Annotated in this window: 87 protein-coding genes and 5 pseudogenes (2 of these 92 cut by a window edge); 43 read left to right on the top strand and 49 right to left on the bottom strand. The window is 65.0% G+C overall.

Annotated features, from left to right (window positions below; translation table 11 throughout):
* Positions 1-564: pseudogene (locus tag M8R19_RS05070) on the bottom strand (methyl-accepting chemotaxis protein) (its annotated part extends 420 nt beyond the left edge of the window); the annotation flags it as partial.
* A gap of 471 nt (positions 565-1,035) precedes the next feature.
* Between M8R19_RS05070 and M8R19_RS05065 the strand changes: the two are divergent.
* Positions 1,036-5,883 (top strand): hypothetical protein, encoded by a 4,848-nt coding sequence (locus M8R19_RS05065; protein WP_249917214.1) that lies wholly within the window; start codon positions 1,036-1,038, stop codon positions 5,881-5,883.
* On the top strand, positions 5,880-7,283 hold the full coding sequence (locus M8R19_RS05060; protein WP_249917213.1) for a hypothetical protein: 1,404 nt from the start codon (positions 5,880-5,882) through the stop codon (positions 7,281-7,283). The genes M8R19_RS05065 and M8R19_RS05060 overlap by 4 nt, the downstream gene beginning before the upstream one ends.
* Before the next feature lie 97 nt (positions 7,284-7,380).
* Here the strand turns inward: M8R19_RS05060 and M8R19_RS05055 are convergent, their stop codons facing one another.
* Both M8R19_RS05055 and M8R19_RS05050 read right to left on the bottom strand, forming a co-directional pair.
* Entirely contained in the window at positions 7,381-8,295 is a 915-nt protein-coding gene (locus M8R19_RS05055; RefSeq protein ID WP_249917212.1) for a hypothetical protein, read from the bottom strand.
* Positions 8,296-8,764: 469 nt separating this feature from the next.
* The gene (locus M8R19_RS05050; protein WP_249917211.1) at positions 8,765-9,478 is read right to left on the bottom strand and encodes a Crp/Fnr family transcriptional regulator; all 714 of its coding nucleotides are present in this window, start codon (positions 9,476-9,478) and stop codon (positions 8,765-8,767) included.
* Positions 9,479-9,512: 34 nt separating this feature from the next.
* Between M8R19_RS05050 and M8R19_RS05045 the strand changes: the two genes are divergently transcribed.
* From M8R19_RS05045 to M8R19_RS05025, 5 genes are read left to right on the top strand one after another with little or no spacing between them, the layout of a single operon-like run.
* Positions 9,513-10,526, top strand: a complete 1,014-nt coding sequence (locus M8R19_RS05045; protein WP_249917210.1) for an ABC transporter substrate-binding protein — start codon at positions 9,513-9,515, stop codon at positions 10,524-10,526.
* A 10-nt stretch (positions 10,527-10,536) separates the two neighbouring features.
* A complete protein-coding gene (locus tag M8R19_RS05040; RefSeq protein WP_043315096.1) occupies positions 10,537-11,289 on the top strand; it encodes an ABC transporter permease in 753 nt (250 codons plus the stop codon).
* The gene (locus M8R19_RS05035; protein ID WP_249917209.1) at positions 11,282-11,971 is read left to right on the top strand and encodes an ABC transporter ATP-binding protein; all 690 of its coding nucleotides are present in this window, start codon (positions 11,282-11,284) and stop codon (positions 11,969-11,971) included. The genes M8R19_RS05040 and M8R19_RS05035 overlap by 8 nt, the downstream gene beginning before the upstream one ends.
* Positions 11,968-12,411, top strand: coding sequence for a CopD family copper resistance protein (locus M8R19_RS05030; RefSeq protein ID WP_249917208.1), 444 nt, complete (start codon positions 11,968-11,970; stop codon positions 12,409-12,411). The genes M8R19_RS05035 and M8R19_RS05030 overlap by 4 nt, the downstream gene beginning before the upstream one ends.
* A 28-nt stretch (positions 12,412-12,439) precedes the next feature.
* Entirely contained in the window at positions 12,440-14,554 is a 2,115-nt protein-coding gene (locus M8R19_RS05025) for a TonB-dependent receptor family protein (RefSeq protein ID WP_249917207.1), read from the top strand.
* Here M8R19_RS05025 and M8R19_RS05020 read toward each other — a convergent pair.
* Positions 14,551-15,555 carry a D-2-hydroxyacid dehydrogenase family protein gene (locus M8R19_RS05020; RefSeq protein ID WP_249917206.1) on the bottom strand — a complete coding sequence of 335 codons (1,005 nt, stop codon included), beginning with the start codon at positions 15,553-15,555 and terminating at the stop codon, positions 14,551-14,553. The genes M8R19_RS05025 and M8R19_RS05020 overlap by 4 nt on opposite strands.
* 157 nt (positions 15,556-15,712) lie before the next feature.
* Here M8R19_RS05020 and M8R19_RS05015 point away from each other — a divergent pair, with 157 nt between their 5' ends.
* The 6 genes and pseudogenes from M8R19_RS05015 to M8R19_RS04990 all read left to right on the top strand — a co-directional run.
* Complete coding sequence (locus M8R19_RS05015) at positions 15,713-16,333, top strand: LysE family translocator (RefSeq protein WP_249917205.1); 621 nt, start codon at positions 15,713-15,715, stop codon at positions 16,331-16,333.
* A gap of 529 nt (positions 16,334-16,862) precedes the next feature.
* The gene (locus M8R19_RS05010; protein WP_249917204.1) at positions 16,863-17,480 is read left to right on the top strand and encodes a LysE family transporter; all 618 of its coding nucleotides are present in this window, start codon (positions 16,863-16,865) and stop codon (positions 17,478-17,480) included.
* A 114-nt stretch (positions 17,481-17,594) separates the two neighbouring features.
* Positions 17,595-18,104, top strand: a complete 510-nt coding sequence (locus M8R19_RS05005; protein ID WP_043267035.1) for a sigma-70 family RNA polymerase sigma factor — start codon at positions 17,595-17,597, stop codon at positions 18,102-18,104.
* A gap of 5 nt (positions 18,105-18,109) precedes the next feature.
* Positions 18,110-19,096, top strand: coding sequence for a FecR domain-containing protein (locus M8R19_RS05000; protein WP_249917203.1), 987 nt, complete (start codon positions 18,110-18,112; stop codon positions 19,094-19,096).
* Between the two features lie 133 nt (positions 19,097-19,229).
* Positions 19,230-21,731: a TonB-dependent siderophore receptor gene (locus M8R19_RS04995; RefSeq protein ID WP_249917202.1), complete on the top strand. Its 2,502-nt coding sequence runs from the start codon at positions 19,230-19,232 to the stop codon at positions 21,729-21,731.
* A gap of 153 nt (positions 21,732-21,884) precedes the next feature.
* Positions 21,885-22,058, top strand: a pseudogene (locus tag M8R19_RS04990) (transposase); the annotation flags it as partial.
* A gap of 133 nt (positions 22,059-22,191) precedes the next feature.
* On the opposite strand, the gene M8R19_RS04985 reads toward M8R19_RS04990, so the two are convergent.
* The 5 genes from M8R19_RS04985 to M8R19_RS04965 all read right to left on the bottom strand — a co-directional run bounded on the left by M8R19_RS04985 (position 22,192) and on the right by M8R19_RS04965 (position 28,091).
* The gene (locus M8R19_RS04985) at positions 22,192-24,711 is read right to left on the bottom strand and encodes a TonB-dependent siderophore receptor (protein ID WP_249917201.1); all 2,520 of its coding nucleotides are present in this window, start codon (positions 24,709-24,711) and stop codon (positions 22,192-22,194) included.
* Positions 24,712-24,784: 73 nt separating this feature from the next.
* Positions 24,785-25,738, bottom strand: coding sequence for a FecR domain-containing protein (locus M8R19_RS04980; protein WP_249917200.1), 954 nt, complete (start codon positions 25,736-25,738; stop codon positions 24,785-24,787).
* Positions 25,735-26,229 (bottom strand): sigma-70 family RNA polymerase sigma factor, encoded by a 495-nt coding sequence (locus M8R19_RS04975; RefSeq protein WP_074981119.1) that lies wholly within the window; start codon positions 26,227-26,229, stop codon positions 25,735-25,737. Before M8R19_RS04975 ends, M8R19_RS04980 begins: the two co-directional genes overlap by 4 nt.
* Before the next feature lie 126 nt (positions 26,230-26,355).
* Complete coding sequence (locus tag M8R19_RS04970) at positions 26,356-26,835, bottom strand: hypothetical protein (protein WP_249917199.1); 480 nt, start codon at positions 26,833-26,835, stop codon at positions 26,356-26,358.
* Positions 26,836-27,119: 284 nt separating this feature from the next.
* Positions 27,120-28,091 (bottom strand): alpha/beta hydrolase, encoded by a 972-nt coding sequence (locus tag M8R19_RS04965; protein ID WP_249917198.1) that lies wholly within the window; start codon positions 28,089-28,091, stop codon positions 27,120-27,122.
* 76 nt (positions 28,092-28,167) lie between these two features.
* On the opposite strand from M8R19_RS04965, the gene M8R19_RS04960 reads away from it, so the two are divergent.
* Together M8R19_RS04960 and M8R19_RS33390 are read left to right on the top strand one after the other, a co-directional pair.
* A complete protein-coding gene (locus M8R19_RS04960; protein WP_249917197.1) occupies positions 28,168-28,812 on the top strand; it encodes a TetR/AcrR family transcriptional regulator in 645 nt (214 codons plus the stop codon).
* Positions 28,813-28,859: 47 nt separating this feature from the next.
* A pseudogene (locus M8R19_RS33390) lies at positions 28,860-29,150 on the top strand (hypothetical protein); the annotation flags it as partial.
* Here M8R19_RS33390 and ykgO read toward each other — a convergent pair.
* Together ykgO and M8R19_RS04945 are read right to left on the bottom strand one after the other, a co-directional pair.
* On the bottom strand, positions 29,107-29,256 hold the full coding sequence (gene ykgO / locus M8R19_RS04950) for a type B 50S ribosomal protein L36 (RefSeq protein ID WP_009619020.1): 150 nt from the start codon (positions 29,254-29,256) through the stop codon (positions 29,107-29,109). The pseudogene M8R19_RS33390 and the gene ykgO overlap by 44 nt on opposite strands.
* On the bottom strand, positions 29,256-29,519 hold the full coding sequence (locus tag M8R19_RS04945) for a type B 50S ribosomal protein L31 (protein ID WP_009619021.1): 264 nt from the start codon (positions 29,517-29,519) through the stop codon (positions 29,256-29,258). The genes ykgO and M8R19_RS04945 overlap by 1 nt, the downstream gene beginning before the upstream one ends.
* A gap of 497 nt (positions 29,520-30,016) precedes the next feature.
* Here M8R19_RS04945 and M8R19_RS04940 point away from each other — a divergent pair, with 497 nt between their 5' ends.
* A complete protein-coding gene (locus M8R19_RS04940; RefSeq protein WP_249917196.1) occupies positions 30,017-31,783 on the top strand; it encodes an FAD-dependent monooxygenase in 1,767 nt (588 codons plus the stop codon).
* A gap of 321 nt (positions 31,784-32,104) precedes the next feature.
* On the opposite strand, the gene M8R19_RS04935 is transcribed toward M8R19_RS04940, so the two are convergent.
* Entirely contained in the window at positions 32,105-32,464 is a 360-nt protein-coding gene (locus M8R19_RS04935) for a hypothetical protein (protein WP_249917195.1), read from the bottom strand.
* Between the two features lie 714 nt (positions 32,465-33,178).
* Between M8R19_RS04935 and M8R19_RS04930 the strand changes: the two genes are divergently transcribed.
* Genes M8R19_RS04930 through M8R19_RS04915 form a run of 4 tightly spaced genes read left to right on the top strand, consistent with a single transcriptional unit; the run spans position 33,179 to position 39,356 of the window.
* A complete protein-coding gene (locus M8R19_RS04930) occupies positions 33,179-34,462 on the top strand; it encodes an SIR2 family protein (protein WP_249917194.1) in 1,284 nt (427 codons plus the stop codon).
* On the top strand, positions 34,463-34,996 hold the full coding sequence (locus tag M8R19_RS04925) for a hypothetical protein (RefSeq protein WP_249917193.1): 534 nt from the start codon (positions 34,463-34,465) through the stop codon (positions 34,994-34,996).
* A complete protein-coding gene (locus M8R19_RS04920) occupies positions 34,993-37,041 on the top strand; it encodes an AAA family ATPase (RefSeq protein ID WP_249917192.1) in 2,049 nt (682 codons plus the stop codon). Before M8R19_RS04925 ends, M8R19_RS04920 begins: the two co-directional genes overlap by 4 nt.
* Positions 37,038-39,356 (top strand): nSTAND3 domain-containing NTPase, encoded by a 2,319-nt coding sequence (locus tag M8R19_RS04915; RefSeq protein WP_249917191.1) that lies wholly within the window; start codon positions 37,038-37,040, stop codon positions 39,354-39,356. Before M8R19_RS04920 ends, M8R19_RS04915 begins: the two co-directional genes overlap by 4 nt.
* 200 nt (positions 39,357-39,556) lie before the next feature.
* Here the strand turns inward: M8R19_RS04915 and M8R19_RS04910 are convergent, their stop codons facing one another.
* The 3 genes and pseudogenes from M8R19_RS04910 to M8R19_RS04900 form a co-directional block, all read right to left on the bottom strand.
* A complete protein-coding gene (locus tag M8R19_RS04910; RefSeq protein WP_249917190.1) occupies positions 39,557-41,068 on the bottom strand; it encodes an ApeA N-terminal domain 1-containing protein in 1,512 nt (503 codons plus the stop codon).
* Between the two features lie 90 nt (positions 41,069-41,158).
* A pseudogene (locus M8R19_RS04905) lies at positions 41,159-42,548 on the bottom strand (IS4 family transposase).
* A gap of 185 nt (positions 42,549-42,733) precedes the next feature.
* Positions 42,734-43,395, bottom strand: a pseudogene (locus tag M8R19_RS04900) (tyrosine-type recombinase/integrase).
* A gap of 283 nt (positions 43,396-43,678) precedes the next feature.
* Here M8R19_RS04900 and M8R19_RS04895 point away from each other — a divergent pair.
* Together M8R19_RS04895 and M8R19_RS04890 are read left to right on the top strand one after the other, a co-directional pair.
* Positions 43,679-44,233: a hypothetical protein gene (locus M8R19_RS04895; RefSeq protein WP_249917189.1), complete on the top strand. Its 555-nt coding sequence runs from the start codon at positions 43,679-43,681 to the stop codon at positions 44,231-44,233.
* A 251-nt stretch (positions 44,234-44,484) separates the two neighbouring features.
* Complete coding sequence (locus tag M8R19_RS04890) at positions 44,485-44,985, top strand: hypothetical protein (protein WP_249917188.1); 501 nt, start codon at positions 44,485-44,487, stop codon at positions 44,983-44,985.
* A gap of 185 nt (positions 44,986-45,170) precedes the next feature.
* Here the strand turns inward: M8R19_RS04890 and M8R19_RS04885 are convergent, their stop codons facing one another.
* The 3 genes from M8R19_RS04885 to M8R19_RS04875 form a co-directional block, all read right to left on the bottom strand.
* A complete protein-coding gene (locus M8R19_RS04885; protein WP_249917187.1) occupies positions 45,171-46,601 on the bottom strand; it encodes an IS1182 family transposase in 1,431 nt (476 codons plus the stop codon).
* 202 nt (positions 46,602-46,803) lie between these two features.
* Complete coding sequence (locus tag M8R19_RS04880; protein ID WP_249917186.1) at positions 46,804-49,500, bottom strand: ATP-dependent DNA helicase; 2,697 nt, start codon at positions 49,498-49,500, stop codon at positions 46,804-46,806.
* Between the two features lie 764 nt (positions 49,501-50,264).
* Complete coding sequence (locus M8R19_RS04875) at positions 50,265-50,507, bottom strand: HP1242/YdcH family protein (RefSeq protein ID WP_009619027.1); 243 nt, start codon at positions 50,505-50,507, stop codon at positions 50,265-50,267.
* Positions 50,508-50,677: 170 nt separating this feature from the next.
* On the opposite strand from M8R19_RS04875, the gene M8R19_RS04870 reads away from it, so the two are divergent.
* Both M8R19_RS04870 and M8R19_RS04865 read left to right on the top strand, forming a co-directional pair.
* Positions 50,678-50,953 carry a TonB-dependent receptor domain-containing protein gene (locus M8R19_RS04870; RefSeq protein WP_349654708.1) on the top strand — a complete coding sequence of 92 codons (276 nt, stop codon included), beginning with the start codon at positions 50,678-50,680 and terminating at the stop codon, positions 50,951-50,953.
* 188 nt (positions 50,954-51,141) lie between these two features.
* Entirely contained in the window at positions 51,142-51,648 is a 507-nt protein-coding gene (locus M8R19_RS04865) for a GNAT family N-acetyltransferase (RefSeq protein ID WP_116423735.1), read from the top strand.
* A 665-nt stretch (positions 51,649-52,313) separates the two neighbouring features.
* Here the strand turns inward: M8R19_RS04865 and M8R19_RS04860 are convergent.
* The 10 genes from M8R19_RS04860 to M8R19_RS04815 form a co-directional block, all read right to left on the bottom strand.
* On the bottom strand, positions 52,314-52,553 hold the full coding sequence (locus M8R19_RS04860; RefSeq protein ID WP_058489046.1) for a hypothetical protein: 240 nt from the start codon (positions 52,551-52,553) through the stop codon (positions 52,314-52,316).
* Positions 52,554-52,925: 372 nt separating this feature from the next.
* Positions 52,926-54,536, bottom strand: coding sequence for an FMN-binding glutamate synthase family protein (locus M8R19_RS04855; protein WP_249917185.1), 1,611 nt, complete (start codon positions 54,534-54,536; stop codon positions 52,926-52,928).
* A 364-nt stretch (positions 54,537-54,900) separates the two neighbouring features.
* Entirely contained in the window at positions 54,901-56,082 is a 1,182-nt protein-coding gene (locus M8R19_RS04850) for an ABC transporter substrate-binding protein (protein WP_249917184.1), read from the bottom strand.
* Positions 56,079-57,068, bottom strand: a complete 990-nt coding sequence (locus tag M8R19_RS04845) for a CobW family GTP-binding protein (protein ID WP_116423740.1) — start codon at positions 57,066-57,068, stop codon at positions 56,079-56,081. Before M8R19_RS04845 ends, M8R19_RS04850 begins: the two co-directional genes overlap by 4 nt.
* Complete coding sequence (locus tag M8R19_RS04840; RefSeq protein WP_249917183.1) at positions 57,065-57,364, bottom strand: hypothetical protein; 300 nt, start codon at positions 57,362-57,364, stop codon at positions 57,065-57,067. The genes M8R19_RS04845 and M8R19_RS04840 overlap by 4 nt, the downstream gene beginning before the upstream one ends.
* A gap of 9 nt (positions 57,365-57,373) precedes the next feature.
* Positions 57,374-58,123, bottom strand: a complete 750-nt coding sequence (locus M8R19_RS04835) for an SDR family NAD(P)-dependent oxidoreductase (RefSeq protein WP_249917182.1) — start codon at positions 58,121-58,123, stop codon at positions 57,374-57,376.
* A 49-nt stretch (positions 58,124-58,172) separates the two neighbouring features.
* Positions 58,173-58,934 carry an SDR family NAD(P)-dependent oxidoreductase gene (locus tag M8R19_RS04830; RefSeq protein ID WP_058070154.1) on the bottom strand — a complete coding sequence of 254 codons (762 nt, stop codon included), beginning with the start codon at positions 58,932-58,934 and terminating at the stop codon, positions 58,173-58,175.
* A gap of 15 nt (positions 58,935-58,949) precedes the next feature.
* Entirely contained in the window at positions 58,950-60,308 is a 1,359-nt protein-coding gene (locus M8R19_RS04825) for an MFS transporter (RefSeq protein ID WP_249917181.1), read from the bottom strand.
* 25 nt (positions 60,309-60,333) lie between these two features.
* Positions 60,334-61,215, bottom strand: coding sequence for a polysaccharide deacetylase family protein (locus tag M8R19_RS04820; RefSeq protein ID WP_116423745.1), 882 nt, complete (start codon positions 61,213-61,215; stop codon positions 60,334-60,336).
* Positions 61,216-61,294: 79 nt separating this feature from the next.
* On the bottom strand, positions 61,295-62,647 hold the full coding sequence (locus M8R19_RS04815; protein WP_249917180.1) for an amidase: 1,353 nt from the start codon (positions 62,645-62,647) through the stop codon (positions 61,295-61,297).
* A 302-nt stretch (positions 62,648-62,949) separates the two neighbouring features.
* On the opposite strand from M8R19_RS04815, the gene M8R19_RS04810 reads away from it, so the two are divergent.
* A complete protein-coding gene (locus tag M8R19_RS04810) occupies positions 62,950-63,954 on the top strand; it encodes a GntR family transcriptional regulator (RefSeq protein ID WP_116423747.1) in 1,005 nt (334 codons plus the stop codon).
* Between the two features lie 66 nt (positions 63,955-64,020).
* Here M8R19_RS04810 and M8R19_RS04805 read toward each other — a convergent pair whose 3' ends face one another.
* The 4 genes from M8R19_RS04805 to M8R19_RS04790 form a co-directional block, all read right to left on the bottom strand.
* Positions 64,021-65,292, bottom strand: a complete 1,272-nt coding sequence (locus tag M8R19_RS04805; RefSeq protein WP_249917179.1) for a carbohydrate porin — start codon at positions 65,290-65,292, stop codon at positions 64,021-64,023.
* An 83-nt stretch (positions 65,293-65,375) separates the two neighbouring features.
* Positions 65,376-67,793 (bottom strand): glucose/quinate/shikimate family membrane-bound PQQ-dependent dehydrogenase, encoded by a 2,418-nt coding sequence (locus M8R19_RS04800; RefSeq protein WP_249917178.1) that lies wholly within the window; start codon positions 67,791-67,793, stop codon positions 65,376-65,378.
* A 102-nt stretch (positions 67,794-67,895) separates the two neighbouring features.
* Positions 67,896-69,275, bottom strand: a complete 1,380-nt coding sequence (locus M8R19_RS04795; RefSeq protein ID WP_249917177.1) for an L-serine ammonia-lyase — start codon at positions 69,273-69,275, stop codon at positions 67,896-67,898.
* A 740-nt stretch (positions 69,276-70,015) separates the two neighbouring features.
* Positions 70,016-70,801 carry a helix-turn-helix transcriptional regulator gene (locus M8R19_RS04790; protein WP_009619040.1) on the bottom strand — a complete coding sequence of 262 codons (786 nt, stop codon included), beginning with the start codon at positions 70,799-70,801 and terminating at the stop codon, positions 70,016-70,018.
* Positions 70,802-70,994: 193 nt separating this feature from the next.
* Here M8R19_RS04790 and M8R19_RS04785 point away from each other — a divergent pair, with 193 nt between their 5' ends.
* Complete coding sequence (locus M8R19_RS04785; protein WP_249917176.1) at positions 70,995-71,816, top strand: carbon-nitrogen hydrolase family protein; 822 nt, start codon at positions 70,995-70,997, stop codon at positions 71,814-71,816.
* 152 nt (positions 71,817-71,968) lie between these two features.
* Entirely contained in the window at positions 71,969-73,291 is a 1,323-nt protein-coding gene (locus M8R19_RS04780) for an APC family permease (protein WP_249917175.1), read from the top strand.
* A 1-nt stretch (position 73,292) separates the two neighbouring features.
* Here M8R19_RS04780 and M8R19_RS04775 read toward each other — a convergent pair whose 3' ends face one another.
* Together M8R19_RS04775 and M8R19_RS04770 are read right to left on the bottom strand one after the other, a co-directional pair.
* Complete coding sequence (locus tag M8R19_RS04775; protein WP_349654697.1) at positions 73,293-74,702, bottom strand: MFS transporter; 1,410 nt, start codon at positions 74,700-74,702, stop codon at positions 73,293-73,295.
* A 160-nt stretch (positions 74,703-74,862) separates the two neighbouring features.
* On the bottom strand, positions 74,863-75,777 hold the full coding sequence (locus M8R19_RS04770) for a LysR family transcriptional regulator (protein ID WP_249917174.1): 915 nt from the start codon (positions 75,775-75,777) through the stop codon (positions 74,863-74,865).
* A 119-nt stretch (positions 75,778-75,896) separates the two neighbouring features.
* Between M8R19_RS04770 and M8R19_RS04765 the strand changes: the two genes are divergently transcribed.
* The 3 genes from M8R19_RS04765 to M8R19_RS04755 all read left to right on the top strand — a co-directional run bounded on the left by M8R19_RS04765 (position 75,897) and on the right by M8R19_RS04755 (position 79,598).
* Positions 75,897-77,615 (top strand): acyl-CoA dehydrogenase family protein, encoded by a 1,719-nt coding sequence (locus tag M8R19_RS04765; protein ID WP_249917173.1) that lies wholly within the window; start codon positions 75,897-75,899, stop codon positions 77,613-77,615.
* A 39-nt stretch (positions 77,616-77,654) separates the two neighbouring features.
* Positions 77,655-78,842 carry a CaiB/BaiF CoA transferase family protein gene (locus tag M8R19_RS04760; RefSeq protein ID WP_249917172.1) on the top strand — a complete coding sequence of 396 codons (1,188 nt, stop codon included), beginning with the start codon at positions 77,655-77,657 and terminating at the stop codon, positions 78,840-78,842.
* A gap of 111 nt (positions 78,843-78,953) precedes the next feature.
* Positions 78,954-79,598, top strand: coding sequence for a glutathione S-transferase family protein (locus M8R19_RS04755; protein WP_116423756.1), 645 nt, complete (start codon positions 78,954-78,956; stop codon positions 79,596-79,598).
* Between the two features lie 834 nt (positions 79,599-80,432).
* Here M8R19_RS04755 and metR read toward each other — a convergent pair.
* Both metR and M8R19_RS04745 read right to left on the bottom strand, forming a co-directional pair.
* Entirely contained in the window at positions 80,433-81,353 is a 921-nt protein-coding gene (gene metR, locus M8R19_RS04750; protein WP_074981068.1) for a transcriptional regulator MetR, read from the bottom strand.
* 100 nt (positions 81,354-81,453) lie between these two features.
* Positions 81,454-81,897 (bottom strand): CopD family copper resistance protein, encoded by a 444-nt coding sequence (locus M8R19_RS04745; protein WP_074981066.1) that lies wholly within the window; start codon positions 81,895-81,897, stop codon positions 81,454-81,456.
* Between the two features lie 190 nt (positions 81,898-82,087).
* Between M8R19_RS04745 and M8R19_RS04740 the strand changes: the two genes are divergently transcribed.
* Positions 82,088-83,083: an alpha/beta fold hydrolase gene (locus M8R19_RS04740; protein WP_249917171.1), complete on the top strand. Its 996-nt coding sequence runs from the start codon at positions 82,088-82,090 to the stop codon at positions 83,081-83,083.
* Between the two features lie 288 nt (positions 83,084-83,371).
* Here the strand turns inward: M8R19_RS04740 and M8R19_RS04735 are convergent, their stop codons facing one another.
* Together M8R19_RS04735 and M8R19_RS04730 are read right to left on the bottom strand one after the other, a co-directional pair.
* The gene (locus tag M8R19_RS04735; RefSeq protein WP_502942792.1) at positions 83,372-85,741 is read right to left on the bottom strand and encodes a DEAD/DEAH box helicase; all 2,370 of its coding nucleotides are present in this window, start codon (positions 85,739-85,741) and stop codon (positions 83,372-83,374) included.
* A gap of 84 nt (positions 85,742-85,825) precedes the next feature.
* The gene (locus M8R19_RS04730; protein ID WP_249917170.1) at positions 85,826-86,689 is read right to left on the bottom strand and encodes a DMT family transporter; all 864 of its coding nucleotides are present in this window, start codon (positions 86,687-86,689) and stop codon (positions 85,826-85,828) included.
* A 124-nt stretch (positions 86,690-86,813) separates the two neighbouring features.
* Here M8R19_RS04730 and M8R19_RS04725 point away from each other — a divergent pair, with 124 nt between their 5' ends.
* The 5 genes from M8R19_RS04725 to M8R19_RS04705 all read left to right on the top strand — a co-directional run bounded on the left by M8R19_RS04725 (position 86,814) and on the right by M8R19_RS04705 (position 93,471).
* The gene (locus M8R19_RS04725) at positions 86,814-88,205 is read left to right on the top strand and encodes an aminotransferase-like domain-containing protein (RefSeq protein ID WP_249917169.1); all 1,392 of its coding nucleotides are present in this window, start codon (positions 86,814-86,816) and stop codon (positions 88,203-88,205) included.
* 86 nt (positions 88,206-88,291) lie between these two features.
* Complete coding sequence (locus tag M8R19_RS04720) at positions 88,292-90,727, top strand: TonB-dependent siderophore receptor (protein ID WP_249917168.1); 2,436 nt, start codon at positions 88,292-88,294, stop codon at positions 90,725-90,727.
* A gap of 601 nt (positions 90,728-91,328) precedes the next feature.
* Positions 91,329-91,622, top strand: coding sequence for a DUF3649 domain-containing protein (locus tag M8R19_RS04715; protein ID WP_009619068.1), 294 nt, complete (start codon positions 91,329-91,331; stop codon positions 91,620-91,622).
* Positions 91,619-93,148, top strand: coding sequence for a PepSY-associated TM helix domain-containing protein (locus tag M8R19_RS04710; protein WP_249917167.1), 1,530 nt, complete (start codon positions 91,619-91,621; stop codon positions 93,146-93,148). Before M8R19_RS04715 ends, M8R19_RS04710 begins: the two co-directional genes overlap by 4 nt.
* Positions 93,148-93,471: a DUF3325 domain-containing protein gene (locus M8R19_RS04705; protein WP_074981049.1), complete on the top strand. Its 324-nt coding sequence runs from the start codon at positions 93,148-93,150 to the stop codon at positions 93,469-93,471. The genes M8R19_RS04710 and M8R19_RS04705 overlap by 1 nt, the downstream gene beginning before the upstream one ends.
* Before the next feature lie 341 nt (positions 93,472-93,812).
* Here the strand turns inward: M8R19_RS04705 and M8R19_RS04700 are convergent, their stop codons facing one another.
* The gene (locus M8R19_RS04700; RefSeq protein ID WP_249917166.1) at positions 93,813-94,688 is read right to left on the bottom strand and encodes a helix-turn-helix domain-containing protein; all 876 of its coding nucleotides are present in this window, start codon (positions 94,686-94,688) and stop codon (positions 93,813-93,815) included.
* 137 nt (positions 94,689-94,825) lie between these two features.
* Here M8R19_RS04700 and M8R19_RS04695 point away from each other — a divergent pair, with 137 nt between their 5' ends.
* Positions 94,826-95,725 carry a DMT family transporter gene (locus M8R19_RS04695; protein WP_249917165.1) on the top strand — a complete coding sequence of 300 codons (900 nt, stop codon included), beginning with the start codon at positions 94,826-94,828 and terminating at the stop codon, positions 95,723-95,725.
* Between the two features lie 169 nt (positions 95,726-95,894).
* On the opposite strand, the gene M8R19_RS04690 is transcribed toward M8R19_RS04695, so the two are convergent.
* Entirely contained in the window at positions 95,895-96,869 is a 975-nt protein-coding gene (locus M8R19_RS04690) for a 2-hydroxyacid dehydrogenase (protein WP_116423762.1), read from the bottom strand.
* 138 nt (positions 96,870-97,007) lie between these two features.
* Positions 97,008-97,946: a LysR family transcriptional regulator gene (locus M8R19_RS04685; protein WP_074981041.1), complete on the bottom strand. Its 939-nt coding sequence runs from the start codon at positions 97,944-97,946 to the stop codon at positions 97,008-97,010.
* Between the two features lie 198 nt (positions 97,947-98,144).
* Here M8R19_RS04685 and M8R19_RS04680 point away from each other — a divergent pair, with 198 nt between their 5' ends.
* Genes M8R19_RS04680 through M8R19_RS04665 form a run of 4 tightly spaced genes read left to right on the top strand, consistent with a single transcriptional unit; the run spans position 98,145 to position 102,936 of the window.
* Positions 98,145-99,653, top strand: coding sequence for an efflux transporter outer membrane subunit (locus M8R19_RS04680; protein ID WP_407072376.1), 1,509 nt, complete (start codon positions 98,145-98,147; stop codon positions 99,651-99,653).
* Position 99,654: 1 nt separating this feature from the next.
* On the top strand, positions 99,655-101,835 hold the full coding sequence (locus M8R19_RS04675) for an FUSC family protein (RefSeq protein WP_249917164.1): 2,181 nt from the start codon (positions 99,655-99,657) through the stop codon (positions 101,833-101,835).
* 4 nt (positions 101,836-101,839) lie between these two features.
* Positions 101,840-102,040, top strand: a complete 201-nt coding sequence (locus M8R19_RS04670; RefSeq protein WP_116423862.1) for a DUF1656 domain-containing protein — start codon at positions 101,840-101,842, stop codon at positions 102,038-102,040.
* A 14-nt stretch (positions 102,041-102,054) separates the two neighbouring features.
* Entirely contained in the window at positions 102,055-102,936 is an 882-nt protein-coding gene (locus M8R19_RS04665) for an efflux RND transporter periplasmic adaptor subunit (protein ID WP_116423766.1), read from the top strand.
* A gap of 744 nt (positions 102,937-103,680) precedes the next feature.
* Here M8R19_RS04665 and M8R19_RS04660 read toward each other — a convergent pair.
* The 5 genes from M8R19_RS04660 to acnB all read right to left on the bottom strand — a co-directional run bounded on the left by M8R19_RS04660 (position 103,681) and on the right by acnB (position 109,973).
* Positions 103,681-104,421 carry a murein L,D-transpeptidase catalytic domain family protein gene (locus M8R19_RS04660; protein ID WP_074981035.1) on the bottom strand — a complete coding sequence of 247 codons (741 nt, stop codon included), beginning with the start codon at positions 104,419-104,421 and terminating at the stop codon, positions 103,681-103,683.
* A gap of 80 nt (positions 104,422-104,501) precedes the next feature.
* Positions 104,502-105,539, bottom strand: coding sequence for a L,D-transpeptidase (locus tag M8R19_RS04655; protein ID WP_116423767.1), 1,038 nt, complete (start codon positions 105,537-105,539; stop codon positions 104,502-104,504).
* An 83-nt stretch (positions 105,540-105,622) separates the two neighbouring features.
* The gene (locus tag M8R19_RS04650; RefSeq protein ID WP_249917163.1) at positions 105,623-106,318 is read right to left on the bottom strand and encodes a pseudouridine synthase; all 696 of its coding nucleotides are present in this window, start codon (positions 106,316-106,318) and stop codon (positions 105,623-105,625) included.
* Positions 106,318-106,533, bottom strand: a complete 216-nt coding sequence (locus M8R19_RS04645) for a cysteine-rich CWC family protein (RefSeq protein WP_116423769.1) — start codon at positions 106,531-106,533, stop codon at positions 106,318-106,320. The genes M8R19_RS04650 and M8R19_RS04645 overlap by 1 nt, the downstream gene beginning before the upstream one ends.
* An 830-nt stretch (positions 106,534-107,363) precedes the next feature.
* A complete protein-coding gene (gene acnB, locus M8R19_RS04640; protein WP_116423770.1) occupies positions 107,364-109,973 on the bottom strand; it encodes a bifunctional aconitate hydratase 2/2-methylisocitrate dehydratase in 2,610 nt (869 codons plus the stop codon).
* Positions 109,974-110,364: 391 nt separating this feature from the next.
* Here acnB and M8R19_RS04635 point away from each other — a divergent pair, with 391 nt between their 5' ends.
* Positions 110,365-110,841, top strand: coding sequence for a DUF1289 domain-containing protein (locus M8R19_RS04635; protein ID WP_116423771.1), 477 nt, complete (start codon positions 110,365-110,367; stop codon positions 110,839-110,841).
* A gap of 34 nt (positions 110,842-110,875) precedes the next feature.
* On the opposite strand, the gene M8R19_RS04630 is transcribed toward M8R19_RS04635, so the two are convergent.
* On the bottom strand, positions 110,876-112,222 hold the full coding sequence (locus tag M8R19_RS04630) for a class II 3-deoxy-7-phosphoheptulonate synthase (RefSeq protein ID WP_249917162.1): 1,347 nt from the start codon (positions 112,220-112,222) through the stop codon (positions 110,876-110,878).
* Between the two features lie 219 nt (positions 112,223-112,441).
* On the opposite strand from M8R19_RS04630, the gene M8R19_RS04625 reads away from it, so the two are divergent.
* Entirely contained in the window at positions 112,442-113,188 is a 747-nt protein-coding gene (locus M8R19_RS04625) for a spermidine synthase (RefSeq protein ID WP_074981023.1), read from the top strand.
* Positions 113,189-113,203: 15 nt separating this feature from the next.
* Here M8R19_RS04625 and M8R19_RS04620 read toward each other — a convergent pair whose 3' ends face one another.
* Together M8R19_RS04620 and M8R19_RS04615 are read right to left on the bottom strand one after the other, a co-directional pair.
* The gene (locus M8R19_RS04620; RefSeq protein ID WP_249917161.1) at positions 113,204-114,862 is read right to left on the bottom strand and encodes a ShlB/FhaC/HecB family hemolysin secretion/activation protein; all 1,659 of its coding nucleotides are present in this window, start codon (positions 114,860-114,862) and stop codon (positions 113,204-113,206) included.
* Positions 114,863-114,941: 79 nt separating this feature from the next.
* Positions 114,942-115,343 carry the end of a collagen-like triple helix repeat-containing protein gene (locus tag M8R19_RS04615; protein WP_249917160.1) on the bottom strand. Its footprint extends 999 nt past the window's final position, so only the last 402 of its 1,401 coding nucleotides appear in the window; the start codon falls outside the window, past its right edge; the stop codon is at positions 114,942-114,944.

Here is a 115,343-nt window from a genome sequence, read left to right as displayed (position 1 = left end):
GCCGAAGGCGCGCATGACGCGCTGCTGGTCCTCGGGCTGGGTGATGGCGAAATAGCTGTCCCAGCCATCGGGAAACTCCTGGCGGTTGTAGCCGATCAACGAACGGAACTGATCCGACCAGCGAATCACGTTGTCAGGATGATCGGGGTTGCCATCGACCACGCTGAGGTCCCAGCAGCCCTCGGTCAGCGTCTGCTTGGTCAACTCCCACACCTGCTGCTCCTCCAGCAGCCGCGCCCGCTCCGCCTCGACTGCAGCGGTCCATTCCTCTGCACGCTTCAGCGCCTGTTCGGCCTCGGCCTGCTGTTGCTCGCGCAAGCTGAGTGCGGCCTGTAGTTCCCGCAACTGGGTTTCATCGACAGAGGTATGGTGTTCCACCTGGCGCTCCAGGGTGGCGATGTTGTCCTGCCAGTGGTTCTGAACATCCTGCAGGGCCAGCGCAAGCTCGCGGTGCCGGCTCAGCGCGGCATACTCGGCCGGGCCACGCCAATTCCCCGCCAGCCACTGCCGGCACAGCTCGCTCACCTCACCCGCCAGTTCCCTCGCCCCCTTTGCGAACCACATGCCTCGCCACTCCTCGCCGCTTGCGGTGATGTCAAATTAGTATGAAATCATATCTTATATGTAAAAAGAGGTGGTGAGGGAAGGGGAGGGATGTTTTTGGCGTGGGTGGGGGACTTCGTCTGATATCACCTGGCCTTGCTGAGCGAGGTGCTGGTTCTGAAGTTGGCAAGCTTCCCGGCCGGCTTGCGCGCTGAACCGGCCATCGACAGGGTCCAAGATGTGGGGGGAACATGGCTTAGTGGCTATCTGCCGTTCGCCATTGGCTGCAACCGGCCAGAAGCGGGCACTGAGACCAACTGGAATAAAGCGTCGTCGTGCTTCTGGCGAGGTGTAAGGGAAACGTGCAACAGCGTTAGACCTAGCGCAGACTCCAAGTCCCGCCACGACTGGCAGCCAGTGCTGCACAGATTGCCAACGCTAGCGAACCCGGCTATCACTACGCAACTATCAGACTTAGACCGGTAACGTGCATTGACCCATACGCCGCGAAATTCCCCTTCCAGTGACCGGATCGGTGGTGGCGGTGCTGCGACCAGCGCTGGCATTCGTTTCGAACAACAGCTTGGGGCGCTGTTCTCCTCTTGGATTTTGGCAGGCGACCGGTTAGATGACAGCTTTCGTCTTGGCGCGGCCTCACCGGAATGGATCCGCTTCGAGACTGAGGCGCCAGTCGACGACCTGTTGATCAAAACCAACGATGACGGCTACGTCGCCGTGCAAGCAAAGACAACCGCAAGCCTTAGTGATGACCTAGGCTCGCCGCTGGGTAAGACGATCACGCAATTCGTTCGCCATTGGTTTGTCGCTCAGCGGGGCGACGGCTCAATGGGGTGGAACCGGCCGCTCGATCCCGCTCGCGACCGGTTGGTGCTGGCTGTGACGCCTCAGGCCTCGGTACAGGTTAGGGTCGACCTACCGGCTGCGCTCCTCCTCGTCTCGCAACCAGGGGGAGGCGCGCTTAACCAAGCGCAGAAACGAGCTCATCAGGTGTTCTCCAGCCTGGTTGAACGGGCCTGGGCAAGTATCACCAAGGGACCGCTGGACGATGAGCTGCCGTCGGAGTTGGCGAAGCTGGTAGCTGTCTTCACCTTTGAAGGCGATCAAGGTGGTTCATTGGCGAGCGGTTCTCTTGTCAAAGCTTTCGGCCCGGAGGTGGATGCCGCAGCCGCTTTCGGCGCTCTGTCCGATCTTAGCGGCCAACTAATGAAGGAACGCGGCGGCGGTGACCTCTCCACTTGGCGACAATTACTCGCCAGCCGAGGCGTCGCACTCGGCGCGCCTCCTGAGTATCGCGCCGACATCGAAGCCCTTAAGCGGCATTCCAAACGCGTCGCCGAGGCGCTCGGCAACTATGAGAAGATTGAGCTAGCCAGCGGCACGACGCTATCTGTGCGCCGCGAATGCCAAGCCGCGGTTGAAGCCGCAGTGCGCAACGGCCCGCTGCTTATTATCGGCGAGCCGGGGGCCGGCAAGAGCGGGGTTCTGAATGCGGTTGCCCGCAAACTGAGCGACGACGGCGTCGATATCCTCCAACTTGCCGTTGATCGTTACTCGATCGAGAGCCTCGAAGGTCTGTCCCGTGAACTCGGACTACAGCATCCGCTGCTGGATGTGCTTGAAGCCTGGGACGGGCCGGAGCCGGCCTATCTCGTTGTTGACGCTTTAGACGCGACGCGCGGCGGTCGCGGTGAAGGCGTCTTCCGGACACTCATCGAGCGAGTTCTAGAGAGCAAGGGGCGCTGGAACGTCGTCGCATCGATCCGTAGCTTCGACTTGCGCATGGGTCAACAATTCCGTGCGCTGTTCAAAGGTGCACCTCCGGCGCCATCGCTGGCGGACCCGTCCTTCGCTGGGGTCCAACACATTCAAGTGCCGTCCTGGTCGGAAGCCGAATTTGACCAACTCCTCCAGCAATCGCCCGAACTTGCAGCATGTCTTGACCAGGCACCGCAGCGACTGCGTGACTTGGCGATGGTGCCGTTCAACACCCGACTGCTCAGCGAGTTGATCTCAGGTGATGCGGTCAAAAACCTAGACGAAGTCGCGTCTCAAACGGATCTGTTGCGCCTGTACTGGGATCACCGCGTAGAAGGCCACGGGTTGCCAGCGAGGCGCAGCCTTAGCCGAGTGGTCGAGCTCATGGTTCAAGCGCGGGCGCTTCGCGCACCAAGACTCCTAGCGGCGGGTGAGAGTGCGAGCATGATCGACACTCTTTGTAAGGAGGGCGTACTCGTCGTTGATGGCGAGCGGTGGGTTCAGTTCCGACATCACCTGCTCTTCGACTACGCGGCGGCAAGGCTCGCGCTTGATCCGAGCACTATCGTCAGCGGTGCTTATCGGTTCAGCAAGGCGGACGCACTAGGTCTGATGCTATCGCCAGCGCTCGGATTCCTCCTGCGGGAAATTTGGGAATCAGAGACTAATCGCAAGCCTTTTTGGACCGCCCTTCGAACCCTCATCAACGACGAGGATGGGGACCCGATCATCCGCAGTACAGCCGGTCGATTAGGGGCAGAGTTTCCGACTTCGGCCCAAGACTGTATTTGGTTGGGCAATTTAGCCATCGTGGGTGACAAGAAGGCGTCGAAGACACTGTCGCATGTTGCCGGCGCTTTGGTCGTGCGACTTGAGGACGAGAAGCAGCTTGAGCTTGCGCCTTGGGTTTACCTAGCCGCTTGCTTGGCTAAGGATCCAGCAACGGTAGCAGGCACACTTCGCTTTCTACTCCACAATCTCCTCGAACGGATCAAGGATGATGAGTTCACGCCGGTGCTCGGTGAGGCTGCTCGCGCGCTACTGGCGTACGGACTGGCCCAGCCTGACCCAGGCTTCATTGTGAGATCCGCGATTGAGTTCGTTATCGCCACCTATGGCACCGACGTCGGGGCCTCACGGGCCTTACTGGTTCAGGTTTTCGACCGCGATCGGCTGGAGAGATTCGGGCATCAGGAAGTGCCAGCAGTCTGCTACAAAATTGCGGCGGTCGGCGACGTTGATCCAGAGTTCGTCACCACCTATGTGTACCGTACAGTATTCAACTACGAGGTCACGGAGGATCGACAGACCCGGATCGGGCAGAGCCAAATCCTCAACCTGACCTCCAACGCCAAGCAGGATTACGAGTCGGCGCGGTGGGCGCTTGGCGAATACCTACCCAAATTCCTACAGGTCGACCCGCGAGCTGCAGTCAGGGCCGTCGTCAATGCGGTAGAAGGATACGTCGCACGCAAACATGCCGTCTCCGAAGAAGCCCTCGACAAAGAGCTGCAGGTCAATGAGCGATTAATCCGTCTTCGGGAAGACCGCAGCTTCATCTGGGCGCATGACCCAGACAGCCAATACAATCGGGATGCGGAAAGCCTGGTCTCAAAGTTGCGCGCGCACCTTAAAGCCGCCCCGGAGGCCGAAGCTCTGAATTTGATCGACATCCTGATCAATGAAGCTTCGTTCGCGATCTTTTGGTCCCGGATGTTCCTCTGTGCTATCGAGCGCAGAGATGGCTTGGTAGAGCAGCTCTGGTCTATTGCGGCGACCGAACCTTTCCTTGTCCTCCACGACACTCGCAAGGACGCAATTGATCTCGTTGCGATAGGCATTGGCCGACGCTCGGCGCAGGAGCGGCAGAGTTTCGAACGGGCAGTGTTTGAGTTCGACTTCTCACGCTTTAAGCATCGCACCGAAGCGCACCAAGACTTCCTGGAGCGCCTTTTTGCTGCGATCGGCCGCGACAATCTCATCACGGACGAAGCCCGCCAAATCTTAGATGCGAGGCCACAGGATCAGACCTCCTCGAACGAGCGACTCTTCGTCATCAAAACTGGGACTCGCTCAATAGAGGATTTGCATTGGATCGAAGGCCTAGATAGGGAGGCGCCAGAGAACTCGCTAGTCATTGACGCCATCAACACCGCGAAGAAACTCCTCCGGCTCGAGTCGAATTCTGAAGATGTGGCAGTTGCCTCGCTCGCGGACTCGCTCTCCGCTCTACAGGCTATACGAAACGCACTAGCACGTAATACGCCGCACGCTGGCCTACGACGGTATGCAGAGGCAATCATTGGCCAAGGCTGCGAAGTCATCGTTTCGCAAGAGCTACTGGTATCGAAGGAGGCCCCGCCGACATCGGAGCAAGACGCAACGTTTACAGCACTGCTTGAAATCGCTGGTAGGTCCGAAAGTCCAGAGCTGGACGTCGACACGGAGTCGCAGTTCGAGAAGTCTGCTGCTTGGGGTGTACCCGCGGCGCGAGTTGAAGTCGCGCAAGCCTATTGGGATCTGTTCACGCAACGCTCAGATCTCTACCCTGACCTGATTCCGCGGGCGAAGGAGTTGCTGTCTGATCCCCATCCGGCCGTCCGGCTGAACGCCTCGGTGCGTCTCGTGCGAATCTGGGATCTCGACCGTGATCGATTCTGGAAGCTTCTGACAGATCGCCTCACGCACGAGCCCAACCTGACCATCATCGAACATCTGGTCGGCGATGTCGTCTCAAGGTTGATCCACACAGATCAACAGCGGAGTCTCGAGCTGCTGCTCTTGCTGTCGCAGCGAGAGACTCCGGGGTCTGATCGAGAACGGCGGCTGCTCAACGTTATCGCAAGTAGGCTCACCGTCCTTTGGGTCACCTACCAGTCTTCAGAAGCAAAGGTCGTGCTCGATCATTGGTTACGGGTGCCTTGGAAGCACGCAGAAGCAGCGAGAACGATCCTGACGACTCTGCGCGACGCCATCGTTGCCGGGGTGGGCGATATCCCCGACAAAAACGCCGGCCTCCGCCAGCGCTCTCAAGCGCTTGTCTCTGACATCGTCAATTCTGCGAATGCCCGACTCGCCCTGCACATGGCGGGCACTGATGTCGACGCCGCTGCGACCTCCGAAGCGCGAGAGTGCGTTAGCCTGATTGACACCGCAGGCATGCAAATGTTCTTCGCAATCGAAGAGAGGGCCAATCAACCGGGTCTCGACGTGTTCCTCCGGGAGAATGGCGAGCTCCTAAAGCGAATTGGTGAGTACGCGCAACCGCACACTACCTATTACCTGCTCCAACTCGTCGAACAGCTAGTCGATGTGAACGCGCATGCGGCCTTCGATTTGGCGGCGAGCACGCTGCTGGCGAGCGGCCAATCGGGCTACCAGAACGAGACTCTGGGCGTGGACCTTTTGGTTCAGCTGATCGGCGTATTCCTCGCTGACCACAAGGAAATCTTCGAGGATCCAGTCCGACGCGCGGCGCTTGTTGATTGCCTGGAGATCTTCCTGGAAGCGGGATGGCCGGCGGCGCGACGCCTGCTCTATCGCCTGCCGGAACTGATCCAGTGAACCGGCTAGCGCTTCAAAACCTCTTCAAGCGGGGGCTCGGCGACCTGCTGGAGGCGATCGAGCGAGAACTAGCTAGACAACAGCGGGACCCGTTCGCCGAGCCCGACCCGAACCGCCGCCCCCACGAGCACGACACGCGGCTGCTCTTTGTCGATGCCTTGCTCAATCTTCTTGGATGGCGGCTCGGTGCCGGGGGCAATGTGCTTGAGGAAGCCCGTCTCCAAGCAAACACTACGAAGTTCATGGACTACGTGGGGGTTGTCGATATCAATGGCGCACCACTCTTGCTGGTCGAAGCCAAAGCTTGGGAGAAGCCGGCGATCTCGGCTCGGGGGGATGGCCAGTACGCGAACGAGGCAACCCTGCTCGTTGCGGCGATTAAGCATATCCGCGACGGAAAGGCTGAGGATACGTCGCCTATTATCGCTGAGTGGGACGGCTATCTGCGCCAGGTCCGCGGCTATGTACAGACGCTCAAGGAGATGTATGGCCATAACTTGTCCAGGGCTGCCATCATCAGCGGCGAGTGGATGGTGGTGTTCAAGGCCCCGGTTGCAACATTTCTTGGCGCTGCACGGCCGGATGACATCGCGATTTTCACTCGCGAACAGTTCGGGGAGCGGGCCGCAGAAATTTTCGAGCTTCTCCATCGCTCGGCTCTCACCAAAGATGCGCCGATTCCATTACGTGCCGCACAGCTTCGCCAGTACCTCGAGCTGGGCGATGTCGCCGGAGCGTTTCAGGGCGTGCATGTCCACTATGAGCGGACCGGCAGCACCCTGTTCGCTCGTCGACCGCGCATCCTGATCTATCCAGCTCTATTTTTAGCCCGCAAGGACGACGCTATCTTCACCGTGATTGACAACGACATCCCTGTCGAACTCGACTATCACAGGGATGAGGATGGCGACGAAACGCTGGCCCCGCACTTGGATGCAATTCAGGCGCGTGGTTTCGCGCTAATTAGGGTATGCGGGATTGAACTCGGCGGCGAGCTCTCCTCCGCCGAGCTTTCGGCGTTTCCGGGTTTTCGCAGCGGCGGGTTAGCGAAGGCGTTGGTCGGTGAATTGAAGGCGGCGGACGAGTGGCTCGTCGCCACTGGCAGCGCGACGCATTTTCTCCTCGCATCCCCTCGTGTTCAGGAATGCCGGTTCCATAGCTGGGCCGAATGCGGGGCTGACGCTGCAATGCAATCCGCCATCAGTGCGCGCACGGTCGAACCTCCGGCGTTCTTCGTTGACACTCAGCGCCATCACTGCGCCCACCAAGTTGTTCAGGACCGTCGCGCAGGTCGGTGCTTCATTCAGGCCATCGACAGCCGGACCTGCTGCCAAGCCTGTGTATTTCTGGAGCACTGTTGGACCGAAGCGGAGCGAGCGGCGTTGCCTTGTGGTCATTAACGGTGTGATAGGGGTATAGAGTGTCCGCTTTGGGTCGTTTGCTGCCTTCGGAGAGAGGCCGCTACCGACCCATAGGAGACGTTTAGAATCTGCCCCTTCAGCCATTGAACTTACCTGCGGGTAGGTACGCCTCACCGGTCTGCGAAGCATGGCGACGTACACGCGACACAATGTCGGCGAACGAGAGCGCTCCGGAGAGATACAGGTAAAGATGCATAGCATCTAGAAGTAGCAAGGCAGTCTTTCGTCCGGACGCCTGCGTGACTGCGACGCTGGAGTACCCAGAGATTGAAATCATGATGCCCATTGTGTTGTCGGCCTTATCATCGACCTTTGAGCGCAGAGAGTCGACGTCGGTCGCATCCGCTTGGGAAGCGGTGAATTTCAGCTCTATCAGATAGGTGGTGCCATCGAGAGTCAACGAACCGTCAATCTGCCGTCCTGAGCTAACGTAGGGTCTGCGATTCTGAACTTCGCAGAAGTCCAACAGGTCGTAGAACCAATCCTGAAAATCGTAGCCGCCCTGCTGCGTACCTACAGCTCGATGCAAATTATCAAGTCGCTGCTGCAGCTTCGACTTGTCAGTAAAACTCCGCTGGATCTTGGAGCGCTCTTCTCGTGCCCGTGTCTTCGCTTCGCTACGTTCACGCTCTGTTCGAATCTCCTCATCTTGTGCACGGAGGTAAGCCTTCAGTTCGGCAACCGCCTTGGTCGCGTCCACAATCTTCTGCGCAGAATCCTCCCAGTTACGGAGGTCCGGAAAGGACGAAAGCTCAGACAGCGCTCGCACCATCTCAAAGATCACAGCTTTGCCCTTGTCACTCTTCTGCAAACTAGTGAAGGTCCGGTCAAGGAACTCCCTCTTACTCTCGTCAGGCGCCCAAGTCGCCAAGTGGGACTCAGCGATGTGCGAAGACTGTAAGAACTTTCGAAGCGCTGCTTTTCGCCAATAAGACTTGAGCGTCGCCTCATACGTCAGTTCAATGAAGCGGGGAGTGATCTTTGCTGCCATAGCGATCGCTGGCCTGACTAGAAGTAGGCGGTAAAAGTGGCGTGATGATTTCCGCGGTTTGCCGCATAACGCTCCATGTCGATGTGAGGCTTCTTGAGAGGGTTAGACGTCGCGCCCAAAAACCACATGAAGAGGGGAGGAGGGCGGCATGGCGCTAGCCACATTGCGAAGTTTAGCAGCGTCACCATAGTCTGCTTCTGGCCGATAGCCCCCATTGGCTGAAGGCTCCCCTGCGGCAGCCTGAACAATCAACCCCTTTGAACCGATTTCGAATTCGTCAGGCGCAGTCCGGCGCCGACGTGGGCGAGCCCCATTGAACGGCTTTGCACCGCCCTGGAACGGTCCTGGCCGCGCAGCTGGAAAGCGCTCAGCCAGGCATGATTCTTTCAGCCAGTTGCCTTGCCGGCACAGCTCGCTCGACTAGCGACATGGCGATGATCGTGGTGACTACGAGCACAAGCCGTCCCCCTCAGAAGGAGCGTACCGCCGGGCTGGCCAGTTCCTGCAGGTAGGTGAGGTCGCACAGCCGCCATTGCCGGAGCCGGCCCTGGATGCGTCCCGCCTGCTGCCAGTCGGAGAGCAGACGGCTGAGGGATTCCGGGCGAATGCCCAGGTGGGTGGCGAGTTGGCGCTGGCTGATCGGCAGCATCAGGCTTTCGCCCTGGCGACGGTGCAGGCCCAGCAGGTAGGCGGCCAGGCGCTGGGAGGCGGAACTGGCGGTCAGCCAGTCGACCTCGTTGACCTGGCGGTAGAGACGCAGGCTGAGGCTTTCCAGCATGCGCATGGCCAATGGCGGATGGCCCTCGCAGGCCTTGTGCAGCGCGTTGCGGCTCAGTCGGAAGAATTCGCCGCTACCCTGGCAGCGGGCGTTCATCGGGTAGCGGCCGTGGGGCATGAACATGGCCGCCTCGGCGATCAGTTGACCTTCGCGGAACAACTGGAAGACATGCTCTTCGCCGTCGCAGGTGAAGCGCAGCATTTCCACGCAGCCACGCCGCACCAGCAGGAAGTGCTCGGCCGGGTCGCCTTCGCGGAACAGCAGTTTGCCGCCCTCGGCGCGCAGCAGACTGGCCGAGTCGCACAGGCTGGCCATGAGGCCCTGCGGCAGGTCGGCGAAGAGGGGGATGGCGCCCAGCAATCGCAGGCATTCGCCGCGGTCTGGCGCGAACTTAACATTTGTCATTCGTGGCGTGCGGGCGGGCTGCAATGATCTGCGAATGAAGATAAGTCTTATTCGCAAGCCGATCAATCGAAGGCTCCCCCGCCTGCTCCTTTCTTTCGTTCTGGCGGCCGGCGCGTGCCTGCAGGCGCCTGCCGGTACGGCCAGGGAAGCGGTGCTGCGGCTGGGCGGCCCCGGCGCGGTGGTGAGCTTCCCGTTGCTGCACATGGTGGAGAGCGGCGCTCTGCAGCAGTACGCCGAGCGCGTCGAATTCCGCCTCTGGCAGAACCCCGACCAGTTGCGCGTGCTGCTGGCCAAGAACGAGCTCGACTACAGCGCCGCCCCGGTGAACCTGCCGGCGCTGATGGCCGGGCGCGGGCAGCCCGTGCGGCTGCTCAACGTCTCGGTGTGGGGAATCATCTGGTTGGTGAGCCGCGACCCCCAGGTGAAGAGTTTCGCCGACCTGGCCGGCAAGGAGGTGGTGCTGCCGTTCCAGCGCGACCTGCCGGCGATCCTGGTCGATGAATTGCTGCTCAGCCACGGCCTGAAGCCGGGCAGGGACCTGACGCTGCGCCCGGTCCGCGATGGCCAGGACGCCCAGGCGCTGCTGCTGGCAGGCCGCGCCGATCACGCCTTGCTGGTGGAGCCGGCGGTGTCCCTGCTGCTTTGGCGCAACCACAGCCAGGGCGGCGCGCCGCTGTACCGCGTGCAAAGCCTGGAGAGCGCCTGGCGGCAGGCCTTCCCGCAGCAGGCCGAACTGCCTCAGGCAGGGCTGATGAGCAGCCCGCAGCGCGCCGAGGACGGCGAACTGGCGCGGGCGGTGGATGCCGCCTACGCCGAGTCCGCCCGTTGGTGCAGCGCGCACCCGCAGGCCTGCGCGGAGCTGGTCCATCGGCACCTGCCGCACCTGCCGGTGGAGGCGCTGGAAGAGTCCATCCGCGTCACGCGCCTGGAGAGTGTTTCCGCCAGCGCGGCGCGTGGACCGCTGGAGGCGCTGTTCGGGCTGATCGCCAAGCGCCATCCACAGGCAATCGGGGGCGCCCTGCCGCCCGCCAGCTTCTATGGACCCTGAGATGAGACCCATGACTTCCCGACGCTGGGCCTTGCTGGGCGGCGCGCTTCTGCTGGTGGGCTGGCAGCTGCTGGCGCTGCGCCTGGGCCCGCTGCTCATGGCGACGCCATGGCAGACGCTGCAAGCCATGGTCCGCCTGCCTTTCGAGGCCGACTTCCGCCTCAACGCCGGGGCCAGTCTGCTGCGTATCGTCCTGGGCGTCGGCCTGGGCTGCCTGCTGGGCTTCTGCCTGGGGCTGCTGGCCGGGCTCGATGCCCGTGTGCGCGGTCTGCTGGAGCCGCTGCGCTGGCTGCTGATGTCGGTGCCGCCAGTGGTGGTCGTGGTGCTGGCGATGCTCTGGGTCGGGCTCGGTTCGGCCATGGTGGTGCTGATCAGTGTGCTGATGCTGGCGCCGGGCATGTACGTGAACACCGTCAAGGGCATGCAGATGGTCGACCGCGGCCTGCTGGAAATGGCGCGGGTCTACCGCTTCAGCCCCTGGCAGAAGCTGCGGCGGCTCTATATCCCCTCACTCACCGCGCCGCTGGGCGCGGCGCTGCTGATCGCCACCTGCGGCGGCGTGCGCCTGGTGGTGATGGCCGAAGTGCTGGGCGCGGAGAGTGGCGCCGGTTTCGCGCTGGCCAATGCGCGCAGCACCTTCGATAGCGCCGGGCTGTATGCCTGGACGCTGCTGATCCTGTTGCTGGTCGCCGCGCTGGAGTTTCTTCTGCTGCAGCCGCTGCAGCGGCGCATGGGCCGTTGGCAGGAGGCCGCCCATGCTTGAGTGGCACGGCGTCGATCTGGTGCTGGGCGAGCGTCGGGTGTTTGCCGATGCCTCCCTGCGCCTGTTGCCCGGCGAGCGGGTCGGCATTCTCGGGCCCAGCGGCGCCGGCAAGAGCAGCCTGCTGCGCCTGGCTGCCGGCCTTCTGAAGCCCCGCCGGGGGCGGCTGGAGAATGGATTCCGCCATCCCGTGCTGGCCTTCCAGGAGCCGCGCCTGCTGCCTTGGTGCCGGGTCGCGGAGAACCTGGAAATCCCCCTGCGGGCGAGCGGCCTCGACCGTGCGAGTGCGCGGCGGATGGCCAGCCACTGGCTGGAACGCGTCGGCCTCGCCGGGCACGAGCGCGCCTGGCCGCATCAACTGTCCGGCGGCATGGCCCAGCGCGTTGCCCTGGCGCGCGCGTTCTCGATCGAGCCGGACCTGCTGCTGCTCGACGAGCCATTCAGCGCGCTGGACCCGGCCCTGCGCGAATCCCTGCTCGACCTCTGCCGCGACTGGCTTGCCAGCTCGGGCGCGGCGCTGCTCTGCGTCAGCCACCATCCGGCCGAGCTGATCGGCCTGGTGGAGCGCTTCGTGCTGGTCAATGACGGCGCGTTGCAGCCCTTCGACCTCACCGGATACGCCGCCGACCAGGTGGCGACGGTGCTGCATCAGACCCTGCTGGCCCTGGAGGCACCCGCGCCATGATCTATCCCATCCTGCTGACCCTGCACCTGTTCGCCGCGCTGATGTTCATCGGCACGGTGTTCTTCGAGGTGCTGATCTTCGAAGGCGTGCGCAAGCACGTGCCGGCCGAGGTGATGCGCCAGGTGGAGCAGGGCATCGGCAAGCGTGCGCGGCGGCTGATGCCCTGGGTGCTGCTGGTGCTGTTCGGCGCCGGCCTGGGCATGGTCTGGACGCGCTACCTGCCGCTGCTGGCGGACCCGCTGGCATCGTCCTTCGGCACCTTGCTGAGCCTGAAGATCCTGCTCGCCCTGAGCGTGCTCGGGCACTTCTTCAGCGCCATGTTCCTGCTCCACAGCGGGCGCATGAATTCGACGTATTTCCGCCGAATCCACCTGAGCGTCTTCAGCCACATGGTCGGCATCGTGCTGCTGGCCAAGGGCATGTTCTACCTGAGCTGGTAAGCCAGATTTCGTGCAGACGGAGCTTGTCATGAGTCGTTGTCCTTCCCCCAAACGCCACTTTCCCTCGAAACTTTCACTTCCCCTGCTGGCCCTCGGCCTGCTGCCACTGGCAGTGGCGGCGGAGGACCGCCTCGAGCTGGAGCCGATGCAGATCAGCGAAAAAAGCCTCGCGCCGGTCAGCCAGTCCACGCAGGCCGAGCGCCAGCGCCTGGCCCGCGTACCGGGCGGCACCAACCTCGCCGAGCCGCAACAGGAGACACGCCTGGCGACCCTGCGCGATGCGCTGGACTATCAGCCCGGCCTGGTGATCCAGGACTTCTTCGGCGGCACCGACCAGCCGCGCCTGAACATCCGGGGTTCGGGCATCCAGAGCAATCCGGTCAACCGCGGCGTGCTGCTGCTGCAGGACGGGCTGCCGCTCAACGAGGCCGACGGTTCCTTCATCATCGGCCTGCTGGAGCCGCGCAATGCGTCGTGGATCAGTGCCCGCCGCGGCGCCAACGCCGGCAGCCCCGGTGCCACCGCCCTGGGTGGCGAGCTGGAGTTCAACTCGCTGACCGGCGCCGACGAAGCCGGACGCGTCCGCCTGGAGGCTGGCAGCTTCGGCCGCCAGGGCCTGCAGGCTGCCGCCGGGCTGGATGAGGGGCGGTACGATGGACGGGTGAGCGTCAGCCACGACGAGTACGACGGCTACCGCCACCACTCCGCTTCCCATCGCACCCTGGTGCAGAGCAACTTCGGCCTGGACCTGGGCAACGGCGTACAGAATCGCAGCTACCTGTCCTACAGCGACCTGACTTTCGAGATTCCCAACGTCATCACCAAGGCGCGCCTGAAGGACGATCCGCGCAGCGTGCTGGGCGACGGCAACACGCCGCAGGACCGCCTGCTCAACGTCTACCAGCGTGACCCGCACCGCGATACCCAGCAACTGCGGCTGGCCAACCGTACGCAGTGGAGCGGGGCGGGCTGGCAGCAGAGCTTCGGCATCTACGGGCAGAACACCCAGGACGATTTCACCGATCCGCTCAGCCACACCCTGACCGACAGCGACACGCTCGGTGCGCAATGGCTGCTCGAAGGCGAGCAGCGCCTGTTCGGCTACCGCCTGGGCGCCAGTTGGTCCTACAGCGACATGACCCGCGAGCTGTACGCCAACAACCCCCAGAACGGAAGCCGCATGCAGCGTTTCGGCAACTTCGACCTCACGGCCTCCAACCTCGATCTGCTGCTCGGCCTGGACTGGAACCTGGCGGCGGACTGGACCCTGGTGACCGAGGTGAAGTGGAGCGATGTCAGCCGCGATGCGGATTCGCGCGATGGCGCCGGCCATCTCGACCAGGGCTGGAACTTCGCCACGCCGAAGATCGGCCTGAACTGGACGCCCAGCCCGGACCTGCGCTGGTACGCCAACATCAGCCGCAGCCACGAAGCGCCGACGTTCTGGGAAATCGTTTCCGCCGAAGTCTCGCCCGCAGCCCCGGCGACGGCGCAGGCGCAGCTGGTCGACCTCGACGTGCAGCGCGCTACCACCTACGAGATCGGCGGCGCCGGTCGCATCGCCCGCACCGACTGGAGCCTGACGCTGTACCAGAGCGACGTGGAAGACGAGCTGATCTCCACCAGCGACGCCTACGGGGTGAAGGTGGGAACCTACAACTACGGCTCGCGCACCCGCCACCGCGGCGTCGAAGCAGGGCTGAACGGCTTGCTGCCGACGGCATCCAGCATCGGCGGCGACCTGGCCTACCGGGTGGCGTGGACCTTCAGCGACTTCCGCTTCCGCGGCGGCGAGTTCCAGGGCAACCGGATCGCCGGCGTGCCGCGCCAGCTCTGGTCGGCCGAGCTGCTCTACCGGCGCGGGCCGTGGAGCGTCGGGCCCAACCTGCGCTGGCTGCCCCAGGACACCCCGACCGACCACGCCAACACCCGCAACAACTATCAGGACGCCTATGCGCTCTGGGGCCTCAAAGCCGCCTACAAGGCGCGCGAGGGCCTGAGTGTGTACGTGCAGGGCGACAACCTGGCGGACAAGACCTATGCCAGCAGCTACGTGATCCGCAACCGCGCCGATGCCAGTCAGCCGACCTTTCTCAGCGGCAACGGGCGCAGCCTGACCGTGGGGGCGGAATACGCTTTCTAGGGGCGGTTGCTCCCAGCCTGCTCGCCGCGGCGCACCGCCAGCGCCTGCGGGTTCGCAACGTTCTTCGGCTTGCCTTCGAAGAAGGCCAGCACATTGTCGAAGGCATCGCCGAAGTACAGCTCATAGCCGTTCTTCTCCACGTACCCCAGGTGCGGGGTGCAGAGCGCGCGCGGATGGTTCAGCAGGGGGTTGTCGGGGGCGAGCAGGGGTTCCTGTTCGTAGACGTCCACGGCCGCGTAGCCGGGGCGTCCGGCGTCCAGGGCCTGGAGCAATGCGCCGGGGGCGATCAGCTCGGCGCGGCTGATGTTCACCAGCAGGGCGCTGCTTTTCATTCGGGCGAGGTCGTCGAAGGTGACGCCATGGCGCGTGCGTTCGGACAGGCGCAGGTTGAGGCTGAGGATGTCCGCTTCGGCGAAGAAGGCTTCGCGAGAGGCCGCTGCCTGATGGCCGTCGGCCGTGGCGGCCGCCCGGCTGCCTTCGCTGCCCCAGACCAGCACCGGCATGTCGAACGCCTGGGCGTAGCGCGCCAGGCGCTGGCCGATCTTGCCGTAGCCCCAGATGCCCAGCGTTTGCCCGGCCAGTGCCTGGCCCACATTGACCTGCCAGTGGCCCGCCTTGAATGCCTCGATGGCCGGTACCAGCTGCCGGCGCGCATCGAGGATGAGCGCCCAGGCCAGTTCGGCGGGCGCCACGGGCGAGCCGCGGCCTTCGGTCACGACGATGCCGCGCTCGGTGCAGGCGTCGAGGTCGAGGTGGCCCGAGACCTTGCCCGTCTGGCTGATCAGCTTGAGCTTCGGCAGCCTGTCGAGCAGCGCGGCATCGATGCGTGTGCGTTCGCGGGTGAGCACTAAAGCGTCGGCGTCGGCGAACCGCGTCGCCAGCTCGTCCGGCGACGCAGGGCCCAGGTCGTGGATCAGGCTGACCTCGTGCCCGCCCAGGCGGGCGAAGCAGTCGAGCGTTTGGATGGCGTGTTGGTAGTCGTCGGGGATGACGATGTGCATGTGGGTTCGGCCCCTGCGGTCATGTGAGCGACCTCGGGACGATAGCCGATTTCCTGGTGGATTTCGTGGGTGACAGCTTGCGGCCCGGAGCGTGGACCTTGCCATCAGTGCGCCTGTGCTAATGTGCGCGCACCCCACCTCCAGGTCCCGAATGCCCATGTCCATCGCCGACAGCCTGCTTGCGTTTACCTTCGCTGCCACATTGCTGGCGCTGACTCCCGGCCTGGATACCGCCCTGGTGCTCAGGACGGCCGCGGTGGAAGGCAAGCGGGAAGGGCTGCGCGCCGCGCTGGGCATCAACGCCGGCTGCCTGCTTTGGGGCGCCGCTGTCGCTTTCGGGTTGGGCGCGTTGATCGCCGTGTCCGAGTTGGCCTTCAACGCGCTGAAGTACTGCGGCGCCGCCTACCTGGCATGGCTCGGGTTGAACCTGCTGCTGCGGCCGCGGCATAGCCTGGCGTCAGTCGAAACCCAGGGCAGGGCGGAAACCAACTGGTTCCTCAAGGGCATGCTGGGCAACCTGCTGAACCCCAAGGTCGGTGTCTTCTACGTCTCGTTCCTGCCCCAGTTCATCCCGCAGGGCCAGCCCCTGGTGGCCTGGACCTTCGGCCTGGTCGGCATCCATGTGGCGATAGGTCTGCTCTGGTCGCTGGCCCTCATCGGCGCGACGCGGCCACTGGCGGGAGTGTTGCGTCGCGAAAAGGTCATCAAGTGGATGGACAGGACGACGGGCACGGTCTTTCTCCTGTTCGCCGCGCGGCTGGCGCTGAGCCGGCGTTGAGGCGCGCCGCGCCAAAGAGGGCGTGGAGTCCGCTCCTACAAGGTAGCCGGGAAGCACGGCATTCCTCCCCCGTAGGAGCGGACCTTGTCCGCGATAGCCGGAGGTATCGGCGCGGTTCGCGGATGAGATCCGCTCCTACGCCGCCCCACCCGCGCCATTCCCCTGTAGGAGCGCGCCCTGCGCGCGAATCGCGGGCAGGGCCCGCTCCTACGAAGAGCAGCGCATGCTCCTGCAGGCTGCCGGCAAGAGCTTGCCCCTACCACACCCGTAGGATGGGTTGAGCGAAGCGATACCCATCACCAATGGCAGCATGGGTTTCGCAAGCTCAACCCATCCTACGAAAAGCGCCTCGATGCGTGGCTCCTACGTTCCCCGTCCGCGATGGGATTCACCGGCCACGCCGAACGCCCCGGTGGCACGGCCTGCTGCCGAACCACGGTTGCGGCGGGGCCTTGCGGTCGGATGCTCTGCGCAACCGGTGATAAACTGGGCCGTTTCAGCGCCCCTGCCTGGCCAAGGAGATTCATCCATGTTCGGAGTGACCGATTACGGCGCGTTCCTCGTTGCGTTCATCGTTCTGCTGGCCATTCCCGGGCCGGGTAACTTCGCGCTGATCACGGCCACCGGCAAGGGCGGCATCAAGGCCGGGCTGGCGGCGACCTGCGGCGTGATCCTGGGCGATCAGGTGCTGTTGTGGATGGCGGTGGCGGGCGTGGCGACCTTGCTGGCCACTTACCCCGCGGCCTTCCACGCGGTGCAATGGCTGGGCGCCGCCTACCTGGCGTGGCTGGGGCTGCGGATGCTGTTGAGCAAGCCGGGCAGCGCACCTCGCAAGAGCAGCATGCAAAGCGGCCATTACCTGCGCCAGACCATGCTGATCACGCTGCTGAACCCCAAGGCGATCGTGTTCTACATGGCCTTCCTGCCGCTGTTCATCGACCCGGTGAGTCACCAGGGGCTGGTGACCTTCGCCTTCATGGCGGTGACCGTGGCGGTGGTGACCTTCCTCTACGGCCTGGCGGCCGTTCTGCTGACCCACAAGCTGGCCGAGCGCATGCGGGCCAATCCGCGTGTCGCCAATCTGCTGGAGCGCCTGGCCGGGGCTTGCCTGCTGGGGTTCGGCATCAAGCTGGCGGCAATGCGCTAGGCACCGGCCAGCGCAGGTGTCCGGCATCCGCCAGGTGCTCGGGAGAATTGCGCGGGGCAGGGCAAATCCAGTATTGTTGAGAACGATTATCATGTTTAACAAGACTGGACGTCCATGGACCGCGAGCAGGCATTCGAACGGGATGTTGAACGGCTCTACATTGCCCACCACGGCTGGCTGAAGGGCTGGCTGCAGCGCCGCCTGGGCGGGCATGCCGATGCCGAGGACCTGGCCCAGGACACCTTCGTGCGCGTGATGCGTTCGCGCAGCCCCCTTGCCGACCTGCGCCAGCCGCTGGCCTACCTCGCCACCATCGCCAATAGCCTGCTGGTCAACCGTTGGCGGCGCCAGGCGGTGGAGCGTGCCTACCTGGAGGCGCTGGCCGCGCGTCCGGAGCGGGTGGCGCCTTCCGAAGAAGAGCGCCTGCTGCTGATCGAAGCGCTGGTGGAGGTGGATGAACTGCTGCACGGCCTCGCGGCGCAGGTGCGGGAGATCTTCCTGATGTCGCAGCTCGACGGCCTGACCTACCCGCAGATCGCCGCGCACCTGGGCCTGAGCGTCAACCAGGTGCAAAAGGCCATGGGCAAGGCCTTCGCTGCCTGCTACGCCAGCCGCTTCGAGTGAGTGCCATGTCCCGCGATACCGACTCCCGTCCCATCCCCGCGCTCATCCGCGACCAGGCCATCGCCTGGTTCACCCTGGCCCAGTCGGGCTGCATGAGTGATGCCGAGCAGCGCCAGTTGCTGAACTGGCGCGAGGCGAGCAGCGAGCATGAGCGCGCCTGGCAGCGCCTGAGCAGCATTCCGCTCAGCCTGCAGCGCCACGCCGGCCCGCTGGCCGACCCACTGGCGCGGCAACTGGCCGGGCGCCGCCACTACAGCGAGCTGGACCGGCGCAAGGCGCTCAAGGTGCTGGTCGGCTTCGGCCTGCTCGGCGGGCTTGCCTGGCAGGGGCGCGACAGCCACTGGGTGCAAGGCGCCATGGCCGACTACCACACCGGCACCGGTGAACGCCGCCAGCGGACGCTGCCCGATGGCACGCGCCTCTGGCTCAATACCGCCACGGCAGTCGATGTGCGTTACACCGACAGCGCGCGCGAGTTGCACCTGCGCTATGGCGAAATCGAGATTCTCACCGCCGGCGATGCCGCGGGGCGGCCGTTCCGAGTGATCAGCCAGGAGGCGGTGCTGCAGCCCCTGGGGACGCGCTTCCGCGTCCGGCGGGAGAACGACGGGCAGGGCACCTTCCTGGCGGTCACCCAGGGACGCGTCGCCGCCAGTTCCCTGGCGGGCGGTGCGCCGACGGTGATCGAGGCGGGCTGGCAGGCGCGCATCGGCGCGGCTGGCGTGGGCACGCCGCAGGCGCTGGAGGTGAACGAGGGCGCCTGGGTCGATGGCTACCTGATCGCCGAGCGCATGCGCCTGGCGGACTTCCTCGCCGAGCTGGATCGCTATCGCCTCGGCCTGCTGCGTTGCGACCCGGCGGTGGCGGACATCCGCCTGAGCGGTTCCTACCCGCTGGGCGACACCGACCAGGTGCTGGCCATGCTGGCGGACAGCCTGCCGGTCAGGGTCCAGCGGCGTACCCGCTACTGGGTGACGGTGGGCCCTCGCTGAGGCGGATAGCCCCCGCCAGCGTGGCGATGAAAATAATTCTCAGAAAAGTGGCAGGTTTTCGTTTCTCGCTTGGCCTAGGGAGAAATCCCTGCTCGCACACGCGGGCCCACAACGAGAAACGGACCCTCTGCCCATGACGCTTCACCCCATCGCTCGCGCTCTGCGCCAATCGCTCGGTTTGGCCATGCTCTCCTGTTCCGCGCTCGCCCTGCTGCCGGCCTTGCCGGCGCAGGCCGAATCCACGGCCACGCGGACCCAGCAATACGCCATCCCCGCCGGCCCGCTGGACCAGGTGCTGGGCGAGTTCGGCCGGCGCGCGGGCATTCCGATCTCGGTGAACGCCGGGCTGACCGAAGGCAAGCGCAGCGCCGGGCTCAACGGCGAGTACGGCATCGAGGACGGCTTCGCCCGCATCCTTGCCGGCACGCAACTGAGCGTGCGGCGCCTGGGCAACGGCGGTTACGGCCTGGTACCCGCGCCGCAATCCGGCGCGGTGCTGGAGATGGGCGCCACGACCGTCTCCAGCCAGCAGCTCGACCCGACCACCGAGGGCACCCAGTCCTATTCGGCCCGCGCGGTGACCATCGGCAAGGGCGCGCATACGCTGCGCGAAACGCCGCAGGCGGTGACCGTCCTGACCCGCCAGTACCTGGATGACCGCAACATCACCACCATCGACCAGGCCATGGAGAAGACCCCGGGCATCACCGTGTACGAGTCGCCCATGGGCGGCAAGTACTTCTACTCCCGCGGCTTCATGATGCAGGGGCAGTACCAGTACGACGGCGTGCCGCTGGATGTCGGCGGCGAATACGTCCAGGCCAACAGCTTCTCCGGCGACATGGCCTTCTACGACCGCGTCGAGGTGCTCAAGGGGGCGGCGGGCATGATGAAGGGCTCGGGCAGCTCCACCGGCGGGGTCAACTTCGTGCGCAAGCGTGGCCAGAGCACGCCGGCCACCCACCTGACGCTCTCGGCGGGCTCATGGGACAACTACCGCGGCCAGGTGGACAGCGGCGGCCCGCTCAACGAGTCCGGCACGCTGCGCGGGCGCACCGTGGTGGCGCTGCAGGACCGGCAGTATTTCTACGACCTGGGCAAGCGCAAGGACCAGGTCCTCTACGGCGCCCTGGACTACGACGTGACGCCGGACACCACCGTCGGGCTGGGCGTCGCCTACGAGCGGCTCGACGCCAGGCCCTGCTGGCACGGCCTGCCGCGCTACAGCGATGGCTCGGACCTGAAGCTCAGCCGCTCGACCTGCCTGGGGGCGTCCTGGAACACCTGGGACAGCGAGCGCACCACCGTCTTCGCCGACCTGTCCCACCAGTTGAACGAGGACTGGGCCTTCAAGTTCGCCGGTGTCTGGACGCACAACGACCAGGACATCAAGTACGCCCTGTCCGAGACGCCGGGCGGCGTTGCCCCGGGCGCCACCACGGCGCCTTCCTCGGTCTACTCCGGGCTGTTCGACTACGACCAGACCGACTACGGCTTCGATGCCTACCTGGACGGAAAATTCGATGCCTTCGGCCTGCAGCACGAGCTGATCGTCGGCGCCAACGCCAGCCGCGCACAAACCCATGACCATTGGGCGCTGATCAACATGACCGGGCTGCTCGGCATCTCCCAGGACCCCTTCAACCCCAACCCGCACATGCCCGAGCCGGCGGACAGCTTCTACGCCTCCAACTCTTACCGGGGCGGCCCGGTTCCCACCGAGTCCGACACCCGGCAGTTCGGCACCTACGCCACGCTTCGGCTGAAGCTGGCCGAGCCTCTGACCTTCGTCCTCGGCTCCCGCGTCAGTTGGTACCGCAACGACCGCGACTCCTACACCCAGGCCTGGGACTACTGGCAGCACGACAAGAGCCAGGAAAACGGCCAGGTCACGCCCTTCGCGGCGCTCATCTACGATCTGAACGAGGAATGGTCCGTGTACACCAGCTACGCGGATATCTTCCAGCCCCAGAGCACCTACACCGACGAATCCGGCAGCCCGCTGCAGCCCAAGACCGGCGGCAGCTACGAAGTCGGGATCAAGGGTGAGCTGATGGACGGCCGCGTCAACACCGCCTTCAACCTCTTCCGCACGATCGAAGAGCACCGGGCCGAGGCGAACTACGACAGCGCCTGCCCCGGCTCTTCGGACGGCTACTGCTACAGCGACGCGGGCAAGGTACGGGCGCAGGGCTTCGAAGCGGAAATCAGCGGCGAGGTGATCGACAGGCTGCAGGTGCTGGCCGGTTATACCTACACCCAGACCAAATACCTCGAGAGCGCGGACGACAACCCGCAGGAAACGGCCTTCGCGGTCACCTATTTCCCGCGCCACCTGTTCCGCGCCTGGGCCGACTACCAACTGGCCGGCGAGCTGGATCGGTGGAGCGTGGGCGCCGGCGTCACGACGCAGAGCGACACCTCTGCCACGTCGTCCAGCGTGAAGTCGGTGCAGTCCGGCTACGCCATCTGGAGCGGCCGCCTGGGCTACCGCATCGACGACCACTGGTCGGTCGCCCTCAACGGCAACAACCTGTTCGACAAGAAGTACTACCAGAGCGTGGGGGCCATTTCCTGGGGCAACTTCTACGGCGAGCCGCGTAACTTCATGGTCACGCTGCAGGGCTCGTTCTGACCTCTGCCTCTTCAGGCGCCTCGCATTGTGAGGCGCCTTTCACAGGCACGGGAACGGAAGTTCGCTTCTGCTCGATGGAGGACGGTTGTTCATGGAGATGGGCAATGGTCACTGGCAGCTTCCGACCCAGGCTGGGTGAAAACGTCGTCCTCTCCTGCCGTAACTGGGCGACCGTCCTATCACCCCGCTGTACTGTTGAAGGTTTACATCTACGGTTACCTCAACCACATCCGGTCCAGTCGTCGCCTGGAGCGCGAATGCCAGCGCAACCTTGAACTGATGTGGCTGACTGGACGGCTGGCGCCGGACTTCAAAACCATCAGTCATCAAGCCAGGCCAGCCGCCCGGTGTCATCGCCGTCGGTTATTCGGACGGCAATGCACATTGGCGATTTTGCGCTAGCACCAGTTCAGAATTGGATTGGCATCGCCCCAACGAGTTGCTGGAAACTTTATAGTTTTCAGAACTTGCCTCTCAGGGTCACCATGAAGTTGCGCGGTGAGCCATACCAGTTGCCGTAGTCGCTGCTGGCCACGGTCTGGTAGTACTTCTTGTCGAACAGGTTGTTGCCGTTGAGAGCGGCGGTCCAGTGCTCGTCGATGCGGTATTCCACCAGCGCATTCCACAGTGCGTAGCCGGCCTGGGTGTACTCGAAGCTGTTGATGCTGGGGCTCAGTGATCCGTCTTCCAGGCGGCGCTGCACTTCACCGCTGACGTAGTTGCTGCTCTGAATAGTAGCGCCGGTGCCGACCTTCCAGCGCTCCAATTCGCCGGGCAGCTGGTAGGTGGTGAAGAACTTGAACAGATGCTTGGGCGTCTGTGTGCTGATAGGTTTGCCTACGGCGGTATCGTCGCCAGTCTTGCGCTGCTCGTTGAGGTTGAAGGTGTATCCGGCGGTGAGCTGCCAGCCCGGCGCCAGTTCGCCGGAGATTTCCGTGTCGAAACCTTTGCTGATCATCTTGCCGCCGGCTACATAGCAGCAGGCGTTGGTCGGAGTGTCCTCGTAGTACAACTGGATCGCGTTGTTCTCCTGCCTGGTGTAGTAGATCGCCGAGGACAGGTTCAACTGCCCGCCGAACAGCTCTCCCTTCACGCCCATCTCATAGGTGTCGCCGGTAATGGCCTTGAGCGGCTTGAGGTCCGCTCCAAGGATTTCCGGCTGCGGTTTGTAGATCTGCGCATAGCTGGTGTAGAGCGACCACTCGGGCGTGACGGAATACACTAGCCCGCCGAAGGGCGTGACGATGCCGCTGTCGCGGCCGCCATCCTTGCTGTCGGTGCCGAAGGAAGGCACCACGGCGTGGATGGTGTTGGAGTAGTCGGAGTAGCGTGCGCCGACGATCAGCTTGAGCGGATCGGCCAACTCCAGGCGAAGGGTGCCGTACGCGCCGCTCTTGCGCAGGTTCCAGTCCGGGTACTCGTAGTACAGATCCGGACTGGCTGGCTTGGGCAATGAGCCGATGTCGGTGGAGAACACGTCCACCGGTTGCCGTGACGCCCACTCGCTGTGGTCGGTATAGCTGCGCTGGATGTCCGAGTAATCGACGCCCATCAGGACTTCGTGACGGCGGCCGAAGGCGCTGAAGGCGCCTTGCAGGTTGGCGTCGAACAGGTCCTGGTCGATGGAGTAGTTGCGCACAATGCGCTGGAAGGTTGCGCCTTCGAGGGTGTCGGGATTGACCGGGCCGCTCACTGCACCCATGTCCTGCTCGGTGTCGTAGCGGCTGCGGGTGAAGCTGGAGTTGACCTTCCAGTTCTCGTCGAAGCTGTGCTCGACCTTGAGGAAGCCTTCCTTGCGCTCGTAGTTATTGCTTGACCAGTCCGCTGCCAGGGTAGTGCTGCGCGACAGACCCAGCGGGTCGCCGGTGGTGAAGCGTGGCAAGCCGTTTTCCCAGTAGCCGTCCATGTCGCGCCATTCGTAGGTGCCGCCGACGCTGACTAGGGTGTCGGGGGTGACGTCGGCTTCGAGCACGCCGAACAGGACATGCTTGTCACTGTTGGCGCCGCTGTAGAAGTAGCGTTTGTTCTCCTGGGAGGCGGCGAAGCGTCCGCGCAGGGCGCCGTCAAAGGCCAGCGGCCCGGTGACGTCGACTTCGCTGCGGTAGTTGTCCCAGCTGCCGGCGGACAGGTTGACCTGGGTCTGGGCATGGGGCAGCGCGCGCTTGCGCACCAGGTTGATCACCCCGGAAGGCTCCCCGGTGCCGCCAAACAGGCCGTCGGAGCCGCGCAGTACCTCGATGTGGTCGTAGGCGGTGGTGTCGGCCAGGGAATCATAGGTCTGCTCGCGGAAGCCGGGTGTGCCGCCATCGACCTGCACGTTGGTCAGGGCGAAGCCGCGCGAAAGGATCTTGGTGTTGGCGTCGTTGCCACCGACCAGGGTAATGCCGGTGGTCTGGTCGAGCGCTTCGCCGATGGTGGTGATGCCCTGGTCCTCCATGCGCTGGCGGGTAATGATTGAAATGGACTGCGGAATGTCCTTCAGCGCCCGGGCGCTCTTGCCGCCGATGCTGGCGGCGCCGGTGGTATACGAGCCGGTGCCCTCGGTCATGCCGTCCAGAGTCTGGCCGACCACCAGGGTGTCGTCCAGCGCCAGCGCCGCATTGGGGTTGCGCACCAGGCCGTAGACGCCATCGCCGCGGAACACCGCTTGCAGACCAGTGCCGCGCAGCAGGGCGGCGAGACCTTCCTCGACGCTGTAGTGGCCGCGCAGCCCGCTGGAGTTCAGGCCCTGGGTCAGGTCCGGGGAGAATTGCACGGTGATCTGCGCCTGGGCGGCGAAGCGGCTCAGCGCCTGGCCGAGGCTGCCGGCCTGGATGCTGTAGGTGTGCCCGGCGGCTTCCGGCGCGGCCTGGGCCAGCGGCATCGCCGACTGCAGGGCCATGGCCAGCGCGCTGAGCGCGAGCAGGCGGCGGGGCTGGGCCAGGCGCTGGCCGGGGGCGGCGCGCCGCGTTGCGGAGGCGGGGGGGATGCGGTAGGTCATGAATGGGTTGTCCTTTGTGTGTGGCAGTTCCACATCAAAGGACTGATGGCTGGAAAAAAGAGGCCAACATTTTTCAGCGCTTGCTGATGCTGATCCAGTAACGCGTGCGGTAGCTGACATCCACCGGCAGGGTGGCGGGCAGGGCGGCGAGGATGGCGTCGGTGTTGTCCAGCTGGAAGCCGCCGCTGATGCGCAGGCGCGCCGCCTCGTTGTCGCAGCGCAGCCAGCCGTTGCGATAGCGCCCCAGTTCGCGGAGGAAGTCGCCCAGCGGCATGTCGTCGGCCACCAGTTGGCCTTGGGTCCACAACAGGCTGTCTGCCTGGGCGGGGCGCGGTTTTTCCACGGCCCGTTCGCTGAAGAGCACCTGGTTGCCCGCCTCGACGACCTGCCCGTCGCCTTGCCGGGGCATGACCAGCACCTTGCCCTGCAGCACCTGCAGTTGCGTCAGGCCGTCGAGCTGGCGGACGCTGAAGCGCGTGCCCAGCGCCTGCAGCAGGCCTTGTTCGGTGGCGACGCGCAAGGGCCGATGCACCGGGCTTTGGCTGTCCGCGCCGCTCTCGACGAGGATTTCCCCGCGCAGCAGGCGGATCAGGCGTTGCTCGTCGTTGAAGTCGAGGTCCACGGCGGTATCGGTGTTCAGGTCCAGCAGGCTGCCGTCGGCCAGGCGCAGGTGCTGGCGTTCGCCCACGGCCGTCTGGTAGTCCGCGGTCCAGCGCGTCCACGGGGCCTGGCGGTAGCCGAGGTAGCCGACCGGCAATAGCGCGGCCAGCACCAGCAGTTTTTTCATCTCCTGGCGCCGTTCGCGGTTGAGCGTGCCCATGGCCAGGTCGCGCGGCAGCAGGCCGAGGCGTTCCTGCACCCGTTGCACACGCTGCCAGGCTCGCTCGTGTTCCGGGTCGGCCGCGCGCCAGCGCCTGCAGGCCTGCTGCTGGCCGTTGTCCGCCGCGCCTTCGTGCAGGCGCATCAACCAGTGCGCCGCCTGGCGGGCCACTTCGGGGCGGATCGGCGCGCCATTGTCGCCGCTCATCCCAGGTTGCCCTCGAACAGGATGCAGGCCTCGAAGGCGCTGACCATGTGGCGCTTCACGGTGCGTTCGCTGATGCCCAACTGCTGGGCGATCTGGGCGTAGGTGAGGCCGTCGAGCTGGGACAGCAGGAAGACGCTGCGCACCATGGGTTTGAAGCGGTCGAGGAGGGCGTCGAGCTGCTGCAGGGTTTCGCGCATCAGCCAGAGGTCCTCGGCGGACAGCGCGAAGGCCTCGGGCACGCGAGCGAGCACATCGAGGTAGGCCTGTTCCAGGGAGTGGCGGCGGAAGTGGTCGTACACCAGGCGCCGCCCGACCGTGGCCAGGTAGGCCCGCGGGCGCTGCAGGTCGAGGGCTTCGCCGGTCTTGCGTTGGGCCTGGAGCAGGCGCAGGAAGGTGTCCTGGGCCAGGTCGGCCGCCTGGCTGGTGCAGCCCAGGCGACGGTACAGCCAACCCTTCAGCCAGCTGTTGTGCTCCATGTACAACAGCCCCATCTGATCCTTGCTCAAACCGACTCCCCCCACCCGGAAGTCGCGAACAATAATTGATAATTATTCTCACTTCAATGGGCGGCTGTCGGCTCGGCGTGCGGGCCTGTCTGGGGGGATCGCCGATGTCCTTTAAGCGCTTGCGCTCTTCTTCTGCAGGATCACCGACGCTTCGTTATAGGCACGCTGGAAGGCGTCGCTTTCGAGCCAGGTCAATGCCGTGTCTTCGTCTTCGCCGTGGAAGATCGCGCGATAGACGATCAGCAGGCCCATGATGAAATCGGTCGCAGCCTCTTCCGGCTCCTCGGCGACCACCAGCTGCAGCACCGGGTATTGCAGGAACACCAGGCACATGGCGAGCAGGCTGATGTCCTCGGCGTCTCTCATGGCCTGGAACAGATCGCTGAAATATGCCGGGTCGAAGCCGTTCTCCTTGATGTCCTCCAAGTCGAAGGCGTCCGGGTCGAAATCGAAGTCCTCGAACGGATCGTTGACCAGCAGATCGGTCAGAAGCGAATGGATGTCATGGGCTTTCGATTTGGCCATGCGATTCTGCTTGGCCTTGGCTTTGGCCCGTCGGGCACGCTTCTTCTGTTTGTCTGGGGAGGCCATGGAGGCGGATTCCTTCTTGGCTGGGTTCTATCGTCGAATTTGGCGACTCAGAGCCCCCGAACCAGATCGGGGCTCGGACACAACGCACATTTTCACTTCTGGCCGTTCTCTGCCGGTCGTGACTGGCAGAACACGAAGGGACAAGGAGCGCCGGCAATGGCGTAGCCTACCTGGGATCGCGGCATGGGTGGCGAACCAGACAAGAGCGAATGCATGAAGCTACTCAAGTACGCACGACTCCGGCCTGGCTCCGAACCCGTTCTTCGGCGTCTGTTCGCTGGCGCTCATCGCCCCGCAGGCAACCCGCTTGCCTGCCTGGCGAGGGTCCGTTCCACGAATGCCACGATCGCTTCGTTCATCTGCCCCAGGCCAGGCTCTTCCAGCGGATAGTGCCCGGCGTTGTCCAGCATCCGGGTCGTCACCTCGACGCGGCCGAGGCGCTGCAGGAAGGGTTGGCTGAGGGCGAGTGGGGTCCAGCGGTCGGCCGCCGGCTGTGTCAGCAGGACCGGGCACACGTCGAAGGCCTCCGGCTCGATGGCCGGTACATAGCCCATGTAGGCGCTGAGGAAGCGCAAGCTGGCCCAGTTGCCGGCCGAGGTGGGGTCCTTCAGGCAGGCCTTCAGCGCGGCGCGGTCGTTGACCAGCGTGTGCATCTTGCTGGCCAGCCACATCGGCATCTTCAGCCCGGCCAGTGGCGTGCGCGCCAAGGCGTGGATCATCGGAACGCCCAGTCGGCCCATCAGCGGGGTGAGCGCGGTCTGTTCGCGCACCCGCGGGACGCGCTGGTCGAGGAAGGTCATGCCGATGATGCCGGACACGTGCCCGTTCAGCGCGGCGGCGTGGTAGGTGAGCATGCCGCCCGCGCTCAGCCCGTAGAGAAAGATCGGCCGGGGATCACGGGAGCGCTCATGGTCGATGAAGGCGCTGGCGAGCTCCACCCAGGTGTCGTAGCGGACTTTCGCGCCGGCGGCGACCTTCGTTTCGCCGTAGCCGGGCATGTCGATGGCCACGGTTTCCAGCCCCTGCCGGAACAACGGCAAGCCGGCGATGGTGGACATCTGCCGGCCGTTGGTGCCGACGCCGTGGAAGAGGATGACCCTGGCCGCAGCCGCAGGATTGGCATAGCGGTCCAGATGCACCTGGTGGCCGCGCCAGGGCCAGTATTCTTCCTGCGGCGCGTTCGTGCTGTCGATGCGGTACTCGGGCGGCAGGAAGGCCTGGATCGCCTGCCATTGGGTCTGTTCTGCGTAGCTCATCGACGTCCTCGCACTGGACAAGAGAGGGTGGGTAAACCTATAAAGATGACATTTGTCACTTTCAAGAACATAACATATGTCTGATTTTTCGGATGTGCAAGCGCCGTTGCCGTCACCCAAGGGTAAGAGGACGGGCCGGCTGCCCCAGCAGGAGCGTTCGCAGACGCGCATCGCCAAGGTGCTGGAGGCGGCGGAGCGGTTGCTGGGGGAGGTCGGGCCCGATGCGGCGTCGATCCCTGAAATCTCCAAGCTGTCGGGGGTACCGCGGGCGAGCATCTACCAGTTCTTTCCCGACAAGTACGTGCTCTTCGCCCACCTGGCGCGGCTGCAGATGGAGCGCATCGGTGCGCTGATAGTCGACCTGCAGCCGCTGGCGGACGAGGGCTGGAAAGGCGCGATCCGCCGCATCGTCCGCGGCGTGGCCGAGTACTACAACACCCACCCGGCAGCCGCGGCGTTGCTGATGCGCGGCAACTTCACCCCCACCGACCGCAAGGCCCACGAGGAAAAGGACGCGATGATCGGCAACCTCCTGCGTGGCTACCTGCAGGCCCAGGGCGTGCTCGCCGGCCTGCCGCAGCAGCCGGACGCGGCGACGCTGTCGGTGGAGATCGCCTTCGCCTGCATGAAATACGGCTATCTGGCCCAAGGGCACATCAGCGAGGCGATCTGCGACGAGGCCGCCGCCGCCGCGATCGTCTATCTGTCGCGCTGGGAGTAGCGACAGCGGCGGGAGAGTGATGTCGCAGTGTCCCGTCCTCTCGATGACGGAAAACGACCATCGAGCCCGGCGGCGTGCTCGGGCGGGGGCACGGCCACAAGGACAGGCCGGGCACTGTCTACATCCTGCAGGGAATCATCACCGACCATCGCAACGGCGTCGCCACGGACTACGGGCCGGGCGTGGGCTGGCCCGAGGACAGGAACACCACGTACTGGCTGGAGAACACCAACTGCCGCGCGCCGGCGAGAGCGGCCAGCCCCGCCATTGCAGCGGGCGCTGGCCGGCAGGGGTTCAACGCCGGACCTTCGGCTTCGGCCGGCCCTGCACGCACTTGAAGCGCGGGTTGGACTTGCAGATCACGTACAGCCGGCCGCGCCGTTTCACCACCTGGCAATCGCGGTGGCGCAGCTTGGCCTTCTTCAGCGAGGCGAGGACTTTCATCACGCCCCCTTGTTGCCGACGAACCCGGCAAAGCGCTTGTTGAAGCCGGCCACGCGGCCCTCGGCCTTGGTCTTGCGCTGTTCGCCGGTGTAGACCGGGTGCGAGGCGCTGGACACGTCCAGGGTCATGTAGGGGTAGGTGTTGCCGTCGACGTAGGTGTGGGTCTTGTCCGTCTGCGCGGTGGAGCGGATCAGGTAGAACACGTCGGCGGCCGTGTCGTGGAACAGCACGGGGCGGTACTCGGGGTGGATGCCTGGTTTCATGGTGCCTCCTGTATGCAATGTAATAATATTACATTTAGTCGAGAAGGATTCGCAATACCGCATGTCCGGTGGCTCAAGGTCGGGCCTTTCAGAGAGGAGGAGAGCTGCGGCACGGACGCGCCCGCCCTTGTTGCATGCGTCTCCAACGATCAACGCGCGGGTGCGTTTGAATGCACCCGTGCTTGCCGCCGTCCAGCGTTCACAAAATGGAACGCTGAAGGCCATTTGGCGCGACTACCGGCAACATCGTTGCGGAATTACCGTGACTGTCGTCGGCTACGTCGAGAGCGCTGGAGGCCTCGCCCCCAGGCCGTTTCAGCTTCGACACCGGGACCGGCACGCGTCGTTCCCGGTCCGCATTCCCTTCGTATTTGCCGGCAGCCAAGTCAGGCGGCACGGGGTCGGCTTGTCCGCGATCCGTGAATTGGGCCCAGGCCTGTGCGCCCGTCCTGGCGGCACCTTTCCGATTTCAAGAACAAGAGTACGGAGTCACGCTCATGAACCCGCAAAACACCTCCCACGTCATCGAAGTCCCCGTCCTGATCGTCGGTGGCGGTCCCTCCGGCCTGACGGCTTCGCTGTTGCTGTCGCGCTATGGCATCCGCAACCTGCTGGTCAACAAGTACCGCTGGACCGCCAACAGCCCACGTGCGCACATCACCAACCAGCGCACCATGGAGGTGTTCCGCGACGCGGGCGTCGAGGCGCAGGTGGTGGTGGCCGCCAGCCCCCACGAACTGATGGCCAACAACGTCTGGGCCACCAGTTTCAGTGGCCAGGAACTGGGCCGCCTGCTCACCTGGGGCAACGCCATCGAGCGCAAGTCCGACTACGAGCTGGCCAGCCCCTCGGCCATGTGCAACATCCCCCAGCACCTGATGGAGCCGATCCTCGCCAACGAGGCCCTGCGCGCGGGCAGCGAGATGCGCTTCAACAACGAACTGCTGGACTTCACCCAGGACGGGGAGGGCGTCACCGCACGCATCCTCGACCGTGGCACCGGGCGTGAATTCACCGTGCGCGCCCAGTACATGATCGGCGCCGACGGCGCCCGCAGCCGGGTGATGGAACTGCTCGGCATTCCCCTGGAAGGCGAGATGGGCCTGGGCTGCGCGGTGAACGTCTGGCTGCGCGCCGACCTGCGCCGCTACTGCGAGAGCCGCCCGGGCGTGCTCTACTGGATGGTCCAGCCGGGCAACGACTACTGGGTCGGCAGCGGCACCTTCATCTGCGTCCGCCCGTGGAACGAATGGGTGATGCTGTTCATGTACGACCCCGCCCAGGGCGAGCCGGACCTCGGCGAGGCCGCGGTGATCGAGCGGGCGCGGCGGGTGATCGGCGATGCCGACATCCCGGTGGAGATCCTGGCCACCAGCAAGTGGCAGATCAACCACGTGGTCGCCCAGCGCTATGCCGAGGGCCGGGTGTTCTGCTGCGGCGACGCCGTGCACCGCCACCCGCCGGCCAATGGCCTGGGCACCAACACCTCGGTGCAGGACGCCTACAACCTGGCCTGGAAGCTGGCCCTGGTGCTCAAGGGCCAGGCCGGCCCCGGGCTGCTGGACAGCTACTGCGCCGAGCGCCAGCCCGTCGGCCGCCAGGTGGTGGACCGGGCCATGGAAAGCGTGCGCAACATGCTGCCGATCTCCAACGCCCTGGGCTTCAAGCCGGGCCAGAGCGAGGCCGAGGGCTGGAACAGCCTGCACGAACTGAGCGCCGACAGCCCGCTGGGCCGCGAACGCCGCGCCACCCTGGAAAAGGCCATCCAGCTGCAGCATTACCAGTTCAGCTGCCACGGCGTGGAACTGGGGCAGCGCTATAGCAGTGGCGCGGTGCTCGCCGACGGCAGCGAAGAACCGGCCTACACCCGCGACCGAGAACTCTACTACCACCCCACCACCTGGCCCGGCGCCCACCTGCCGCACGCCTGGCTGCACGACACCGCCGGGCGCAAGCTCTCCACCCTCGACCTCTGCGGCCAGGGCCGCCTGACCCTGCTCACCGGCCACGGCGGCGATGCCTGGTGCCGGGCTGCCGAGATGCTGGGGCGTGAGTTGGGTATTGACCTGGTGGTGCGCCATATCGGTCTGGGCCTCGATTACGAAGACAGCTATGGCGACTGGGCGCGGCTGCGGGAGATCGATGAGGCCGGATGCCTGCTGGTGCGGCCGGATCAGCATGTGGCTTGGCGTTCGCAAGGTGTGCCGGCTGATGCTGAGGCGGTGTTGTTGGGGGCGGTCAAGGCGGTGTTGGCGCGGGGGTGAGGTTTCTTTCCTCATTCTGTGGGATAGCGGTCCAGGGAGGGGCCGCAGTGGTTAGTTGGCGAGTTGCTTGGTTTTTATTCGAGGGCAGAAAAGTAGATCTCTCTATTTCCCAGACTGTTTTTGACCGATAACTGCTTTTGGCGAGGGGGTGCTTCCGACCCAAGACAGCCTCGTACGGCAGGCAGCTATTGGCCAAAAGCGGTCATTCACATAAGACAGCTTTCGATCCGATACGCCTCTAGAGGTTATCCTAAGGGGACCGGCTTCGCCGGTCCCTGCGAGCGAAGAGAGAAATTTTTAGTTACGGAGTGAAGTTTACTTTTATTCATCGTGCGATAGCTCATAGACGTTTCGCGCAAGCGCAGCAATTGCCTGCGTGGCTTTTGTTCTTCGCGTATACTTCTGGTGTTTTTGGATAGAGAAAGAAGATAAAACTTTTTCAGACCAACTATTCAACTCTGACTCAAGCTCCTCGGGAAAAGGTTCGTGAGCGAGTTTGTTGCGAAGTCTATTCAACTGCCTTGCATATTCCATGGCCTTAGATAACTGCTCACCGACCTCTGCAAGCGCTCTGACTTTAGCTGAAAAAGACAAGTTATTAATCTGGGAATCTGTAAGTGAGGTACGCTGGCTTAGCCCTGAAGCAAGAAAAACTTCAAGAAGCAGATGACCTTTCAGCAAGACTAGTTCTGTATCTCGGTGTTGGTCAAGATTTGCCCAAACTGCCCAGTCTAGAAATGGTGGAGGAAACATAGTCTGAGTTTTTGCTCCAAGAAGTCTGACGAATAGGTTAAGGCGACTGCTTGCGGTCGTTCCGAGCGAGCGGGGCGAATGGTTTTGAACCATTTACCATACTAGATAGTATTATTCGCCATTCGGGCCGTGTAACTCTCCCTGTCCGGGGGCATCTCTCAGAGTAATTGAGTCGAGCGTTAAAAGTTCGAAAAAAAGCGAAAAATTCTGCCGCGAGGTTACGAAGTCGTTGGTAGTCTGTCTATGGCCAGAATATAGACTGGACGCTTCCGTTCGAGAATGTTTGTTGTTGGACTATTTTTTGTCAGTTCCCACCGGCAGCTTAGGGGGGGACTATCGCTGGCCGAGGGCAGCCATCGGCCAAGGGCGGGGTGCAACTGTCCACTGGGCGCTTGGCCATCATTGAGTGCTACGATGTCGCCGCGGGCTCATACCACGACCTCCAGTTGGAGGGCAAAGGGGCCGGAGCCAAGGACTTAATCTGTTTTTCAGAGCGAGAAGCAAGCTCAGGCATTAGCGAGGGACAGCAGGGAATGCCATTAATACGATCAGCTGGATCAACAAAATCGAATCAAGTCGGCAAGCTCGCTTTCGATGGGGGCTCGGATGACGCCTGAGACAATCGCACGACTGCTAGCCTCCATGAACGCTGGCCGCCTTCTAGTGGTCTGTGGTGCCGGGCTGTCGATGGCGCCGCCTAGTAACCTGCCATCGGCCTGGACGGTCGCCGAGCGGTGCTTTGACAAATACTGTCTTGAATCTGATCCGAACTGTGACCTCACGCTTCGGAACAATCTGGAGGCACTTGCCGAACACTTCGCGGGACTCAATATCCTTCAATCGGTCTTCATTGAACATCTCGTGCCATGGCCCGCTTTTGTACGGCCTTCGAACACGGGGCATGCCGCGATCGCGGATTTTCTCATCACCCGTGCCGCCGTTGCTGGCATATCTAGCAACTACGATACCCTCATCGAACGATGTGCATGGGACTATGGCGCGGACTTCCGTGGTTCGCTCGACGGAGACGAAGCCACCGCTGACATCGTTCGCCAGGCACCTTTGCTGAAATTCCATGGTTGTTCTCACCGCGATCGGTCAGCCACGGTCTGGGCGCCTTCGCAGCTCACTGATCCGACCATCTCGGCCCGTATTGCGCGAAGCAAAGTCTGGATGGCTGCCAACCTTCGGCAGAAAGATCTGCTCGTCGTGGGCTTCTGGTCCGACTGGGAATACCTCAATGCTGTGATCGGTGAAGCGCTGATCGACGTTCAACCGCTGTCCTTGACTGTTATCGACCTTTCGCCAACAAACACGCTCGAGCAGAAGGCCCCCCAACTCTGGGAGATCGCCCACGCACAAAACGTGACGTTCGAACATGTCCAAGAGTCCGGCGCCTTAGCACTCGACGAACTTCGTCGCACATTCTCATCGAATTACCTTCGACAGGTACTGAACGCCGGGCGCGGAGCCTTCGAGCACGCCACAGGAGTCCAGTGCGACCCAGCGTGGCTAAACGTCGAGAGTTTCGATAGCGAGGCTCTGTATGGTTTGAGAAGAGATGCTGAAGGCGTCTCGGCAGCGGAGCCGGCCAAGCTCCTGCGCCCAGCAAATCCGGAAGCTCTCGGCTTCTTCCACTTACTGCTACGTCAGGCAGGGGCCGTTCAACGCGCCGATGGTTACGAGCTGAGCGGCAGGAGCATCCGCGTTATCAACGGAGCGCAATCCATTCTCGCCACGCTACGCAGGAAGTTTGTCGAGCCACCAGCCGCAACGCAAACTGACATCGTTGTTGCAGTTGGCGCGACCGATCTGGGCGTGCCGGACAATGTTGTGCGCAGCGGGCGCGCCGGCGACGTGATTCGTCCTAACCCTGTGGGCGAATGGTACGACCTCCCTAGGGCAAGAGCGGAGTTGGGCATTTAAATGGACATAACCACACAAGCTGAAATCTTCCTTCGCGACGCATGGTACGAAACCTGGATGTGGACTGGCTCGGCCGGCCCAGTGATCTGTTTCGAAAGTGCGGCGTTGATGGGATTCGTCCACATCTTCGACACCTCAGATGCATTGCTTTGCACTTGGTGTGCAAGTCAGCAACTGGCACTCGCTCGTTACGCCGCTTCGTTGCGCACCGCGGGAGCGAAAGCATGGAATGTCTATTCGGTCTTTCTGACTCCGGATCAAGATGCGCGCCGAGCGCGGGAGATCGAGCGGATCGAAGAGGATTTCTCTCTGACTCGAAAGATTGCCAGGGCCTCGGTCGTGACAACGGATGACGTTGAGAAAGCGCTGCTACCGCTGCTGTCCTTGCGCTCCAAGCCGCTGCTCGGCGTCTCTAACTTCGAAACTAGATTGCGTACCAGGCTGAAGGATATCCCTCCTGAGGCCGTTACCGCGTTCATTAGTAACGAGACAACGCCGGCGGAGGTTGCTCGCATCTTGGGAGCGGAATCATGAGGCTCGACTTCGTCGAAGTATGCGGCTTTCGTGGATTCAGGGAACTCGTCCGGATTAACTTCGGGCGGGGCTTCACTGTCATCACGGGCCGGAATGGTGTTGGCAAAAGCACGTTATGCGATGCAGTTGAGTTTGCGATCACCGGCTCCATCGACAAATATGCCGTTGAGAAGGCGGCGAAGGAAAGCCTCAGCGATTATTTATGGTGGCGTGGCGAAGGTATTTCGAAGGCCCACTATGTAACGGTCTCGTTCGTCGACGACGATGGCAAGCCGTTCACCATAACTCGCACCCGCGAGTCAGGTGCTGATCATTCAGCAGATGAAATTCAGGCCGCGCTTTGCAGCGGGCCTGTGCCAGACAACGCACTCTCGCAGCTCACTCGAACCTCAATCATCCGTGACGAATGGATCGCCGCGCTCAGCGTAGATCTCACCGAAACGGAGCGATTCGATCTTGTCCGCTCGGCACTCGGTGCTCTAGAAGGCTCGGAGGCAGGTAGTAGAGCCAAAGAAGTTGTGGCAGCTACCGAGGTCACGCATTCTGAAAATGAGGCCGCCTATGAAGCTGCCCGTTCGCGGCTGGCGGACAGACTAACGCAACTGTCTGAAACGCAAACGGCACTTAGCCGCTCAGGCGACATGTCCTCCGCTCTCCAAATAATCGGCACAGCTGTACCGGATGCGGCGCCTGAGCTGATGGCACGACTGACTGCGGGACGAAATGCACTCGCGAACGGGCGAGCCCGATTGGGACGAATGGGCGAAGCGCTTCAACTCGGTCTCGAGGTTGCGTTGGCGCAGGCGGCTTACGAAACTCCAAGAGCTGTTGCTGATCGGGAGGCCGCTTCAAGGGCACACGAAGCAGCGCAACGTGAGTATCAGGCTGCGCAGCAAGCGGTCTCGGAAGCTGAACAACGCCTCGAGCGCGAAGAAGATATTGACGCAATTGCGGCGTCACTGAGCCTTCTGGTCGAGCACGGCGAGCGCCTCGGCTTGCACGAAGATCATTGCCCATTATGCGCAGCATATCGGACTCCGAACGAGTTTTCCGCCGGAGTGACCGCAGCGCGGCACCGGATCACATCACTGGCGTCAGGCGTTCAGGCCGCTCGCGATGTTCTCACTACTGCAAAAGAGAATGCGCATCTACACGGCGTTACGCTCCAAGCCGCTGCAGCCGTGCTTGAAGCTCATTCAGACGAGTTGCGCCGACTGCGCAGACAGGAAGAGGCACATGTCTCGTTCTACGAGGAGTGGCATCTCGATTTTCGCTTCATCAATGATCCTAACGGGCTGGAGCAGGCCATTTCTTCAGAACGCGACTCGCTGATCGACCTTGAGCGCGCGTTGATAGTGCTGGAAGCCTCGCAGGCGGTATCGCAGATGTCGTCAATCGAAAGCAACATCTCGGTGCTGCGAGCTGAAGTAGAGAGGCTGGCGCAGGCGGTCAGTCGGTCGCAAACTGCCGTTACAGCGGCTCGCGAGATCGAACGCTCGGTTAAGCGTGTGAGTGCCGAAATAATCGATGAGCGTCTCGCTCAGATTAGCCCGCTTCTCAACGAACTGTACCAGCGCCTGAGACCACACGCGGACTGGCGCACAATCGATTACAGCGTTCGCGGCGACGTGCGTCGATTCTTGAGTCTTAAAGTCGGAAACGGCCTAAACCCGCAATTTGTCTTTAGCAGTGGTCAGCGTCGTGCCGCCGGCCTCGCTTTCCTTCTTTCCGTCCACCTCGCAAGAGCATGGACACCACTCAAGTCTTTGCTGCTCGACGACCCCGTTCAGCACATCGATGATTTTAGGGCCCTTCACCTGGTGGAAGTGCTCTCCGCTCTGCGCTCGGATGGGCGTCAGATCATTTGCGCCGTTGAGGACTCAGCGCTCGCCGATCTCCTGTGCCGACGCTTGGTGAGTACAGCGACTGAGGGCGGTCGGCGTCTTGACATAGACCTTGGTCCGCTCGGCGCAACGAGCGTGGTCACAGACCAGGAAATCCACCCGATGCCGGTTGGTGTCCTGCGCGGCGTCGCCACAGCATGACGGGCGAGAGCGCGCTAATCGAGACTGCGGCGCCGCAGAAGCGTCGAGCGCACGGCCCTTGGAGCGATTTGGCGCTGCATACCATCGGCTGGCGCGCGTTTCAGGATCTATGTTCACAGGTATGTGAGGTCGTACTCGGCGGCCCCGTGGAAATCTTCCGCGAAGCTCAAGACGGCGGTCAGGACGCGGTTTTCCTCATTCCTGCAGGAGACGACGCTCCATCGATTGGCACGGTCCAGTGCAAACATACTTCTGATGCCATAAAGGCGTTGAAGCTTAGCGACCTCAATGCCGAGATAACTCATGTCGAAGAACTAGTCAAAGCCGGCCAGGCGGACACCTATGTCTTCATGACGAACATGAGCGTGGACGCGCCCGTCGCAGCTGCAATGCGTGCCAGACTTCGAGTGCTTGGCGTGCGTAAGCCGCACATTCTTGGTCGTCAGTACATCGTCCGTGTTATCAGGAGCAGTGCGCGCCTGCGTGCCTTGGTCCCGCAAGTCTACGGCCTAGGGGACCTAACCTCGATTGTGGATCTGCGGCTCAGCGAGCAGAGCCGGGCGCTGCTTGACAGCTGGATCCCAAAACTTCGCACTTATGTGCCTACCCAGGCCCATCGCGCGGCGGTCAATGCAATCTCTGAGCATGGCGTAGTGCTGCTGCTCGGTAATCCTTCAAGCGGCAAATCGGCGATTGGCGCCATCGTTTCGACCATCGCATCGGAGAATCCAGACAACACCGTACTTGCTCTGACTAGCCCACGCGACTTCGAGGCCGGTTGGAATCCCAATGATCCGGGACGCTTCTTCTGGATCGACGATGCATTCGGCTCGAATGTGCTACGCGGCGACTATGTGCAGGATTGGGCCTCGGCTTTCTCCAAACTGCGGGCAGCGATTAAGCATGGCAATCGATTCCTCCTAACCTCCCGTAAGCACATCTATGAAGCGGCGCGGCGTCGGCTCGGACAGCGCAACCTTAGCCAGTTTGCAGATGGCAGTGCTGTGGTGGATGTCGGCGAGCTGACGTCCGAAGAGAAGGCGCAGATTTTATATAACCATGTAAATTTCGGCGAACAGAGCCAGAGCTGGAAGTCGAGCGTTAAGCCGCATCTGCCGGCAGTCGCCGCAGTTCGCGATTTCCTTCCTGGAATTGCCGAACGTCTCGGCGATCCAAACTTCACCAAAGGACTAATGCCTCGTGAAAGCTCTCTCGTCCGCTTTATGGAGGAGCCGACAGAGCATCTGATCGATACTGTCAACGCCCTGGATGATCAACTACAGGCTGCGCTCATCCTCGTATATGTCCATCAGGCGGGCTTCGATCCCAGCGATCATGACGCTGCGGCTGCACAAGCGGTCGTGGAGTTGACAGGGTACTCCCTCTCTAAGATCCAGGATTGTTTCGCTGAGTTGAAGGGCTCATTCCTCAAGCTTTCCGGATCAAAATGGACATTCGCCCATCCAACGATCTCTGATGCCCTAACGGAGATTCTGCGCCAGAAGCCCCATATGATGGCAGCTCTCATACGAGGAGCGACTATTGACACCATTCTTAGCAGCTTCACGTGTGAAGGCTCGCCGCTCATTCGAGATGCGCTTGTCATCCCGACGACGCTCGACGATGCACTGGTCGCACGACTTGGTCGCACCCCCGACGAATGGCATCGCAATTGGATGCTGTTCCACTTCCTCTCTTATTGTTCGAGTGATGCCGTGTTCAAGAAAGCCGTCGAGCAATATCCAGATCTACTTCGAAGGTCTTGCTGGCAATCCGATCTCGCCAGCAACGATCCCCAGATCGCCATCTGCGCACGTGCTCATCACCTCGGCATCTTGCCTGACTATCTGCGATCGGATGTGGCCGGCAAGCTAGAGTCTGCCGTGCTCGATGGCCTCGACGTCTCCTTCTTTGAGGAAGCACAAATGTTAGCGGTCATACCGCCGCTAAAACTTATCGGTATGGGCTTAGCGCTGCGGACAACTGTACTGCCGTCGCTCGAAGATCGGATTGACGAGATCGCCGCTGACGCCGACTTAGACGAAGAGCCTGACAGCCACTTTAAGAAGCTTCTCGGCGTGGTCGATCGCATTGAGCTGATTGGTGTCGACTCGGACGCCTCGGCGTTGATCGACGACGTACGCAATCACGTGAAGCGCTCAATCGAGGCTCTTGAAGAGCGCAAGCGCGAGCATGATGAAGGCTCCGAAGATGGCGCGGATTGGACGCATATCGTGACGCAAAAGAAGGAGGACGCTCCGTCTCCTACTCCAGTGGTCACAAATCGCTCGGTGTTCGACGATGTCGACAGATAATCTTCGAATCATCGAGCAATTGTGCTCCGACGCGTCGAAACCATCCTTGATCGATAGCACAGAGGCAGGGCGTCTTCTACCGAAAGTCACCGGTCGCAACAGGCTGAGATCGGCCAGAAGGGGACATGAGAGTAGAGAAAAATGGTCAGAGTGATTTAAATCAAATCACTCCGCCCCCTTTCTTATTAGCCGGAGTCTATTCAGCGGGAGTCATTCTTGCCCACTGTGGTGGCGTCGCGTAGGGCCTGAAGGTCGTACTCATAGCTGGCCCGGAAGCGAGTGAAGCTGTGGCCCCAACCGTAGGGCTCTCTTGCCCAGCGCTCGGTTTCCCACCCGCCTTCAATGAGGTCAGAAGCAGCGAAGACGAACTCCAAGGCATCCGTTAGAAATGGAAGGAAAGGCTCTACTTTTTCATAGTCGAGGTTTCCCAGACTCCCGTGAACGAAGTAATTTCTGCACTTGATAGCAATTCCGGTAACGAAGGATAGCTCTGGAAACTTGCTGCCGAGCTTTTGGTTCACAATGGCTGCCCGATGTGCCACTTTTTTTGGCAGTGACGGTTGTCCCATCCTCCCTAGGGCTGATAGAGCGCCATCCCTGTCCACACTTGGACTGAGATTTCTTAGCAACTCAACACACTTGTTTTTTGCTTGGGTGAGCTCTGGCGACAATTCCGCACTAGAGGGGACAGCCGTCTCGGGGAGGATGTCAAACATGTTTGCGGCAGCTACTAGCCGGTCGACGTCATAGCTGTTCCCTTTGCGTAGACACCCAAGGTACCGCACCCTCGCGGCGCGCCAGCTTGGATGTCTTTCGAGCCAGTGCGTCAGAGATTCTTTAAATTCATCGGGGCGGTGGATCGCGTCTAAAGGTATGTCGCCTGGATGTGGGTCTCGCTGATTATCACCAGTGTTTGTCTTCCACGCAAAGCTTGGTTGGATAGCCAACCGTTCAGGAATCTCGTCTACAACGTTGATCGTTTCAATTTCTATGTGCTCGATGCCCTGAGCTCTTCCTGCCAGAATTGAAAGGTAACATGCTACGTCGTGCATTTTCCTTATGACACTTTCGAGGTTTTCGGGGAGTTCAACCTCAATCGAAACTATAATTTTATTCTTTATAAATACACCCTCTGGGCCTCCGAGGCTGGAGGTAGGGCGGTGATGTACAGATACTCTACCAATGGCAGTTGCCACATCGATTACGCATTCTTTTCCGGTAAAGTAAAGGACTTGTGGATACTCACCGGTTGCTACAGGTCGAATCTTCCTGGCCTGTGCTAAAATTGAGTCAATTATGTGTTCAGCGGAAAAGACACTTCCAAACGCGTCAAAGTCATAGAAGAGGCTGGAGATGTCCGTGGTAGTAAACTCTATTCTCTTGATACAGGGAGAGTTGGGGTCAATATGGTTGTGACCCTTGACGACGAAGTGTGGGAAGTAGTTTGCGTAAAATCGTGTTTTTCCGTCTTTTGAGTGTGACTGCCCCGAGCTGTTAATATGGCAATCGACAAGGGTTAGGTAGTCTCCATTGTAGGAGGTTCCACTGATGTGTAAGTTGTGCCTTTTTTCATCCAATCGCTCGCTTGAATGCAGAACTAGTCGTGTTTCCTCTCCACAGAGGTCCAACTCTCCAACTACTGTCTTCCCGTCTGGAAACTGGAAGGTGCCTGGATAGCGTGTTGGTGTCTTGTCTTTTGTCTTCCTAGTCATTGCCTTCGACTCTCCCATTGTAAGCTTAGGAGCCGCTTACATTTCCTTTCTGCCACGTTTACAGCAAAAGGGGGCAGATTTGAATGGCACTTACTTAACCCTTTTCGGATGACCGTGTTTCTTGATCGCTGCCCGAGCAGATTGACGTGTGCAAGTCAGTAATGGGTAGGGCTTTGGCCTTCGCTTGAGGGCTCTGGGTTCAACTCGCCCGGAGCGATTGCCGACACGCTGTTGCGCGACCAGAACCAGCAGGCCGCGAAGAGTCGTACCTCCGTCAGGATCATCGTCGAATTGCCGCCACGCCAGCCATAGCTGGAGGCTGTGCTTGAAGCTCAATTCACGGGGTAGGCAGTCAGCCATCGAGGCCGATTGCGCCATGATCAGGCGAATCAGGTTGTGTGCCAGCAGGTAAATCCAGAGTTCCTTGATAGCCATCGCGGGAGCTTTACAGCTCAGCATTTCGAGCCCCATCGTGGTTTTGAGATTGCGCAGATCCAACTCTACGTGCCAGCGGCTTTTGAACAGCGCTTTCAAGGCAGCCTTGGGCGTTTGACTCGTGCAGCGCAGCGTCGTGACCAGAATCTTGTCGCCCGCTTTCAACTCCCGAACCTCCAACCTGTCAGGCACTTGCTCGTAGTAAGCCTGGCTCATCCAGGATGGGCGTTTCCGGGGCTTTTCCAGACCGATCAGATGATCGCGCGTCCCCAGGCGCTTACCTCGCCGAAAGTCGGTACTGCGCCGACGCGCGCCATATTGCTCAACACACACCATCGATGCCCCTGCGCTGCAATTCACACAGCAGGAAATAGGTCGCGTAGTAGGCATCTCCCAGCAAAACATCGCCAGCGTTCAACGTATCGAGCATCGACCGCAACAGGGTTTGCTCATCGCCACCCTTGCCGCGAAAACGACCCAATGCTGCATTCAGCACTGCACCGCTGGAGAGGCAGACGATGCCAACCAGCCGACAAATCGGAAAGCCCAATCCCGGCTTTTGCCCGCGCGACTGCGGATAGGCGGCCTGATTAGCCGTTGTATCCGGCATCGACACCGTCGTGCCATCCACCAGCCGAACCGGTCTGCCCATCCATTGCCCTGTCTTGCCTGAATAGTGACTGATCAGGCTGCCAGTGTTGCGCACCAGCGTGGAAACCATCTCCACCGGCAACCGCTGACGAGCACGGCAGTAGCCGCCGGTGTGCGTGCTGCACGGCTTCAAACCCGCTAACAGTTGTTTGACGGCCATCTCATTGACCGCCTTCTGGCAGGAACGGTCGGCACTCAAGGCCTGGGCCATGAACATGGACAACGTCTCTGTCGGCGGGAACAAGCGCTCCCGATGAAACGGCAGCAACGACTCGACATGCTCGAATAATTCAGGGCCGGTTAGCAGGTTGAAGAAGGCGTAAGCGTCCGTATTCGATGTATGCCGACGGGCGCGCTGCTGTTGATGAATGACGGCTTGGCGCCTAGGATTCATCTGGGCTGCTCCTTGGGCTCGGTGTGTGTTCGCAACTATCACCGTAGACCAAGAGCAGCCTTTCTTTTCTGAATCAATCGCTTAGCGCTTAAGTAAGTGCCATTCGGGGCAGATTTATTTTCCCTACTCTAAACGTCCACTTGGCCGGATAGCGACGGTCTGGCTTCGACCGTCGCTATGCATGGTCAGACCTCAGTCTGTTCCGCCATTTCGAGGGCATCATCCACTTCAATTCCCAGGTATCTGACGGTGCTTTCAAGCTTCGTATGGCCGAGCAGCAGTTGGACTGCCCTCAGGTTCTTCGTTCTGCGATAGATCTGGGATGCCTTCGTACGCCGCAGCGTGTGGGTGCCGTACATGGCCGGATCAAGGCCAATAGCCGTCACCAGGCTTTGACGATTCGAGCGTATTGCCTGGTGGAAAGATGATCTGAGCCGTGCAACCGGCTCGGAAACAGGCAATTCTCGCTGCGGAGCCGGGCTTGATGTATCCAAGCCTCCAACGCCGTCCGCGTTTGCTCTGTGATCTCAAACTGCACCGGTCGCTGAGTTTTCTGCTGCATCACGATGGCTCGCGACGACACGTGCTCTCCATGGGCTATGTCCCGCACCCGAAGCCTGGTTAAGTCGCAGGCTCGCAGCTTGCTGTCGATGGCCAGGTCGAATAGAGCAAGATCGCGGGCTCTCTCCGCAATCTGGAGCCTACCCGGATTGCCCAAATATCTCTGAGCCGGAGCGGGGCTTTCTGCCCGACTAGCTTTCCCTTGTTCCAAGGTTGGTGGCTGTAGGTAGCAGTGGTGTTCATGGTTTGTCCTCCATGTGAGGGAGGACAAGGGTGGACCAGCCATAGCAACGGTCGATAACCGGCCAGGAGCGGACACTTACAGGTTGGGGCGCTTAATCCATGCCAACCGTGGACACACCACCAAGGTTTACGTAGTCTCGAAGCAGGCCTTGTCGCCTCTACTCCACTGCTCATTGTCGCGTTTCAACCGTCTGACTCAATGATATCAATGGGTTACGCATGAACAAGGAGTGTTAAGCGACGCAAGAGGCGTAAAAAATACCCCCAAGTGCCGCTTACTTATAGTTAGGCGTGATTACCCACTCATCAAGGAAATATTTAATAAAATGGGAAATGCATCTTTTCTAACTGGTGGGCCAGATATTTTTCCGCCATCTATCGAAGAAGCCATTCATCAGTTACAAAACCGATCTCTAATTTTCATCAGCTCTTGGCAGCGCGCAACTCCTGATATCCAGCGCGCAGTCCGCGCGAGTCAAGAAGCAATGGTTTATCTTGATCATATAGTTAATGAGATTCTCAGGGCCAGAGATCTTCTGAAATCTAAAAACACTTACTCAGGATCAGCTTTAGAAGCACAGCTCGAAATAGACAGAGGGCTTTCTTGCTCACCGGTTACCAGTGCTCAGCAGCAGGCATTAAATACCGCTGGCCCAGGTAATGGAATGCTGCCTACGGCAGGCTCTCCGCTAAAAATGGAGCGCTTGCTGAATAAAATAAAACATCGCAGACATGATCTCATGAACTTTAGAATAGACTCCTCCGATGATCACTTCTTCCTTATCAGCGTAGACAAACCCAATCAACAACCAGATTCAATTGTTGAATTTTCGGTGGGTAATTTCTGCTCCCATTGCTCGGTGATTTCACCCCTAATTTAAGCGCGCCTAAAAACTGGTTCAAATCGCTCGCTTCGCCCACAGGGACGGGCAAAAGCCCGCTCCTGAATCAAACATTAGTGACTGCTTTTGGCCGGTTGCTGACTTCGACCAAAGGTAGCTACCGACTCCAAGCCCCCCTCGAGTCAGGCTGCAGACGGCCCAAAAGCGCTCCTCGTGACCCAGTACTACCAGCCTAGCTCCCCTTATTCACGTTAGGATTCAGTAACCCATAACAACTGCATGGAGGCTCTATGAAACTTGATCGTGATCTACAGCGTAAGCTGCTGGAAGAGTTGCGCGAGCACTACCCGGCGCCATTTTTCACTAACCGTATGGACCATCTACACGCTGATCCTCAACATCTGATGGCAAACGCTGCTTATCTGATCGAACACGGTTTGGTGGCCGGTGATTTACGGATGACCTCCACAGGTCGTGGAGACTTCTTGCCGACAAAACTTGTACTGACAGCCAATGGCTTGGATTTCTTGGAGGATGACGGCGGGCTCACTGCAATTTTGGGCATCCTGACCGTTCGGCTGCACGCTGACAGTATCCGCGACCTACTTGCCAAGCAGATCGAAGCTTCGGAGTTGGAAGACAGCGTTAAGAGCCAGTTGATCGCAGAGGTGAAGGGCTTGCCGGCAAAAGGTTTGGAAGCAATGGTAACCGGGCTCGCTAAAGAGGGGCTCGCTCGCTTGCCAAACGCCATTCAGTGGCTGCAAACATCGCTAACTGGTGTGCAGTGGTAAGGTCCGAATCCGGCCCAGGCCGTGTAAAAACACAGCGAGCGCTGGGTAGCCGGATATGGATTGGTTTTATCGATATCCAGCGGCCTCCTGGACGCGTGGTGTGTCCATCCGGGGCATTCAGTTGATTCGGCAAGTGCTGCTTCCACGATTCTGTGCGACGCTTTCGGAGGGCTGCCAATGGGATTTCAGGCCTTCATTGCCGCTATCAGCGCACGATTGCCCAGCAGGTTCAGCACCCGTTTGAAGTTGTAGGCGAGCACATGCAGGCTCATTTCCGTGCTTACCCGGTCGAGCGTTCGGGTTAGGAAATGGGTGGCGCCCATCCAGGCCTTCAATGTGCCGAACGGATGCTCCACCGTCTGGCGACGGATGCACATCATCTCCGGTACCTGATCCAGGCGAGACTGCATCGCATCGAGCACCGACTCATGCTCCCAGCGACTCACCCGCCTTTGTGCGCCCGGTGTGCACTGATCTTTCAACGCACAGCCCTGGCAATTCGAACTCCAATAACGGTGCAGCTTCAGGCCTTTCTCAACCGTCGCAAAACGCCAGATCAGGCGTTCTCCGGCTGGGCAGCGGTACTCGTTCTGTACTGCGTCGTAAATGAAATCATCACGACCAAAGCGACCCGCTGCGGCAGCGCCTGAAGTCTTGGCCTTGGGGACGAAGGCGGTGATGCCAGCCTCGTGGCAGGCGAGGATTTCTTCGCTCTTGAAGTAGCCACGATCAGCAACCACCGACAGCGATTGCGTTCCCATTGCCACCCGCGCTTGCTTGGCCATCGCACTCAGTTGATCGCGGTCGATGCCATTGTTGGTGACCTCGTACGTCACGATCAGGTGATGCTTCGCCTCAACCGCAGCCTGGACGTTGTAACCGACCATGCCGGTACCGCGCGTCATCATCGAACGTGCATCAGGATCAGTAAGCGAAATCTGTTTGTCCGGGGTGGCCTCCAACTGAGCCTCGATATCCCGGAGTTCCTGCATCTTGGTTTTCAGGGCAGCAATCTTGCTGTGCAAACGCTCGGATTTGGCTCGCGCCACAGCAGGCTCTTGCCGGTCGGCAGTGTCCAGCGCAGTGAGGTAGCGGCTGATGCTGGATTCGATCTCCTCCATTCGCCGTTGCAGCTTGGCACTGGTGAAGTTGCGGTCGCGATTGTTGACCGCCTTGAACTTGCTCCCGTCGATAGCCACCAGCGCTTCGGAGAACAAACCGAGCTGTTGGCACAGCACCACGAACTGCCGGCAGACACCACGAATGGCTTTGCCGTTGTCCTTGCGGAAGTTGGCGATGGTCTTGAAGTCCGGCATCAGACGTCCGGTCAGCCACATCAACTCGACGTTGCGTTGTGCCTCGCGTTCGAGGCGGCGACTGGACTGGATGCGGTTGAGGTAACCGTAGATGTAGATCTTCAGCAGAACGGTAGGATGGTATGCAGGCCGACCGGTTTCGGCGGGGACGACCCCATAAAAACCGAGTCGGCCGAGGTCGAGTTCATCGACGAACATATCGACTACTCGCACCGGATTGGTGTCCGCGACGTAATCATCCAGACTCTCGGGCAGTAGCGTGGTTTGACCTCGATGTTCTCCCTGGATGAAACGCTTCATGAACCGCCCCCGCTCTGAAACCCGCCGGCAGCATAGCAAGGGCGCTGGCTACGTTTTTACACAGCCTGGGCCAGAAGCAGACATTGACCACCGATGGCTCCTCGCCGGCAGCAGACACTGAAGACTTTAGCCTACGGGCATACCTGAACTCTTTCCAAAGAATTTGGCATCAGCCTTGGCTTCTTGTGGTTGCTCTGGCAGCTCATTTGCGTACTGGTGTAAGGCCGCGACGGGCAGCGAGAATAGCAACATCCTTTGTGTTCGCGCTGAGGCTGATACGCGCTAGAACATTTTGCTGTGTTTCGGGGGTCCAAAATATCCGCAGGCGCTCACGTGCTCGGGTAATTGCTGTGTAAAAGATGCTGTGAGTAATGTCGTCTTCGTTGGCGTCGGTGATGACGATTTTGACGGAATCGTATTCAAGACCCTGCGCCTTGTGGATTGACACAGCATAAGCAACTTGGAATGGTACGGTGGTGTTCAGGGAATCGTCGTCCTCGTCGCTAGCATTGGAGTCGTAGACAGAGAAGCGCACGGTCGAGCCCTCTATCCACTCAAGTTCATCATTATCTACGTCGAACTCGCTAAGTGGTCGATCAAGCTCTATGTCGAACTGGATTCGGCCACGAACACTATCGATACCAACGATGCGCCCCTTGAGGTTGTTGTAGATCACTGGCCGGAACCGTTCGGTCTCGTGAAAGAGAACTGGGTCTCCAATCTTGTAGGTCGAGACACGCCAAGTGGTTGCTGCTCCAGGGTTGCTGGTCTGCAGAAATCGGTTGATGTTGTTGATCCCGTAGAGGCCATCGTAGTTCAGGCACAGGATGATCTCGTCCAGCCCCTGAGGCTCGAATAGCGTCTTATCGAGCACACTGCAGTACCCATTGCGAGCCATGACCTCGGTGAGGTCATCTTCAATAGCGCGGACTTTGTTCCAGAAGCCTAACAGTGAGTCGTTCTTGGTTCTGAAGGGGGTTGTCAGCTCGAACACCGATGTGCTTGGAATAAATGACCTGATGATCTCGAACCAGTTGCCGAACTGGATCGACTCTATCTGGTAGACATCTCCGACCAACACAAGCAACCTGAAAGAAGTTTTCTCCAGTACCTTGATAAGATCTGCATTACTGACGGTGCTGCATTCGTCTATTACGAGAAGGTCGTATTCAGTGGCGGAGGCCCTCTTGCCAATTTGACTGCTGATTGTCCGGAACTCAGAGTTTTGCGCGGTCACCTTGCGTTTTAGGTTGTCGATCGCTGGATTTGTATGCGCCAGGAAGAGCTTTTCCTTATCGTTGAAATAGTGAGCTATGTGGTCAACCATCGTTGATTTACCAGTGCCAGCTGCCCCATAAATCAGTGCGACGCGCGACTGGCTGAACAACTGCTTGAGAGCGTTCTTCTTTATCGGGTCGTCGATGCTACGAGGTGTTACATCGAGCCAGCGCTCGACGGCCTGAGTGAAGCCTTCGATCCTCGTCGAGGCGTATCCCTGAAGCTGCTCAACGATGAAGACAGTTTCGTTCTCGTACCCACGGACAAAAACGTGCCCCCTATTAAGCAGGAGTTGGCGCTCCGTATGCTTATAGTAGAGCTTCGTGTTGTAGGTCGAGATTAATCCATCGACATCTCCGAAGCCCTCAAGGTCTGCCACGGGCGTGTAAAGGTTTCCATGACGTTCCACGTTGTTCTTCACGCGTCGAGCGAGCAGTTCGTGGACTCTTCCAGTCGTGTCAAGACTTTCGACGAGATCCCAGTACCGAGGATTGTGAGAGGACAACGAGGTACAAAACGGCATGGTGTCAAATGGAATGCAGCCGTACGGAAGCCTCAATCCAGAAAGAAGGCGGCAGCTGTCTCGGTTGTACTGCGACTTGAGTATCTGATTCTGCATCCGCAGCATGAGATATCGAACGACGTTGTGGCTAGGTGCCGACGACCTTACTATGCGACGCGCTGTATCCAGTACAGGGAAGATCAGCGGCAGCGCATTGCCAGCTGTAGCGTCCGCTCGCACCCCGGCGTACTTCTCATCGGAGAGATCAAGAAGATCCAGCAGGCTTCCTGAACCAACAGTTAGCCTGTCCATCAGGTAACGATACTCCGTCGAGGACGCCCGCACTTTAGTAGCGAAGCCGAAAAGGCGCGCGAAATTGTCAAACTCACACGGGCGGATTGAAACTTCCCACTCACTGATGATCGTTATCGGCATTGTTTGACCGAGCACCTCGATCGAATCCCGCCGGAGCATCAACATGGCCGCGTACTTATCGGTCATGTCGATATCAGTGAAGGCAATGATGCGGTCGAACTTGCTCACCCTGTTTACAGCGCGATAGAGAGTTGCCTCGTAGTAAATCCGGCCGAAGATGAAAAACGGGCGTGTTTTATGGATGTAGTATCGATCTCGAGGGCTGTCGGACGGGGATAACCGAGCCAGATCAATCCGTGTAGCAATCTTCTCATGGTACTCACGAAGAGATGGATCGAGGTCGACCGGAAAGTCCTCAAGGTTTCTCAGCACGGCCAACCCACAGCGGTCTTGAAGCAAGCTACGGATGCGGCAGAGGTACTCGTAGTACTTGAGCATCAACCGCTCGGATGCGTCCCCGTCCAGCGTGTAGTGAGAAGCACTTTGCTGGATCAGCTTGTGAAACCTGCCGAGGAAATTGAGCTTTCCATTGCTCTTAACGAAAGCCAGCCCTGGATCAACGGCGGCGTAATCAAATTCGGCATCAGGCGAGCCTGTATGGAGACGAACTGCTACGCCCTCGACTAGGTTCCGGAGCTGAGCAAGCACGTTCTGCGAGAGCAGTGCACGCTGGTCAGCGAGCGATTCGATATTTCGGCAAATCGCCTCGTCAGCGCTCTGAATTTGCTTGGTGACCGTAGCCATATGCTCTTTAGTTCCTTCTTAGAACGTCGGCAGTTTGGGTAGCTCCCTGCCTCCCTAGAGAATCACAACCTCATGTTGCGATCTATTCAATTTAGTATGGCGGTCCGCTTCTGGCCGAAAACTGCCGCTCAACGTGTCGAAAAAGTGTCGAAATCAACGAGCCGGAAAGCCTCTAGCCCAGTTTTGGAGCCTGCGAAAACTCGAGCAATAGGACGCACTGGGCTGCTCTGCCATAGTGGTTTCAAGGGTTCGATTTCATACGCATAAAAAGTCTGCTTACGGCTGTGGATTCAAACTGTGGTTCGGCTACTACGTGGTGACCTGGTATCCGAAGAAGACGAGGCAGGGGACCTTGGCTGGATCAATCCAGCGACCTCCAAAGGCATGAAAAAGGGCATCCCAATGGATGCCCTTTCGTATTTTTGAGAAGTAATCGCAGCGATTCTTTAGCTCCGGCATGACGCCTGGGTGAGCCGCCACTCAGAGAGCGCCAGTTCCCTGCTCCCAAAATTCCTGGGGCCGATACTGGAAAGCCAAGCCTGAAGATGTGCAGTTGTAGTCCTCGGAAATGGTGTTCTGGCAGAGGCTATGGTGACGTGCTCTCGGATGTTGTGCCGTAGGCAGGGTAGGGGCTGAAATGATGAAACCCCAGCTAGTAGCTGGGGTTCCATTGTCGGCGAACTGTTGTGGTAGTCGGGGCTCGTGGTCGTTGGCCTGATTCAACGGCTTTGCATCGAAGGCCGGGATCTATGCCCCAGGGCTAGTTAACCGCCGCAGCCATGTCCGCATTGGCAGCCATCTTTCTTGCGCAGAATTTCGTAGAGATCGTCCTTGAGCTGCAGCTTCTGCTTCTTCAGCGACTCGATGGTGTCGTGGGTTGCGGGAGTGATGCCCGCTTCCATGTTCTTGATCTCCTGGTCGAGCTCGTTGTGGCTATGGAAGAGCTTTGCAAAATGCGGATCCTCGGTCTTGAGGCGAGAAATCTTTTCGCGGAACTCGGGAAACATGAGGGTTCTCCAGGGGAGTGAAAAAGGCACTTTGCGGGATTCGAACCTGGCCGGTGTTGAGGTAGATCACTGAAGGCGCCACACGAAAGGGCTTGTCCGCTCCTGGCGGATAGCAACCGTCCCCTGACGGCAATTTTCAGCCCACCGCTACCGCCGAAAAGCTCACCCTCATACTGACCGGCGACTGGAATCGCCTGACCCTGGGCGGCGGCGCCAGCTGGAACTCCAGCAACTCGCTGTACTTCAGCCGCTACAACAGCTGCGTGGGGCAGGACGACTACACCGTGGTCAACCTGATGGCGCGCTACCGGCTCACCGACCACCTCTCGACCACGCTGAACCTGAACAACCTGCTCGACGAGAAGTACTACGCGGGGTTCTCCGGCAGCTACGGCCACTACGGGCCGCCGCGCAACCTGATGATGAACGTGCGGTACGACTTCTGAGTTCAGGCCTCATTGGTCGAGGTGTGGAGGGGCCGCGGCGGTCAGCTGTCGCACGAGGTGGCGGCTCGGTAACATGCGGTTTTCGTCGCCAGCGGATTCCTGTGGTGCTGCGTTCTTGATCTGCACTTGCCGTTGGCGCAAAACAATAAATCTGCCGCATCGACCAAGGGACTGAAGAGCAAATCGCCATGAGCGTGACCATCCGCAACGAACAGCCCGAAGACATCGACACCATCACGCGGCTGACCACCGCGGCATTCGAAAACGAAGCACACTCAAGCCATACCGAACAATTCATCGTCAACGCCCTGCGCCGCTGCGGGCAACTCACCGTCTCCCTGGTGGCGGTAGAAGACGGCAAGGTCATCGCCCATGTCGCCATCTCACCGGTTCGAATTTCGTCTGGCACAAGTGGCTGGTACGGACTCGGGCCGATCTCCGTATGGCCGGATCGTCAGGGCCAGGGCATTGGCTCGGCCTTGATGAAAGCGGCCCTGGCAGAGCTGCAACGCCTCGGCGGTATTGGCTGCGTAGTGCTGGGCGACCCTGGCTACTATGGCCGTTTCGGTTTCAAGGCCCACCCGGGTTTGGAATTGCCTGGAGTGCCCCAGGAATACTTCCAGGCGCAGGTATTTGCTGGTGAGCTGCCGACCGGCACTGTTCAGTACCATGAGGCGTTTGAGGCTATCGAGTAGTCGTGTCTCCCTGATGGCGATGCACGGCTAAGCGAAGGTTCAGGCGCTGGATGACTTTGTCTCCAGTGCGGATGAAAACGATCCTGCTTTCACATTGCGACTCCAGGAACTGCAGAGCCAGCTTGAAGTAGCTGTTCAACGATGGAAGGCATTCGGTTCACCGTCCAGCTTCTGGTCTTCCTGGTTTGGGAGGTCGATACGCAAGCTGGTGCAGTAATGCGGCTTTTTGTACGCGTTCGCGATTCGCGCGCAGGGCGCGCTCCTACAAGAGGCTCAATGCGTAGGAGCGGATCTCATCCGCGAATCGCGCCGGAACCTCCGGCTATCGCGGACAAGGTCCTACCATACGGGCGGGCACGGCTTCTCGTAGGAGCGAGCTTGCTCGCGAACCAGCCCCGCTGCGGAATCTGTTCGCGAGCAAGCTCGCTCCTACGAAGAGCATCCGGGCGTGGGCTGTAAGACAGTTGCTCCTACAGGACTGCTTCAGCAAACACTGGACCTCGTAGGATGGGTTGAGCGAAGCGATACCCATCGCCATGACCGCATGGGTTTCGCAAACTCAACCCATCCTACGAAGAGCGCCTCGGCGCAGTCAGCACGACAGTTGCGCCTACGGGATTGAAGCGCCACCCACTACTGGCGGATAGCACTTCACGTCACGCCCCTTACGCCCGGCCGCGTTCCTCAGCGGCGGCATACAACCGCTCGGCATCGGCCGCCAGGTACTCCAGCGCGCAGAAGGCGCCGTCCAGCACATCCTCGGCGGGCGAACCCAGGTCCGGCGCGCCGGCCAGCAGGCGCAGCAGATTGACCAGGGCCGATTGGCGGGATTGGGCAGCGTCGTAAAGCTCCGACGGGGCGGTGTTCTTGAGAGGGTGGGGTAGAACAGCGGATGCGATATGCATGGGAAAATCTCCGAGTAGGCTGGTTTTCCGCGCCCTGACGCCAATCAGGGTGGGCGGACCGTGCAGGTTGGCGTACCGGACTCGGACCGGCGCATCCGAAGATGCCCCACACGGCCCTCCCATAACGCGGGTGCAGCCGTGCTAGACGCAGGACAAAGTCTCCTGCGCCTACCGAGCACGGGACGCCAATCCCGTACCGCCCAGGTTGGGCGGCGAGGCAACGTTAGGGAGTTGCCGCGGGACTGTCAATCGGACGGAACAGGGAGGCGGCTGGGGCGAGAAAAAGGAACAGTTTCATTTTCGGATAGGCAGTCCGCTCCTGGCCGATAGTCACCAGCCACCGACCTGTTTGCTCTGCTGATCCCCTCAAGATCAGGCCCCATTGGCCTCAAAGCTGTCACTGCGCGCCATGCGCCACATGCGCTCGTAGAACTCCCCTTCGATATTGCCGCTGAGCAGTTCGCCCGGCTTGAGGAAGTAGTGCAGGTGGGCGAACAGGCGGATTTCGCTGGACGACACTCGGCGCACCAGGTGTTTGGCTTCCACTTCCGAGGGGTGGCGCAGGCCGGCGGCGGCGAGCATTTCGGCCAGGGCTTTCAGGGTGTTGCGGTGGAAGTTGTAGACGCGCTCGGCCTTGTCCGGCACCACCAGGGCGCGTTGGCGCAGTGGGTCCTGGGTGGCTACGCCGGTGGGGCATTTGTTGGTGTGGCAGCTCTGGCTCTGGATGCAGCCGATGGCGAACATGAAGCCGCGGGCGGAGTTGGCCCAGTCGGCGCCCATGGCCAGTACGCTGGCGATGTCGAAGGCGCTGACCACCTTGCCGCTGGCGCCGACGCGGATCTTGTCGCGCAGGTTCAGGCCGACCAGGGTGTTGTGCACGAACAGCAGGCCTTCGCGCATCGGCAGGCCCATGTGGTCGACGAATTCCACCGGAGCGGCACCGGTGCCGCCTTCCTTGCCGTCGACCACGATGAAGTCGGGGAGGATGCCGGTTTCGTGCATGGCCTTGGCGATGCCCATGAATTCCCAGGGGTGGCCGATGCACAGCTTGAAGCCCACCGGCTTGCCGCCGGAGAGTTCGCGCAGGCGGACGATGAAGTCGAGCAGTTCCCTGGGCGTGCTGAATTCGCTGTGGCTGGAGGGCGATACGCAGTCCTGGCCCATGGGTACGCCGCGGGTGGCGGCGATCTCGGCGGTGACCTTGTGCTTGGGCAGGATGCCGCCGTGGCCGGGCTTGGCGCCCTGGCTGAGCTTGATTTCGATCATCTTCACCTGCGGGCTGGCGGCCTGGGCGGCGAAGCGCTCGGCATCGAAGCGGCCGTCGTCGCCACGGCAGCCGAAGTAGCCGCTGCCCAGTTCCCAGGTCAGGTCGCCGCCGTACTCGCGGTGGTAGGGGCTGATGCTGCCTTCGCCGGTGTCGTGGATGAAGTTGCCCATGCGCGCGCCCTTGTTCAGCGCTCGGATGGCGTTGGCGCTGAGGGCACCGAAGCTCATGGCGGAGATGTTGAACACCGAGATGGAGTAGGGCTGCTTGCACTCGGGCCCGCCGACCATGACGCGGAAGGTGCTGGGGTCGGCCAGCGGCGCCGGGCGGATGGAGTGGGCGATGAATTCGAAGCCGGATTCGTAGACGTCGATGAGGGTGCCGAAGGGCTTGTCGGCGGTTTCCTGCTTGGCGCGGGCGTACACCAGGCCGCGCTGGGCGCGGGAGAAGGGCAGGGCCTCGCGGTCGCCTTCGAGCAGGTACTGGCGGATTTCCGGGCGGATGCCTTCGACCAGGTAGCGGATGTTGCCGAGGATGGGGTAGTTGCGCCTTACGGCGTGGGGCGCCTGAAGCAGGTCGAACACGCCCAGCAGGCTGAGGGCGAGGGTCACCAGGGTGAAGGGCCAGACCCAGTCGTGCCCGAGGAAGGGCAGGCTGAACAGGGTGAAGAGCACACAAGCGGCGAAGAAGGCGTAACGGCTTAGCAGCGACAGGTTCATGGAATCTCCAGTCGTCGGGCTTGATCACGGGGGTGGGCTGCCGGCATGGCGCAGCGGACCGCCATTGAGCATGGCAGGCGTTGCGCCGCTGTGCTCGGGCGAAGGTCAAAGGGCTGGGCGTTGCGGGCGGATTCTTATGGTGTGGAAGGCTTGCGAGGCCGAACTTAGCCCGAAGCGGGGAAAAAAGAAAGCAAGCTAACGATATTTTCTGTCGCTGAGAAAGCTTGCTTCCAAATATGCAATTGTGGGTGCGGAAAAGGCTCCGCCCACGGAACTTGCATCTGCCAATGAGCCCGGCCGAGGGGTCTGCGAAGCGACCTGCACGGCCTGGCCCGGGGCCTGGGCATGGTTGCGGGGGAGGGTGTCAACGCCCTGCGCGAAGCAAGTCCGTCCACTTGCGCACCAGGTAATTGTGTTCGTCCATGACGGAGTTCCACACGCCGATATGCCCCATTCGCTGGGCATATGAGCCGCCTTCGCGTACCTCGCCGGGTTCGATGAGCGGGGCTCCGTCGCTGCCGGGTAGCTGTTCGGTGGCGGGCTTGCCTTCGTACCAGTAATCCCATTCCGCCGCAGACAGGTGGTCACGGGCACGCGGCGGGTTGGAAATGTAGAAGCCCTGCCTTGCCATCAACGCGCCAGGCCAGCCCGCAAGCCACCAGTTGAGATAGGCGTATGCGGCATCCTTCACCCGGCCTTCCACGCAGCGAGAGAGGGAGAGGCCGCCGAACCAGGCGCGGTAGCCCTCCCTGGGGATCGCCAGGCGGTATTTCACGCCGGCCCGGTGCAGTTGCATCAGTGTCGGCGACCACAGGCTCTGGATGTGGACGTCCGGGCCCAGCATGAGTTCGCCGGCTTCGTGGTCGTCCGACCAGAAGGCGGCGAAGTGCCCGTGGCGTTGCAGCCTGATGAGCACGGCGGCCAGTTGATCGATCTCTTCCAGGCGCAGATTGCCGATGTTTTCGAAGTGCGCCAGCCCCTTGGCCTGGACCGCCATGGCCGCGTCCAACGCGCCGATGGCGGCATCGCTCTGCAAGGCGATGTGCCCACACCATCCCTCGTCGAGCAGCCACGACCAGCTTTCCTCCTGCCCGGCCAGGCTCGCGGGCAGCCGCTCTGGCCGATAGGCGAAGCTGTCGGCGTTATGCGTCAGGGGCAGCATGCTGATCAGTTCGCTGGGGCGGCTGGCCAGGCTTCCATCGCGTTGGACGAACAGGCGGTCACAAGGCAGGCTGCCGCTCGCCAGGCGATCTTCCTGGTGCAGCCGGCCACGCTTGGGCAGGTCGTTGATTTCCTCCCACAGTGCGACGCGACGCGTCTCGATGGGCTGGATCGCGCGCGCGGGCCAGACGAAGTCGATGTTGTGGAACCATTGATCGTAGAGGTCGTAGCTCTCCGGTTGCATCACGGCGATGCGCTGCGCCGTCTGGGTGTCGTGGATCCGGTATTCCAGGCGGATGCCCAGTTCTTCTTCGGCGCGCAGGCGAATCGGCTCCAGCAGCGTGACCGAGGTGCCGAGTACGCGCAGGGTGACGGGCTTGCTCATGCCGCCCGTCCCAGGCGTTTCAGGAAGGCTTCGAAGGACCGCCGCAGTGGCTGGGTATCGAGGTCGCGGACGATGAACACCAGGCGTGACCGGCGGGGGCCGGCTGGCCAGTCCGCCAGGTGGACCGGCGCGTACAGGCAGTGCTGCACGCCATGGATGACGATGGGCTGGGGGGAGTCGATCACGTCGAGAATGCCTTTGACTCGGAGAATCCGCTCGCCGTGGCATCTTAGCAGCATGGACAGCCAGACTCCGAAAGCCATCCAGTCGAGCGAGCCTTCGAACTCCAGGCAACAGACACTGGCGCTGCCATGGCGGGTTTGCGCCAGCGGGGCGAACAGTTGCCAGCGGGCGACTTCGGCATCCGCGGCCTCGCCCTTGAGCCCTTCGCCGAGGAGCAATTCGTCTCCGTTGGCTACCGCATCGGTCAGTGCCAGCGAGGCCGTGGGGTTCAGTTGCCCGAGACGCCGCAGAAGTTGCGCCAGCGCTTGCGGGGCGACAAGTTCGCTCTTGCTCACCAGGAGTCTGTCGGCGGCGGTGACCTGCCCGAGCCATTCCGGATGAAGCCGCTCCTGCATTTGCGCGTGCTGCGCATCGACGACGGTGGCCAGCAACCCGAGATGAAAGCGGCCACGCAACTGCGGGTCCCGGTGCACGGTGCTCAGGATCGGACCGGGGTCCGCCAGTCCTGTGGTTTCCAGCAACACTCGGCGAAAGGCTGGTATGTCGCCACGGCTGCGCTTTGCATGCAGGTCGAGCAGCGCCTGCTTCAGGTCGCCACGTACCGAGCAGCAGACGCAGCCGCCGGGCAGCAGCAGCGTACCGGGCGCTATTTCCTCGACCAGCAGGTCGTCGATTCCGACCTCGCCGAATTCATTGATCAGCAATGCCGTCTCCCCGAGTGCCTCGCCAGCCAGCAGACGCTTGAGCAAGGTGGTCTTGCCGCTGCCGAGGAACCCCGTGACGACATTGATCGGCAGGCTCATGGGCGGGCCTCCAGGTGGTCGAGCACGCGCGGGTCGAGGGGGTCGAGCTTGCTGCCAAGCACCTCCTCGGCCACCTGCCAGAGCTCCTCCAGGCCATTGGCGAGCGCCTGTTTTCCGGTCGGCCCTTGCACGAGGTAGGAGGTGCCCTGGACGTCACTGACCCGCAGGCGGAACGGTGCGATCACCTGATTGATCGCAGCAATCCGCCGCAGGCGCTCGCGCCGGCGGGGCAGGGTGCCCCCCAGCGGGTCGCTCCAGTGCACATCTTCCCCGAGAAGACCACAGAGTCCGCACATCTTTTCACCTCAAGGCATCACGTCGCCGGCGTTCGGGCCGAGGGTCTGGCCGACGAAGAGGTTGCCGCCGGGCTCGGATGCCAGCAGTACGGCGATGGGGGCGACTTCGTCGGCCCTGCCGAAACGCCCTAGGGGCAGCTCCTTGGCCTTGGCGGTCTTCCACGCCTGGCTGATCCCGTCCACCAGGGGCGTTTCGATGGGGCCGGGCGCGATGGCATTGACCAGGACGTTGTGCTTGCTGACCTCCAGCGCCAGGGATTTGCTGAAGCCGATCACCCCGGCCTTGGCCGCGGCGTAGTGCGCCAGTTCCGCGCCGCCCTTGATACCCAACTGCGAGGCGATGTTGATGATGCGTCCCCAGCCTTGGGCGAGCATGTGCGGCAAGGCGCGTTGGCTGGCGACGAAGACGCTGGTCAGGTCAACGCGCAGCATTTCTTCCCACATCTCGTAGGTCAGCTCGACGCAGGGGGCCTGGGTCAGCATGCCGGCATTGTTCACCAGAATGTCGATGCCGCCGAAGGCCTCCAGGCAGGCATCGACGCCGGCCTGCGCACCCTCGCGGGTGCCGACGTCGGCCACGCACGCCTGCACTTGTGCTCCACGGGCGCGGCATTCTTCGACCGCTGTCGCCAAGCGCGTGGCGTCACGGTCGCATAGCAGCAGGCGCGCGCCGGCGTCGGCATAGGCGTGGGCGATGGCCGCACCGATCCCGCTCGCTGCCCCGGTGATCACCGCACGCCGATTCTGCAGATGTTTCATGTGTCTCTCCCTGGAAGCCGCGCGGGCTATCCCGCGCGGCGGTTCGATATCAATCGGGCCAGCGAACGGTCAGGCCACCATCGATGATGATGCTCTGCCCGGTGATGTAGCTGGCCTGGGGGCTGGTCAGGTAACGCACGAGGTCCGCGACTTCGCTGGCACGGCCCACTCGGCCCAGTGGAATGGCTGCGGCCGCCTTCGCCAGGCCCTCGGGGCCCAGGGAGTTCTTCGCATCGAGCGACTGCGGCGTTTCGATCAGCCCGGGAATCACCGCGTTGCAGCGAATGCCCCTGGGCGCCAGCTCCACGGCCAGCGAGCGGCACAGGCCGGGTACGCCCGCCTTGGCCGCCGCATAGTGGGCATGCTCCTGCCAGCCGTAGACGCCACCGGCGATGGAGGAGATGGCCACCAGGGCGCCGCCTTCGTCCATGTGCCGAACCGCGCTGCGGAAGGTCCGCATGACGCCGCTCAGGTCCACGTCGAGCATCTCGTTCCAGCGCTCGTCGGACATCTCCAGCAGAGGCGCGCGTCGCAGCAGTCCGGCGTTGGCCACGGCGTAGTCGAGTCGTCCGAAACGCTCCATGGCGGCAGCCGCGAGCGCATCCAGGGAGGCGCTGTCCGTGACATCGGTGGGCAGCATCAGGCATTCGCCTCCAGCTTCCTCCACCAGGTGGCGGGTGCGGGTGGGGTCGTGGGGATCGCCGGGGAAGTAGCCACCGGCGACGCGCACGCCGTGCGTGGCGTAGGCCACGGCCAGGGCCTGGCCGATTCCGCTGGCGGCGCCGGTGATCAATGCGACGGGTCGAGACATGTCGGAAGCTCCTGGTTACTTGACGCTGGTGGGTTCGACGTGACGGGCGGCGAACATCACCAGCCCGGAGAGGAAGCAGGGCAGGGCGCCGAACCACAGCGCCGCGGCGTGCCACTGGCCGCCGCCGGCCAGCACGCTGGTGATGCCCAGGCCGGCGACTATCGCGCCGATCGGCCCCATGGCATGGACGATCGCGCCGCCCGTGGCGCGGATGCTCGTCGGGAAGCTCTCGCCCATGAAGAACAGCATTGCCGAGTAGGGGCCGGTCAGGAAGAACAGGCCCAGGCTGTACAGCGAGACTACGGTCGCCAGTTCGCTCGGCGCCTGGAGCATGGCGAAGAAGGCCAGGCCTCCGCACATCCAGCCGACGGCCACGGTGTTGCGGCGGCCGATGCGGTCACCGAGCCAGCCATGGAACAGGTAGCCGATGAAGCCGACCAGGTTGGAAAGCACGAGGATCCACAGCGAGTTCTCGAACGACAGCTTGTGCACGCTGACGATCACCGAAGTGCCGAGCACGCTGAACACCTGGATCGCGGACCAGTTCAGCAGGATCGCCAGGCTCAGCACCAGGGTGGGACGCAGCGCGGCGCCGCGGAAGGCCGCGGCCACGCCGGCCTTGGCGTGCTCGTCATAGTCCACGTCGTACTCGCGGGCCAGGGCGCGGGCGTCGGCGTCCTGGCCGGCCTTGCGCAGCTGGACGATGCGCTGATGGACCTGGAACTGGGGGCTTTCCTTGAGCTTGCGGGCCAGCACGGCGATCACGAAGGCGGGAACCGCCGCGAAGACGAAGCAGCCCTGCCAGCCGATATGCGGAAGCAGCAAGGCGGTGAGGCCGGCGGCTATCAGCGCGCCCACCGGCCAACCGCTCTGCACGAGGCTGTAGATGAAGCCGCGGCGCTTGACCAGGCGGGGATCGGTAGAGGCGGCGTACACCTCGGTCAGGTAGGTCGCGTTGACGCCTTCCTCGGCGTAGCCGAGCCCTGCCACCGAGCGGACCATGACCAGGGGCGCCTTGCCCAGGCCGGCGCACACCGCCGTCAACGCGGAGCACAGTGCGGTTCCGCCGATGGTGAGCATGATGCCCCCGCGCCGCCCGATGCGATCGACGACCGGGCCGATGGCGAAGGCGACGACGGCGCCACCGATGGCGACCCAGGTCGCGATCTCGGCCTGCTGGGTTTCGTTCCAGTCGAAGTGCCCACCCATGACCGGCAGCAGCGTGCCGAACAGGATGAAGTCGTAGACGGCGAAAACCCAGGCGAAGAAGGCGATCCAGGTGGCATAGGTGACGTCCCTGGATTCCAGCTGAACGGGTTTCCAGGCGTCTGGCTCGGTGACTTGCGTCGTGGTTGCGGCGTGCGTGGAGGTCATGTCGGCATTCTCTTGTTGTTGAGGGTCAGCGCTTGCGCGGCTGGCGACGCAGGAAGTCGTCGGCGATCTCGTCCATGGTCACGAATCGCACGCCTTCATGGCCCTGCATGTGCTCGATGAGGCGCTCCAGCATGAGCAGCACCTGGGGGCGTCCGGACACGTCGGGGTGGATGGTGATGGGGAAGACCGCATAGTCCAGCTCGCGGTAGACCCAGTCGAACTGGTCGCGCCACATCTCTTCCAGGTGGCGGGGATTGACGAAGCCGTGGCTGTTCGGCGACTTCTTGATGAACATCATCGGTGGCAGGTCGTCGAGGTACCAGTTCGCCGGAATCTCCACCAGGTCGGTTTCCTCGCCGCGGACCAGGGGCTTCATCCAGGTGTCCGGGTGGGCGCTGTAGTCGATCCGCGTCCAGCTGTCCTTCACCCGCACGTAATAGGGGTGGAAGTCGTTGTGCATCAGGCTGTGGTCGTACTTGATGCCCTTCTTGAGCAGCAGTTCGTTGGTCACGTTGCTGAACTCCCACCAGGGCGCGACGTAGCCGGTGGGCCGCTTGCCCGCCAGCGCGGTGATCAGCCCGATGGACTTGTCGAGGACGATTTCCTCCTGCTCGGGGGTCATGGCGATGGGGTTCTCATGGCTGTAGCCATGAATGCCGATCTCGTGGCCGGCGTCGACCACCGCTTTCATCTGTTCCGGGAAGGTCTCGACGGAGTGCCCGGGGATGAACCAGGTGGTGCGCAGGTCGTACTTCCTGAACAGGTCGAGCAGGCGGAGCGAACCCACCTCGCCGGCGAACAGGCCGCGCGAGATGTCGTCCGGGGAATCCTCGCCGCCGTAGGAGCCAAGCCAGCCGGCCACCGCATCCACATCGACGCCGAGGCAGACGAATATTTCTTTTGCCATCGTTGAGTCCTCTGTTGCCCGGAAGCAGATACCGCGGGGTCAAGGCCGGGCCCTTGCCCCGCAAGGGGTTGTCGGGGCGTCAGGCCCGGCTCAGGGCCTGTTCGATCGAAAGGGCGGCGCGCAGCAGGCGTTCGTCGCTTCCACTGGGGCCGGCGACCAGCAGGCTGGTGGGCAGGCCGTTCTCGTCGACGCCGCTGGGCAGGGCCACGCCCGGCATGTCGAGCATGCTTCCGGGCATGGTCAGGCGCAGCGTGGCCAGGTTGGTCCGCGCGAAGAGGTCGTCGTCGCTTTCCAGGGGCGCGAGGGCCGGTGCGACGTGGGCCACCGTGGGGGTGATCAGCAAGGCGCCGTCAAGCTCGAGCGCCAGTTGTCGCTGCAAGCGTTCCGCGGCCTGGTACAGGCGAATCTGCGTGCTTGCCGGGAACTGCCGGGCCGCTTCCAGGCGCTTGCGCACGCGGGGATCGAGGTGTTCGGCATCGGGGCTGTCGAGCAACGCCTGATGCAAGGTGAAGGCTTCGGCGCTACCCAGCCAGCCGCTGCTTTCCACGAGCCGCAGGGCCTCCTGGAAGGCTGCCAGGGGCTGCTCCTCGATCACGGCTCCGGCCTCGGCCAGGCGTTTCAGGGCAGCCAGGAGATTGCCCGCGACAGCCGCCTGCAGGCGGGCGTCGCCGAGAAGCTGCGGGTCGACCCGCAGGCGTATCCCCGCCAGGGGCAGCCCCGAGACGGGACGGTTCGAGGCAATGTCTGCGCGCATGAGCCGATCCATGATGATCAGGTCGCGAACGCTCTTCGCGATGGGCCCCAGGGCGTCCAGCGAGCGGGCGAGGGGGAATACCCCGTCGAACGAATAGCGCAGCCGGCTGCCGCGGTAGCCGACCAGGCCATTGAAAGCTGCTGGAATGCGGATCGAGCCGGCGGTATCGGTCGCCATGGCCAGCGGCACTACACCGGCCGCCACGGCGATCGCGGAGCCGGAGGATGAACCGCCGGGGACTCTGGCTTCGCCTTTGAAATGGCTATTGGCAGGGGTGCCGAAGTGAGGGTTCAGGCCAAGCCCGGAATAGGCCAGTTCGCTGAGATTGGTCTTGCCCACGGTGACCAGCCCCGAGCGGGCCAGGGCGGTGACCAGCGCCGAGTCCGCCGCGGCTGCCGGGGAGTGCAGGCGAAGCTTGGCGCCCGCCGTCGTCACGCATCCGGCGACATCGAACAGGTCTTTCCAGGCCATCGGCACCCCATCCAGTGGCGACAGCGGTTGACCCGCTTCCCAGCGCGCCTTGGCAGCCAGGGCTTCACGGCGTGCCCTGTCCTCGGTCAGGCAGATGAAGGCTTCGGGTATCCGGGCGGCGCGGCTGAGCGCCTCGTCCAGCGCCGTGACGGGGTCTGAGGCGCCGGTGGCAAAGCCTTGCGCCAGTGAGAGAGCGTCAGTGAACATGGGTTTCCATAAATGTATATGTTTTTAATAAGTACATTTAAGAAAGCACTGTTCATGCCAACCCATCGCCGGGCCATGTTCGGGCTGCTTGTAGATTGCATGGCAGATGCCCTTGGAGGCTTTTACCTCTCGATGAAGTGGTTCAAATGAAATAATGTATATGTGAGAAAATGATCCATTTATGGGTGTTCCTGTAACAGCTGCACCAAGAGGTGTCACGGGGAGTGTTACCGGTTCGGACCGGCACGCCCTGCTGGCCGTCTATGAGAGACTTGTCGATCGAAGCGTTTTGGGAAGTCGCTATGCCCGTTACCCCCCCGCACGAAGAGCGCCTGGCGTCGCGCTACGAAATGATCCGGAACACGCTGCGCGAGGCGATACTCGCTGGCCAGGCCGCTCCCGGCCTGGTGCTGGTCGAAGGGCCCCTGGCCGAGCTTTTCGGCACCAGCCGTGTTCCGGTGCGGCAGGCACTCAACCTCCTGCACGAGGAGGGCTTGATCCGTCGGTTCGACGGGCGCGGGTATCTCATCGACCCTGATGGCCGCGCAACGGCTCCGCAGCGCCTGCCCTTGACGCGCAAGTTGCTCGGGCTGGAGCCGCGCGAGGACCTGATCGACAACCGCTCGCTGGGGGAGCGGATCCATGACGAGCTGGCGAGCTGCGTGATTCGCTTCATGGTGTTCGGCCATTACCGCATCGACGAGCAGCGTGCGGCCGAGGCGCTGGGGGTCAGTCGCAGCATCGTCCGCGAAGCGCTCATGAGGCTCAGGGACCGCGGGCTGGTGGAGAAGGAGCCGTATTCCCAATGGCTGGCCGGCCCGCTGACCGCCCAGGCGGTGATCCAGGACTACGAACTACGCGTCCTGCTGGAGCCCGATGCGCTTCGGCAGGGGGTCGAGAGCGTTACCCGTGACGAGCTCGAAAAGATGCTGGCGCGCATCGTCGATGCCCAGGAGGCGGGGAGCCGGGTGGAACGTTCCGCCATCGAGCAGATCGAGCAGGATTTGCACGTGACCTGCCTGGCCGGGCTGCGCAATGCGCGCATGGCGGCGATCATCCGACAGTGCCAGATTCCGATGAACGTGGGCCGGGTGCTGCACGAGGCACTGCATACCAGTACCGATGAAGCGATGTTGCAGGAGCATCGGCTGGTCTTCGAGGCGTTGCTCCACGGGACCGTGGAATCGGCCTCATCGTGTCTGCGCGACCATCTTTGCCGTGCGCGGGAACGTACGCTTCAGCGTCTGAAGGTGCTTTCGGTCCTGCCCGAGCCGGAGCTTCCGCCCTACCTCGAACGCCTGGCTTGATCCCCATGCGCTGAGCGCTGCCTGTCGGCGCGCCGGCCGCCGTTCGCTGGCGGCCGGCGGCGGGGATCAGAGCGTGGCCTTGACCTGCAGGCCGAAGACCAGGGCGTTGTCGATGCTTTGCCCGGAGAAGGCGCCCGGTTCGATCACGTATTGCACGTCCGGGCGCAGCAGCAGCCAGGGCGTGGCCTGGAAGCCGTAGCTCAGTTCGACCAGGCGCTCGGCGTTGTCCAGGTCGGGGTAGGCCTGGCCGTTGGCCAGGGCGTTGTCTTCCTGCAGTTCGCGGCTGCGCGGGTTGGGCACGGCGCGGCCGAAGCCCAGGGCGAGGGTGTCGCGTGGGCGCCTGGCGAAGGGCTGGTAGAGCACCACGCCGGCGCTGTACCACTTGCTGAAGGGCGAGGCCGCCGAGCTGACCACCGAGGCCTGGCCGAAGAGGTGCAGGCTCTGCCCCGGGCGATGCTGCGCGTGCCACACGGCCTGGTCGGCCAGCAGGTAGTGGCCGTCGCGCCCGGCGACCTTCTCGTCGCTGCCGATGCGCTGGGCGTCGGAGCTGTCGTAGTACCAGCCCAGCTTGTATTCGCCGGGCAGTTCGTCGAGGCGCTTGTAGACCAGTTCAATGGGCACCACGGTGCCGGTGCTGTGCTTGGGCGTGAGGTGCCAGGCGCGGCTGGAGTTGCCATTGCTCTCGGGGTCGACGTTGAAGGCCGCCACGCGCAGCTGCCAGGCCGGCGAGAAGCTGTATTTCAGGCGCACGCCCAGGTGGGCGTTGGGGTAGTTGCTCCAGCCGCTGCCGCCGGACATGTTCAGCGGATGGCCGCAGAAGCCGGCGTTCATGAAGTTGCAGAGGATGCCGCTGTCCAGGCCGCCGAGGTCGTTGCCCATGGCCATGTAGCCGAGCTTCACGTCCAGCGCCGGGGTGAACAGGCTGCGCTCGTAGCTCAGTTCGGTGAGGCGGGTGTAGAGGCCGCCGTAGTTTTCCTGCACGGGCAGGCGGTTGCCGACCAGGTCGCCGGAGCCGTCGTTGCCGCGGCGGTCGTTCACGGTCAGTTGCACCAGGCCGCCGTTGTCCAGGCCGTACAGCTTGCTCAGGTCGAAGCGCACGCCGAGCTTGAGGTTCTGCGAGTAGCGCGCCGAGCGCTTGAGGCCGCCGTCGGCGTTGTACACGGTCTCGCCGCTGTATTCGCCGGTGAAGCGGATGCCCTGGTCGTCCAGCTCGTGGCGCAGGCCGCCCCAGTCGCCGCTGAGGGGCGAGCGTTCGAGCAGGTCGTCGGCCAGGGCCAGGGACGGGGTGAGGCAGGCGGCGCCCAGCAGCAGGCGCAGGGAGGTGGAGGGGAGTCGCATGACGGAACACTTACCGGATGAGGAGAGACGCGGCCTTGGGCCGCGTCGGAAGAAGACGCCCGCCGGGGTGGCGGGCGCGGGGTTCAGGGCAGGGCGTAGGCCATCACGTAGTCGCCGCGGTCCGGCGACTGGCGGGCGCCGCCGGCGGTGACCACGATGTACTGCTTGCCGGTCTTGGGCGAGACGTAGGTCATCGGGCCGCCCTGGCTGCCCACGGGCAGGCGGGCCTTCCAGATTTCCTTGCCGTTGCCGCTGTCGTAGGCGCGCAGGTAGAAGTCCTGGGTGCCGGCGATGAACACCAGGCCGCCCTGGGTGGACAGGGTGCCGCCGAGGGTCGGCAAGCCGATGGGGATCGGCAGGTGCATGCGGATGCCCAGCGGGCCGGTGTCCTCGACCGTGCCCACCGGCACCTGCCAGGCGACCTTGCGGGTCTTCAGGTCGATGGCGCTGAGGGTGCCGAAGGGCGGCGCCTGGCAGGGGATGCCGGCCACCGAGAGGAAGCGGTTCTTGTTCACCGCGTAGGGCGTGCCCTTGAGCGGCACCGCGCCCATGCCGGTGTTCAGCGACTCGCCGCCGGAAGCGGCCTGGCCCTTGTTGGCCGAGGGGATCATCTGCACCCACAGGCCCAGGCGCATGTCGTTGACGAAGATGAAGCCGTGCACCGGGTCGGTGGAGATGCTGCCCCAGTTCATGCCGCCCAGGGAGCCGGGGAAGCTCAGCGAGAGGTCGGTGCCCGGCGCGGTGTAGAGGCCGTCGTAGCGCATCTTCTTGAAGTCGATGCGGCACAGCAGCTGGTCATAAGGCGTGGCGCCCCACATGTCCGACTCGGTGAGGGTCTGCGCGCCTATCTGCGGCATGCCCACCGATTTCGGCTGGGTCGGCGAGTAGGGCTCGTTGGGGATGTTGGCGGCTTTCACCGGCACTTCGTCGACCTGGGTCAGCGGCTTGCCGGTGGCGCGGTCGAGCACGTAAATCTGCCCGGCCTTGGTGCCGATCACCACGGCCGGCACGCTCTTGCCGTCGGCCACGGGGAAGTCCACCAGGCTCGGCTGCATCGGCAGGTCGAAGTCCCAGAGGTCGTTGTGCACGGTCTGGAACACCCACTTCTCGGCGCCGGTGGTGGCGTCCACGGCGAGGATCGAGGCGCCGTAGGTGTGGTCGAGCTTCGTGCGCTCCACGCCGTAGATGTCGGTGGAGGAGCTGCCCATGGGCAGGAACACGGTGTTCATCGCCGCGTCGTAGGACATCGGCGCCCAGCTGTTGGGGGTGCTGCGCACGTAGGTGCCGCCCGGCGCCGGGGCCTGCTTGTCCTGCGGGTTGCCCGGGTCGAAGGCCCAGCGCATCTGCCCGCTGATGACATCGAAGCCGCGGATCACGCCGCCGGGCATGTCGGTCTGGACGTTGTCCGCCACGCGGCCGCCGACCACTACGGTGGTGCCGGCCATCAGCGGCGCGGAGCTGAGCTGGTAGTAGGAGTCGGGCACGTCGCCCAGGCCGGCCTTGAGGTCCACCTGGCCGTCGTTGCCGAAGCCCTGGCAGAAGGCGCCGGTGTCGGCGTCCACGGCGATCAGGCGGGCGTCGATGGTGTTGGTCAGCAGGCGGCGCTGGCAATTGGCGCCGGCCGGCACGCTGACGGCGGTGACCGGGGTGCTGTTGGGCTGGGTGGGCTGGGCGACGGTCTTGGTCGCGTCGAAGTAGGCCAGGCCGCGGCAGCGCTGCCAGACCTTGGACTGCGCGTTGATCTCGTTCTTCCACAGCTGCTTGCCGGTGTCGGCGTCCAGCGCGATCAGGTCGTTGTGCGGGGTGCAGATGAACACCTTGTCGCCGACCTGCAGCGGGGTGAGCTGGTCCTCGGCGCCGTTGCCGTCGCTCTCGGCCACGTCACCGGTGTGGTAGGTCCAGGCCACCTTGAGCTTGTCGACGTTGCCGCGGTTGATCTGGTCCAGCGCGGCGAAGCGGCTGCCGCCCTCGGTGTTGCCGTAGTGGGCCCAGTCCTTCTGCGCGTGGGCCGGGTCCACCGGCGTCAGCCCCGGGCCGTCGCCTGTGGGGGCGACGCTGGGGTGGGCGACGAACATGTTGCCGGCGGCCACCGCCAGCAGCACGGCGAGCACCGCGGCCACGCCATAGGCGCCGCGCCCGGCGACGCCGCCGGAGGCGCGCACCAGCATGGGGTAGATCAGCGCCACCGCCAGGCCGATGGCGCCGAACATGAACAGCCGCGAGAACAGCGGCCAGAACGCCAGCCCGGCGTCGGCCAGGGCCCAGAGGGCGGTGCCCGCCAGGAAGGCGGCGAACAGCCAGGCGCCGGCCGGCTTGCGCAGCGCCAGCAGGACGCCGGACAGGGCCATGGCCAGGCCGCCGATGAGGAAGTACCAGGAACCGCCCAGGCTGGCCAGGCGGGCGCCGCCGGCGGCCAGGGCGAGGCCGAGGAGGGCGATGACCACCCCCAGGCCGACCAGAATGAAGGTGCTGGCGCCAGAGGCGCGCTGTGCTTGTCTCATGCCGGGAATCTCGCAGTGTGGGAGTGCGAATTATACCCTTAGCAAGCTAATTAACTAGATGGTTAATGGTGTTTTGTCCGATTTCCGACCAGGCGGTCGTGCTCAGCAGGCGATCACGTTCACCGCCAGGCCGCCCTTCGACGTCTCCTTGTACTTGTCCATCATGTCGCGGCCGGTGTCGCGCAGGGTGTCGATGGCCTTGTCCAGCGACACCAGGTGCTGGCCGTCGCCGCGCAGGGCCAGTTGGGCTGCGTTGATGGCCTTGAGCGAGGCCATGGCGTTGCGCTCGATGCAGGGCACCTGGACGAGTCCTGCGACCGGGTCGCAGGTCAGCCCGAGGTTGTGCTCCAGGCCGATTTCGGCGGCGTTCTCCACCTGTTCCAGGCTGCCGCCCAGCACTTCGGCCAGGCCCGCCGCGGCCATGGCGCAGGCCGAGCCGACCTCGCCCTGGCAGCCCACCTCGGCGCCGGAGATGGAGGCGTTGAGCTTGCACAGGATGCCGACGGCGGCGGCGCTGAGCAGGTAGCGTTCGATGGCGTCCATGGGCGCGTCGGCTTGGTAGTGGGCGTAGTAGTGCAGCACCGCCGGGACTATGCCGGCCGCGCCGTTGGTGGGGGCGGTGACCACGCGGCCGCCGGCGGCGTTTTCCTCGTTCACCGCCAGGGCCCAGAGGTCGACCCAGTCCATGGCGCCCAGGGTGCTGGCGATCAGGTTGCCGCTGCCGGCCTCGTTCAGCCGGCGGTAGAGCATGGGCGCGCGGCGGCGCACCCTGAGGCCGCCGGGCAGGGTGCCCTCGGTCTCCAGGCCGCGGCGCACGCAGGCCTGCATTTCCGCCCAGATGTGTGCAAGGCCGGCGTGGATCTGGTCCTCGCTGCGCAGGCTCAGCTCGTTCGCCCACATCAGGTCGCTGATGCGCCGGAAGCCGTGGGCATGGCACAGCCGCAGCAGTTCCTCGGCGCTGTGGAAGGGGTAGGGCATGGGGTTGTCGGGCAGGGCGCGGTCGGTGTTGAAGTCGGCCTCGTCGACCACGAAGCCGCCGCCCACCGAGTAGCAGGTGCGCTCGGCCAGCACGTGGCCGGCGGCGTCCAGGGCGCGCAGGCGCATGCCGTTGGGGTGGGCCGGCAGGCTGCCGTCGTGGAACACCAGGTCGCGGCCGGGGCTGAAGTCGATGACGTGCTCGCCGTCCAGGGCCAGGCTGTGTTCGGCGAAGATGGCGTCCACCAGCGGCGCCAGGGCGGCGGGGTCGGCGTCCGCCGGGTCGATGCCGAGCAGGCCGATCAGGCAGGCACGGTCGGTGGCGTGGCCCTTGCCGGTGGCGCTGAGCGAGCCGTAGAGGTTGACCTCCACGCGCGTTACGCGGGTCAGCAGGTCGGCCGCGCGCAGGCGCTCGACGAACTCGCGGGTGGCGCGCATGGGGCCGACGGTGTGCGAGCTGGACGGGCCGACGCCGGGCTTGAACATGTCGAAGACACTGAGGGTCATGGTTGTGGTCCTCCTGGGTTCAAGCATGGACCTGTTTGGGGGGGATTGCCGGGGGTTGTGGTGTGTGGGTTTAAGAGCGCCCTCTCCCCAACCCTCTCCCTGAAGGGAGAGGGGGCTGTCCTGAGTGGCCGGGGAGTCTGGAGTCAGACTGACACTCCTGACCTCACCCACGTCATTCCCGCGAACGCGGGAACCCAGAGCCTTGCACAGGGTTTCAGGGAGCCTCGTGATTTCGCTTCACGCCGAACGGTCCCCTCTCCCGCTTGCGGGGGAGGGTTAGGGTGGGGGAGCGGAGTATGGGGTTGGCAGTGGAGTGTCGGTGAAGTCCGTTGCCCTCACCCCAACCCTCTCCCTGAAGGGAGAGGGGGCTGTCCTGAGGGGCTGGGGAGTCTGGAGTCATCCTGATACTGCTGGTCCCATCCTCGTCATTCCCGCGAACGCGGGAACCCAGTGCCTTGCACAGAGTTTCAGGGAGCCTCGTGGTTTCACTTCACGCCGAACGGTTCCCTCTCCCGCTTGCGGGGGAGGGTTAGGGTGGGGGAGCGGAGTACAGGTTTGGCAGAGGTGGGTGGGCGAAGTCCGTTGCCCTCTCCCCAGCCCTCTCCCTGAAGGGAGAGGGGGCCGTTCGGCGTGGACGGATAACGCCGTGTCAGCTGGCAAGTTCGTAGGGCGGATAACCGTTCGCGGTTATCCGCCGCCGGCCTATGCACCAAAGCCCGGCGACGCCCTACGAACTCCCCTTACCCCTGCGCCTGCAGAAACAACGAAAACAACTCCGACTGCGACTTGATCCCCAGCTTGCTGTACATGTGCTTGCGGTGCACCTTCACCGTCTCCGCCGAGATCGCCAGCTTGCGCGCTATCTCCTTGCTGGAGCAGCCGCTGAGCATCAGCCGGCCCACTTCCAGCTCGCGGGCCGTCAGTGGGGTTTCCAGGCGTTCCACGGTTTCTTCCAGGCGGCTCTGCCAGCGCGGCGCCGGTGGGGTGGCCTGCTCCAGCAGTTCGCGCTCGAAGGCCATGCGCTGGCGCATCAGGCCGGCCACCCAGGGGCGCAGCAGGTCGAGCAGGGCGGCCTGCTCGGCGCTGAAGCGGCCCTTGCTGCCCAGGGACAGGCACAGGGTGCGCTCGGCGTCGAGCTGCACGTTGAACTGCACTTCGTCGGCCACCACGTTGAGGCGGAAGTAGCGCTGGTAGTAGTCGGTCTGCTCGAAGCATTCCGGGGCCACGTCGGCCAGGCGCAGCAGGCCGCTGCCCGGGGCCTCGCGGCTGGCGATGTAGAAGGGGTCGAGCAGGTACAGGCCCTTGAGGTAGTCCTGGAACAGCGGGTCGGGGCCGCCGTCCTCGCCCGGGCATTCGGCGAACACCTGGGGGCGGCCGTTGCTGAAGAGCAGCGCCACCCAGCTGTCGAAAGGCACATACTCGTTCAGCAGGCGCACCAGGGCGAGCCAGAAGTTGGGCTTGTCCAGCGTCTCGATCAACTGCCCGACCGAGCGGTGCCAGGCGATGTCCTGCAGCGTAAGGTTCATGCCTCTACCCCTGTTGGGTTACCACGTGGGCGTAATTACCCGGGCGCGATGGCGAACTGCATACTCGGTGAATGCCTTGCACCGGCCCGGCGCGCATTCTGACCCTTTTGCGCCGGGCGGTCATGTTTCCCGCCAGGACGGCTGATCCATCCCGCGTGGCGAGCGAGCCCGCACAAGAACGACAGGAGCTGCAATGAAGGTCGAACTCGTCCAACTGGCCGGCCGCGACGGCGACACCGCCTACAACCTCGGGCGTACCCTGGCGGCGATCCGCGCCTGCGCCGCGGATACCGACCTGGTGGTGTTCCCCGAGACCCAGCTGATGGGCTTCCCCACCGAGGACAACGTCGCCCGCCTGGCCGAGCCGCTGGACGGCCCCAGCGTGCGCGCCGTGCAGCAGGTTGCGCGGGAGTGCGACGTCGCCGTGGTGGTGGGCATCGCCGAGGCCGGCGACGACGGCCGCTTCTACAACACCACGCTGCTGGTCACCCCCGAGGGCATCGCCCTGAAGTACCGCAAGACCCACCTGTGGGCCTCCGACCGCGGCATCTTCACCCCCGGCGACCGCTACGCCACCGCGCTGTTCAAGGGCGTGCGGGTGGGCATCCTGATCTGCTTCGACATCGAGTTCCCGGAAAGCGCCCGCGCCCTCGGCCAGCTGGGCGCCGAGCTGATCCTGGTGACCAACGGCAACATGGACCCCTACGGCCCCACCCACCGCACCGCGATCACCGGCCGGGCCATGGAGAACCAGGCCTACGCGGTGATGGTGAACCGCGTCGGCGAAGGCGACGGCGGCCTGGTGTTCGCCGGCGGCAGCGCGGTGGTCGACCCCTTCGGCCAGCTGCTCTGCGAGGCCGGCCGCGAGGAGTGCCGGATGCGCGTGGAACTGGACCTGGCGCGCCTGCAGCAGGCGCGCCGCGACTACAGCTACATCGCCGAGTGCCGCTTCGTGCTGCCCGGCGAGACGCGCGAGCACGCCGACGGCCTGCGCGAGCTGCTGATTCCGGGCTGAGCCCCGGAAGGCGCAGGGCCGCGCCAACGATCCAGCCAAGAAGTACCGGTGGGAGCGTCCCTCCCGCCTGCGTCTCCCGGGTGAGGGGAGGCGCCTTTGCACGCGTCGATTTCGACTCTGCCATAACAAACACAACTCGGAGTAAGCACTCAATGGCTCGACTCAAGCGCACCCTCTCGCTGGGTTCGGTGGTGCTGTTCGGCATCGCCTACATGACCCCCATCATCGTCCTCGGCACCTTCGGCATCCTCGCCGACACCACCGGCGGCGTGGTGCCCGCGGCCTACCTCGTGGCCTCGGTGGCTATGCTCTTCACCGCCCTCAGCTACGGGCGCATGGCCGCCGCCTTCCCGGTGGCCGGCTCGGCCTACACCTACGTGCGCAAGTCCATCAGCCCCAAGCTGGGCTTCCTCGCCGGCTGGGGCGTGCTGCTGGACTACCTGTTCCTGCCCATGGCCATCTGGCTGATCGGCGCGGCCTACCTGCACTCGGCCTTCCCGGCGGTGCCCCAGGCGCTGTGGGTGCTGGCCTTCATCGGGGTGACCACCGGCATCAACGTCATCGGCCTGCGCCTGGCGAAGAACGTCAACAGCGTGCTGATGCTGGTGCAGTTCCTGGTGCTGGCGGCCTTCGTGCTGCTGGCGGTGCACTACGTGCTGGGTGACGCCAGCAAGCCGCTGTGGTCGCTGGAACCCTTCTTCAAGGAGGGCGTGCAGCTGCCGCTGATCATGAGCGGCGCGGCCATCGCCTGCTATTCGTTCCTGGGCTTCGACGCGGTCAGCACCCTGACCGAGGAAACCCACGAGCCGCGCAAGAACATCCCGCGCGCCATCCTGCTGATCACCCTGATCGGCGGCTTCATCTTCATCGTCGCCAGCTACTTCGTGCAGCTCGCGCACCCGTCCACCGAGTTCCAGAACGCCGACTCGGCGGCCTACGAGATCGCCCGCAACATCGGCGGCGACCTCTTCGTCAGCATCTTCCTCATCGGCCTGATCGTCGGCCAGTTCACCTCCGGTCTGTCGGCCCAGGCCAGCGCCTCGCGCCTGCTGTTCGCCATGGGCCGCGACGGCGTGCTGCCCAAGGCCTTCTTCGGCACCCTGAGCGAGCGCTTCGGCACCCCGGTGGGCAGCATCGTGCTGTGCGGCGTGGTCGCGCTGCTGGCGCTGGAGATGGACGTGACCACCTCCACCTCGTTCATCAACTTCGGCGCCTTCCTGGCCTTCAGCCTGGTCAACCTGTCGGTGATCTTCCACTACTGGATCGCCCGCGGCGAACGCGGCCTGCGCGGCGCGGTGCTGTTCCTGGCCTTCCCGCTGATCGGCCTGGTCGCCGACCTCTGGCTGATGGCCAGCCTCGACCACCTGGCCATCTACCTGGGCCTGGCCTGGCTCACCGCCGGGGTGCTGTACCTGGCCGTGCTCACCGGCGGCTTCCGTCAGCAGCCGCCGGAGATGCACTTCGAGGAGGCCTGATTCAGGCCGGGTGCGGGCCGGCGGGCAACGGCCGGCCGCGCTCGGGAGCGTCGGGCTCCGCCGTGGCGCCCGCGGCCAGTTCGCGGGCGTCGGCGCGTTCAGCGCTGGACAGCTCGCCGGCCCGGAAGCCGGTGATGCGCAGCAGCGCCAGGGTGCAGGTCAGCGAGACCAGGGCGTAGAGCCCCGAGGCGATGGCCACGCCGACGATGCTGCCGGTGCTGTTGAGTATCCACTGGGCCAGCACCGGCGTGCCGCCGCCCACCAGCAGCGAGCACAGCTGGTAGGCCAGCGACAGCCCGGTGTAGCGCACCCGCGCGGGGAAGGCGCGGGCGAGGATGCCGCCCACTGCGCCGTAGAACATCGCGTGCGGCACCGTGGCCAGGCACATGCCCACGGCGGCTATCCAGTAGACGTTGGTTTCCACGGCGAAGAACATCGCCGGCATCAGGATGAACTCCGGCAGCACCATCAGGCAGGCCGCCTTGCGCATGTCGATGCGCGAGGCCAGCAGCGCGCCGAACGGCTGGCTGAAGAACTGCACCACCAGGGCGATGACGATGATGCTGAGGAAGGTGCCCTGGCTGTAGCCGAGGGTCTTGGTGGCCCAGGACAGGGCGAAGGTACTCTTGAAGTAGGTGACGTGGATGATCGGCAGCACCCCGGCGCCGAGCAGCACGATCAGCCAGTGCTCGCGCAGCACTTCCACCAGCGGCAGCTTCACGGTCTTGTTCTGCTGCAGCAGGCGCTTCATGTCCTCGGATTCCTCCAGCTTCAGGCGGATGACCATGCCGACGATCACCAGCGCCGCGGAGATCAGGAACGGGATGCGCCAGCCCCAGAGCATGAAGTCCGGCATGGGCAGGGCGCTGAGGGCGAAGAACACCAGGGTCGCCAGCAGGTTGCCGGTGGGCGAGCCCTGCTGGGCGAAGGCGGCGTAGAGGATGCCCTTGCCCTTGGGCGCGCTTTCGCTGGCGATGAGGATGGCGCCGCCCCATTCGCCGCCCACGGCGACGCCCTGGATCACCCGCAATGCCACCAGGGCGACGGGCGCCCACACGCCGATCTGCGCGTAGACCGGCAGCAGGCCGATGCAGGTGGTGGCGATGCCCATCATGATCAGGGTGATCACCAGGGTGTTCTTGCGCCCGATCCGGTCGCCCAGGTGGCCGAAGATGATGCCGCCCAGCGGGCGGGCGACGAAGCCGGACCAGAGGGTGACGAAGGACAGCAGCGTGGCCAGGCCCGGGTCCATGTCGGCAGGGAAGAACACCTTGCCGAACACCAGGGCGGCGGCCAGGCCGTAGATGTAGAAGTCGTACCACTCGATGGTGGTGCCGATGAAGGAGGCGATGCCGGCCTTGCGGGCCTTGCGGTGCAGCGCTGCGTCTGCGGAGGAGGGCGTGCTGGGCATGGGCGGGTCCTGCTTATTGTTGTTGTTCTGGTCGCCGACGCGCAGGCCCCGCGCGCGCCCTCCGGGGGAGGGCGCGGGGTGGCGACTGGCGTGCGTCGGTGTTGCCCCGGGTTGGCTCGGAGTCTATGCGGCGCCCCTGCGGATCAATAGTTTTTTAATCTTATGGTGCGATAAGCGATTGCGTATCGACGCCCTCGTCCAGGCAGGCCTTGAGCGTGGCCAGGAAGGCCTGGGCCGCATGGGGCGCGTCCTGCGCGGCGAGGATGGCGTGGATTTCCGAGCGCGCGCCGCTCTGCTCGATCTCCAGGTAGCGCACCTGGTTCTTCCAGGCCAGGCACAGCGTCTGCGGCAGCAGGGCCACGCCCATGCCCAGGCCGACCATGGCCGCGATGGTCTGCCACAGCCGCGCCTCGTGGCGGATGTGCGGGCTGAAGCCGGCGTCCACGCAGCGGGCGATGATCAGGTCGTGGTAGTGCGGCGACAGGCTGCGCGGGAAGAGGATGAAGCCCTCGTCGCGCAGCTCGGCGAGGTCGATGCGCGCCCGCCCGGCCAGGCGGTGGCCGGCCGGTACGCAGCAGAGGAAGGGGTCGGCGACCAGGCATTCGGACGCGATCCCGGCCGGCAGCCTGGCCCAGTGCACGAAGCCGATGTCGATCTGCCCGCGCTGCAGCGCCAGGGCCTGCTCCGAGGTGTTCATCTCCATCAGCACCACTTCCATGTTCGGGTGCTCCGCCTCGAAGCGCGCCATGGCCCGCGGCAGGCCGCGGTAGAGCATGGAGTTGACGAAGCCCACGCGCAGCTGGCCCACCGCGCCCTCGGCGGAGAGCAGCGTCAGGCGCTTCACCTTCTCGGCCTGCAGCAACAGGCTGCGCGCCTCGTCGAGCAGCACCTGGCCGGCGTTGGTCAGCTTCACCGACTTGTTGTTGCGCACCAGCAACTGGATGCCCAGTTGCTCCTCCAGCTTCTTGATGTCGAAGCTCAGCGCCGGCTGGGAGATGAACAGGCGCGCGGCGGCGCGGCCGAAATGCAGCTCCTCGGCGACGGCGATGAAGTAGCGCAGTTGCTTGAGGTCCATGGCAGGGCACCCGGGTTTCTACGATTTGTTTTTCTTATCGTGGATGATTTTTATTGTATTGGATACTTATCGTCACGCACTCCTAGTCTCGGCGCCAGAACAAGACCCGGAGACGCGCCATGACCGCCATGCCTGAAGTCCGCCCCGAAGACGCCCTGAACATCCCCGACAGCCGCGGCATCAACCTGTATGCCTGCGACCCCTCGCTGCAGGGCCTGCTGGAGGTGTACCTGCCGCCGGAGGTGCTGGCGCAGTGGCGCGACACCCTCGAACGCCTCGGCGCCCGCGCCGGCGACGAGCTGGACGTGCTGGCCCTGTCGGCGGACAGGAACCCGCCGCTGCTGGCGCCGCGCACCCGCCGCGGCGAGGACCTGCAGAGCATCCGCAAGCACCCGGACTACGTCGCCCTCGAGCGCGTGGCCTATTCGGAACTGGGCCTGGCCTCCATGAGCCACCGCCCGGACGGCGCGCTGCCGCTGGTGAAGTACGCGCTGACCTACCTGTTCGTGCAGGCCGAGTTCGGCCTGTGCTGCCCGGTCAGCATGACCGACTCGCTGACCCGCACCCTGCGCAAGTTCGGCGCGCCGGAGCTGGTGGAGCGCTACCTGCCGTCGCTGGCCTCGCGGGACTTCGACAGGTTGTTCCAGGGCGCCATGTTCATGACCGAGCAGGCCGCCGGCTCCGACGTCGCCCGCACCCGCACCCTGGCGCGGCAAGAGGACGGGGAGTGGAAGCTGTACGGCGACAAGTGGTTCTGCTCCAACCCCGACGCCGACCTGGCCATGGTTCTGGCCCGCCCCGAAGGCGCGCCCGAGGGCATGAAGGGCGTGACCCTGTTCCTGCTGCCCAAGCACCGCCCGGACGGCTCGCGCAACGCCTACCGCATCCTGCGCCTGAAGGACAAGCTGGGCAGCCGCTCCATGGCCAGCGGCGAAATCTGCCTGGAAGGCGCCACCGCCTACCTGATCGGCGAGGTCGGCCGCGGCTTCCAGCAGATGGCCGACATGGTCAACATGTCGCGCCTGTCCAACGGCGTGCGCGCCGCCGGCCTGATGCGCCGGGCGCTCAGCGAGGCGCTGTTCATCGCCCGCCATCGCCGCGCCTTCGGCAAGCACCTGATCGACATGCCGCTGATGCAGAAACAGCTGCTGAAGCTGATGCTGCCGGCCGAGCAGGCGCGCTCCATGTTCATGCAGATCGCCACCCTGCTGCCGCGCGCCGACGGCGGCGACGCCGCGGCGCAGAAGTGCGTGCGCATCCTCACCCCGCTGATCAAGTTCCGCGCCTGCCGCGATGCCCGGCGCGTCACCGGCGACGCCATGGAGGTGCGCGGCGGGGTGGGCTACATCGAGGAATGGAGCGATGCGCGCCTGGTCCGCGACGCCCACCTGGGCTCCATCTGGGAAGGCACCAGCAACATAGTCGCGCTGGACATCGCCCGCGCCGTTACCCGCGAACAGGCCCTGGAGCCGCTGCACCAGTACCTGCGCGGCCTGCTGGCCGAGAGCGGCCTGCCGGACGCCAGCCGCGCCCGCTTCGAGGCGCTGCTGGAGCGCAGCGTGACGCTCATGGCCGAAGTGGCCGAGGCGCGCCAGGACGAGCAGGTGCGCCAGGCCGGCAGCGCGCTCTACCACATCGCCAGCGCCATCTTCATGGCCTGGGAAGCCGGCCGCCAGGCCAGCGACCGCCGGCGCCTGGCCCTGGCCCACCTGGTGTTGCAGCACAAGCTGCTGCCGCGCGACCCGCTGGGCCTGCAAGCCGGGGCGCCGCTGCTGGCCCGGCTGCTCGACGAAAGCGAGATGAGCCTGGACGAAGCCATGCAACTGCTGCCGGCCTGATTTCCCGCAACCGACAAGAATCGACAAGAGAGAGTTGCCATGAACCACGAGACCGGTGCCCTGCGTGGCCTGAAAGTCATCGACCTGAGCCGCGTGCTGGGCGGCCCCTACTGCTCCCAGGCCCTGGCCGACCACGGTGCGGAAGTGATCAAGCTGGAGCCCCTGGGCGGCGACGAGACGCGCGGCTGGGGTCCGCCCTTCGAGGGCGACACGGCTTCCTATTTCCGCGGCGTCAACCGCAACAAGAAGGGCATCGCCGTCGACCTGTCCAAGCCCGAGGGCATCGAGTTGCTGCTGCAACTGCTGGAAGGTGCCGACGTGCTGATCGAGAACTTCAAGCCCGGCACCCTGGCGCGCTGGGGCATCGGCTACGCCGAGGTGCTCAGCCCGCGCTTCCCGCGGCTGGTCCACTGCGCGGTATCCGGCTTCGGCGCCGACGGCCCGCTGGGCGGGCTGCCCGGCTACGACGCGGCGATCCAGGCCATGGCCGGGCTGATGAGCGTGAACGGCGAGGCCGAGGGCGGGCCGTTGCGCATCGGCCTGCCGATCGTCGACATGGTCACCGGGCTGAACGCCGTGGCCGGCATCCTGCTGGCGCTGCACGAGCGCGAACGCAGCGGGCGCGGGCAGTCGGTGGACATCGCCCTGTACGACTGCGGCATCTCGCTGCTGCACCCGCACCTGCCGAACCACTTCGCCTCCGGGCGCACGCCGCAACGCACCGGCAACGCCCACCCGAACATCGCCCCCTACGACAGCTACCGCACCGGCGGCGAGCCGATCTTCCTCGCCGTGGGCAACGACCGCCAGTTCGCCAAGCTGTGCGAATACCTGGGCGCCGGCGCGCTGCTGGAAGACCCGCGCTTCGCCGACAACGGCCAGCGCTCGGTCAACCGCGAAGCGCTCAAGCAGGCGCTGGAAGGCCACCTGATGGCCCACGACGGCCGCGAGCTGGCCGAACGGCTGATCCGCCTGGGCGTGCCCTGCGGCGCCATCGCCACGGTGGACCGCGTGGTCGAACACCCGCACACCGCGCATCGCGGCCTGGTGGTGCAACTGGGCGACTACCGCGGCATCGCCTCGCCGGTGAAGCTCTCGCGCACCCCGGCCAGCTACCGCAGCGCGCCGCCGGCCCTGGGCGGGAACACCCGCGAGGTGCTCGCGGAGCTGGGCCTGGCGCCGGAGACCATCGAGGCCCTGTACCGGCGCGGCATCGTCCGCGGCTGAGTCTTTCCGGCGGTTTTGCCCACGTGGGGGACCTGCGCCAGGCGATGGCGCCGTTCCGCTGCGAGCGGTCTATGCTTTTGGGCCGACCCGTCATCGGCAGAGGCAAGCACCATGAGCGACCGTCGCATCACCTTCTACCACTCCCCGCAAACCCGTTCCTCCGGCACCCTGGCGCTGCTGGAGGAACTGGGCGCCGACTACGACCTGCACCTGCTCAACATGCAGGCCGGCGAGCAGCGCCAGCCGGCCTATCTGGCGATCAACCCGATGGGCAAGGTCCCGGCCATCCGCCATGGCGAGGCGCTGGTGACAGAGCAGGGCGCCGTCTACATCTACCTCGCCGACCTCTACCCGGAAGCCGGACTGGCGCCGGCCATCGGCGACCCGCTGCGCGGGCCCTACCTGCGCTGGCTGGTGTTCTACGGCTCCAGCTTCGAACCGGCGGTGACCGACCGCTCCCTCGGCCGCGAGCCGGCGCCCCAGGCGCGCAGCCCCTATGGCGATTTCGAGACGGTGATGAAGGTCATCGATGACCAACTGCAGAAGGGCCCCTACCTGCTCGGCGAACGCTTCACCGCGGCGGACGTGCTCTGGGGCTCGGCGCTGGCCTGGACCACGCACTTCGGCATAGTGCCGAAGACCCCGGCCATCGAGCGCTACATCGCGAAAGTCACCGCGCGGCCCTCCTTCGCCAAGATCGCCGAACGGGACGCGCAATGGCACGTGGAACACGCCGAGGTGGTGGGAAAGGTGTAGGAGCGGGCCCTGCCCGCGATTCGGCGGAGAACGCCGTAGGCGTTATCCGCCCTACGGATTTCCGACGGGGTTGCGGCAGGGGTTGGGGCTCTGCAAAGAGCGCCCTCTCCCCAGCCCTCTCCCGCAAGCGGGAGAGGGGGCTGTTCGGAGTGGCCGGAGAATCCTGAGTCATCCTGAAACGCCTAACCCCCACCCCGTCATTCCCGCGAATGCGGGAGCCCAGGGTTCGCGAGCAAGCTCGCTCCTACGAAAAGCAAAAGCAAAAGCGCGTTTGCTCTTGGGATTTCCAGAGAAACATCCGCGAACTCCGGAACGCCCCTTCAGAAGGCCGAGCGAAACCGGCGCTCAGGAGGTCATGCGACATGGATGTCGCGAGAGCCCCGCGGGCTACAGGGACGTACCCTCGGGGCGGGCCTCCGTGGCGGGGGAATTCGTGAGGGTAGCCCGACTCTGTCGGGCCCGTATGCGGGGCAAGCCTTTTTGGTTCCTTTTTGCGGGGGTGGCCTTCCACCGTTTGACAAAAGGGACTCGCCCGAGGGGGCGAAACAAAAAACATCCGAGCACGCCGAAGCGGCGCAAACACACCCAAACAAGAAGTCTCTGGGTTATTCCCCTTCGGGCCAGCGCAAGCGCTGTTCGCGATGGAGCCGCGTCCCGCGTTCGCGGGAATGACGGGGTGAGAGTCGTGTTTTCCGACGTCATTCCCGCGAACGCGGGAACCCAATAGACAGGAGGAATACCGTGCTGCCCGACAACCTGTAGGAGCGGGCCCTGCCCGCGATTTCGCGCGCAGGGCGCGCTCCTACGAAGAGCATCCCGGCGCTGCCCACGACTTCAACCCTTCGCCGCGCTGACCCCTTCCAGCGTGGCGAAGGAGGTGTCCTTGGCCGTCAGCAGGAAGTCGCGCATGAAGGGCGCATCCAGCATGTCCGCGCGGATGGCCGCGTAGAGCGTGCAGTACAGACCCTTCTCGCCCAGGCGCTTGGCCGTCACGTAGCCGCGCGAGCTGTATTCGTGCAGCGCCCAGTTGGGCAGGCTGCACACGCCGCGGCCGGAGGCCACCAGCTGCATCATCATCACCGTCAGCTCCGAGGTGCGCACCTGGGCCGGCTCGACGTCGGCCGGCTCCAGGAAGCGGGTGAAGATGTCCAGGCGGTCGCGCTCGATGGGGTAGGTGATCAGCGTCTGGCTGGCCAGGTCTTCCGGCACTATGTAGGGCTTGCCGGCCAGCGCGTGCTGGTTGTCCACCGCCAGCAGCGCCTCGTAGGTGAACAGCGGCACGTAGGTGATGCCGGCGATGTCCACCGGGTCGGAGGTCACCACCAGGTCGAGGTCGCCGCGGGCCAGGGCTGGCAGCGGGGCGAAGGAGAAGCCCGAGGCCAGGTCCAGCTCCACCTCCGGCCAGGCGTCGCGGAACTGGTCGATGGTCGGCATCAGCCACTGGAAGCAGCTGTGGCATTCGATGGCCATGTGCAGGCGCCCGGCGGTGCCGCCGGCCAGGCGGGACAGGTCGCGTTCGGCGGTGCGCAGCTGCGGCAGCAGGGAGTCGGCCAGCTGCAGCAGGCGCAGGCCGGCGCTGGTGAAGCGCACCGGCTTGGTCTTGCGGATGAACAGCGACAGGCCCAGGCGGTCCTCCAGTTCCTTGAACTGGTGGGACAGGGCGGATTGAGTCAGGTGCAGGCGTTCGGCGGCTTCCACCAGACTGTCGGCTTCACGCAGGGCGTGGAGGGTTTTCAGGTGACGAATCTCGAGCATGGCGCCGCTTCCAACATGAGTAAAACTTGATTACATCCGAAACTGGATTGAGTTTGTCTCATGCGCGGCCGGCTGTCGACCCGCCCGTGCCGCCGCCGATCTACCAGCTCAGGTAGAACATGCCCTTGGCCAGCAGCACTATGCCCAGGACGTGGGCGAAGACGCTGTAGTGGATGATCCGCGAGCGCCGTCCGGTCATCCCGCCGCTGTGCATCAGGTACATGGCGCAGAAGAAGTGGCAGAGCACGCTGGCGGCCAGCAGCAGCTTCAGGCTCAGCAGAGTGGCGAAGGGCGAGTCCAGCGGATGGGACAGCAGCGGCAGGTAGCGCAGTTTGAGCATGCCCAGGCCGCTGCCGAAGAGCGTCAGGATCACCCAGGGCATCACCCGCCGCAGGCGCTGGCCGAGGGCGCGCTCCACGGCGCGCAGGGCGTCTGCCGGCACATGGCGGCGCACCCGTTCGAGAATCAGCACCTCGAAGAACACGGTGCCGACGAAGGCGATGGCGGCCAGCAGATGCAGGACCAGCAGGATCGGATAGCTCATGGGCGCCCCTTGGCGAACGACTGCATCCCTGAAACCATGCCGGGCCGGCCGCGCCCGCGCCATGACGCTGATCAGGCTGGCGGCGACCGCTCGGCGCCTTTCATCAAAGTGTCACGGTTGTGTGGCAGAGCGATGCACGGAAATTCATCAGAATCGGCTTCCACTGGGGTTCTGCATTCCGGATTTTCACATGCGTGCGTTTCTACTGGCGCTGGCACTGTCGTGCCTGGCGCCCTTCACTGCCTTTGCCGGCGATCGTTGCGACCCACGGGTGCCCACCGACACCCTGGACCTGGGCGACGTGCGCCTGGCCTACCAGAGCATAGGCTCGCCGAAGGACCCGACGCTGCTGCTGATCATGGGCCTGGGCGGCCAGCTCATCCACTGGCCCGACGAGGTGGTGCAGACCCTCTGCCAGCAGGGCTTCCGCGTCATCCGCTACGACAACCGCGACGTCGGCCTGAGCGCCTGGCGCGTGCCCACGCCCGGCGCCAACCTCACCTACGAGGTGATCCGCTACCGCCTGGGCCTGCCGGTCAGCGCGCCCTACAGCCTCACCGACATGGCCTGGGACGCCCTGCGCCTGCTGGACGGGCTGCACGTCGAGCAGGCCCACGTGCTGGGCGCGAGCATGGGCGGGATGATCGCCCAGCACGTCGCCGACCTGGCGCCGCAGCGGGTGCTCAGCCTGATCCTGGTGATGACCAGCTCCGGCGCCGAGGGCCTGCCGGCGCCCAGCGACAGCCTGCTGAAACTGCTGGCCCGGCGCGAGGCCGGCAGCCGCGAACAGGCCATCGAGCAGCAGGCCGACCTGCTCGCCGCCCTGGGCAGCCCGGAGGTGAAGGACGACCGCGAGCAACTGCTGCACCAGGCGGCGCAATCCTACGACCGCGCCTTCAACCCCGAGGGCGTGCAGAGGCAGATGCTGGCGATCCTCGCCGAGCCCAGCCGGGTCGATCTGCTCAACCGTTTGAATGTGCCTACCCTGGTCATCCATGGCACCGCCGATCCGCTGTTGCCGGTGATGCATGGGGTGCATGTGGCGGCGCATATCCGCGGGGCGGAGCTGAAGCTGATTCCGGGGATGGCCCATCGTTTCCAGGAGGCGTTCAAGGCGCCGTTGCTGGCTGCGGTGTTGCCTTACCTGCGGGCGCACCAGACGGCGAGGCATGTGGCGCAGTTGTAGGGGGCTTTCGTAGGGCGGATAACGCCTACGGCGTTATCCGCCGAATCGCGGACAGAGTCCGCTCCTACGATTCCAGGAAAGCCCCGTAGGATGGGTTGAGCTTGCGAAACCCATCCTACGAAAGCACCTCGACGCAGACAGTTGCTCCTACGGTTCCAGGAAAGCGCGGGCGTAGGAGCGGACTCCGTCCGCGATTGGTCACCGGCCACGCCGGACGTTCCGGTGGCACGGCCAACGGCGGATAACCGCGAACGGTTATTCGCCCTACGCTCCCGGATGACCCACCCCTCAAACCGCCTTCGGCAAAGGCGCGAACAGCGCATCGATATCGGCATCATCCAACTGCCAATCCGTTCCCGCGCCTTCGAGGATGCCGGCTGCCAACGCTGCCTTCTCCCGCTGCAGCAGCTGGATCTTCTCTTCCACCGTGCCGCGGGCGATCAGTTTGTAGACGAACACCGGCTTGTCCTGGCCGATGCGGTAGGCGCGGTCGCTGGCCTGGTTCTCGGCGGCCGGGTTCCACCAGGGGTCGTAGTGGATCACCGTGTCCGCCGCGGTCAGGTTCAGGCCCACGCCGCCGGCCTTCAGGCTGATCAGGAACAGCGGCACGCGGCCCTGCTGGAAGTCTTCCACCGGCTGGCGGCGGTCGCGGCTGTCGCCGGTCAGCAGGGCGTAGTCGATGCCACGTTGCTGCAGGGCTTCGCCGACCAGCGCGAGCATCGAGGTGAACTGCGAGAACAGCAGCACGCGGCGGCCTTCGGCGAGCAGTTCCTCGAGCATGTCCAGCAGGTATTCCAGCTTGCCCGAGGTCACAGTCTTGGCGCGGCCGCTGGGCGGCGGGGCGTCCTTTTGCACCAGGCGGATGTCGCAGCACACCTGGCGCAGCTTGAGCAGCGCTTCGAGGATGATGATGCGGCTGCGCGCCAGGCCGCGGCGGGCGATTTCGTCGCGGACCTTGCGGTCCAGGGCCAGGCGCACCGTCTCGTAGAGGTCGCGCTGGGCCTCGCTGAGCTCGATGTGCTGGATGAACTCGCTCTTGGGCGGCAGCTCCGAGGCCACCTGTTCCTTGGTGCGGCGCAGCAGGAAGGGGCGGATGCGCGCGGCCAGGTGGGCCAGGCGCGCCTGGTCGCCGTGGCGTTCGATGGGCGTGCGGTAGTGCTGGGCGAACTGCTTGGCGTCGCCCAGCCAGCCGGGCAGCAGGAAGTGGAACAGCGACCAGAGCTCGCCCAGGTGGTTCTCCAGCGGCGTGCCGGTCAGGCACAGGCGGTGCCGCGCGTTCAGCTGGCGCGCGGCCTGGGCCGCCTTGGTGCCGGCGTTCTTGATGTTCTGCGCCTCGTCGAGGATCAGCAGGTGGTAGGCGTGCTTGCCGAGCTTCTCCGCATCGCGCGGGAGCAGGGCGTAGGTGGTGAGGATGAGGTCGTGTTCCTCGATTTTCGCGAAGTCGCGCCGGCGGCCCGCGCCGTGCAGGGCCAGCACGCGTAGGCCGGGGGTGAAGCGCTCGGCCTCGTCCAGCCAGTTGGGGATCAGGCTGGTGGGCATCACCACCAGGGCCGGCGCGCTGAGGCGCCCGGCCTGCTTCTCCAGCAGCACGTGGGCCAGGGACTGCAGCGTCTTGCCCAGGCCCATGTCGTCGGCGAGGATGCCGCTGGCGCCCACCGCGCGCAGCGTCTGCATCCAGCTCAGGCCCTCGTGCTGGTAGGCGCGCAGCTCGGCGCGCAGGCCCTCGGGCAGCGGCGCCGGCTGGGCGCGGTAGTCGCGCAGGCGCAGGGCGATTTCGCGCAGTTCATCGCCGCCCTGCCAGCGCAGCGGCAGTTCTTCCAGCTCGGAGAGCCGCGCGGCGTCCGGCGCGCCCATGCGCAGGCGGCGCACCGGCGCCTGGTCACCCAGGTAGAACTCCGACAGGGTGCCCAGCAGCGGCTTGAGCTTGCCGAAGGGCAGGGCCACCCGCAGCGGCCGCTCCGAGGCGGTCTGCCAGCTGTGCACCGGGTTGCGCCCGGCGTCCAGGCGCAGCACCAGTTGCTCGTCGTCGGAATGGCGGGCCAGGGCCTGCGGGTCGAGCAGCGCCGGCATGCGCCGGATCAGTTCGATCAGCGCCGGCAGCAGGCTGATGCGGCGGCCGTCGACCTCGATGCCCAGTTCCAGGTCGAACCACTGGCGGTCGTCGGTCTCCTCGATCTCGGCGTACCAGTTCTCGATGGGCGTCAGGTCGAAGACGAACTCCGGGCGCACGTCCACGTCCCAGCCGCGCTCGCGCAGCTGCGGCAGGCCCTCGCGCATGAACTGCTGCCAGGTGGCGTCGTCGGGCAGCTCGAACATTTCACCGGCGCTTTCCTCCAGGGCGTCGCTGCGGCGCATCGCCGGCTTGAAGCCGAACTGGCGCAGTTGCTGGCGCAGCTGCTGCTCGCGCTCGGGCTGGCGGCTGAGGCGGACGATGCGGTCGTCGCGGAACACCCGCAGCTCGCTGCCGGTACGTGGGTTGATCGGCCCCGAGACGGGCATGCCGGCATACAGGAAGGCCAGCGCGGCGCGGTGCCGGGCGATGTTCTGCATGCGCCCGCTGCGCAGGTCGAAGCCGCTGTGCACGTGGCTGCCCAGGGTCAGGCGCGGGCGCGGCGCCAGGTCGGCGGGCGCCGCCGGCGGCTCGGCGGGTGGGGTCATCGGAGGTTCCTTCCGGCAAGCCCGGGGAAATACACAAACGCCCGATGATACCCCTATTTCCTGCGACGCGCTGCCACGGGCGGCTCAGCGGGCGAAGCGCCGCGCCCCCGCCACGCAGGCCACCACCGCCAGGGTCGAGACGGCCATCAGCGGGCTGACCTGCTCGTGCAGCAACAGGCCGGCCAGGGCCAGGCCGAAGAAGGGTTGCAGCAGCTGCAACTGGCCCACCGCGGCGATGCCGCCGCGGGCCAGGCCGTGGTACCAGAAGAAGAAGCCGATGAGCATGCTGAACAGCGACACGTAGCCCAGGCTCAGCCAGGCCGGCAGGCTGGCCGCGGCGAGGTCGGCCGGCCAGGTCCACAGGGTCAGCGGCAGCATCAGCGGCAACGACAGCACCAGCACCCAGCAGATCACCTGCCAGCTGCCCAGGTGCCGCGACAGCCGCGCGCCCTCGGCGTAGCCCAGGCCGCAGGCGAGGATGGCCGCCAGCATCAACAGGTCGCCCAGCAGGCTGCCGGCGCCGCCCTGGCTCAGCGCGTAGCCGGCCACCGCCGCGCTGCCGAGCAGCGAGAACGCCCAGAACGCCGGGCGCGGCCGCTCGCCGGCGCGCAGCACGGCGAAGCTGGCGGTGGCCAGCGGCAGCAGGCCGACGAAGACGATGGCGTGGGCCGAGCTGACGTGGCGCAGCGCCAGGGCGGTGAGCAGCGGGAAGCCGACCACCACGCCCAGGGCCACCACCAGCAGCGCGGGGATGTCCTGGCGCGCCGGGCGGCGCTGGCGCAGCACGAAGAGGATGGCCGCGGCCAGCAGCCCGGCGATGCTGGCCCGGGCCAGGGTGAGGAAGGTCGGTTCGAAGCTGCCCACCGCCACCCGCGTGGCCGGCAGCGAGCCGCTGAAGATGAGCACGCCGAGGAAACCGCTGAACCAACCGCCTAAAGAAGCATTCATCGAGCATTCGCCGAGAGGAGAGGGGAGTCTCGATGGTGGCGCCGGGGAGGGCGGGCGGCCAGTGACAGATCAGTACAATTCGAACAAACTGTCCTTGATTTTCATCGGTACAGTCGAGGTGGCCATGGCCGTGACACGGGTGGACGGGGTGATGCGCCAGGTGCGCGAACGCCTGGCGGCGCGCAGCCTGGTGCCGGGCGAGCGGCTGCCGTCGATCCGCGCGCTGGCGCAGAGCCTGGAGGTGTCCAAGAGCACCGTGGTGGAGGCCTACGAGCGCCTTGTCGCCGAGGGCCTGATCGCCGCCCGGCGCGGTTCCGGCTTCTACGTCTGCGGCCGGCTGCCGCCGCTGTCGCTGGCGGAGATCGGCCCGGCGCTGGACCGCAGCATCGACCCGCTGTGGATTTCCCGCCAGGCGCTGGAAGCCGCCGAGGATTCGCTCAAGCCCGGCTGCGGCTGGCTGCCGCCGTCCTGGCTGCCGGAGGACGAGCTGCGCCGCGCTCTGCGCCAACTGGCCCGCGAGCCGCAGTCGAGCCTGCTGGAGTACGGCCGCCCCTATGGCCACGCCGGCCTGCGCGAGCAGCTGGCGCGGCGCCTGGGCGACTACGGCCTGCAGGTCGGCGCGCAGCAGATCGTGCTCACCGACGGCGGCACCCACGCCATCGACCTGGTCTGCCGCTTCCTGCTGGAGCCCGGCGACGAGGTGCTGGTGGACGACCCCGGCTACTTCAACTTCCAGGCCCTGCTGCGCGCCCACCGCGCGGTGGCCATCGGCGTGCCCTACACGCCGCAGGGGCCGGACATCGAGGCCCTGGCCGGCATCCTGCAGCGCCACCGGCCGCGCCTGTACATCACCAACTCGGCCTTCCACAACCCCACCGGCGCGCAGCTCTCGCCGCTGGTGGCGCACCGCCTGCTGAAACTGGCCGAGGCCCATGACCTGCTGATAGTCGAGGACGACATCTTCGCCGACTTCGAGCATGAGCAGGCGCCGCGGCTATCGGCCTTCGACGGTTTGCAGCGGGTGATCCAGGTCGGCAGCTTCTCCAAGACGCTGTCCGCCTCGGTGCGCTGCGGCTATATCGCGGCGCGGCCAGAATGGTGCGAGCAACTGGTGGACCTGAAGCTGGCCACTTCCTTCGGCAACAGTCCGTTCAATGCCGAACTGCTCCACGAGCTGCTGCGCAAGGGCGGCTACCGCCGGCATATAGAAAGCCTGCGCGTGCGCCTGGCCGACGCCATGGGCGACACCCTGGCGAGCCTGCGCGGCCTGGGCCTGCAGCCCTGGCTGGAGCCGCGCGGCGGGGTGTTCGTCTGGGCGCGCCTGCCCGGCGCCCTGGATGCCGCCGCGGTGTCCCGCGCGGCGCTGGAGCAGGGCATGGTGCTGGCGCCGGGCAACGTCTTCAGCCTGGGCCAGAACGCACCGGACTTCCTGCGCTTCAACGTCGCCCAGTGCCAGTCGCCGCGGGTCTTCCAACTGCTCGAACGGGCCATGGAGAAGGCCCGGCGGGGGCGCTGAAAACTTTTCTGATTTTTTTCTGCAGGTTTTCCACGGTCGTTCGGCCTCTGTGCAATCCCGCTTGTGCGAACGAGGAAATCCACAGCATGTCCCGCTTCCCCAACACGTCGCCGCGCCCGCTGCTGCGCGCCCTGCGCATCGCCAGCCTGGGCCTGGCCGCCAGCCTGCCGCTGGCCGTCGCCGTACCGGCCCTGGCCGCGCCCGCCGCGCACCACTTCAAGGTGCCGGCCGGCAGCCTGGAAGATGCGCTCAACGCCTACGCGCGCCAGGCCGGCGTGCTGCTGACCTTCGACCCGGCGCTGACCCGCGGCCTGCGCAGTCCGGGCCTGGAGGGCGACTACCCGGTGGAGGCCGGCTTCGCCGTGCTGCTCTCCGGCAGCGGCCTGGCCGCCGAATCCAGCGCCGACGGCAGCTACCGCCTGCAGCGCAGCGCCACCGAAGGCGCCCTGGAGATGAAGGCGCAGACCATCACCGCCCAGGCCGAGGAAGACCCCAAGGGCCCGGCCCACGGCTACCTGGCCAGGCGCAGCGTCACCGCTACCAAGACCGACACGCCGATCCACGAGACCCCGCAGTCCATCTCGGTGGTCACCCGTGAGCGCATGGAGGCCCAGGGCGTGCAGTCGGTGAACGAAGCGCTGCGCTACACCCCGGGCGTGTCCTCCTACGGCTCCAACAACCGCTCCGACTGGTACACCGTGATCCGCGGCTTCTCGCCGACCACCTACCAGGACGGCCTGCAGCTGCCCACCACCATCAACCTGGCCAGTTGGATGGTCGACCCCTACATGCTGGAGCGCGTGGAAGTGCTGCGCGGCCCGGCCGGCGTGCTCTACGGCCAGGGCGACCCGGGCGGGGTGATCAACCAGGTGTCCAAGCGCCCGAGCACCGTGGCCCAGCACGAAATCCAGGTGCAGTACGGCAGCGATGCGCGCAAGCAACTGGGCATCGACAGCACCGGCCCGCTGGACGACTCCGGGGTGTGGAGCTACCGGGTGGTCGCCGTCGGCCATGACGGCGACATCCGCGACACCCCCTGGGAGGACCGCCGCGTGGCCCTGGCGCCGTCGTTGAGCTGGCAGCCCGACGAGGACACCCGCCTGACCCTGCTGGCCAGCTACCTGAAGGACGACAACAACGCCCAGGACAACTTCCTGCCGGCCTCGGGCACGCTCAGCCACAGCGCCTACGGCAAGATCCACCGCAGCTACTTCACCGGCGACGAGCACTTCTCCAAGTACGAGAAGGAGCAGTACAGCCTGGGCTACGAGTTCGAGAAGCGCCTGAACGACGTCTGGCAGGTGCGCCAGAACCTGCGCTACGCCCACCTCGACCTCAACGACAACATGGTCTATGGCGTCGGCACCCTGGCCTACTGGGACATGGGCGACGACCGCACCCTGATGCGCTTCGCCGGCATCGAGAACCCCGAGTACAGCCGCTGGACCCTGGACAACCAGGCCCAGGCCGACTTCAACACCGGCTGGCTGCGCCACACCCTGCTGCTGGGCCTGGACTGGCAGCGCCAGCACACCAAGGACCCGCAGGCCTACGTGCTGACCACCCCGCTGGACCTCTACGGCGGCCCGTCCTACGGACCGGTGGACGCCTCGGCCTTCACCGCCGACGACTGGACCTATAGCGACCAGACGTCGCGCCAGACCGGTGTCTACCTGCAGGACCAACTGCACTTCGACGAGCACTGGGTGCTGTCCCTGGGCGGCCGCTACGACTGGGCCAGCGCCAGCACCGACAGTTGGAGCACCGCCTCCAGCAGCCACACCAGCCAGAAGGACGAGGCCTTCAGCGGCCGCGTCGGCCTGGTCTACCTGGCGGACAACGGCCTGGCGCCGTACTTCAGCTACAGCGAGGGCTTCACCCCCAACGCCGGCACCGACTATGCCGGCAAGCCGTTCGATCCGACCAAGGCCAAGCAATATGAAGTGGGCGTGAAGTTCCAGCCCAAGGGCTCGGACAGCAGCGTGAGCGCGGCGGTGTTCGAGATCACCCAGCGCGACGTGCTGACCCCGGACACCGACCCCACCCACGTCAACAGCTACGTGCAGACCGGCGAAGTGAGCTCGCGCGGCATCGAGCTGGAGGCCGTCGGCGCGGTGACCCGCGAGCTGAACCTGGTCGCCACCTACACCTACCAGGACGTGAAGAACACCAAGGCCAACGACGAAAGCGACGGCAAGACGCCGATCAGCATCCCCACGCCGCGCAACATCGCCTCGCTGTGGGCCGACTACACCCTGCGCGACGGCCTGCTCAAGGGCCTGGGCTTCGGCGCCGGGGTGCGCTACAACGGCCGCAACCCGGGGGCGCCGGACAACTCGCTGAACGTGCCCAGCTACACCCTGCTGGATGCTGCCGTGCACTACGACACCGGCCCCTGGCGCTTCGCCGTCAACGCTACCAACCTGACCGACCGCGAGTACATCGCCGGCTGCTACGACGCCACCCGCTGCATCTACGGCAACGGCCGCAACGTGCTGGGCAGCGCCACCTACCGCTGGTGATCCTGGCCCTGGACCAAGGCCAAACGGCCAAGTGACGTAGGGCGTATAACCGTTCGCGGTTATACGCCGTTTCACCATGGCCATAGCTCGCGCCAAGGTCGAGCTCGGAGCCGCCGTTTCACCATGGCCACAGCCCACGCCAAGGCCAAACCCGGCGCCGCCTTGGACCAAGGCCAAACGGCGGATAACGCGGAGCGTTATTCGCCCTACGCCAAGCTTGACCGCCACGTAGGGCGTATAACCGTTCGCGGTTATACGCCGTTTCACCATGGCCACAGCTCGCGCCAAGGTCGAGCTCGGAGCCGCCGCTTTATCTTGGCCGCAGCCCGCGCCAAGGCCAAACCCGAAGCCGCCTCGGACCAAGACCAAACGGCGAATAACGCGGAGCGTTATTCGCCCTACGCCCGCCCCGGAATTTCCTGTTGGTGGCAAAGGCGCGCGGGATTATTCACATCCGTTCTTGCGTATCTCTTTCAAATGCGAACGCATTTCATATAAATTTCCGCTTTTGCCCACCCCGGATCGGGGTGAACTTCTGTCAGCAGGTGAGCACAGCCATGCACCCGTCCGGATTCCCGCCGTTCCAGCCCGAGGTACGCCCATGAGCAGCAAGGGCCGCTTCGGCGCGCAGCTCAGCGCGCGCATCCTGGCAGCGTTGTTCGGCGGCTATGCCCTGGCCTACACCAGCACCGCCTTCCTCAGCGTCTACCTGCCGCTGGCCCGCGCCGACCGCGTGGCCTTCGCCAGCCTGGGCTGCTTCATGGTCTGGGTCGTGGCCATCCTCTACGTGTTCGCCGCCCGCAGCACCTGGCGCGCCTGCCTGGTGCCGCTGGCGCTGAGCGCGCTGCTGGCGCTGGCCGCGTTCCTGCCCCACGATTTCGGAGTCCGCCCATGAGCCTGCGCCAGTCGATGTCCGGGCTGCACACCTGGAGCGGCCTGCTGGTCAGCTGGTTGCTGTTCGTGGTGGTCTTCTCCGGCAGCCTGTCGTGCTTCGACGCGGAGCTGACGCGCTGGATGCTGCCGCAACTGCACGAGGCGGCGCAGCCGACGGTGGGTGTGGACCAGGTCCATGCAGTGCTGGCCGAGCGCGCGCCCAAGGCCCATGCCTACTGGATGCTGCCGCCCAGCGAGCGCGCGCCGTACTGGACCGCCGGCTGGGTGCCCAGCGACCTCAGTGAGTTCCAGTCCTTCCTGATCGACGCCCAGACCGGCGAGGAACTGCCGAAGACCGTCGGTGGGCGCTTCTTCTTTGACCTGCACTACGGCCTGCACGCCGGCACCCTGGGCATCTACATCGTCGGCGTGGCCGGGATGTTCATGCTGGTGGCGATGGTCAGCGGGGTGATCGTCCACCGGCGCATCTTCAAGGACTTCTTCACCCTGCGGCCGAAGGCGGCTCGCCAGCGCGCCTGGCTCGACGCGCACAACGTGCTGGGAGTGGTCGGCCTGCCGTTCCACGTGCTGCTGGCCTACACTGGGCTAGTGATCTTCATCACCCTGTACATGCAGGCCGGCATCAAGGTCGCCTACAAGGGCGATTTCGAGCGCTTCGAACACGAGGTACAACACGCCTTCGACCGCGAGGAGCTGGGCCGCCCGGCCAAGCCGCCGAAGCCGATCTCGCGCATGGTCGAGCGCGCCCACGAGCTGTGGGGCGACGACAGCCGGCTGGGCTGGATCAACCTCGAACACCCCAACGACGCCTCTTCCATGGTGCAGATCCGCCGGGCCGTGGACCGCGGCATGGTCAACGACCAGCGCACCGTGTCCTTCGATGCCGGAACCGGTGCGCTGCTGCACGTGCAGCCGCCCTACGGCAACGGCTACAAGACCTACGCCTGGCTGACCGGACTGCACATGGCGCAGTTCGGCGGCACCCTGGTGCGCATCCTCTACCTGCTGCTGGGCCTGGCCGGCTGCGCGATGATCTTCGGCGGCCTGCAGGTCTGGGTGGCCAAGCGCGAAGCCCGCGGCAGCCGCGGCCTGGGCCTGGTGCGCACGCTCAACGCCGCGGTCTGCGGCGGCCTGCCGCTGGCCAGCCTGGGCCTGCTGGCGGCCTCGCGCCTGTTGCCGGTGGAACTGCTCCAGCGCCAGCGCTGGGAAGCCGGCACTTTCGTGGTGGTCTGGCTGCTGGCGCTGCTGCACGCGGCATGGCGCCAGGGCAGCGGCCGCACCGCCCGCGAGCAGGCGCTGGTCGCCGCCGTGCTGGCCCTCGGCCTGCCGCTGCTGGGGCTGTTCGGTCCCGAGCCGGGCCGCCTGACCAGCAGCCTGGCCCGCGGCGACTGGATGCTCGCCGGCGTCGACCTGGCCCTGCTGCTCAGCGGCGCGCTGTGCGCCGCCCTGGCCTGGCGCCTGGGCCGCCCGCCGGCGCCCGCAACCAAGGCGCGCCGCCGTGAGCGCGTGGAAGGGGAGTACGCCTGATGCTGCTGGTCTTCGGTCTCAACCTGCTGGCGATGACCGCCGCCTGCCTGGGCCTCGCCCGCCACCACCGCGAGCTGTTCGGCAGCGCGCCCAGCGAAGGCCGCGTGCGCCTGCTGCGCGGCGTGGCGCTGGTGGACGGCGGCCTGGCGCTGGCCTACTGCATCCACCTGCTGGGCATCGAGCTGGGCCTGGTCTACTGGGCCTGCCTGCTGATGCTCGCCACCACCACCCTGGTGGCCCTGCTGGCCTGGCTGCCGCGCCTGACGCTGCCGGCGGCGGCGGGGGTGCCGCTGGTGGGCGGGGTGTTGGCGGTGTTGGGGTGATTGCTGGGGGGGATGGGCTTTTCGTAGGAGCGAGCTTGCTCGCGAATGGGGCCTCCCGGTTACTCGGATGCCTGGGCTTGGCTCCGCTCCCTCTCCCTAACCCTCTCCCTGAAGGGAGAGGGGACCGTTGGGCAGGGTTTGATGTTATGGCGTTAGCCGGCAATCTCGGCAGTTTCCGGTAGGAACCATCACCTTTCTCGGCACGGACAGCCCCCTCTCCCTTCAGGGAGAGGGTTGGGGAGAGGGGACGGAGTTCATCCAAACACCAATAACGCCAGGATGAGCCCCATTCGCGAGCAAGAACTAGGCGTCCCCCTCGCTCCTACAAAAAGCCCCGTCGCTCAGCCGTTGAACGCCGCGCGGTATTCCCCCGGCGTAGCCCCCAGCGCCGCGCGGAAGCGGTTGCCGAAGTGGCTGGCGCTGGAGAAGCCGCAGGCCAGGGCTATCTCGCTCAGCGCCAGGCTGCCCTGGCGCAGCAGTTCGCAGGCGCGGGCCAGGCGCCGGGCCAGCACGTACTGGTGCGGCGGCATGCCGAAGCTTTCGCGGAACATGCGCGCGAAGTGGTATTCCGAAAGCGCCGCCAGAGTCGCCAGCTCGCCCAGGCTGAGCGGTTCGGCGAGGTTCTGCTCGATGTAGTCGCACAGCCGCCGGCGCAGGGCCGGGGCCAGGCCGCCCTTCAGGCGCAGGCCGTCGCGGCGGCCGACCTGGGTGAGCAGGGCGTGGTCGACGATGGCCTGGGCCAGGCTGCTGGTGTGCAGGCGCTCGCCCGGCTCGTTCCAGTCCAGTTGCACCAGCTGGCGGAAGCGCGCGGACTGCTGCGGGTCGTCGAGGAAGGTGTGTTCGCGCAGGCGCAGCTCGCGCGGTTCGCGGTCGAGCAGTTGCACGCAGCCCAGGGCGAAGCGTTCCGGGCTGAAGTACAGGTGCGCCAGGCGGATGTCGCCGTTGACGATCCACGAGGCTTCCTCGCCGGCCGGCATGATGCACAGCTTGTCCGGCGCGCCCTTGGCGCCGGGGGCGCCGCGGCGGAAGGTGCCGGTGCCGCCGGCCAGGTAGCAGGACAGCGTGTGGTGGTCGGGGCTGAGGTAGTCGCGGGCGTCGTGGCGGTTGCTCCACATGGCCGCGGACAGGCCGTCGCCCAGCTCGGCGCAACGCTCCAGGCGGGCGTTGGGCGAACTGTTCATGGACTGGAAGACCTGCAGTTGTTCGATGGCGGACATGGGGCGACTCCTTCAGGCTTCCACTCTACCTGCGCCCGCGCGCGTTGCCAGCCCGGTTGTCGCAATAAGCGCAAGAATCTGCAAGCGGCGCCCGGGCGCGCGGGCGGACACTGGCCTCCCATGACTGGAGGTCGTCCATGAACCTGTCGCTCTACCTGCTCACCGTGCTCATCTGGGGCACCACCTGGATCGCCATCAAATTGCAGGTGGGGGTGGTGGCCATCCCGCTGTCCATCGCCTACCGTTTCGCCCTGGCGGCGCTGGTGCTGTTCGTCATCCTCCTGCTCAGCCGCCGCCTGCAGCCGCTGGGCCGGCGTGGCCAGGCGCTGTGCCTGGCCCAGGGCCTGTGCCTGTTCTGCGTGAACTTCCTGTGCTTCTACACCGCCAGCCAGTGGATCCCCAGCGGGCTGATCGCCGTAGTGTTCTCCACCGCCACCCTGTGGAACGCGCTGAATGCGCGCATCTTCTTCGGCCAGCGCATCGCCGCCAACGTCGCTGGCGGCGGCGCCCTGGGGCTGCTCGGCCTGGCCCTGCTGTTCTGGCCGGAGCTGACCGGCCACGCCGCCAGCCGCGAGACCTTCTACGGCCTGGGCCTGGCCCTGCTGGGCACGCTGTGCTTCTCCGCCGGCAACCTGCTCTCCAGCCTGCAGCAGAAGGCCGGTCTGCGGCCGCTGAGCACCAACGCCTGGGGCATGCTCTATGGCGCGCTGATCCTGCTGGCGATCTGCCTGGTGCAGGGCGTGCCCTTCACCTTCGACAGCAGCGCGCGCTACGTCGGTTCGCTGTTGTACCTGGCGATCCCCGGCTCGGTGATCGGCTTCACCGCCTACCTGACCCTGGTCGGGCGCATGGGGCCGGAGCGCGCGGCCTACTGCACCGTGCTGTTCCCGGTGGTGGCGCTGAACGTCTCGGCGTTCATGGAGGGCTACCAGTGGAGCGCGCCGGCCCTGGCCGGGCTGGCGCTGGTGATGGCCGGCAACGTGCTGGTGTTTCGCAAGCCGAAGCCGGTTGCGGTGGGGGAGGTGGCGCGGGCGTGATTTACGTCGGTGCAGGGGGGCGGCGAATCCAATCGCGGACGGGGCGCACGGCTTCTCGTAGGAGCGAGCTTGCTCGCGAACGGGCCCCGCAGCGGAGTCTGTTCGCGAGCAAGCTCGCTCCTACGAAGAGCATCCCGGCGTGGCCTGTAGGAGCGGACTTCGTCCGCGATCAGCCCTTCCACACCTGCGGGTTGACCAGGTTCTTCGGCCGCTCGCCGCGCAGCGCCGTCTCGAAATTCTCCAGGGCGCATTCGGCCATGGCCAGGCGCGTTTCGTGGGTGGCCGAGCCGATGTGCGGCAGGGTCACCGCGTTGGGCAGGGCGAACAGCGGCGATTCGGCCAGGGGTTCCTTCTCGTACACGTCCAGGCCGGCGGCGAGGATGCGTTTTTCCTGCAGCGCCTCGACCAGCGCCGCTTCGTCGATCACCTGGCCGCGGGCGATGTTGACCAGGATGGCGCTGGGCTTCATCAGCTCCAGCTCGCGCTTGCCGATCAGCTTGCGGGTGGCGTCGGACAGCGGCACCACCACGCAGACGAAGTCGGCCTCGCCAAGCAGTTCGTCGAAGCCGCAGTAGCGCGCGCCCAGTTCCTGCTCCAGCTCCGGCTTGCGGTTGTTGCCGTGGTAGAGCACGTCCATGTTGAAGCCGAAGCGGCCGCGGCGGGCGATGGCCGCGCCGATGCGGCCCAGGCCGAGGATGCCGAGCTTCTTGCCGTGCACGTCGACGCCGAACAGCGGCGCGTCCACGGTGCGCTTCCACTGCCCGGCCTTGGTCCAGGCGTCCAGCTCGGCGGTGCGTCGGGCGGTGGCCATGATCAGGGCGAAGCCGAGGTCGGCGGTGGTTTCGGTGAGCACGTCCGGGGTGTTGGTCAGGGCGATGCCGCGCTGGTTCAGGTAGGCCAGGTCGTAGTTGTCGTAGCCCACCGAGACGCTGGAGATGACTTCCAGCTGCCCGGCCTGGGCCAACTGCTTCTCGCCCAGCGGGCGGCCGACGCCGATCATGCCGTGGGCCTGGGGCAGGGCGGCGGCGAACTGGGCGTCGACGTCACCCAGTTTCGGGTCGAGCACGGTGACGTTGAATTGCGCGCGCAGGCGGTCGAGGTGTTCGGGCGCCAGGCGGCTGAAGACGAAGACGTTCTTTTTCATGGTGGGGAAGGCAACGACTGACAGACGGGAGCGCAACCCTAGCATCCCCGCCACCGCCCTTGGCAAGCCCGGCGGCCCAGGCGGCGAGGATGCGGGGCGGTTATCGCGCGGCCAAAGCCGCAGCCGCGCGGGCGCGGGCTAGGCCAGGTGCGGGCGGGCCATGCCGGCCTCGTCGGCCTGCAGCACGCCGGGCAGGTTCTCGCGCAGGTAGCCGACCCAGGTCTTGATCTTGGCGTCCAGGTACTGCCGCGACGGGTACAGGGCGTAGACGTTGAGCAGCTGTAGCTTGTGGTGCGGCAGCACGCGCACCAGCGAGCCGTCCTCCAGGCCTTCCAGCGCCGAGTAGACCGGCAGCGCGCCTATGCCCATGCCGCAGCGGATGGCCTCGGTCATGGCGTCGCCGACGTTGACCTGGAAGGTCGGCGGGCCGACGGTGATCATTTCCTGGCCGTTGGGGCCGTCGAACAGCCACTTGTCCAGGGCCAGCACCGGGCTGACCAGGCGCATGCAGTCGTGGTTGACCAGGTCGCTGGGGGTGCGCGGCGCGCCGCGGGCCTCTATGTAGGAGGGCGAGGCGCAGAGGATGCTGTAGGTCTCGCCGATGCGCTGCGACACCAGGCCGGAGTCGGGCAGCTCGGTGGCGACCACGATGGCCACGTCGAAGCCTTCGTCGAGCAGGTCGGGCACGCGGTTGGCCATGGTCAGTTCGAAGCTGACTTCCGGGTGCTGCTGGCGGTAGCCGGCGATGGCGCGGATGACGTAGTGCTGGCCGATGCCGGTCATCGAGTGCACGCGCAGGCGCCCGGCGGGGCGGGCATGGGCGTCGCCGGCCTCGGCTTCGGCCTCCTCGACGTAGGCGAGGATCTGCTCGCAGCGCAGCAGGTAGCGCTGGCCCGCCTCGGTCAGCGCGATGCGCCGGGTGGTGCGGTTGAGCAGGCGCGCGCGCAGGTGGGTTTCCAGGTTGGCCACGGCGCGCGAGACGTAGGCGGTGGTGGTGCCCAACTGCTGGGCCGCGGCGGTGAAGCTGCCGGTCTCGGCCACGCAGACGAACGCGCGCATGGTTTGCAGAGTGTCCATTCGGAGCCCTCGGGAACGACAGGGTGGCTTATTGTCACATGAGACATCCGACCGCATTATTTCATTATCGGTAATAAAGATTCACAAATTGGCCGTCTTATCCGTTTCGCCGCGTCTCCCTAGAATTTACTCGCCCGAATGGTTTCTTCGGCATCCTCTACGCTTAAACAGCAAGTTCACCCTCCAGGACCCTCATCCGTGTCGCGTCACCTCGTGAAAGGACTGGCGTTCGTCGGCTCCTTTGTCGTTTTCTCAACAATCGCCGGTTGCATCAGTACCCATGGCATCGCCCCGCAGGAACAGCGCCTGGGCAATGACCAGCTGGCCACCGACGCCGCCATCCAGTCCGCCAACCGCGATGCGAAGTGGCCGGCCGAGCAGTGGTGGCGCGCCTTTGGCGACCCGCAGTTGAACACCTGGGTGCAAACCGCCCTGGACAACAGCCCGAGCCTTTCCGAGGCCGAGGCGCGGGTGCGCATGGCGCTGTCGATGGCCGGGGTGGCCGAGTCCGCCGAGTCGCCGCAGGTCAGCGCGGATGCTTCCATCCTGCGCCACAAGTGGCCCACCGACTATTTCTACGGCCCGGGCGACCTGGCCGATACCACCAGCTGGAACAACAACGCTTCCCTGGGCTTCTCCTACAACCTCGACCTCTGGGGCCGCGAGCGCAGCAACACCGAGCGCTACATGAACGTGGCCTACATGACCGCCGCCGAGGCGCGCATGGCCCAGCTGGAGCTGGAGAGCAACCTCGTCCGCGCCTACATCCAGATGTCGCTGCAGTACGCCGAGCTGGACATCGCCGAGGCCATGCTCGAACAGCAGCAACAGATTCTCTCCCTGGCCCAGCGCCGCCTGGCCGGGGGCCTGGGCACCCAGTTCGAGGTCAGCGAGGCCGAGGTGCCGCTGCCGGAGACCAAGCGCAAGATCGACGCCATCGAGGAAGCCATCGCCCTGTCGCGCAACCAGATCGCCGCCCTGGCCGGCAAGGGCCCGGGCGCCGGCGCCGCGCTGGGACGGCCGAAGCTGGCCCTGGCGAAGCAGCCGGGGCTGCCCAGCGCGCTGCCGCTGGAGCTGGTCGGCCGCCGTCCGGACGTGGTCGCCATGCGCTGGAAGGTCGCCGCCCAGGCCAAGGGCGTGGATGTGGCCCGCGCCGAGTTCTATCCCAACGTCGACCTGATCGCCAGCCTGGGCTACAGCGCCGTCGGTGGCGGCATGCTGGAGTTCATCACCGCGCGCAAGTTCACCTACAGCGCGGGCCCGGCGATTTCCCTGCCGATCTTCGACGGCGGCCGCCGCCGCGCCCAGCTGGGCCAGGAGTCGGCCGGCTACGACGCCGCCGTGGCGCAGTACAACCAGACCCTGGTGCAGGCGCTCAAGGGCGTTTCCGACCAGTTGATCCGCACCCATTCGATGGAGAAGCAGCAGACCCTCGCCGAGCAGGCGGTGGCCTCGGCGCAGAAGACCTACGACATCGCCACCAAGGCCTACCGCGGCGGCCTGACCGACTACCTCAACGTGCTCAACGCCCAGACCCGTCTGTTCCAGCAGCAACTGACCCTGCAGCAGGTGCAGGCCGCGCGCCTGGAAACCCACGCCGGCCTGGTGGTGGCCCTGGGTGGCGGCCTGATGGCGCCCAAGGACGCGCCGGGCGAGCACAGGATGGTCCCCGAGACCGTCTCCGTGCGGCCGCTGAGCGAGCGCTGAGATGGCCAGCAGCCAAGCCCTGCAAACCCGCTCGCCGCTGGAGGAGGTGCGCCGCGCCTTCTTCGAGTGGGCGCGCAGCGACGGCGTGACCTGGGTCTACGTCGCCAAGGTGCTGACCGCCGCCATGCTCACCCTGTGGCTGGCCATGCGCCTGGAGCTGCCGCAGCCGAGCACCGCGACCATCACCGTGTTCATCGTGATGCAGCCGCAGAGCGGCCAGGTGTTCGCCAAGAGCTTCTACCGCATCCTCGGCTCCCTGGTCGGGCTGACGGTGATGGTGGCGCTGATCGCCGTGTTCGCCCAGGAGCGGGTGCTGTTCCTGCTGGTGGTGGCGCTGTGGGTCGGCGCCTGCACCGCCGGCGCCGCGCGCTACCGCGACTTCCGTTCCTACGCCTGCGTGCTGGCCGGCTACACCGCGACGCTGATCGGCCTGCCGGCCACCCTGCACCCGGAAGCCGCCTTCATGTCGGCGGTGTGGCGGGTGCTGGAGATCAGCCTGGGCATCCTCTGCTCGACCGTGGTCAGCGCCGTGGTGCTGCCGCAGACTTCCGCCGCGGCCATGCGCAACGCCCTGTACCAGCGCTTCGGCGCCTTCGCCTGGTTCGTCCTCGACAACCTCGGTGGCGGCCAGCGCCAGCGCTTCGAGGCGGCCAACGTCAACTTCGTGTCCCAGGCCGTGGGCCTGGAGGCGCTGCGCAGCGCGACGCGCTTCGAAGACCCGCACATGCGCCTGCGCAGCGGCCGCCTGGCGCGCCTGAACAACGAGTTCATGGTCCTGACCACCCGCTACCACGCCCTGCACCAGTTGCTCGAACGCCTGCGCAGCCAGGGCGGCGAGCGCGTGCTGCAGGCCCTGGAGCCGTGCCTGGACGAGCTGCGCGAAGTGCTCGGGCCGTGGAAGGGCAAGCCGCTGCTGGACCGCGACGCCGCGGCCCTGGCCGAGCAGCTGGAAATGCGCCGCCAGCGCCTGATGCAGCGCATCCGCGAGGCCCGCGCCGCGGTGCGCGAACAGGTCGAGGAGGTCGGCGAGCGCCTGGACTTCAACACCGCCGCCGAGCTGCTCTACCGCCTGGTGGCCGACCTGCACAACTACGCCCTGACCCACGCCTCCCTGGCCGACCACCACCACGAGCGGGAGAACTGGAAGTTTGGCTTCTCGCCCAAGGCCAACCTGGTCGGCTCGCTGGTCGCCGGGGCGCGCACCACCCTCATGATCCTGGTGTTCGGCCTGTTCTGGATCGAGACCGCCTGGCCCAGCGGCAGCACCTTCGTGCTCAACGCCGCGGCCGTGGCGGCGCTGGTCTCGGCCGTGCCGGACCCGGCCAAGCTGGCCATGCAGATGGCCGTGGGCACCTTCTTCGCGGCCATCCTGGGCTTCGCCGAGACCTTCTTCGTGTTCCCCCACCTGGACGGCTTCCCGCTGCTGTGCGTGGCGCTGGCGCCGGTGTTCGCCCTGGGCGCCTTCCTCTCGGTGAAGCCGGCCTACGGCGGCTACGGCCTGGGCCTGCTGGTGTTCTTCAGCTTCGGCGCCATCCCGGCCAACATGACCGTCTACGACGCCGGGCGCATGCTCAACGAGTACATCGCTCTGGTGCTGTCGCAGAGCTGCGCGGCGCTGGTGGTGGCGGTGCTGCTGCCGCCCACCAGCGCCTGGCTGTGGCGGCGCCTGGAGAAGGACCTGCGCATGCGCGTGGTCGAGGCCATCAGCGGCAAGAGCGCGGGGCTGGAGGCCACCTTCGAGAGCCGCACCCGCGACCTGATGAACCAGGCCTACGGCGTCGCCGCGCGGCGCCCGGACGTGCAGCGCGGCCTGCTGCGCTGGATGTTCCTGGTGCTGGAGGTGGGCCACGCCATCATCGAGCTGCGCAACGAACAGGCGCGCCTGCCGGACGAGCCCTGCTACGCCGAGGCCATGCCCTGGCGCCAGGCCATCCGCAGCATGGGCCGCGCGCTGATCCGCCTGTTCGTGCAGCCGGGCGAGGCCAACCGCGAACGCGCCCTGGCCGCCGTGGAACATGCCATCCTCACCACCAAGGCCACCGAGGAGCCGTGCGCGCCGGACTTCGAGAGTTCGCCCCTGCGCCGGGTGGTCAGCTACCTGCACTTCATCCGCACCACGCTGCTCGACCCGCAGTCGCCGCTGCGTGATGCCAGCCAAGGAACCGCCAGCCATGCTGCTTGACGACCTGCCGCGGGAAATCGCTTTCCACGGCGTCTACATGCCGACCCTCACCGCGCTCTTCGTGGTCGCGGCGGTGATCTGCTGGGGCATCGACCGCGTCTTCGCCTCCATCGGCCTGTACCGCTTCACCTGGCACCCGGCGCTGTTCCGCGTGTGTCTGTTCGCCTGCCTGTTCGGCGGCCTGTCCCTGACCGTCTACCGATAACGAGCCAGTTACCCATGACCTTGAAATCCGTCTTCAGCCTGCTGGCGACTCTGATCATCCTGGTGATCGCCGTGTTCATCGGCCGCACCCTCTGGGTGAACTACATGGACACCCCCTGGACCCGCGACGGCCGCGTGCGCGCCGACATCATCAACGTCGCCCCGGACGTTTCCGGCGTGGTGGTCGACGTGCCGGTGCGCGACAACCAGCAGGTGAAGAAGGGCGACCTGCTGATGCAGATCGACCCCGACCACTACCGCATCGCCGTGAAGCAGGCCGAGGCCCAGGTCGCCTCGCGCCTGGCCACCCTGAAGATGCGCCAGCTCAACGCCAAGCGCCGCGCCGCCATGGACAACGAAGTGGTGTCCCGCGAGAGCCTGGACGACGCCAGCAACACCGCCGCCGCCGCCGAGGCCGACTACCAGCAGGCCCAGGCCGCGCTGGACGCGGCCAAGCTGAACCTGGAGCGCACCCAGGTGCGCGCCTCGGTGGACGGCTACGTGACCAACCTCAACGTGCACCGTGGCGACTACGCCCGCGCCGGCGAGGCGAAGATGGCGCTGGTCGACGAGAACTCCTACTGGGTCTACGGCTACTTCGAGGAAACCAAGCTGCCGCACATCGCCGTGGGCGACCCGGCCGAGCTGCAACTGATGAGCGGCCAGCGCCTGAAGGGCCACGTGGAAAGCATCGCCCGCGCCATCTACGACCGCGACAACCCGGAAAGCCGCGAGCTGGTCGCCGACGTCAACCCGACCTTCAACTGGGTGCGCCTGGCCCAGCGTGTGCCGGTGCGCATCCACATCGACGAAGTGCCGGAAGGCGTGCTGCTGGCGGCGGGCATCACCACCACGGTGATCGTCAACCCGGGCAGCCAGGACGCGACGGCGCAGTGAGCGCAATGCGCGTCAGGTAAAAAACGGGGGCTTCGGCCCCCGTTCGTTTTTTCCGGCGGAGGCCCTGTAGGAGCGGGCCCTGCCCGCGATTTCGCGCGCAGGGCGCGAATGGGAATGGCGTGGGTGGGGCAGCGTAGGAGCGGATCTTATCCGCGAACCGCGCCGGGACGTCCGGCTATCGCGGACAAGGTCCGCTCCTACGAGGGAGGAATACCGTGTTTCCCGGCAACCTGTAGGAGCGGGCCCTGCCCGCGATTCGCGCGCAGGGCGCGCCCTACATGGAATGGCGTGGGTGGGGCAGCGTAGGAGCGGATCTTATCCGCGAACCGCGCCGGGACGTCCGGCTATCGCGGACAAGGTCCGCTCCTACGAGGAAGGAATACCGTGTTTCCCGGCAGGCCCTGCCCGCGATTTCGCGCGCAGGGCGCGCTCCTACAATGGGAATGGCGTGGGTGGGGCAGCGTAGGAGCGGATCTTATCCGCGAACCGCGCCGGGACGTCCGGCCATCGCGGACAAGGTCCGCTCCTACAGGGGGAGGAATACCGTATTTCCCAGCAACCTGTAGGCGCGGGCCCTGCCCGCGATTCGCGCGCAGGGCGCGCTCCTACAATGGGAATGGCGTGGGTGGGCACAGCTTCTCGTAGGAGCGAGCTTGCTCGCGAACAAACGCGGTGCCATGCGGTTCGCGAGCAAGCTCGCTCCTACGAAGATATGAAGAGCGTTTCGGCGCTGATCCAACCGCCTCAGCGCTTGGCCAGGGTAGCGCCGCGCCCCAGGTTCTGCGCCTTGGCCACGCTGCAGCTGGCGCCGGCGAGGAATTGCGAGTTGCTCAGCCATTCCTGCTGCGGGTAGTAGGCGAACACGTAGCTGCCTTTCTGCAGGGTGTCGATCAGCTTCTGCGCCACCTGCGGGCGCACCGCCGGGCAGCCCTGGCTGCGGCCCAGGCGGCCGAGGCCGGGGACCACCTTGGGATCGGCGTAGGCTGCCGCGTGCATGACGATGGCGCGTTCTTCGCTGTTGTCGTTGAAGCCCGGTTCCAGGCCCAGCAGGCGCAGCGAGCGGCCGTGCTTGCCGCGGTAGGTCTGGCCGGTCTGGTACAGGCCGATGGACGACTGGTAGCTGTTGGGACGGTTGGAGAACGAAGTGGCGAGGTCGTCACCGCTGTTCTTGCCGTGGGCCACCCACTCCTCGAACAGCAGCTTGCGCCGCTGCAGGTCGAACACCCACAGGCGCTTGTCGCGCGAGGCCTTGGAGTAGTCGATGACGGTCAGCAACTCGTCGCGCCCGCCCAGTTGCGCGGCGTTGGCGCACTGGTAGGCGCTGAGCGCCAGGCGCAGGGCCTGCAGGTTGGTGGCCGGGGCCAGGCGGTGGAGTTCCTCGGCGCTGGGCAGCGCCGCTTGGGCGAGGCTGCTGCCGAGCGCGTAGAGCGCGCCCACGGCGAGCAGCGGCCGGAGTTTCCCCCAGACGGTGGATATGGACGGCATGGCGCCGTTCCCCCTTTGTCACTTCCTAAGGTCTGTTTTTGATTGCGCATGCAAGTGCGCGAAATTGGTGGGATTCTCGCCTATTTTTTGATCGATGCCGGTACCGCTTGTCGGTCGTTGGTGGTGATCACCGTGAAGTCCGGGTTGCTGCGCGTCTCGCGGCTGGACGGCAGGTCGGTGATGACCAGGGTGCTGCCGACGTCCATGGCCAGCAGCAGCGAGTGCAGGAAGTGCGCGTCCATGCTGAACTGGCCGAGCTGTTCGGCGGGCGTCAGGCCGGCCTGCGGGTTGCTCACTTGCACCGCGCTCCAGCGCAGGTTCGGGCTGGGGCTGGCCAACTGTTCGGGGCTGGGCCGCTCCAGCAGCGAGAAGGCCGCCACGCCGGTGCGCGCGCCGGGGTTGTCGAGGGCCACCGGGGCGCTGCCGATCTGGGTGCCGCCGCGGTACACGTAGGCGCGGCGGTCGGCGCGGCTGATCAGCACCGAGATCGGCCCGAGGGTTTCGCCCGGGTCGCTCCAGTAGGGTTCCACCGCCGGGCTGGCCGGGCCGCTGGCCTTGCCTTCGCTGACCTGCGGGGCGAGCAGGCCGGGGTGGTAGACCTCCACCGGCGAGCTCTTGGCGTCGGAGATGATCACCGTGGTGTTGCTGAAGCCGGTGACCTCGTAGAGCTTCTTGGCGAAGGCCATGGGCAGGCGGATGCAGCCGTGGGAGGCGGGGTAGCCGGGCAGGTTGCCGGCGTGCAGGGCGATGCCGTCCCAGGTCAGGCGCTGCATGTAGGGCATGGGCGCGCTGTCGTACAGGTCGGAGTGGTACTCCACCTTCTTCTGCAGGATGGTGAACACGCCCGTGGGGGTTTCCTTGCCGCGCTTGCCGGTGCTGACCGTGGCCACGCCGATGGCGATGCCGTTGCGGTACACGTAGGCGCGCTGTTCGGTGAGGCTGACCACCACCGTGACCGGGCCCTGCGGGGAAATCTCCGGGTACCAGAGGAACTGCCCGGGCTTGAGCTTCTTCAGCGCCGCCTGCAGGTCGTTGAGCGGCGAGGCGTGGCCGGAGTTGGCCTCGGCGGGGAGGACGACCAGGCTGAACAGCAGCAGGACGAAAGACAGGATCTTCATCGTATTCCTTCGAGGCGCGGGCGTCCTCGCAGCTTAGTCGGGGCCGAGCCGCCCCTGCAATCCGCGATGCCGGACGGCAGGCCTCAGTCCAGCGCGGCCAGCTCGGCGGCGCTCAGGGCGCGGTACTGGCCCGGTGCCAGCTGCGGGTCCAGGGCCAGGCCGCCCATGCGTTCGCGGTGCAGGCGGGTGACCTTGTTCTGGAAGTGCCCGAACATGCGCTTGACCTGGTGGTAGCGGCCTTCGTGGAGAGTCAGGCGCGCCGCGCGCGGGGCGAGGATCTCCAGCTGCGCGGGGAGGGTGGTGAGGTCCTCGTAGCGGAAGTACAGGCCGCGGGCGAAGACTTCGGCGTAGTGGGCCTCGATCGGCTGCTCGGTCTCCACGTAGTAGACCTTGGGCAGCTTGCGCCCGGGCAGGGTCATGCGCCGCGACCACTGGCCGTCGTTGGTGATCAGCAGCAGCCCGGTGGTGTTGAAGTCCAGCCGCCCGCCGATGTGCAGCTCGTGCTTGTCCGGTTCGTCGAGCAGGTCGAGCACGGTACGGTGTTCCGGGTCCCGGGTGGCGCTGACGCAACCGGCGGGCTTGTGCAGCATGAAGTAGCGCGCCGGGCGGCCGGCCTGCAGCACCTCGCCGTCCAGCTCCACGCGGCTGAACTCGCGCACCTCGTGGCGGCCGTCGCGGACTACCTCGCCGTCCACCTTCAGGCGTCCGGCAGCCAGCAGCAGGCGCGCATCCTGGCGGCTGAAGCGGGGCAGGTTGGTGAGGAAGCGGTCCAGGCGCATCAGGCGGATTCGTCGTCGGGCGGCAGGCTCTGCGCGCAGCGCGGGCACAGGCAGGCGCGGTCGAGCAGGTGTGAGGGGACGCGGGCCAGGGCGGCGGGGTCGATGCGCGTCTGGAAGCACCAGCAGAGCGTCCCGTCGGCGTCCGGGTCGGCCTGGCTGCAGCTGTTGCGCTGGCCGCAGAGGGGGCAACGGGTGGGATCGGGGGTGTCGGTCATGGTGCGGGTCGGTGCTTTGCTGGAGCACAGGGTGCAGCGGGTGGCGCTGGGGTGCAAGGGGAATCGGATGCTTGGGGGGTGTGAATGGGGTTTGCTGGGGGTGGAGGTGTTGGGGTTAAGAGCGCCCTCACCCCAACCCTCTCCCGCAAGCGGGAGAGGGGGCTGTTCGGAGTCGCCGGAAACTCCAGAGTCATCCTGAAGCAACTCACCTCACCCCGTCATTCCCGCGAATGCGGGAATCCAGTGACGGGCGGTTCGCGAGCAAGCTCGCTCCTACGAAAAGCAAAAGCAAAAGCAAAAGCAAAAGCAAAAGCGCGTTTGCTCTTGGACTTCCAGAGAAATAGCCGAGCGCACCGGAGTGCCCCTTCAGAAGGCCGAGCGAAACCCGCGCTCAGGAGGTCATGCGACATGGATGTCGCGAGAGCCCCGCGGGCTACAGGGACGTACCCTCGGGGCGGGCCTCCGTGGCGGGGGAGTTCGTGAGGGTAGCCCGACTCTGTCGGGCCCGTATGCGGGGCAAGCCTTTTTGGTTCCTTTTTGCGGGGGTGGCCTTCCACCGTTTGACAAAAGGGACTCGCCCGAGGGGGCGAAACAAAAAATCTCCGCAGACTCGGTGCGGCGCGTTACACCCAAACAAGACGTCTCTGGGTTCCCGCGTTCGCGGGAATGACGGGGGGGGGGGGGAGGTTGGGTGCGAGGGACCAAGCCCCGCAAGCAAGCAAATCCATACCCCCATCCCAAATGAAAAATGCCGTTTCTCCCAGGGGAAGAAACGGCATTCCTTTGAAAGCCCCACCGTACCGGCCAGGGCTTTCCTCACGCCGAAAGGCTTAGGCTTGAACGACCGGAATCTTGGCGTTCGCAGCAGCTTCCTTGAACTCGGCGATCTGGTCGAAGCTCAGGTAGCGGTAGATATCGGCAGACATGCTGTCGATATCCTTCGCGTAGGCCATGTACTCCTCGACGGTCGGCAGCTTGCCGATGATCGAAGCCACAGCGGCCAGCTCCGCCGACGCCAGGAACACGTCGGTGGAATCGCCCAGGCGGTTCGGGAAGTTACGGGTGGAGGTGGAGACCACGGTGGAACCGGTCTGTACGCGCGCCTGGTTGCCCATGCACAGCGAGCAGCCCGGCATTTCCATGCGCGCGCCAGCCTTGCCGTAGATGCCGTAGTAGCCTTCCTCGGTCAGCTGGTGGGCGTCCATCTTGGTCGGCGGGGCCAGCCACAGACGGGTCGGAATGCCGCCCTTGACCTTGTCCAGCAGCTTGCCGGCGGCGCGGAAGTGACCGATGTTGGTCATGCACGAACCGATGAACACCTCGTCGATCTTGCGGCCTTGCACGCTGGACAGCAGGCGGGCGTCGTCCGGATCGTTCGGGGCGCAGAGCACCGGCTCTTTGACGTCGGCCAGGTCGATCTCGATGACCGCGGCGTATTCGGCGTCCTTGTCGGCTTCCAGCAGTTGCGGGTTGGCCAGCCAGGCTTCCATCGCTTTGGCGCGGCGCTCCAGGGTGCGGGCGTCGCCGTAGCCTTCGCCGATCATCCAGCGCAGCAGGGTGATGTTCGACTTCAGGTATTCGGCGATGGCCTCTTCCGGCAGCTTGATGGTGCAACCGGCGGCGGAACGTTCGGCCGAGGCGTCGGACAGCTCGAAGGCTTGCTCGACGGTCAGGTCGTTCAGGCCTTCGATCTCGAGGATGCGGCCGGAGAAGATGTTCTTCTTGCCTTTCTTCTCGACGGTCAGCAGGCCGGCCTGGATGGCGTAGTAGGGGATGGCATGGACCAGGTCACGCAGGGTGATGCCCGGTTGCAGCTTGCCCTTGAAGCGCACCAGTACCGATTCGGGCATGTCCAGCGGCATGACGCCAGTGGCAGCGGCGAAGGCCACCAGGCCGGAACCGGCCGGGAAGCTGATGCCGATCGGGAAGCGGGTGTGCGAGTCGCCGCCGGTGCCGACGGTGTCGGGCAGCAGCATGCGGTTCAGCCAGCTGTGGATGATGCCGTCGCCCGGACGCAGGGACACGCCGCCGCGGGTCATGATGAAGTCCGGCAGGGTGTGGTGGGTCTTGACGTCGATCGGCTTCGGATAGGCCGCGGTGTGGCAGAAGGACTGCATCACCAGGTCGGCGGAGAAGCCCAGGCAGGCCAGGTCCTTCAGCTCGTCGCGGGTCATCGGGCCGGTGGTGTCCTGGGAACCGACGGTGGTCATCTTCGGTTCGCAGTAGGTGCCCGGACGCACGCCCTTGCCTTCCGGCAGGCCGCAGGCGCGACCGACCATCTTCTGCGCCAGGGTGAAGCCCTTGCCGGTGTCGGCGGGGGATTCCGGCTTCTTGAACAGGTCGGACGGGGCCAGGCCCAGTTCGGCGCGCGCCTTCTCGGTCAGGCCACGGCCGACGATCAGCGGGATACGGCCGCCGGCGCGGACTTCGTCCAGCAGCACGGGGGTCTTCAGCTCGAAGGTGGTGACCACTTCGCCGCTGTCGTGGCGGGTGACCTTGCCTTCGTACGGGTACACGTCGATGACGTCGCCCATGGCCAGGTTGGTGCAGTCGAACTCGATCGGCAGGGCGCCGGCGTCTTCCATGGTGTTGTAGAAGATCGGGGCGATCTTGGTGCCGAAGCAGAAGCCGCCAGCGCGCTTGTTCGGCACGTAGGGGATGTCGTCGCCGAAGAACCACAGCACCGAGTTGGTGGCGGATTTACGCGAGGAGCCGGTGCCGACCACGTCGCCGACGTAGGCGACCGGGAAGCCCTTGGCCTTGACCGCTTCGATCTGCTTCAGCGGGCCGACGGAGCCCGGCTGGACCGGCTCGATGCCGTCGCGGGCCATCTTCAGCATGGCCAGGGCGTGCAGCGGGATGTCCGGGCGCGACCAGGCGTCGGGCGCCGGGGACAGGTCGTCGGTGTTGGTTTCGCCGGGCACCTTGAACACGGTCAGGGTGATCTTCTCGGCCAGTGCCGGACGGGCCTGGAACCACTCGCCGTCGGCCCAGGATTGCAGCACGGCCTTGGCGGCGGCGTTGCCTTTCTTGGCGCGTTCGGAAACGTCGTGGAAGGCGTCGAACATCAGCAGGGTGTGCTTCAGTTGCGCGGCGGCGACTTCGGCCAGTTCGGCGTCGTCGAGGGCTTCGACCAGAGTGGCGATGTTGTAGCCGCCCTGCATGGTGCCGAGCAGTTCGAGGGCGCGCTTGCGGTCGATCAGCGGCGAAGCGGCTTCGCCCTTGACCACGGCGGACAGGTAGCCGGCCTTGACGTAGGCAGCTTCGTCGACGCCCGGCGGGACGCGGTTGGTGATCAGGTCGAGGAGGAATTCTTCTTCGCCGGCCGGCGGGTTTTTCAGGAGTTCGACCAGACCTGCGGTCTGTTCGGCGTTCAGCGGCTGGGGCACGATACCCTGGGCGGCACGCTCTTCTACGTGTTTGCGGTAGGCTTCAAGCACAGTATTTCCCTCATCAGTGGTCCCGTGGGACGCGTATCCAGGAGACCTCACCGATCCATTCGTCAGGCATGGTGGACGGTAATCCACGGACCTACGACGGCACCGGCAGCCTCCAGACAGAAGCTGTTTTCAAAGTTTTACGCCGGAGGGCCTGGGACGAGGGGGACTGGGCGCTTGAGGGAGGCGCCCAGGCCGCGAGGCCGCCGGAATCTGTGCTTCGTGACGCTTTGAAAACAGCTTCGAACGGGCATTGCGCCTTGTGAAAGGCGGGCCGATTCTACTGGAATTCATTGCTGAAAGTAAGCGCCATTGCGCCGATGCGGAAGGTGATCTTGCCTAGACAAAGGGCTAAGATGACGCCCGTCCCCCGTTGTCCCGAAGCCGTTCCGCCATGTCCTCCCAGCGCATCAAGACCCCCTGTGTCGGCCTCTGTTCCACCGTCTACGGCGACCTCGTGTGCCGCGGCTGCAAGCGCTTCCATCACGAGGTGGTGAACTGGAACCTGTACGGCGAGGAGGAGAAGCGCGCGGTGTGGAAGCGCCTGGAAGTGCTGCTGGTGCAGGTGATGGTGGCCAAGCTGGAGGTGTTCGATGCGCCGCGCCTGCGCGCCCAGCTGGAGCAGCGGCAGGTCCGCTTCGTCCCCGAGCAGTCGCCGTACTGCTGGGCCTACCAGCTGATCGCCCGCGGCTCGCGGCTGATCCAGAACCTCGATGCCTACGGCGTGGCCCTGCTGCCGGAGTTCCGCGAGCGGCCGCTGCCGGAGCTGCGCGACGCCATCGACCGAGAGTTCTTCCTGCTTTCCGAGGCCCACTACGACCGCTACATCGCCCCGCGCTTCCTCCGCGAGGGCATGGACCTGCGCGTCTGAACCGGCGCCCGCTGAGCGGGCGCCGTTCGTCGGCTCAGCGCCGCGCCTGCTTCAGCGTCTCGGCGATGAGGAAGGCCAGCTCCAGCGACTGGTCGGCGTTCAGCCGCGGGTCGCAGTGGGTGTGGTAGCGGTCGCTGAGCCCGGCCTCGGTGATCGGCCGCGCGCCGCCGATGCACTCGGTGACGTTCTGCCCGGTCATCTCGATGTGGATGCCGCCGGCGTGGCTGCCCTCGGCCTTGTGCACCTCGAAGAACTGCCGCACCTCGGCGAGGATGCGCGCGAAGTCGCGGGTCTTGTAGCCGCTGGAGGCCTTGATGGTGTTGCCGTGCATCGGGTCGCAGCTCCACAGCACCTGGCGGCCTTCGCGCTGCACGGTGCGGATCAGCCGCGGCAGGCCGTCGCCGACCTTGTCGGCGCCCATGCGCACGATCAGGTTGAGGCGGCCGGGGTCGTTGTCCGGGTTGAGGATGTCGATCAGGCGCAGCAGCTCCTCGTCGCCCATGCTCGGCCCGACCTTGACGCCGATGGGGTTGCCCACCCCGCGCAGCATCTCGACATGGGCGCCGTCCAGCTGGCGGGTGCGGTCGCCGATCCAGAGCATGTGCGCCGAGCAGTCGTACCAGCCGCCGGTCAGGCTGTCGCGGCGGATGAAGGCTTCCTCGTAGTTCAGCAGCAGCGCCTCGTGGGCGGTGAAGAAGCTCACCTCGCGCAGTTGCGGGGCCGTGTCCAGGCCGCAGGCGCGCATGAAGGCGAGGGTTTCGTCGATGCGCCCGGCGAGCTGGCTGTATTTTTCCGCCAGGGCCGAGTTGGCGATGAAGTCGAGGTTCCACTGGTGCACTTCGTGGAGGTCGGCGAAGCCGCCCTGGGCGAAGGCGCGCAGCAGGTTGAGGGTGGCGGTGGACTGGTGGTAGGCCTGCAGCAGGCGCTGCGGGTCCGGCACGCGGTTGGCCTCGTCGAAGCCGATGCCGTTGACGATGTCGCCGCGGTAGGCCGGCAGGGTCAGGTCGCCCACGGTTTCCTCGCCGGAGGAGCGCGGCTTGGCGAACTGCCCGGCCATGCGCCCGACCTTCACCACCGGGCAGCCGGCGGCGAAGGTCATCACCACCGCCATCTGCAGCAGCACCTTGAAGGTGTCGCGGATTTTCGCCGCGGAGAATTCGGCGAAGCTCTCGGCGCAGTCGCCGCCCTGCAGCAGGAAGGCGCGCCCGGCGGTGACCTCGGCGAACTGCCGGCGCAACTCGCGGGCCTCGCCGGCGAACACCAGCGGCGGATAGCTGGCGAGGCTCTGCTCGACCTGCTGCAGGCGCGCGGCGTCGGGGTAGACGGGTTGCTGCTGGATGGGGCGGCTTCTCCAGCTGTCGGGGCTCCAGGTCTGGCTCATCGGGGGCTCGCGGGGCAATGGCGGATAGTCGCCCATGGTAACACCGGGCGGGGCCACCTTCAGCGCGGCGGGGCTGGTATCCTTCGCCTTCCATGAGCCCGCGGCCGTCGCCGTCCTTGCCCTGCGGAGAGCCCGCGTGTACCAGAGCCTGCCTTCCAATACCCTTCCGCATCGCCGGCCGCGCGCTGGCGCCCGTTGCCGTGGCCGGGGGCGCCGGGCATGAGCGAGGACCTGCTGATAGCCGAGGAGCGCGACGCCTACGGGGTGATCCGCGTGGTGGAGCAGGGCGGCTACCGCTACCTGGAGTTCGGCGAGGAGGTGGAGCAGAGCTGCGTGCGCATCGGCGATCCGGCCTGGCTGGAGTACGACTATTCCCGCGCCATGCTGCTGGGCGCGCTGTGCCATCCCGCGCCGCGCCGCGCGCTGTTCCTCGGCTTCGGCGCCGGCAGCCTGACCCAGGCCTGCCTGAAGCACCTGGCGCTGGACGAGGCGGAGGCCGTCGAGCTGCGCCCGGCGATTCCGCGCCTGGCCCGCGAGCACCTGGGCCTGGTGGACGAGCCGCGCCTGCGGTTGCGCATCGGCGACGCGGTGGAGGAGCTGGGCAACTGCGAGCCGGCCGACCTGATCTTCCTCGATCTCTATACCGACACCGGACCCGCGCCGGCGCACCTGGGCTGGGACTTCCTCGGCGCCTGCCGCGACAAGCTGCGCCCCGGCGGCTGGCTGATCATCAACCAGTGGAGCACCGACGACGGCCGGCCGCTGGGCGCGGCCCTGCTGCGCGGGCGCTTCCACCGCCACTACCTGGAATGCCCGGTGCCGGAGGGCAACGTGATCGTCTTCGTGCCCGCCGACGTCGAGCAGAGCCTGGAGCCGCGCGGGCTGAAAAAGCGCGCCAAGGCCCTGCAGGGCGACCTGGGCTATGACCTGGGCGTCTACATCGACGCGCTGCGCCCCGCGCAGTAGCGGCGGGGCGCCCGCTCAGGGGAGCTGGTAGCTGAGCGTCAGGTTGAGCCGCGGGCTGCGCTCGTCGTTGTCGATGGCGCGGTCGGCGAACGGTTTGGCCACTTCCATTCCCAGCACGTACTGCTTGCGGTTGGAGAAGCGCACCCCGACGGCGCCGGAGCCGAGCTTGGCGCCGGGCTGGCCGTTGGCGTTGTAGTGGGTGCGCGCGCCGTCCACCACCAGGTAGGGCTGCAGCTGGTTCATCCACTTGTTCTGCCAGAGGAACGAGTAGTTCACCTCGTAGGAGGCGCCCCAGCCCTTGTCGCCGGTGGCCTGGTCGTCCGGGTAGCCGCGGCCGAAGTTGGCGCCGCCGTAGGTGATCTGCTCGGAGTCCGGCAGGCTGTCGTGGGCCCACTGGAAGCTGACGTTGGCCACGCCCTGCATGCGTTCGCCGAACTGGTTCTGCTGGGCGCCGAAGCCGAGCACGCGGGTGAAGTCCTTCTTCGCCGGCGCGGTGCTCTGCGCGTCGAAGGCGTTCAGGCCCTTGTAGACGGCCAGGCTGCCGGCGCGTGCCTGCTTCTCGGCGAACTGCTGGACCAGGGTGTCGACGCCCACCACGCGCAACTTGCTGCGCAGCTTCACGCTGTAGGGCGTGGCCGGCGCCAGCAGGTCGTAGCGGCTGCTGTCGTCGACCGTGTAGGCGCGCAGGTTGACGTCCCAGGTGAGGTTGCGGCGCAGCAGCACGGGGATGCCCAGGCCGGCGCTGACCCGTTCGTTCTCGCGCTTGCGCGCGTACTGCAGCGGGCCGATCACCACGCGGTCTTCCAGGCTGGCGTTGTAGTGGCTGTAGCCGGCCATCAGTTGCAGGCCGTTGTCGCCCAGCAACTGGCTGTAGTTCCAGGCGCGGTAGTGCTCCTTGTCGTCGCCGGGCGGGTAGAGGTAGCTGAACTGCAGTTGTTCGCCGCGGCCCAGCAGCGAGGCCAGGGTGGCGTTGAACAGCCCGCGCGGGTTGCCGTGGCGCGAGTCGAAGTCGGCGCCGGTGGTGACCATCTCGTGCCTGCCGAGCATCTCCAGCACGGCGCCGCCATCGGTGGTGGTCGGCGGGTTGAGGACCATGTCCATCTGCAGGCCGGGAACCCGGCTCATCAGCACGCTGAAGCGCTCGAAGCTGGCGCGGCTCAGCGGCCGCTCGGCCTTCAGGCGCTCGATCCAGCGCGCCACGCGGGCCTGGTGCACGCCCAGGTCGCCGGCGCTGCGCACCTCGCTCAGGTGGCCCTCGATCAGCATGATGCGCCCGACGCCGCCGCGGAAATCCTGGTTGGGCACGTAGGCGAAGGAAATGACGAAGCCGTCGTCCTGGTAGCGCCGGGTGATGGCCTTGGCCGCCGCCACCAGTTCGCCGATCTTGATCTCGCGGCGGGTCAGCGGCTCCAGCAGGGGCTTCCAGGTGGCGATGGGGTAGTGGCCGCCGCCGGCGACTTCGATGCGCCGCAGGCGGATGCGCCGTTCGAGCAACTGCTGCGGCTGCGCGGCCGCCGGGGTGCTGACCCGCGGCGCCTGCGGGCGCACGTCGCCGCCGGGCAGGTTGGGCCTGGGCAGGCTCTGTTCGATGTCGGAACCGGGCAGTTGGATGGGGCGGTCGGCCCAGGCGAGGGGGCTGGCTAACAACAGCGTTACTACGGTCAGCTTGCGCATGGCTTCTCCCTGAAGCCGTTAAATGAAAGGGCGAAGGGCCGTTGCCGATCCTTCGCCGTTCGCTTTGGCGGGCTTGCCGTCAGTTTCCGGACTTGCCGCCCAGGCTGCCGGTCACGCCGCCCAGCAGGCCACCCACGGTGCCCAGGGTGCCGCCGAGCAGGCCGCCGTTGCTGGCCAGGCCGTTGCTGCCGACGCTGCTGGTGACGCCGCCCAGGGTGCCGGTGACGCCGGAGAGCAGGCCACCGACCGGGCTGCTGCCACCAGTGACGCCGCCCAGGGTGCCGGTGACGCCGGAGAGCAGGCCGCTGACCGGGCTGCTGCCGCCGGTGACGCCGCCCAGGGTGCCGGTGACGCCGGAGAGCAGGCCGCTGACCGGACTGCTGCCGCCGGTGACGCCGCCCAGGGTGCCGGTGACGCCGGAGAGCAGACCACCGACCGGGTTGCTGCTACCGGTAGCGCCGCTCAGGGTGCCGGTAACGCC

It is taken from the genome of Pseudomonas sp. R3.Fl, assembly GCF_023516765.1.
Classification (GTDB): domain Bacteria; phylum Pseudomonadota; class Gammaproteobacteria; order Pseudomonadales; family Pseudomonadaceae; genus Pseudomonas; species Pseudomonas citronellolis.
Note: the sequence above shows the minus strand (reverse complement) of the source record. Positions and strands in the feature narration are given on the sequence as shown.

What these genes read in the sequence shown, in the direction of transcription:
- M8R19_RS05055 (WP_249917212.1), bottom strand. Translation starts at nt 8,295, where the DNA reads ATGGCAGCAAAGATCACTCCCCGCTTCATTGAACTGACGTATGAGGCG.
- M8R19_RS05050 (WP_249917211.1), bottom strand. Translation starts at nt 9,478, where the DNA reads ATGACAAATGTTAAGTTCGCGCCAGACCGCGGCGAATGCCTGCGATTG.
- M8R19_RS05045 (WP_249917210.1), top strand. Translation starts at nt 9,513, where the DNA reads ATGAAGATAAGTCTTATTCGCAAGCCGATCAATCGAAGGCTCCCCCGC.
- M8R19_RS05040 (WP_043315096.1), top strand. Translation starts at nt 10,537, where the DNA reads ATGACTTCCCGACGCTGGGCCTTGCTGGGCGGCGCGCTTCTGCTGGTG.
- M8R19_RS05035 (WP_249917209.1), top strand. Translation starts at nt 11,282, where the DNA reads ATGCTTGAGTGGCACGGCGTCGATCTGGTGCTGGGCGAGCGTCGGGTG.
- M8R19_RS05030 (WP_249917208.1), top strand. Translation starts at nt 11,968, where the DNA reads ATGATCTATCCCATCCTGCTGACCCTGCACCTGTTCGCCGCGCTGATG.
- M8R19_RS05025 (WP_249917207.1), top strand. Translation starts at nt 12,440, where the DNA reads ATGAGTCGTTGTCCTTCCCCCAAACGCCACTTTCCCTCGAAACTTTCA.
- M8R19_RS05020 (WP_249917206.1), bottom strand. Translation starts at nt 15,555, where the DNA reads ATGCACATCGTCATCCCCGACGACTACCAACACGCCATCCAAACGCTC.
- M8R19_RS05015 (WP_249917205.1), top strand. Translation starts at nt 15,713, where the DNA reads ATGTCCATCGCCGACAGCCTGCTTGCGTTTACCTTCGCTGCCACATTG.
- M8R19_RS05010 (WP_249917204.1), top strand. Translation starts at nt 16,863, where the DNA reads ATGTTCGGAGTGACCGATTACGGCGCGTTCCTCGTTGCGTTCATCGTT.
- M8R19_RS05005 (WP_043267035.1), top strand. Translation starts at nt 17,595, where the DNA reads ATGGACCGCGAGCAGGCATTCGAACGGGATGTTGAACGGCTCTACATT.
- M8R19_RS05000 (WP_249917203.1), top strand. Translation starts at nt 18,110, where the DNA reads ATGTCCCGCGATACCGACTCCCGTCCCATCCCCGCGCTCATCCGCGAC.
- M8R19_RS04995 (WP_249917202.1), top strand. Translation starts at nt 19,230, where the DNA reads ATGACGCTTCACCCCATCGCTCGCGCTCTGCGCCAATCGCTCGGTTTG.
- M8R19_RS04985 (WP_249917201.1), bottom strand. Translation starts at nt 24,711, where the DNA reads ATGACCTACCGCATCCCCCCCGCCTCCGCAACGCGGCGCGCCGCCCCC.
- M8R19_RS04980 (WP_249917200.1), bottom strand. Translation starts at nt 25,738, where the DNA reads ATGAGCGGCGACAATGGCGCGCCGATCCGCCCCGAAGTGGCCCGCCAG.
- M8R19_RS04975 (WP_074981119.1), bottom strand. Translation starts at nt 26,229, where the DNA reads ATGGGGCTGTTGTACATGGAGCACAACAGCTGGCTGAAGGGTTGGCTG.
- M8R19_RS04970 (WP_249917199.1), bottom strand. Translation starts at nt 26,835, where the DNA reads ATGGCCTCCCCAGACAAACAGAAGAAGCGTGCCCGACGGGCCAAAGCC.
- M8R19_RS04965 (WP_249917198.1), bottom strand. Translation starts at nt 28,091, where the DNA reads ATGAGCTACGCAGAACAGACCCAATGGCAGGCGATCCAGGCCTTCCTG.
- M8R19_RS04960 (WP_249917197.1), top strand. Translation starts at nt 28,168, where the DNA reads ATGTCTGATTTTTCGGATGTGCAAGCGCCGTTGCCGTCACCCAAGGGT.
- ykgO (WP_009619020.1), bottom strand. Translation starts at nt 29,256, where the DNA reads ATGAAAGTCCTCGCCTCGCTGAAGAAGGCCAAGCTGCGCCACCGCGAT.
- M8R19_RS04945 (WP_009619021.1), bottom strand. Translation starts at nt 29,519, where the DNA reads ATGAAACCAGGCATCCACCCCGAGTACCGCCCCGTGCTGTTCCACGAC.
- M8R19_RS04940 (WP_249917196.1), top strand. Translation starts at nt 30,017, where the DNA reads ATGAACCCGCAAAACACCTCCCACGTCATCGAAGTCCCCGTCCTGATC.
- M8R19_RS04930 (WP_249917194.1), top strand. Translation starts at nt 33,179, where the DNA reads ATGAACGCTGGCCGCCTTCTAGTGGTCTGTGGTGCCGGGCTGTCGATG.
- M8R19_RS04925 (WP_249917193.1), top strand. Translation starts at nt 34,463, where the DNA reads ATGGACATAACCACACAAGCTGAAATCTTCCTTCGCGACGCATGGTAC.
- M8R19_RS04920 (WP_249917192.1), top strand. Translation starts at nt 34,993, where the DNA reads ATGAGGCTCGACTTCGTCGAAGTATGCGGCTTTCGTGGATTCAGGGAA.
- M8R19_RS04915 (WP_249917191.1), top strand. Translation starts at nt 37,038, where the DNA reads ATGACGGGCGAGAGCGCGCTAATCGAGACTGCGGCGCCGCAGAAGCGT.
- M8R19_RS04910 (WP_249917190.1), bottom strand. Translation starts at nt 41,068, where the DNA reads ATGACTAGGAAGACAAAAGACAAGACACCAACACGCTATCCAGGCACC.
- M8R19_RS04895 (WP_249917189.1), top strand. Translation starts at nt 43,679, where the DNA reads ATGGGAAATGCATCTTTTCTAACTGGTGGGCCAGATATTTTTCCGCCA.
- M8R19_RS04890 (WP_249917188.1), top strand. Translation starts at nt 44,485, where the DNA reads ATGAAACTTGATCGTGATCTACAGCGTAAGCTGCTGGAAGAGTTGCGC.
- M8R19_RS04885 (WP_249917187.1), bottom strand. Translation starts at nt 46,601, where the DNA reads ATGAAGCGTTTCATCCAGGGAGAACATCGAGGTCAAACCACGCTACTG.
- M8R19_RS04880 (WP_249917186.1), bottom strand. Translation starts at nt 49,500, where the DNA reads ATGGCTACGGTCACCAAGCAAATTCAGAGCGCTGACGAGGCGATTTGC.
- M8R19_RS04875 (WP_009619027.1), bottom strand. Translation starts at nt 50,507, where the DNA reads ATGTTTCCCGAGTTCCGCGAAAAGATTTCTCGCCTCAAGACCGAGGAT.
- M8R19_RS04865 (WP_116423735.1), top strand. Translation starts at nt 51,142, where the DNA reads ATGAGCGTGACCATCCGCAACGAACAGCCCGAAGACATCGACACCATC.
- M8R19_RS04860 (WP_058489046.1), bottom strand. Translation starts at nt 52,553, where the DNA reads ATGCATATCGCATCCGCTGTTCTACCCCACCCTCTCAAGAACACCGCC.
- M8R19_RS04855 (WP_249917185.1), bottom strand. Translation starts at nt 54,536, where the DNA reads ATGAACCTGTCGCTGCTAAGCCGTTACGCCTTCTTCGCCGCTTGTGTG.
- M8R19_RS04850 (WP_249917184.1), bottom strand. Translation starts at nt 56,082, where the DNA reads ATGAGCAAGCCCGTCACCCTGCGCGTACTCGGCACCTCGGTCACGCTG.
- M8R19_RS04845 (WP_116423740.1), bottom strand. Translation starts at nt 57,068, where the DNA reads ATGAGCCTGCCGATCAATGTCGTCACGGGGTTCCTCGGCAGCGGCAAG.
- M8R19_RS04840 (WP_249917183.1), bottom strand. Translation starts at nt 57,364, where the DNA reads ATGTGCGGACTCTGTGGTCTTCTCGGGGAAGATGTGCACTGGAGCGAC.
- M8R19_RS04835 (WP_249917182.1), bottom strand. Translation starts at nt 58,123, where the DNA reads ATGAAACATCTGCAGAATCGGCGTGCGGTGATCACCGGGGCAGCGAGC.
- M8R19_RS04830 (WP_058070154.1), bottom strand. Translation starts at nt 58,934, where the DNA reads ATGTCTCGACCCGTCGCATTGATCACCGGCGCCGCCAGCGGAATCGGC.
- M8R19_RS04825 (WP_249917181.1), bottom strand. Translation starts at nt 60,308, where the DNA reads ATGACCTCCACGCACGCCGCAACCACGACGCAAGTCACCGAGCCAGAC.
- M8R19_RS04820 (WP_116423745.1), bottom strand. Translation starts at nt 61,215, where the DNA reads ATGGCAAAAGAAATATTCGTCTGCCTCGGCGTCGATGTGGATGCGGTG.
- M8R19_RS04815 (WP_249917180.1), bottom strand. Translation starts at nt 62,647, where the DNA reads ATGTTCACTGACGCTCTCTCACTGGCGCAAGGCTTTGCCACCGGCGCC.
- M8R19_RS04810 (WP_116423747.1), top strand. Translation starts at nt 62,950, where the DNA reads ATGCCCGTTACCCCCCCGCACGAAGAGCGCCTGGCGTCGCGCTACGAA.
- M8R19_RS04805 (WP_249917179.1), bottom strand. Translation starts at nt 65,292, where the DNA reads ATGCGACTCCCCTCCACCTCCCTGCGCCTGCTGCTGGGCGCCGCCTGC.
- M8R19_RS04800 (WP_249917178.1), bottom strand. Translation starts at nt 67,793, where the DNA reads ATGAGACAAGCACAGCGCGCCTCTGGCGCCAGCACCTTCATTCTGGTC.
- M8R19_RS04795 (WP_249917177.1), bottom strand. Translation starts at nt 69,275, where the DNA reads ATGACCCTCAGTGTCTTCGACATGTTCAAGCCCGGCGTCGGCCCGTCC.
- M8R19_RS04790 (WP_009619040.1), bottom strand. Translation starts at nt 70,801, where the DNA reads ATGAACCTTACGCTGCAGGACATCGCCTGGCACCGCTCGGTCGGGCAG.
- M8R19_RS04785 (WP_249917176.1), top strand. Translation starts at nt 70,995, where the DNA reads ATGAAGGTCGAACTCGTCCAACTGGCCGGCCGCGACGGCGACACCGCC.
- M8R19_RS04780 (WP_249917175.1), top strand. Translation starts at nt 71,969, where the DNA reads ATGGCTCGACTCAAGCGCACCCTCTCGCTGGGTTCGGTGGTGCTGTTC.
- M8R19_RS04775 (WP_349654697.1), bottom strand. Translation starts at nt 74,702, where the DNA reads ATGCCCAGCACGCCCTCCTCCGCAGACGCAGCGCTGCACCGCAAGGCC.
- M8R19_RS04770 (WP_249917174.1), bottom strand. Translation starts at nt 75,777, where the DNA reads ATGGACCTCAAGCAACTGCGCTACTTCATCGCCGTCGCCGAGGAGCTG.
- M8R19_RS04765 (WP_249917173.1), top strand. Translation starts at nt 75,897, where the DNA reads ATGACCGCCATGCCTGAAGTCCGCCCCGAAGACGCCCTGAACATCCCC.
- M8R19_RS04760 (WP_249917172.1), top strand. Translation starts at nt 77,655, where the DNA reads ATGAACCACGAGACCGGTGCCCTGCGTGGCCTGAAAGTCATCGACCTG.
- M8R19_RS04755 (WP_116423756.1), top strand. Translation starts at nt 78,954, where the DNA reads ATGAGCGACCGTCGCATCACCTTCTACCACTCCCCGCAAACCCGTTCC.
- metR (WP_074981068.1), bottom strand. Translation starts at nt 81,353, where the DNA reads ATGCTCGAGATTCGTCACCTGAAAACCCTCCACGCCCTGCGTGAAGCC.
- M8R19_RS04745 (WP_074981066.1), bottom strand. Translation starts at nt 81,897, where the DNA reads ATGAGCTATCCGATCCTGCTGGTCCTGCATCTGCTGGCCGCCATCGCC.
- M8R19_RS04740 (WP_249917171.1), top strand. Translation starts at nt 82,088, where the DNA reads ATGCGTGCGTTTCTACTGGCGCTGGCACTGTCGTGCCTGGCGCCCTTC.
- M8R19_RS04735 (WP_502942792.1), bottom strand. Translation starts at nt 85,741, where the DNA reads ATGACCCCACCCGCCGAGCCGCCGGCGGCGCCCGCCGACCTGGCGCCG.
- M8R19_RS04730 (WP_249917170.1), bottom strand. Translation starts at nt 86,689, where the DNA reads ATGAATGCTTCTTTAGGCGGTTGGTTCAGCGGTTTCCTCGGCGTGCTC.
- M8R19_RS04725 (WP_249917169.1), top strand. Translation starts at nt 86,814, where the DNA reads ATGGCCGTGACACGGGTGGACGGGGTGATGCGCCAGGTGCGCGAACGC.
- M8R19_RS04720 (WP_249917168.1), top strand. Translation starts at nt 88,292, where the DNA reads ATGTCCCGCTTCCCCAACACGTCGCCGCGCCCGCTGCTGCGCGCCCTG.
- M8R19_RS04715 (WP_009619068.1), top strand. Translation starts at nt 91,329, where the DNA reads ATGAGCAGCAAGGGCCGCTTCGGCGCGCAGCTCAGCGCGCGCATCCTG.
- M8R19_RS04710 (WP_249917167.1), top strand. Translation starts at nt 91,619, where the DNA reads ATGAGCCTGCGCCAGTCGATGTCCGGGCTGCACACCTGGAGCGGCCTG.
- M8R19_RS04705 (WP_074981049.1), top strand. Translation starts at nt 93,148, where the DNA reads ATGCTGCTGGTCTTCGGTCTCAACCTGCTGGCGATGACCGCCGCCTGC.
- M8R19_RS04700 (WP_249917166.1), bottom strand. Translation starts at nt 94,688, where the DNA reads ATGTCCGCCATCGAACAACTGCAGGTCTTCCAGTCCATGAACAGTTCG.
- M8R19_RS04695 (WP_249917165.1), top strand. Translation starts at nt 94,826, where the DNA reads ATGAACCTGTCGCTCTACCTGCTCACCGTGCTCATCTGGGGCACCACC.
- M8R19_RS04690 (WP_116423762.1), bottom strand. Translation starts at nt 96,869, where the DNA reads ATGAAAAAGAACGTCTTCGTCTTCAGCCGCCTGGCGCCCGAACACCTC.
- M8R19_RS04685 (WP_074981041.1), bottom strand. Translation starts at nt 97,946, where the DNA reads ATGGACACTCTGCAAACCATGCGCGCGTTCGTCTGCGTGGCCGAGACC.
- M8R19_RS04675 (WP_249917164.1), top strand. Translation starts at nt 99,655, where the DNA reads ATGGCCAGCAGCCAAGCCCTGCAAACCCGCTCGCCGCTGGAGGAGGTG.
- M8R19_RS04665 (WP_116423766.1), top strand. Translation starts at nt 102,055, where the DNA reads ATGACCTTGAAATCCGTCTTCAGCCTGCTGGCGACTCTGATCATCCTG.
- M8R19_RS04660 (WP_074981035.1), bottom strand. Translation starts at nt 104,421, where the DNA reads ATGCCGTCCATATCCACCGTCTGGGGGAAACTCCGGCCGCTGCTCGCC.
- M8R19_RS04655 (WP_116423767.1), bottom strand. Translation starts at nt 105,539, where the DNA reads ATGAAGATCCTGTCTTTCGTCCTGCTGCTGTTCAGCCTGGTCGTCCTC.
- M8R19_RS04650 (WP_249917163.1), bottom strand. Translation starts at nt 106,318, where the DNA reads ATGCGCCTGGACCGCTTCCTCACCAACCTGCCCCGCTTCAGCCGCCAG.
- M8R19_RS04645 (WP_116423769.1), bottom strand. Translation starts at nt 106,533, where the DNA reads ATGACCGACACCCCCGATCCCACCCGTTGCCCCCTCTGCGGCCAGCGC.
- M8R19_RS04635 (WP_116423771.1), top strand. Translation starts at nt 110,365, where the DNA reads ATGTCCTCCCAGCGCATCAAGACCCCCTGTGTCGGCCTCTGTTCCACC.
- M8R19_RS04630 (WP_249917162.1), bottom strand. Translation starts at nt 112,222, where the DNA reads ATGAGCCAGACCTGGAGCCCCGACAGCTGGAGAAGCCGCCCCATCCAG.
- M8R19_RS04625 (WP_074981023.1), top strand. Translation starts at nt 112,442, where the DNA reads ATGAGCGAGGACCTGCTGATAGCCGAGGAGCGCGACGCCTACGGGGTG.
- M8R19_RS04620 (WP_249917161.1), bottom strand. Translation starts at nt 114,862, where the DNA reads ATGCGCAAGCTGACCGTAGTAACGCTGTTGTTAGCCAGCCCCCTCGCC.